Source organism: Streptomyces sp. BHT-5-2, from assembly GCF_019774615.1.
GTDB lineage: Bacteria > Actinomycetota > Actinomycetes > Streptomycetales > Streptomycetaceae > Streptomyces.
Genome location: NZ_CP081496.1, coordinates 1 through 114205, shown reverse-complemented (window position 1 = coordinate 114205; position 114205 = coordinate 1). Strand labels below are relative to the sequence as shown.

Genomic DNA, 114205 nt, shown 5'->3' with positions numbered 1-114205 from the left:
GAGGTCCTGGAGGAGGACGGCTGGTTCCACACCGGCGACATCGGCGAGCTCTCCCCGGACGGCTATCTGCGGATCACCGACCGCAAGAAGGACCTCATCAAGACCTCCGGCGGCAAGTACATCGCGCCCGCGGAGGTGGAGGGCCAGTTCAAGGCGGTCTGCCCGTTCGTCTCCAACGTCCTGGTGCACGGCGCCAACCGGAACTTCTGCACCGCCCTGATCGCGCTGGACGAACCCACCATCCTCAAGTGGGCCGAGGAGCACGGCCTGGCCGGCCGGAGCTATGCCGAGGTCGTCGCCACCGACCAGGTCCGCACGCTGATCGACGGCTATGTGGAGCGGGTCAACGAGGGGCTCCAGCGATGGCAGCAGATCCGCAAGTTCCGGTTGCTGCCGCGCGACCTGGACATCGAGCACGGCGAGATCACCCCCAGCCTCAAGATCAAGCGGCCGGCGGTGGAGCGGGCCTTCAAGGACCTGCTCGACGAGATGTACGCCGGGGCGCGGGAGGCGTAGGCCGCGTCGCCGGACCGGCGACGGCGGCGGGCACGGTGCCGGCGGCGCGGGCGGGACCCGCGCCGCTCCGGCGCGCCCCGGCCAACTGCCGCCCCGCGTCAGCCGAATTGACGCCTCTGACCACGCACTTCCGTGACTCACCGCTTATGTGCGGGCTCGTTCTGTCACTCTGGCGTTGGCGCATCCGGCGCCGCTGGGGAACTGCTCGGGAGTTGCTCAATGAGGATGACAACTTCGGCCGGACGGGACGACGTTGCCGGGGCCGCCGCGCGCTCCCTGCGCGCCACGCTGCCCGGTGACCCGCGGGCCGCGGCGGCCGCACGGCAGTTCGTCCGGGCCGCCTTCGCGGACTGGGCCGCGCGGCGGCTGCCCGGCGCCGACCGGCTCACCGAAGCGCTGGCGGACGAAGCGGTGCTGCTGGTCAGCGAGTTGGTGACCAACGCCGTGGTGCACGCGGGCACCACCGTCGACGTGCTCTGCCGGCTCGACCCCGCCGAGGAGCGGCTGCCGCACCCCGACGACCCCCCGGACGCCGTCCCCGAGGAACCACCCCGCCCCGGCCTGGTCGTCGAGGTCTCCGACCGGCACCCCACCCAGCCCGTACGGGCCCGCGAGGACACCGGCGCCTACGAGGCGGGCGGCCACGGACTGCGGCTGATCAGCGCGGTGGCCGAGTCCTGGGGCGTCACCTACCGGCGGGCGATGAAGACCGTGTGGTTCCGGTTGCCGGTCGGCGGCCCGGACGCCGCCTGGCCCGAGCCGGACACCGTCGACGGCGCCTACGACGCCCTCGACCCCCACGGCACCTACGGCGCCCTCGACGAGGAGGTCTTCCGGCAGGGACTGCGGGCCTCCGAACTCCTCGCCCCCGTACCGCGCCGCGCCGCCCCGCCCGAGGACCGGCCCGTGCGGGAGCGCGGCGGCGTCGACAGCGGCGCGCTCTCCTTCCTGGCGGAGGCGTCCGACCTGCTCTCCGGGCAACTCGACGCCGACCAGGTCGCCTCGCTCGCCTGCCAGTTGATCGTTCCGCGACTCGCCGACTGGTGCGCGGTGTGGCTCCACGACGGCGACGGCGGCGCTCCTGGGCGCGGCCTCGCCGAGGTCGGCGACGCCCCGCGGCTTGCCCGCGTCTGGCACCAGTCCGAGAGCCGGATCGATTCACTGCGGGCTGCCCTGGAGAAGGCGCCGCTGGGCCTGGGGATCGACGGCACCGCCGTCAGCCGGCCGGTCCCGGTGCCCTGGCCCTGGCCGCACGAGCCGGCCGGCCCGGAGCCCGGCGGCGCGGCCCTGGCCTGCCCGCTGGTCGCCGGCGGCCGCCGGCTCGGCACCCTGTTGCTCGGCCGGGCCGGGCTGCGGCGCTTCCCCGGCGAGGTGGTCGCGCTCGCCGAGGACCTGTGCCGCCGGGCCGCCCGCGCGGTGGCCACCGCCCGCGCCTACAGCCGCCAGGAACGCATCAGCCGGGTCCTGCAGCGCCGGCTGCTGCCCCAGGGGCGGGCCCGGGTGCCGGGCGTGGCGTCGGCGGTGGTCTACGAGCCGCGCGAGGGCGCCTGGGCCGGCGGTGACTTCTGGGACCTCTTCGACGCCGGCGACGGCCGCTGGTGCTTCGCGCTCGGCGACGTCTGCGGCAGCGGGCCCGAGGCCGCCGCGGTCACCGGGCTGGCCCGGCCGGTGCTGCGGCTGCTGGCCCGGGACGGCTTCGGCGTCGCCGAGGTGCTGGACCGGCTCAACAAGACCATGGCCCGGGAGGCCGCGGACTCCGTCGCCGCGGTGGCGGCGGCGGTGGCGGCGGCCGGCGCGGGCGCGGAGGCCCCCGTGGAGATCCGCGAGGAGGGCGAGCAGGCCCGCTTCCTGTCCCTCCTCTACGGCGAGATCGTCCCCTACCGCGGCGGTGCCGGCGGCGCCCGGTGCACCCTCGCCAGCGCCGGCCACCCGCTGCCGCTGGTCCTGGGCGCCGACGGCGCGGTGCGGGTCGTCGCGGCCCCGCAGATGCTGCTGGGCGTCGTCGAGGAGGCGGCCTACGTCAGCGAGTCCTTCGACCTGTGCCCCGGGGAGACGCTGCTGTGCGTCACCGACGGGGTGACCGAGCGCCGCTGCGGCCGGCGGCTCTTCGACGACGAGGACGGGCTGGTCTCGGCGCTCGCCGCGACGGCCGGGCGGAGCGCCGAGGCGATCGCCGAACACATCCGCCGCACGGTGCACGCCTTCGGCCCCACGCCGCCCGACGACGACCTGGCGCTGATGGTGCTGCAGGCGGAGGGGGGCTGCCCTTGAGGGGGCGGTGGGGCCCGTAGGGGTGGGGCGAACGGTTCCCGTAGGGGGTGCGCGGGCCCCCTGCGGGGCCACAACCGGGCGAGCGGGGGTGATATTCCCTTGGTGCGGTGCGGTGCGGTGCGGTGCGGTGCGGTGCACGGCGCCGGCCGGAGCCCGCTGCAAGCCCGGCCGGAGCCCGCCGCAAGCCCGGCCGGAGGCCCGTCGACAGCCCGGCCGGAGGCCCGCCGGGCCCCGCACCGCACCGCCGTTCCCCAGGCACCTCGGGCGGGCGCCCGTCCACCCCGCGCCATGACGGACAATGGACCCCATGCCTTCCGCACTGCCAGATGGTGAGCCGATGCCCGAGGACGGGGCGCTGCCCCGCCATGCGCTGACCGGCGCCGCCGAGCGCCCCCTCGGCTTCTATCTGCACGTGCCGTACTGCGCCACCCGCTGCGGCTACTGCGACTTCAACACCTACACCGCCGGCGAGCTGCGCGGCCCCGGCGGCGCCCTGGCCTCCCGCGAGACCTACGCCGACACCCTCGTCGACGAGATCCGGCTGGCCCGCAAGGTCCTGGGCGACGACCCCCGCCCGGTCGAGACGGTCTTCGTCGGCGGTGGCACCCCGACCCTGCTGCCCGCCGCCGACCTCGGCCGGATGCTGGCCGCGGTGCGCGACGAGTTCGGCCTGGCGCCCGACGCCGAGATCACCACTGAGGCCAACCCGGAGTCGGTCGGCCCGCGCTACCTCGCCGAGCTGCGCGAGGCCGGCTTCAACCGCGTCTCCTTCGGCATGCAGAGCGCCCGGCAGCACGTCCTGAAGATCCTCGACCGCACGCACACCCCGGGCCGCCCCGAAGCCTGCGTCGCCGAGGCCCGCGCGGCCGGCTTCGCGCACGTCAACCTCGATCTGATCTACGGCACCCCCGGCGAGTCCGACGACGACTGGCGGGCCTCCCTGGACGCCGCCACCGCCGCCGGCCCGGACCACATCTCCGCCTACGCCCTGATCGTCGAGGAGGGCACCCAGCTGGCCCGCCGGATCCGCCGCGGCGAGGTCCCGATGACCGATGACGACGTGCACGCCGACCGCTATCTGATCGCCGAGGAGCGCCTGACCGCCGCCGGCTTCTCCTGGTACGAGGTCTCCAACTGGGCCACCACTGAGGCCGGCCGCTGCCGTCACAACGAGCTGTACTGGACCGGCGCCGACTGGTGGGGCGCCGGCCCCGGCGCGCACAGCCACGTCGGCGGCGTCCGCTGGTGGAACGTCAAGCACCCCGCCGCCTACGCCCAGGCCCTCGCCGAGGGGCGCTCCCCGGGCGCCGGCCGCGAACTCCTCTCCGGTGAGGACCGCCGCGTCGAGCGGATCCTCCTGGAGCTCCGCCTCGCCGCCGGCTGCCCGCTGTCCCTGCTCGCGCCCGCCGGGGCCCGCGCCGCCGCCCGCGCGGTGGCCGACGGCCTGCTGCAGCCCGGCCCCTACGAGGCGGGCCGGGCCGTGCTGACCCTCCGCGGCCGACTGCTCGCGGACGCGGTGGTGCGCGACCTGGTGGACTGACCGCTCCGTCCGCGCTCCGGTGGACCGACCTTTCCGCCCGTGCCCCGATGGGCCGACCGCCCTGCCGTGACCTGGTGGACGTGGTGGACGGACCGCCCCACCGGGGCACCGTCTGGCCGTGCGGCACCCCTGGGGCGCGGAGCGGCGGCCGTCGTCGGGCCGGCGCCTCAACCGGCCCACAGGGCAGCGGAGTTCAGTGGATCAGCGGCCGCGACGTCCGCCCCGAGGCGGTGTCGATCTCGTCGTGGGCCTTCGTCAGCAGCTGCATCGCCAGGTCGTTGAGGGCTCTGGCCCCCGCGACCTCCTCGCCGACCCGGGGCTGGTTCCCGTCGGCGGGGTGGCGGCTGGCATAGCCGTGGGCCCGCACCTCGGTCCCGTCCGGCAGTCGTACCAGCGCGGCGGCCCGGGTGCGGTGGGTGTCCTCCTCGAATTCCAGCTCGACATGCCATCCGACAGCGGTCTTCAACATGGCGGGTCACCTCCGGAATCGCTGCTACCAGAGTGCGCTCACCGCCGAGGCGGCGCACGGCGTGCACCGCCCGCGCACGCCGCCGCCCAGGACCACCGCGCCGGACCTCAGCCCCCGTCGTCCGCCCCCGCCGGCGCCGTCACGAAGTCGATCAGCTCCTCCACCCGCCCCAGCAGAGCCGGCTCCAGGTCCTTGTAGGACCGCACCCGGGACAGGATCCGCTGCCAGGCCGCACCGGTGTTCTCCGGCCAGCCCAGCGCCCGGCACACCCCCGTCTTCCAGTCCTGGCCCCGGGGCACCTCCGGCCACGCCTCGATGCCCAACGAGGACGGCTTCACCGCCTGCCAGACGTCGATGTACGGGTGGCCGACGACCAGCGCGTGCTTCCCGGTCACCGCGGCCGCGATCCGGGACTCCTTGGAGCCGGGGACGAGGTGGTCCACCAGGACGCCGAGGCGGGCGTCCGGTCCGGGGTCGAAGGCGTCGACGATCGCCGGGAGGTCGTCGACGCCCTCCAGGTACTCCACGACGACGCCCTCGATCCGCAGGTCGTCGCCCCAGACGCGCTCCACCAGCTCCGCGTCGTGCCGCCCCTCCACATAGATGCGGCCGGCCCGGGCGACCCGGGCGCGCGCCCCGGGGACCGCGATCGAGCCGGACGCGGTGCGCGCCGGACCGCTCGGTGCCGGGCCGCTCCGCGGACGGACGAGGGTCACGGTCCGGCCCTCCAGGAGGAAGCCGCGCGGCACCATCGGGAACACCCGCTGCTTGCCGAAGCGGTCCTCCAGGGTGACCGTCGGGCCCTCGGCGGTCTTCTCGCACCGCAGCACCGCGCCGCAGTAGCCCGTCCCCACCTCCTCGACGACCAGCCCGGGGTCGGCCGGTACCTCGGGCACCGGCCGGGGCTTCTTCCAGGGGGGAGTGAGGTCGGCGTTGTAGTGCCTGCTGTGCATGCGGGTCTGCTTCCTGTTCCGGCGGGACGGAGGGGCGGCGGGGCGCGGGGCGGTGAAACGACGGGGCGGTGAAACGTCGGCCGGTGGGCCGGGAGACGGGGGACGAGGGACGGGCCGAAGGGGCGGGGCCCGTTGGGCCGGCGACTCGACGGCCCAACGGGAGCCGCTTCAGGAGGAGTTCGCCCCGAAGCGGACGGCCAGGGCGTCGCGCTGGGCGCGGACGAAGCGGGCGTCGACCACGGCGCCGTGGCCCGGCACGTACACCGCGTCCTCGCCGCCCAGCGCCAGCAGCCGGTCCAGCGCGGCGGGCCACCGACCGGGCACCGCGTCCGGGCCCGCCTGCGGCTCGCCGGACTCCTCGACCAGGTCGCCGCAGAAGACGATCCCCCGTTCACCGGCCCGGCCCGGCACCAGGACGGCCAGGTCGTGCCCGGTGTGACCGGGCCCCACGTCGGCCAGCAGCACCTCCCGGTCCCCGAGGCCGACGGCCAGCCGCCCGTGCACCTCGTGACGCGGGACGACCAGCAGGTCCGCGGCCTCCGCCGCGGCATCCGGGTCCACGCCGTGCCGGACCGCGTCGGCCCGCAGCGCCTCCTTGTCGCGCCGCAGCAGCTCGCCCAGCCCGGCCGCGCCGAACACCTCCACCCCGGCGAACGCCGCGGTGCCCAGGACGTGGTCGAAGTGCGGGTGGGTGAGCGCGACATGCGTCACACCGCGGCCGAGCACCGCGCGCACCGTCCGGCGCAGCTCCGCCCCGGCACCCAGCGTCGCGCCGGTGTCGACGATCAACACGCCGTCCGAACCGGCGACCACACCGATCGTCTCGTCCCAGCCCGGCATCCGGCGCCGGACCACCCCCTCGCCGAGCCGCTCCCAGCCCGCCTCTTCCCATGTGGTGCGCATACCGAGACGCTAGCGCCCCCGCGATAGCGTTGCCGGGCACACCGCGGAAGCCGGTCCGGTGCCGGCCCCGCAACGGGCACCGACCGGGACCCTTAGGGGGCCGCGGCGGCGCCTGACCGGGGGTTCCCCGGGGTCCGCTCCGGGCCTTCCCGGGGGCGGCCCGCGGGTCGGATTCCACGGGGGTGGGTAAGTCCTGAGTACGCCCGCCCTTGCCGCATCCGCGCTACCCGGCCGTACACTGGCCCAGGGTCTGGCACTCGGCCCATGTGAGTGCCAGGAGTAACGAGACGACACGGCGGGACGGCCGACTGGAGGTGGCGAGATGCTCAGTGAACGCAGGCTCGAAGTGCTGCGCGCCATCGTCCAGGACTACGTCGGGACGGAGGAGCCGGTCGGTTCCAAGGCGCTCACCGAGCGGCACCGGCTCGGCGTCTCCCCGGCCACCGTCCGCAACGACATGGCGGCCCTGGAGGACGAGGGCTACATCGCCCAGCCGCACACCAGCGCCGGCCGGATCCCCACCGACAAGGGCTACCGCCTCTTCGTCGACAAGCTCGCCGGCGTCAAGCCGCTGTCCGTCCCCGAGCGCCGCGCGATCCAGAACTTCCTCGACGGTGCCGTCGACCTGGACGACGTGGTGGGCCGCACGGTGCGCCTGCTGGCGCAGCTGACCCGCCAGGTGGCGGTGGTGCAGTACCCGTCCCTGACGCGGTCCACGGTGCGGCACGTCGAGCTGCTGGCCCTGGCCCCGGCCCGGCTGATGCTGGTGCTGATCACCGACACCGGCCGCGTCGAGCAGCGGCTCGTCGACTGCCAGACGCCGTTCGGCGAGACGTCCCTGGCGGACCTGCGCGCCCGGCTCAACAGCCGGATCGTCGGCCGCCGTTTCACGGATGTCCCGCAGCTGGTGCAGGATCTCCCGGAATCCTTCGAACAGGACGACCGGGCCACCGTCTCGACAGTACTGTCGGTACTGCTGGAGACTCTGGTGGAGGAGACCGAAGAGCGGCTCATGATCGGCGGCACCGCCAATCTGACGCGCTTCGGGCATGATTTCCCCTTGACCATCCGGCCGGTGCTGGAAGCCCTCGAGGAGCATGTGGTGATGCTCAAGCTGCTCGGGGAGGCCAAGGACTCGGGCATGACCGTACGGATCGGGCATGAGAATGCTCACGAGGGCCTGACGTCCACCTCGGTCGTCACCGTCGGATACGGTTCGGGCGACGAGGCCGTCGCGAAAATGGGCGTGGTCGGACCGACCCGCATGGACTACCCCGGAACGATGGGAGCGGTACGCGCAGTGGCACGTTACGTCGGACAAATCCTCGCGGAGTCGTAAGTGGCCACGGATTACTACTCGGTCCTCGGCATCAGCCGTGACGCCTCGCAGGACCAGATCAAGAAGGCGTTCCGCCGGCTGGCGCGCGAGCTGCACCCGGACGTGAACCCGGATCCCAAGACCCAGGAGCGGTTCAAGGAGATCAACGCCGCCTACGAGGTGCTGTCGGACCCGCAGAAGAAGCAGGTCTACGACCTCGGCGGCGACCCGCTCTCGCAGGCCGGCGGCGCCGGTGGCGCGGGCGGCTTCGGTGCCGGCTTCGGGAACTTCTCCGACATCATGGACGCCTTCTTCGGCACAGCCTCGCAGCGCGGCCCGCGCTCGCGCACCCGCCGCGGCCAGGACGCCATGATCCGTCTGGACGTCGAGCTCAGCGAGGCCGCGTTCGGCACGACCAAGGACATCCAGGTCGACACCGCCGTCGTCTGCACCACCTGCAGCGGCGAGGGCGCGGCGCCGGGCACCTCGGCGCAGACCTGTGACATGTGCCGCGGCCGCGGCGAGGTCTCGCAGGTCACCCGCTCCTTCCTGGGCCAGGTCATGACCTCCCGGCCCTGTCCCCAGTGCCAGGGCTTCGGCACGGTCGTCCCGACGCCGTGCCCCGAGTGCGCCGGCGACGGCCGGGTCCGCTCCCGCCGCACCCTCACCGTCAAGATCCCGGCCGGTGTCGACAACGGCACCCGGATCCAGCTGGCCGGCGAGGGCGAGGTGGGCCCGGGCGGCGGTCCCGCCGGCGATCTCTACGTCGAGATCCACGAGCTGCCCCATCCGGTGTTCCAGCGCCGCGGCGACGATCTGCACTGCACGGTCACCATCCCGATGACCGCGGCGGCGCTGGGCACCAAGTGCCCGCTGGAGACGCTGGACGGGGTGGAGGAGATCGACGTCCGGCCCGGCACCCAGTCCGGCCAGTCGATCCCGCTGCACGGCCGCGGCGTGACCCATCTGCGCGGCAACGGCCGGGGCGACCTCATCGTCCACGTCGAGGTGCAGACCCCCGGCAAGCTCGACCCCGAGCAGGAGGAACTCCTGCGCCGCCTCGCCAAGCTGCGCGGCGAGGAGCGCCCGCAGGGCCAGTTCCAGCCGGGGCAGCAGGGGTTGTTCTCGCGGCTGAAGGATGCGTTCAACGGGCGGTAGGCGCCCGGCCGGGGGTTCCGGGGGTTGTCCCCCGGGCAGGCACGGTCAGCCGGGGCAGCAGGGGTTGTTCTCGCGGCTGAAGGATGCGTTCAACGGGCGGTAGGCGCCCGGCCGGGGGTCCGGGGCCCGCGGCGGCAGCCGCCGTCGGCACGGCCCCGGGCCGCCTCCCTCGTTCGGGCCGGGGCGCCGGACGTGACACGATGTGGGCATGCCCACCGCGCTCACCGATTTCTGCCGCCACCCCGTCGTGCAGGCCCCGATGGCGGGCGGCGGCTCCGGACCCGAGCTGGCCGCGGCCGTCTGCGAGGCCGGTGGCTTCGGCTTCCTGGCCGCCGGCTACAAAACCGCCGACGGCATGTACCAGGAGATCAAACGGCTGCGCGGGATGACCGGCCGGCCCTTCGGCGTCAACCTCTTCATGCCGCAGCCCGAGCTGACCGACACCTCCGCCGTCGAGGTCTACCGTGAGCAACTCGCCGGCGAGACCGCCTGGTACGAGACCGAGCTCGGTGACGTCAACGGCCCCACCGACGACGGCTACGAGGCCAAACTCGCGATCCTCCGCGACGATCCGGTGCCGGTGGTCTCCTTCACCTTCGGCTGCCCCTCGCGGGCGGCCCTCGACGCGTTCGCCAAGGTCGGCACGTACACCGTCGTCACCGTCACCACCGCCGCCGAGGCACAGGCCGCCCAGTGGGCCGGAGCCGACGCGGTGTGTGTGCAGGGCGTGGAGGCGGGCGGCCACCAGGGCACCCACCGGGACGATCCGCACGCCGACGGGACCGGCGCCGGACTGGGGTTGCTGGCGCTGCTCGCCCAGGTCCGGGAGACGGTGCAGATTCCGGTGATCGCCGCCGGCGGGCTGATGCGCGGTGCGCAGATCGCCGCGGTACTGGCCGCCGGGGCCTCGATGGCGCAGCTGGGCACCGCGTTCCTGGCCACCCCCGAGTCCGGCGCCGACCCGCTGCACAAGCAGGCGCTGACCAACCCCCTCTTCACCCATACCGAGTTGACTCGGGCGTTCTCCGGGCGGCCGGCCCGCGGCCTGGTGAACCGTTTCCTGCGGGAGCACGGCCCGTACGCCCCGGCCGCCTATCCCGCCGTGCACTACCTCACCTCCCCGGTCCGGAAGGCCGCCGCCAAGGCCGGCGACGCCCAGGGGCTGAGCCTCTGGGCGGGCCAAGGGCACCGGCTGGCGCGCGAGCTGCCGGCCGGGCAGCTGGTGGAGGTGCTGGTGGCCGAACTCGACGCCGCCCGTGCTTCGTTCGGCCAGGGCGGCCCCCGCCACACCACCGGCGGTGCGGCATGACCGCCCCCGTCTTCCTCGTCGAATCGCTCACCGGAGTACGGGCCGGGGGCACGCTGACCCTGGACGGCCCCGAGGGCCGGCACGCCGTGTCGGTACGCCGGCTGCGGGTCGGTGAGGAGGTCGTGCTGACGGACGGCGCCGGGACCGGCGCCGAGGGCACCGTCGCCGCCGTCGAGGGCAAGGACCGGCTGTCCGTCGCCGTCACCGGTCTGCGGACCGAGGAGCCGCCGACGCCCACCCTCACCGTCGTACAGGCACTGCCCAAGGGCGACCGCGGCGAACTGGCCGTGGAGACCATGACGGAGACCGGCGTGGACGCCATCGTGCCGTGGTCCGCGGCCCGCTGCGTCACCCAGTGGAAGGGTGAGCGGGCCGCCAAGTCGCTGGCCAAGTGGCGCGCCACCGCCCGCGAGGCGGGCAAGCAGTCCCGCCGGCTGACCTTCCCCCGCGTCGCCGACCCGCTGACGACCAAGCAGGTCGCCGCGCTGCTGGCCGACGCCGACTTCGCCGCCGTCCTCCACGAGGAGGGCAGCACCCCGCTCGCCACCGCCGAACTCCCCACCGAGGGCTCGATCGTGCTGGTCGTCGGACCCGAGGGCGGCGTCTCGCCGGAGGAGCTGACGCTCTTCGCCGAGGCGGGTGCCAGGCCGTACCGGCTGGGCGCCTCCGTACTGCGGACGTCCACGGCGGGGACCGCGGCGACGGCGTTGTTGTTGGGGCGTACGGGGCGGTGGAGTTAGGCCCGGGGGCTTCACGTCGTCGGCCGTTCCGCTGCGCTTGGCCGGCCTCCCACGTTGTCGGCTTTCCCGCCGTAGGGCTTCGCCTTTTGCGCCTGGCGGCGCCGGTCCGCTGCGCGGGGCTGTCGGGTGCGGTGCCGGGCCTGCGGGGGTGGTGTGCCGGACTGCTGCGCTTTACGTCCGACACACCACCCCCTCCGGCCCGTCCCCTCCCGTGGGTTGGGTGGGAAAGACGGTGAGTGGGGGCTGAGCTCAGTGGTCCTCTGGTGGTCAACGCCCGGTTCGGGGGCGTGCGTTGGTCCGTCGGCCTGAGGGGGCGGGCCCACCCGTTGTGCCCCGGTGTTCCGTCAGGAGAGCAGTTCGGCCTGGAGCGTGATGTTCTTGACGCCGGCCAGGGCCTGGCTGACCGGGCAGTTCTTCTTGGCGTCCTCGGCCGCGGCCTGGAAGTCCGCCTCGGAGAGGCCGGGTACCCGGGCCTTGACGGTCAGCACGATGCCGGTGATGCCCTCGCCGGGCTGGAAGGTGACGTCGGCCCGGGTGTCCAGCGCCTCGACGGTGTGCCCCTTGCCGGCCAGGCCGTGCGAGAAGGCCATCGAGTAGCAGGAGGAGTGGGCCGCCGCGATCAGCTCCTCGGGGCTGGTGACGCCGCCGGGCTGCTCCGCGCGGGCGGGCCAGTTCACGTCGTAGGTGCCGATCTTGGAGGACTCCAGGGCGACGGTGCCCTTGCCCTGAAGGAGGTTGCCCTCCCAGTGGGTCGTGGCGGTGCGCGTGGTTGCCATGGTGCATAACTCCCGTTTGTGGGGCCAATGCGGTCTGAGAGATCAGCTTAGGGTCTGGCGGGCCGTGATCCGGGCGACCGGCCACGGGGTCGCCCACGGGCCGCCCCGGGGACCCGCCGGAGTGATCGGCTAGCATCCGGAGGGCGTACGCACGGTGCGTACGGCGCATGCCGCGCGACCCGGGAGGAGTCCACCGGTGGCGGGAGAACCGCAGGCCGAGTGCCTGTTCTGCAAGATCGTGGCGGGTGAGGTACCGGCGACGATCGTCCGCGAGACCGAGACCACCGTCGCGTTCCGCGACATCAACCCCCAGGCGCCGACGCACGTCCTGGTGATCCCCAAGGCCCACTACCCGAACGCGGCGGAGCTCGCCGCCGCCGAGCCCAAGGTGATCGCCGACATACTGTGCGAGTCCCGCGAGGTCGCGGCGGCGGAGGAGATCGAGGAGACCGGCTACCGGGTCGTCTTCAACACCGGTGCCGGCGCCGGCCAGACCGTCTTCCACGCCCATCTGCACGTCCTCGGCGGCCGCGGCCTCCAGTGGCCCCCCGGATAACGAGCCATGTCGGTACGCGAACTGGTCGTCCTCGGGACCGCCAGCCAGGTCCCCACCCGGCACCGCAACCACAACGGCTACCTGTTGCGGTGGGACGGCCAGGGGCTGCTCTTCGACCCCGGTGAGGGCACCCAGCGCCAGATGCTGCGGGCCGGGGTCGCCGCCCACGACATCAACCGGATCTGCGTCACCCACTTCCACGGCGACCACTCGCTCGGCCTGGCCGGGGTGATCCAGCGGATCAACCTCGACCGGGTGCCGCATCCGGTCACCGCGCACTATCCGGCCAGCGGCGAGCGGTTCTTCGAGCGGCTGCGGTACGCCACTGCCTACCGCGAGACGGTCCGGATCGCCCAGCGGCCGGTCTCCGCCGACGGCGAACTGGACCGCGCCAAGGGCTACGTCCTGACGGCGCGCAGGCTGTCGCACCCGGTCGAGTCGTACGGCTACCGCCTCACCGAGCCGGACGGCCGGCGGATGCTGCCCGAACGGCTGGCCGCCCACGGCATCGCCGGACCGGACGTCGGCCGGCTGCAGCGGACCGGCGAGCTGAACGGCGTCACCCTCGACGAGGTCAGCGAGGTGCGGCCCGGACAGAGCTTCGCCTTCGTCATGGACACCCGGCTGTGCGACGGCGTGTACGCGCTCGCCGAGGGCGTGGACATGCTGGTGATCGAGTCCACCTTCCTCGACGAGGACGTGCAACTCGCCGAGGAACACGGGCACTTGTCGGCCGGGCAGGCGGCCCGGGTGGCCGCCGACGCCGGCGTGCGCCACCTGGTGCTCACGCACTTCTCGCAGCGCTACGCCGACCCCGAGGACTTCGAGCGGCAGGCGCGCGCGGCGGGCTTCAGCGGCGAACTCACCATCGCCAAGGACCTGCTGCGGGTACCGCTCCCCAAGAGGCGCTGATCCCCGCGTGGCCCCGGCGCCCCGAGGAGGGCGCCGGGACCGCCGCCTACGGCAGGTAGTACATCGGGTTCGGCAGCTTGAAGGTGCGCGCCGCGGCGCCGCCCGCCAGGTCGCTGTACTGGTCGCCGAAGTTGGCGACGACGCGGTAGCCGAGGGACTCGATGTGCCGGCGGGTGCCGGACTTGAAGCCGATCGTCGAGCAGGTCGCGCCGCACGGCAGGTAGGCGGGCGGGTGCTCCTTGTCGCGCAGGTAGACGTGGGCGCGGTCGAGCGGGACGTCGTAGCCGACGTTCTTGAGGTTGCGCACGCTCCAGTCGCGCTGCGCCTCCTTGCGGCCGGTGAGGAAGAAGACCTCGGCGCCCTTCTTGTGGGCCCAGTTCACCAGGTCGTTCATGCCGAAGACCGCGGCCATGTCGGTGTGCTCCAGGTACTCGTCCTGGGACTTGGGGGTGAAGTTGAAGCCGACCTTGAGCTCGTAGTTGTAGGTCAGCAGGGTGGTGTCGTCCATGTCCAGGACGATGGCCGGCCTGGCCTTCCCGGTGCCCTTCTTGGCGAGCGCGCCGGCCAGGTAGGCGCGCGCCCTGGCCTCTATGCCGCGGACCTGGCGGGCGTAGTTGCTGGTGGGGGAGGCGTAGTGCTCGCCGTCGGCCGTCACCGTGTCGCCGTAGTACGCCTTGATCTTGTCCTCGACCTGGGTGAGGTTGGGGATCTCCTTGTCGGTGCGCGGCACGGAGTGTTCGGCGGTGGCCTGGCCGGCGCCGAACACCACGGTGCCGGCGACGAGGGCGGCGGCCACCGCACCGCCCAGGCGGACACGGCGGGAGAGGGCGGGACGGGGCATGCGCGGCTCCTTAGTAAGCATGGGGGTGGTCCCGGGTAGGTGTAACAGAGGTGGCACGCGGCCATCTACGCGCGAAGAATAAAGGATTGGTAAAGTGTGGCGTGATGTTGTTGCCAACTCGGCCGGTCTGTACGGCGCGTGGCGGTGCATGGGGGTGCCCTCCGGCCCTCGTCCCGCTCCATGGACGGTGTCCGCATGGGGAGACGGATGCCTGGCGCGCCCGTCTTCCGCGCCGCCCCCGCGACGTACCGCCGGTGACCCGGGCGGCCACGGCCGCGGTCCTGCGCGTGGCCGTTTCGTCCCCGTACGGTGTGGCACGACCGGGTGGCGGTGCGCCACAGTGGTCCCTTACGTGATCTTCGAGAGGGGCGGTACCGATGGCACAGGAAGTGCGCGGCGTCGTGGCGCCGGGGAAGAACGAAGCGGTCCGGCTGGAGACGATCCTGGTGCCCGATCCCGGGCCCGGCGAGGCCGTGGTGAAGGTGCAGGCGTGCGGGGTGTGCCACACCGACCTGCACTACAAACAGGGTGCTGTCAACGACGACTTCCCGTTCCTGCTCGGCCATGAGGCGGCCGGGGTGGTGGAGTCGGTCGGCGAGGGCGTCACCGACGTCGCACCCGGGGACTTCGTCGTCCTCAACTGGCGCGCGGTGTGCGGCTCCTGCCGGGCGTGCCTGCGCGGCCGGCCCCAGTACTGCTTCGACACCCACAACGCCCGGCAGAAGATGACGCTCAAGGACGGCACGGAGCTGAGCCCGGCGCTGGGCATCGGGGCGTTCGCCGACAAGACGCTGGTCGCCGCCGGCCAGTGCACCAAGGTCGACCCGGGCGTCTCCCCGGCCGTCGCGGGGCTGCTGGGCTGCGGGGTGATGGCCGGCATCGGCGCCGCGATCAACACCGGCGGGGTCGGCCGCGGCGACTCGGTCGCGGTCATCGGCTGCGGCGGCGTCGGCGACGCGGCGGTGGTCGGCGCCCGGCTGGCCGGCGCGGCCAGGATCATCGCCGTCGACATCGACGACCGGAAGCTGGAGCAGGCCCGCGCCATGGGGGCCACCCACACCGTCAACTCCCGCACCACCGACCCCGTCGACGCCGTCCGCGAGCTGACCGGCGGATTCGGCGCGGACGTCGTCATCGAGGCGGTCGGCCACCCGGAGACCTACCGCCAGGCGTTCTACGCCCGCGACCTGGCCGGCACCGTCGTCCTGGTGGGCGTGCCCACCCCGGAGATGACCCTGGAACTCCCCCTCCTGGACGTCTTCGGCCGCGGCGGCGCCCTGAAGTCCTCCTGGTACGGCGACTGCCTGCCGTCCCGGGACTTCCCGATGCTGATCGACCTCCACCAGCAGGGCCGGATCGACCTCGGCGCGTTCGTCACCGAGACCATCGGCATCGACGGGGTGGAGCGGGCCTTCGACCGGATGCACGCCGGCGACGTGCTGCGTTCGGTGGTGATGCTGTGATGACCGCCCGCATCGACCACCTCGTCACCTCGGGGACGTTCTCGCTGGACGGCGGCACCTGGGACGTCGACAACAACGTGTGGATCGTCGGCGACGGTTCGGAGGCCGTGGTCATCGACGCCGCCCACGACGCCGACGCCATCCTCCGGGCCCTCGACGGGCGCACCCTGCGCGCGATCATCTGCACCCACGCGCACAACGACCACATCGACGCGGCCCCGGCACTCGCCGCCCGCACCGGGGCGCGGATCCTGCTGCACCCCGACGACCTGCCGCTGTGGAAGACGACCCACCCGGACACCGCCCCCGACGGGGACCTGTCGGACGGTCAGGTGCTGACCATCGCCGGCACCGACCTGACGGTGCTGCACACCCCCGGCCACGCGCCCGGCGCGGTCTGCCTGTACGCCCCCGACCTGAACACCGTCTTCACCGGGGACACGCTCTTCCAGGGCGGTCCCGGTGCCACCGGCCGGTCGTTCTCCGACTTCCCGACGATCGTCGACTCGATCCGCGACCGGCTGCTGACCCTGCCGCCGCGGACCGTCGTCCGCACCGGCCACGGCGACCCGACGACCATCGGCGAGGAGGCCCCTCACCTGGCGGAGTGGATCGCCCGGGGGCACTGAGGCGACGCCCCGGCGCGGGGGCGGGCGTTGCCCGTACGGCCCGGGGGAGCTTTCCCTACGGGGCGGGCGAACAGATCCCGTAGGGGGCCGCGGCGCCCCCTGCGGGGCCACAACGTGCCGGGGGGTGGTGGGAATTCCCCTGCGAGCGGGGCACAGAGGGGGACACGAGGGGGGCGGAGGCACGGGGGGGGAGGGGACGGAGCAACAAGGTGGTGCTTCCGGGCCCCGCCCCCCTATGCGCTCTCCGCCGCCGCTCGTTGCAGGATGCGGGCGGCCACCGCGGGGGAGTCCACCAGGGGGTGCAGGGCCAGGGCCCGGAGGGCCGCGTCGCGGTCCTTGAAGAGGGCGGCCGCCACCGTGGCGCGTTCGACCGCCTTGATCTGGAGCATCAGGCCCAACTGGTCCTCGCGCAGCGGCGCGCAGGGCAGCGGCCGGGGCCCCTTTGCGGTCACCTCGCACACCGTCTCCACGATGGCGTCCGGCGGCAGCTGCGGCACCGTCGTCCCGTTGCGGACGTTGAGGATCAGCCGGCGGCCGGAGTCGCCGGCGATGGCGTGCATCAGGGCCAGCGCCACCCGGTCGTAGCCGCCGCCCTCCAGGTCGTGGCTGTCCCGCTGCCAGCCGCCGGTCGCCTCCCGGCTGTGCGCCATGTACGTCTCCTCGCGCTCCAGCCGGGTGCGCTCCCACAGGTCGTACACCGCGTCCGGGGAGCCCGCCGCCGCGGCCCGTTCGAAGAAGCCGCCCTGCTGCCGGTCCAGGAACTCCCCGCGGGTCTGTGCGGTGTCCCGTACGGAGTGCAGGGTCTCCCGGCGGAAGTAGTAGTAGTGCAGATACTCGTTGGGGAGGGCGCCGAGGACGCGGAGCCACTCCGGGCCGAAGAGCCGTCCCTCCTCGAAGGAGCCCAGGGCCGCCACGTCGTCCAGGAGGCCCGGCAGCACGTCGGTGCCTTCGAGGGTCAACGACCGCAGCCAGCCCAGGTGGTTGAGCCCCACGTAGTCGTAGCCGGACCGCGCCGGGTCCTCCAGGACGGCCGGGTCCGCGCCGGCCGCCCGCGCCGCCCGGCGCACCAGCCCCACCGGCGAGTCGCAGATCCCGACGACCCGGTCGCCCAGCACCTGCGCCATCGCCTCGGTCACCATCCCCGCCGGATTGGTGAAGTTGATGACCCAGGCCCCCGGGGAGAGCGCCGCGACCCGCTCGGCGACGCGCAGCGCCACCGGGATCGTCCGCAGCCCGTAGAGGACCCCGCCGGCCCCCACCGTCTCCTGGCCCAGCACGCCCTCCGACAGCGGGATCCGCTCGTCCCGGACGCGGCCCGCGGTACCGCCGACCCGTATTGCGGAGAAGACGAAGTCGGCTCCGGTCAGCGCCGCGTCGAGAGTTTCCGCCACTCGTACGGGTACCGGTTCGGTACGGCCCCGTGCCAGCCGGGACAGCACGTCGGAGATCACCGCGACCCGGCGGGGATCGGTGTCGTAGAGCGTCAGCTCGGAGACGGAGCGTGCCGGGTCGTCCAGGAGCGCGCGGTAGACCAGCGGCACCCGGAAGCCGCCACCACCGAGAATGGAGAGCCTCATGGGGCGGAACGTACCGCAGCATCAGGCACACTTGCGGCACGAGTTGAGTACGAGAGGGGCGAGCGCGGTGAACACTGGCCGACGCGATGTCCAACCGCCCGCGGGGCCGGTCGCCGCACCGCCGGGCCTCGATCCGCTGGCCGCGCTGCGCCGCGCGGACGATCCGCCCACCGACGTCTACCTCACCGGCACCGTCTTCCTCGACATCGTCTTCACCGGCCTGGACTCCGCGCCGGTCCGCGGCACCGAATCCTGGGCCCGCGGCATGGGCTCCAGCCCCGGCGGCGTCGCCAACATGGCCACCGCACTGGCCCGGCTCGGCCTGCGCACCTCCCTGGCCGCCGCGTTCGGCGACGACATGTACGGCGAGTACTGCTGGGAGGCGCTGGAGCAGGGCGAGGGCATCGACCTGGCGCTCTCGCGCAGGATCCCGGGCTGGCACTCCCCGGTCACCGTCTCGATGGCCTACGAGGGCGAGCGCACCATGGTCTCGCACGGCCACGAGGCACCGCCACCGGAGAACGCCTTCGACGGCGGGCACGCGCCCGGCTGCCCGCCGCCGACCCGGGCCTGCGTCGCCTCGCTCGTCCCCGGCCGCCGGGAGGGCTGGCTGGGCTGCGCGGCCGGCCGCGGCAGCCGGATCTTCGCCGACGTCGGCTGGGACGACACCGGCCGCTGGGACCCGTCCGACCTCGCCGACCTGGAGCACTGCGAGGCGTTCCTGCCCAACGCCGAGGAGGCGATGCGCTACACCCGCACCGACTGCCCGCGCGCGGCCGCCCGCAAGCTCGCCGACCTGGTCCCGCTCGCCGTCGTCACGCTCGGCTCGGAGGGCGCCTGCGCGGTCGACGGCCGCACCGGCGAGAGCGCCGAGGTGCCGGCCATCGCGGTGGAGGCGCTGGACCCGACCGGCGCCGGGGACGTCTTCGTCGCCGGCTTCGTCACCGGCACCCTCGCCGACTGGCCGCTGGCCGACCGGCTGGCCTTCGCCGGGCTGAGCGCCGCCCTGTCCGTGCAGGAGTTCGGCGGCTCGCTCTCCGCGCCCGGCTGGGCGGAGATCGCCGCCTGGTGGCGCCGGGTCCGGGCCTGCGCCTCCGAGGCCGCCGCCGGGCTGGTCCGCCAGTACGGCTTCCTGGACGCCGTGCTGCCCGAGCCTGGGGTGGCCCTGGGGGCCAAGGGGGCGGCGGACCTCGCGCGGCCGCACGGGCCCGCGCCGCTGGCCCGTGCGGTGCCCACGATCGGCTTCCGCCGCCCGGCCTGAACGCTCCGGCCGGGCGTCCCTGCGGGCCCGGGCCGCCCCGCGCCGCCGTGGCCCCGCGGCGCCCCCGCGGCCGCCCCGGAAAAGCCGGCCGGCTTGTCAGTCCCCCGTCGTACTCTGGTAGCGCAAGGAGCCAGTGCGGGCACCGCTGCTCAAGGGTCCGCACCTGTGATGAGCAAAGGATGGGGGTTGAGCAGGCCACCCGGCCTACCCATGACGCAGACACCCACACGAGCGCAGGCGAGCGCCCAGTTCACGGTCCCGGCCAAGCACCCGATGGTGACGGTCCTGGGATCCGGCGACTCGCTCCTGCGTGTGATCGAGGACGCCTTCCCCGCCACCGACATCCACGTCCGGGGCAACGAGATCAGCGCGGTCGGCGACGCTCGCGAAGTCGCCCTCGTCCAGCGCCTGTTCGACGAGATGATGCTGGTGCTCCGCACCGGACAACCGATGACGGAGGACGCAGTGGAACGCTCCATCGCCATGCTGCGCGCGGCGGAGAACGGCGAGGGAGCGGCGGGCGAGACCCCCGCCGAGGTGCTCACCCAGAACATCCTCTCCAACCGCGGCCGCACCATCCGCCCCAAGACCCTCAACCAGAAGCGCTATGTCGACGCCATCGACAAGCACACCATCGTCTTCGGGATCGGACCGGCCGGCACCGGCAAGACCTACCTGGCCATGGCCAAGGCCGTCCAGGCCCTCCAGGCCAAGCAGGTCAACCGCATCATCCTGACCCGGCCCGCGGTCGAGGCCGGCGAGCGCCTGGGCTTCCTGCCCGGCACCCTCTACGAGAAGATCGACCCGTATCTGCGCCCGCTCTACGACGCGCTGCACGACATGCTCGACCCCGACTCCATCCCCAGGCTGATGGCGGCGGGCACCATCGAGGTCGCGCCGCTGGCGTACATGCGCGGCCGGACGCTCAACGACGCCTTCATCATTCTCGACGAGGCACAGAACACCAACCCCGAGCAGATGAAGATGTTCCTCACCCGGCTCGGCTTCGACTCGAAGATAGTCATCACCGGCGACGTCACCCAGATCGATCTGCCCGGCGGCACCAAGAGCGGTCTGCGCCAGGTCCGGGACATCCTGACCGGTGTCGACGACGTGCACTTCGCCGAGCTGACCAGCAGGGACGTCGTCCGGCACAAGCTCGTCGGCCGTATCGTCGACGCCTACGAGAAGTACGACAGCCGCAACGGCCAGTAGCCCGCGCTGCACGACCAAGAAGCGAGACCTGACCTTCCCCATGTCGATCGACGTCAACAACGAGTCCGGAACGGACATCGACGAGCAGGCGATCCTGGACGTCGCCCGCTATGCCCTGGGCCGGATGCGGATCCACCCGCTCTCCGAGCTGTCCGTCATCGTCGTGGACGCCGAGGCCATGGAGCAGCTCCACATCCAGTGGATGGACCTCCCCGGCCCGACGGACGTCATGTCCTTCCCGATGGACGAGCTGCGGCCGCCGGCCAAGGACGAGGAGGAGCCCCCGCAGGGACTCCTCGGCGACATCGTGCTGTGCCCCGAGGTCGCCGAACAGCAGGGCGCGGCGGCCCCCACGGCGCACAGCATGGACGAGGAGCTGCAGCTGCTCACCGTCCACGGCGTACTGCACCTGCTCGGCTACGACCACGAGGAGCCGGACGAGAAGGCCGAGATGTTCGGCCTGCAGGCCGCGATCGTCGACGGCTGGCGGGCCGAGCGCGGGATGACCGGTCCCTCGCCGGCCCCGACCGTGACCTGACGGGACGCCCCCGATGACCACCCTGATCGCCGTCGCGGTACTGCTCGTCGTGATCGCCTGGCTCGCCGCCTGCGCGGAGGCCGGACTGACCCGCACGACGAGCTTCCGCGCAGAGGAGGCGGTCCGCTCCGGCCGCCGCGGCAGCGCCAAGCTCGCCGCGGTCGCCGCCGACCCCACCCGCTATCTCAACGTCGCCCTGCTGGTGCGGGTCGGCTGCGAGATGGCGGCCGGCGCCCTGGTCACCTACGCCTGCCTGCGGTCCTTCGAGGAGACCTGGCAGGCGCTGACCGTCGCCATCGCGGTGATGGTGCTGGTGTCCTACGTCGCCGTGGGGGTCTCCCCGCGCACCATCGGCCGCCAGCACCCGCTCAACACCGCCACCGCGGCGGCGTACGTCCTGCTGCCGCTGGCCCGGGTGATGGGCCCGGTGCCGCAGCTGCTGATCCTGCTCGGCAACGCCCTCACCCCCGGCAAGGGCTTCCGCAAGGGCCCGTTCGCCTCCGAGGCGGAGCTGCGGTCGCTGGTGGACCTGGCTGAGAAGGAGTCGCTGATCGAGGACGAGGAGCGCCGGATGGTGCACTCGGTCTTCCAGCTCGGCGACACCCTCGTCCGCGAGGTGATGGTGCCGCGCACCGACCTGATCTCCGTCGAGCGCTTCAAGACCATCCGGCAGGCCCTGACCCTCGCGCTGCGCTCCGGCTTCTCCCGGATCCCGGTGACGGGGGAGAACGAGGACGACGTCGTCGGCGTGGTCTACCTCAAGGACCTCGCCCGCAAGGTGCACATCAGCCGGGACGCGGAGAGCGAACTGGTCTCCACGGCGATGCGCCCCGCGGTGTTCGTGCCCGACACCAAGAACGCCGGTGACCTGCTGCGCGAGATGCAGCGGGACCGCAACCACGTCGCGGTGGTCATCGACGAATACGGTGGCACCGCCGGCGTCGTCACCATCGAGGACATCCTGGAGGAGATCGTCGGCGAGATCACCGACGAGTACGACCGGGAACTCCCGCCCGTGGAGGATCTCGGCGGCGGCCGCTACCGTGTCACCGCCCGGCTGGACATCGGCGCGCTCGGCGAGCTGTACGGGCTGGCGGAGCTGGACGACGAGGACGTGGAGACGGTCGGCGGGCTGCTCGCCAAACAGCTGGGCAGGGTCCCGATCGCCGGCGCGACCGCCGAGATCGACCTCTCCGACGACGCCTCGGACCCGGACCTGAAGGCGCTGCGGCTGGTCGCCGAGTCGCCGGCCGGTCGCCGCAACAAGATCGTCACGGTGCTCTGCGAACCGGTCCGCGCGGCGGACGCGGAGGGTGACGGCGCCGCCGGCTGACCGCCGTCCCACCGGCCCGCATCGCCCGCGATTCCGGGCATTCGCCCGCACTCCACTCCTGATCTCCAGTACAGCGGAAATATCCTCGAAGCCATTTCCGGCAGCCCTGGATTCCCTTGCCAATTCCGTGGAAAGATCTTCGAGTCGGCGCCGGAAAGGGCGTCGGCTCTGTGCGGCAGAGGGAAGCTGAACGAAATGCGGGAAAGAAATGCGGCGGTGGCCTCCACCGTCGCGGCGGCGCTGCGGGCGGACCGCCCGGGCGACAGCGAAGCCCCCGCCGCGAGCGGCAGGGCCGGCGGCGGGCATTCCGCGGCGCGCAGAACGCCACGGCGGACCCCCGCCGCCCGACGGCCGCACTGACCACCGACAAGGGCCGCCGCACGGCGCGGAGCGCGGCGCGGAGAAACTCAGGAAATCCCAGAAAAACCCTCCACGGAATTCGCGATGACGTCCGGCCAGGCCGCGGACATCGCGAACACGGGCACCGGGTGGGGGTGCCGGTCCACCGACCGAAGGTGACCGGCGACCCGGTGGTCTTCGAGGACTCCGGAACGGGCGGTGGCCCCGCATGCGCGAAGTGTGCGGCGGCACCGCACGTTCCGGACCCGGAAACGACGTTGGCTGAAGAGCCGGGTGCCCCGGCACAGGGGAGCGGGGCAACCGGACTCTTCAGCCATCGTGCGTTTCCCGTGTCCCGCCCCCGTGGGCCCCGGCCCGGCCCCCGCATATGCTCGCCCGTATGACCGAAGCCGCACCGCTGGACCCCGAAGACCGCAAGATCATCACGCTCGCGCGCTCGGCGCGGGCCCGTAACGGCGTTCCCGAGGGCGCCGCCGTCCGCGACGAGACCGGCCGCACCTACGTCGCCGGCACCGTCGCCCTGGACTCCCTCAAGCTCACCGCCCTGCAGACCGCCGTCGCGATGGCCGTCGCCAGCGGCGCCACGTCCCTGGAGGCCGCGGCCGTGGTCACCGACGCCGAGCAGGCCGCCGACGCCGACCGCGCCGCCGTCCGCGACCTGGGCGGCCCCGACACCCCCGTCCTGGTCGCCGCCCCCGACGGCACCCTGCGCGGCACCGTCCCGGCCGGCCCCGCGGCCTGACGCCACGGCGGGGCGCCACGGCGGGGCGCCGCACCCCCGTGCGCCCCGCCCCACGGCGGCAGAAACGGCGGATTGGTCGGAGCGGCCGCGGGGATCGGGGAGAATGGGCGCCATGAGCGTTCGTACAGACTCCACCGCACCGCACCGTGCGGGCTTCGCCTGCTTCGTCGGCCGTCCCAACGCGGGCAAGTCCACCCTGACGAACGCTCTCGTCGGGACGAAGGTGGCGATCACCTCCAACCGCCCCCAGACCACCCGCCACACCGTGCGCGGCATCGTGCACCGCCCCGACGCCCAGCTGGTCCTGGTCGACACCCCGGGCCTGCACAAGCCCCGCACCCTGCTCGGCGAGCGGCTCAACGACGTGGTCCGCACCACCTGGTCCGAGGTCGACGTGATCGGCTTCTGCCTGCCCGCCGACCAGAAGATCGGCCCCGGCGACCGCTACATCGCCGGCGAGCTCGCCGACATCAAGAAGACCCCCAAGGTGGCCATCGTCACCAAGACCGACCTGGTCGACTCCAAGGCACTGGCCACCCAGCTGCTCGCCATCGACCAGCTCGGCAAGGAGCTGGGCATCGAGTGGGCCGAGATCATCCCGGTCTCCGCGGTGGGCGACAAGCAGGTCTCGCTGCTCGCCGACCTCCTCGTCCCGCTGCTCCCCGAGGGCCCCGCCCTCTACCCCGAGGGCGACCTCACCGACGAGCCCGAGCAGGTCATGGTCGCCGAGCTGATCCGCGAGGCCGCGCTGGAGGGCGTCCGCGACGAGCTGCCGCACTCCATCGCCGTCGTCGTCGAGGAGATGCTGCCCCGCGAGGACCGCCCCGCCGACAAGCCGCTGCTCGACATCCACGCCAACGTCTACATCGAGCGCCCCAGCCAGAAGGGGATCATCATCGGCCCCAAGGGCAAGCGCCTGAAGGAGGTCGGCACGAAGTCCCGCAAGCACATCGAGGCGTTGCTGGGCACGCCGGTCTTCCTGGACCTGCACGTCAAGGTGGCCAAGGATTGGCAGCGGGACCCTAAGCAGCTGAGGAAGCTGGGCTTTTAGGCTTCCCACGTGGCCGGCGTTTCCGCCGGGGTTCGCCGCTTGCCTTTTGCGCCTGCGGCGCGGTGCCGTTCCGCTGCGCGGGGCTGTTGGGTGCGGTGACGGGCCTCCGGGGCAGGGGTGTGCCGGACTGCTTCGCTTTACGTCCGGCACACCCCTGCCCCTCCGGCCCGTCCCCTCCCGTTGTGGGTCATGAAAACCCATAGACGGGGCAACGGTTGCTGGGCTCCTGCGGGCTCTGGACTGATGGGCGACCGTCCCTCAACGAGTGACCGTCAGCCCTCGACAAGCGACCGTTGGCGGACCAGCCGGCTCAGCCCCCACCCACCGTCTTTATGACCCTCAACGGGAGGGGACGGGCCGGAGGGGGTGGTGTGTCGGACGTAAAGCGCAGCAGTCCGACACACCACCCCCGCAGGCCCGTCACCGCACCCAACAGCCCCGCGCAGCGGACCGGCCCCGCGCAGCGGAACCGCCCCGCGCAGCGGACCGGCTATGCCCCGCGCAGCGGATCCGCGGCGATCAAGGAACGCAACCAGTGGAACGACGCCTTCGGCGTACGGGCCGTCGTCGCGTAATCGACGTGGACCAAGCCGAACCGCTGGCGGAACCCTTCCGCCCACTCGAAGTTGTCCAGCAGGGACCAGACGAAGTAGCCGCGGACGTCGACGCCGGCGTCCATCGCCGCTCGCAGCGCTCGCAGGTGCGCGTCGAGGAACGCGATCCGTTCGGGGTCCTCGATGCCGTCGTACGCGCAGCCGTTCTCCGTGATGATCACGGGCGGCAGGCTCGCCCCGTACCGCTCGTGGAAGGTCAGCAGCAGCTCCGTGAGGGCCTCGGGGACCACCGGCCAGCCGAAGCCGGTGCGGGGGCGTCCCTCGATCTCCCGGGGCGCGAACGGCAGGCCGGCCGGCAGCCGGACGCCGGAGAAGTCGGCGGGGGCGGCCCCGTCGGTGGCGTCCGGAGCCCCGACCCGCGTCGGTTGGTAGTAGTTGATCCCGTACCAGTCCAGCGGCGTGGAGATGGTCTTCAGGTCGTCGGCGACCGGACCCGGGAGGAGCGCGGCGAGGTCCTCGTCGGGGTAGCGGCCCAGCAGGATCGGCTCCGCGAAGAGCCGGTTGAGCAGCAGGTCGTAGAGGCCGGCGGCCTCCGTGTCGGCGGGGGAGCCGGACGCCGGCCAGGTCGGGCCGTGCGAGTTGGCGATCCCGATGGCGGTGGCGCCGCGGGCGCGCAGTGCCCGGACGGCCAGGCCGTGGCCGAGCAGCTGGTGGTGGGCGGCGGGCAGGGCGTCGAAGAGCAGTCGGCGGCCGGGCGCGTGCTGGCCCAGGCCGTAGCCAAGCAGGGTCAGCTCGGCAGGTTCGTTGAGGGTGATCCAGCGGGTGACCCGGTCGCCGAGGCGGGCCGCCACCGTGTCCGCGTAGGCCGCGAAGTGCTCGGCGGTGTCCCGGACGAGCCAGCCGCCGGCGGCCTCCAGGGGCTGCGGGGTGTCCCAGTGGAACAGCGTCGGCACCGGCGCGACCCCGGCCTCCAGCAGCGCGTCCACCAGCCGGTCGTAGAAGTCCAGTCCGGCCTCGTTGACCGGGCCGTGGCCCTCGGGCACCACCCGCGGCCAGGCCACCGAGAAGCGGTACGCGCCGACGCCCAGCTCGCGGAGCAGCGCCACGTCCTCGCGGTAGCGGTGGTAGTGGTCGGTCGTCACCCGCGGGTTCGAGCCGTCCTTGATCCGTCCCGCCCCGGCCGCGAACACGTCCCAGGCGGAGGGGCCCCGTCCGTCTTCGTCCACCGCCCCTTCGATCTGGGCCGCGGAGGTGGCGACGCCCCAGAGGAAGTCGCGGGGGAAGCGGGGGAGGGGCGCGGGCCGGCCGGACGACGGCGTGGACGCGGCGGCTGCGGGCGCGGATCCGGGCTCCGGTGTCATGCCCCCGGATCCTTGTAACCGCCGGTAATGCCGTCAAGGGACGTGCGATCCCATTGCGCGGTCTCAAGCAGCCTGACCAGTAAGGGAGTTGCAGTGCGGACGGTGGCTCCGGTCCTGGCGACCAGGACCGGCGTCCTACGCCCCCTCCTTCAGGACCCTGGTGATCAGTTCGCGTTGCTCGTCGGTGAGCTGCGGGTCCGTGCAGTAGGCGGTCCGGCCGTCGACGGTGAGGGTGTAGCGGAAGCCGTCGGGGATACCGGCCGGGGGTGTCGGGTGGGCCGCCGTCAGGGCGTGTTCGGCCAGGGTGTGCAGCTCGGCGGCGTCGGGGCGGTCGTCCGTGTCGATCTCGGCGTGCCGCTCGATGCCGGTGAAGCCGCCGGTGCGGCGGATGTGGATGCGCATGGGGGGCTCCTACCCGAAGGGGAGGGAATAGTCGCGCGGGCGGCCGTCCCCTCCCCCGGAGGCGGGACTACTTGCCGGTGACGCCGACCGTGGACCACGCCTTGACCACGGCCTCGTGTTCGTTGCCGGAGGCGCCGTAACGGGCCTGGGCGGCCTGGACGGTGAGGTTGGCGAAGTCGGCGAACTGGGCGTTCTTGGCCAGGTGGCCGCCGGTCAGGACGTCGTACCAGATCTGGCCGGCGCGTTCCCACGCCTTGCCGCCCAGGGCGCTGGCGACGAGGTAGAAGGCGTGGTTGGGGATGCCGGAGTTCAGGTGGACGCCGCCGTTGTCGTCGGCGGTCTGGACGTAGCCGGCCATCGTGGCGGGCTGCGGGTCCTTGCCGAGCTTGGGGTCGTCGTAGGCGGTGCCGGGGGCCTTCATGGAGCGCAGGGCCTGGCCGTGCACGCCGGGGGCGAGCAGGTCGGCGCCGATCAGCCAGTCGGCCTGGTCGGCGGTCTGCTTGAGGGCGTACTGCTTGATCAGGGAGCCGAAGACGTCGGAGACGGATTCGTTGAGGGCGCCGGACTGGCCCTGGTAGTCGAGGGCGGCGGTGTACTGGGTGACGCCGTGGGTCAGCTCGTGGCCGATGACGTCGACGGGGATGGTGAAGTCCTTGAAGAGGGTGCCGTCGCCGTCGCCGAAGACCATCCGCTGGCCGTCCCAGAAGGCGTTGTCGTACTTCTCGCCGTAGTGGACGGTGGCGTCGAGCGGGAGGCCGGCGCCGTCGATGGACTTGCGGCCGTACGCCTTGAGGTAGAGCTCGAAGGTGGCGCCGAGGCCGGCCTGTGCGCGGTTGACGGAGGCGTCCTTGGAGGGACCGTCGGACTCGGAGTGGACCTTGGTGCCGGGGAGGTTCTGCTGGTGGCCGGCGTCGTAGATGGTGCGGTTCGGCTTGTCGGCGTCGGCCCGGGCCTCCTCCGGGGCGGTCAGCTGCGCGGTCAGGTCCATGCGGCGGGTGCGGTGGAGGGCGTCGTGCTCCAGGGTGCGGCGGGCGGGCTCGTGCCACGTCGGGTCGTCGGACTCGGCGAGTCTGCCGAGGATGTGCGGCGGGACGATCGTGCAGAAGACAGGCGAGGTGGGGGCGGCTGCGAGGCGCGTCCGGGTCACGGATTCCTTCATAGGAAAACGGTGGCATTGTGTAATCCGTCTGTCACTGCCGGCGGCCGAAGTTCCCGAAAACGTGTGGTTGGCCGCAATTTCGCCGCTACGCCCCGGCGGTCCCGCATACTGATACGCGACTGCGGATCTTCCCCGCCTCCGCTAACGTGCTGTGCATCATGCGTTTCGGGCTGCTTCTCCTTAGCTGCCGCGGCGAGGGCCTGTAGTCGTAGGCCGACCCCCTCCCCGCGGGATCTGGTGCTGCGTTCGACCGTCGGCCGTCATACGGATCTCCCCTAGGAGCCCTACGCAATGTCGCAGCCAGTCGGCCGCCCCACCCCGATCACCAACGCCACCCACGTGCAGAAGCCGTCCGGGATGCCGATCCACAAGTACCGGCCCTTCGACGCGGTGCACCTGCCCGACCGCGCCTGGCCGGAGCAGCGGATCACCAAGGCCCCCCGCTGGCTCTCCACCGACCTGCGCGACGGCAACCAGGCGCTGATCGACCCCATGTCGCCGGCCCGCAAGCGCGAGATGTTCGACCTGCTGGTACGGATGGGCTACAAGGAGATCGAGGTCGGCTTCCCGTCCTCCGGCGAGACGGACTTCGCCTTCGTACGGTCGATCATCGAGGACGGGGCGATCCCCGACGACGTGACGATCTCGGTCCTGACGCAGGCGCGCGAGGAACTGATCGAGCGGACCGTGGAGTCGCTGCGCGGCGCCCCGCGGGCCACCGTCCACCTCTACAACGCCACCGCCCCCACCTTCCGCCGGGTCGTCTTCCGCGGCTCCAAGGAGCAGGTCAAGCAGATCGCGGTGGACGGCACGCGGCTGGTGATGGAGTACGCGGACAAGGTGCTCGGCGACGACACGGTCTTCGGGTACCAGTACAGCCCGGAGATCTTCACCGACACCGAGCTGGACTTCGCGCTGGAGGTCTGCGAGGGCGTGATGGACGTCTGGCAGCCCGAGGCGGGCCGCGAGATCATCCTCAACCTGCCCGCCACCGTGGAGCGTTCGACGCCCAGCACGCACGCCGACCGGTTCGAGTGGATGAGCCGGAATCTGAGCCGGCGCGAGTTCGTGTGCCTGTCGACCCATCCGCACAACGACCGCGGGACGGCGGTGGCCGCGGCCGAGCTGGCCGTGATGGCCGGCGCCGACCGCGTCGAGGGCTGCCTGTTCGGCCAGGGCGAGCGCACCGGCAACGTCGACCTGGTGACCCTGGGCATGAACCTCTTCTCCCAGGGCGTCGACCCGCAGATCGACTTCTCGCAGATCGACGAGATCCGTCGCACCAGCGAGTACTGCAACCAGATGGAGATCCACCCGCGCCACCCCTACGCGGGCGACCTGGTCTACACCGCCTTCTCCGGCTCCCACCAGGACGCCATCAAGAAGGGCTTCGACGCCATGGAGGCCGACGCGGCCGCCCGGGGCGGGACCGTGGACGACATCGAGTGGGCGGTGCCGTACCTGCCCATCGACCCCAAGGACGTCGGCCGCTCCTACGAGGCCGTCATCCGGGTCAACTCCCAGTCCGGCAAGGGCGGTGTCGCCTACGTCCTGAAGAACGACCACAAGCTGGACCTGCCGCGTCGGATGCAGATCGAGTTCTCCCGGATCATCCAGGAGAAGACCGACGCCGAGGGCGGCGAGGTCACCCCGGCGGCCATCTGGTCGGCGTTCCAGGACGAGTACCTGCCCAACCCGCAGAACCCGTGGGGCCGCATCCAGGTCAGGGCCGGGCAGACCACCACCGACAAGGACGGCATCGACACCCTGACCGTCGAGGCCGAGGTCGACGGCACCGAGACCGTCCTGGTGGGCTCCGGCAACGGTCCGATCTCCGCGTTCTTCCACGCGCTGGCCGGCCTGGGCATCGACGCCCGCCTGCTGGACTACCAGGAGCACACCATGAGCGAGGGCGCCTCCGCGCAGGCCGCCTCGTACATCGAGTGCGCCATCGACGGCAAGGTGCTGTGGGGCATCGGCATCGACGCCAACACCACCCGCGCCTCCCTCAAGGCCGTGGTCTCCGCCGTCAACCGCGCGGCGCGCTGACCCCCGGTCGCGGCAGCTCCCGCACGGCCCCGTCGCTCCCGTCCGGAGCGGCGGGGCCGTGCCGCTCCGTCCCGCCCCTCCCGCGTGCCGTACACACTCCGTACGCATCGGCGCCTGCATTCCGGCCAGCGGTCCGGGCGTTGTCCGATACGGGGTGCTGACGACGCATCACCGATGTGGCTAACATCACGTAACGAACGGCGAAGAGGCCGATGGGGGCACCTCCCATGCCCTTCAGGCGATGGGGGAATGAAGGAGGGCTGACCTGATGCGCAACGGATGTGTGGTGGGGGTGCGCACATCGTGGCGGACCGTCGCCGACGGCGAGTTCTTCTGCCCCGAGTGCGGCGGCGACCGCAACTACCTCCGCCGCACCGGCCGGCGCCGCCTCACCGTCCTCGGCATCCCCGTCCTCGCCCGCGGCGCCGCCGGCCCGGTCCTCGAATGCTCCGCCTGCCGGGGCCACTTCGGGCTGGACGCGCTCGACCACCCGACCACCGTCCGGTTCTCCACGATGCTCCGGGACGCCGTGCACACCCTGACCCTGGCCCTGCTGGCGGCCGGCGGCACGGCCTCCCGCACGGTCCGCGACACCGCCGTGGCCGCCGTCCGCGCGGCCGGCTCCGCCGACTGCACCGAGGACCAGCTGCTCACCCTGCTCGCCGCACTCGCCGCCGACACCGGCCGGATGACCGGCACCTACGAGGCGGCCACCGGCGGCCACTGCGGACACCAGGGCCTCGACCCGTGCGGCACCGCGCTGGCCATAGAGCTGCACGAGGCGCTGGAGCCGCTGGCGCCCCATCTCGCCCCCGCCGGGCGGGAGTCGCTGCTCCTCCAGGGCGCCCGGATCGCCCTCGCCGACGGCCCCTGCACCCCCGCCGAACGCGAGGTGCTCACCACCGCCGGCGCCGCCCTGACGCTCGACCCGGACGACATCGCCCGGCTGCTGACCGCGGCGGCCCGCTCGCCCCGTTACCGAGGCTAGAGCCTGCCCGAGAGAGACCGGCAAGGACCCCGGCCCATGGCGGCGCCCCGCCCCCAGGCGCCGCCCGGCACGAGGACGGCCCCGCCACCGGATGTCATCGGTGGCGGGGCCGCATGCCTGCCGGGGCCCCGGCTCGTGCGCCTCGGGTGCGGGTCAGGCCGTCAGCCGCACCGGCAGGCTCGCCAGACCGCCCGCGATGAAGCCGCCCGCGGGCGTCAACTCCTCGGGCGGGGCGGCCAGTCGGATGTCCGGGAACCGCTCGAAGAGCGCCGGCAGCGCGGTCCGCGCCTCCAGCCGGGCCAGCGGCGCACCGATGCAGTGGTGCACTCCGTGCCCGAACGCCAGATGCTCCTGCGCCGCCCGCCGGATGTCGAACTCCCCGGCGTCCGCGCCGTGCTGCGCCACGTCCCGGCCCGCCGCCGCGTACATCGGCAGCAGCGCCTCGCCCTTGCGGATCACCTCACCGCCCGGCAGCTCGACGTCCGCCGCCGCGAACCGCAGCGGCAGGCTCGCGATGCTGGGCATCCAGCGCAGCGTCTCCTCGATCACGTCGTTCCACGACGCGCCGCCCTCCCGCACCAGCTTCAGCTGCTCGGGGTGGGTCAGCAGCGCGAACACCGCGTTCCCCAGCAGGTCCACGGTGGTCTCGTGGCCGGCGCCGATGACCAGCAACAGGGTGTCCAGCAGCTCCTTCTCGGTCATGCCCTGGCCCTCGTCGTCCCGGGCCGCCACCAGCAGGCTGGTCAGGTCGTCCGCGGGCTCCGCGCGCTTGGCCGCGACCAGCGAGCCGAGCAGCTCGGCCGCCGCCCGCTGGGTCGCCGCGGCCTGCTCCGGCGTGGCCGTGGTGTCCATGATCTCCGCGACGACCCGGGCCAGTTCGAGCCGCGGCTCGCCCTCCGGATAGCCGAACAGCTCGCAGATCACCTGCATGGGGAGCGGGTGGTTGAAGGACTCCCGCAGGTCGACGACCTCGCCGGCGGGGCGGGCCGCCAGTCCGTCCAGTAAGTCGCGGGTGATCTGCTCGACCCGCGGCACCATGGCCTCCGTGCGGCGCGCGGTGAACGCCGGGGCGATCAGCTTCCGCAGCCGGCGGTGGTCGGCGCCGTAGGCGGTGAACATGTTCGTCACACCGATCCACGACTGGAGCCAGCTGCCGCGCACCTCCGCGCGCTGCCACTCCGGCCAGTGCGCGCGCGGGTTCTTCGAGATCCGGTCGTCGGTCAGCAGCCGCTTGAGCAGGGCGTGACCGGTGACCCCCCACGCCTGGATGCCGCCGGGCAGCTCGACCCGGGTCGCCGGACCTAGTGCGCGGAGGCGGGCGTTCTCGCCGTGGATGTCTGTTCCGGCGGGGTCGATGACGAAGGGCCGCGTTCGCTGTTGTGCCATGGCGTGGCTCCTGCCTGATCCGGGGTGATGGGGGTGAAGCGGGTCGGAAGGGCGGCCAGGGCCCGGTGGAAGGCCCCGTTGCGCCACGTCAACTCACTTGGGTGGACGGTGAGTTCGATGTCCGAGAGCCAGGCGGTGAGCCGCTCGATCGCGGTGATCGCGATCAGCAGCGCATGCCGCTTCACCGGGCAGGCGTGCGGCCCCGCCGCCCACGCCAGGTGCGATCCGCTGCCCGACCCCGGCCCGTGCACACCGGTGGTGTCGAACTGACTGTTGGCCGCCGCGTACGAGACCATCACCAGTTGCCCGGCGCGCAGCCAGGTGCCGTGGAAGAAGACGTCCCGGACCGGGAAGTGCGCGGAGTAGTTGGCCATCGGCGGGTCGTTCCACAACACCTCGTTGATGGCGTCGTGGACGGTCAGCGCGCCGCCGGAGACGGTGTTGTAGTAGCGGTCGTCGGAGAGCATCCGGGCCAGCGAGTTGCCGATGAGGTTGGCCAGCGGCTCGTTGCCCGCGCCCATCACGAGGATGATGTTGTGGATCAGTTCCTCGTCGCCGAGGTCGTTGGGATGGTCCATCATCCACGACGTGAGGTCCGGCCCGCGCTGCGCCTTCTTCGCGCCGACCAGCTCCATGATGTACTGCGTGTACGCCTCGTTGGCGGCGTTCGCCTCCTCCGGCGAATTGCCCTCCATCATCCCCGCGATCGCCGCGATCAGCCGCTCGCTGTAGGAATCGGGCAGCCCGAAGAGGGTGTTGAACATCAGCAGCGGGATCAGCCGCGCGTAGTCCGCGATCAGGTCCGCCTCGCCGACGGCACCGAACCGCTGGATCAGGGTGTCCGCCGCGTGGTGCACCCGCGCCCGCAGCTCGTGCGGCTCGACGAGCTTGAAGCTGTCGACGATCACGTCGCGGTAGCGGACGTGCGCCGGCCCGTCGCTGTAGAAGACGTTCGGCCGCCAGTGCAGCATCGGCATGACCGGCGAGTCCGCCGGGACGGTCTGCATCCAGGCCCGGGAGTCCTTGGACCAGGTGGCGTCGTCGTTGAGCAGCTCCAGCGCCGCCCGGTAGTCGGTCACCAGCATCGCGGTCACCTCGGGCGCGATCTCCACCGGCGCCACCGCCCCGTACTGCCGCAGCTGCGCGTAGACCCGCTGCGGGTCCGCGGCGAACTCCGGCCCGTACAGCTTCACCGGCGCGTACGCGTCCGGATGCACGGGGGTCTGCGGCGGCATCCCGTGCGCCGGACAGCCCGGCGGCGGAACGGCGGCCTCCGGCGGCGGTGGAACGGCCTGCCCGGGGCAGGCCGGCTGCGGGGCGGCGCCCGGCTCGTACGGGGAAGTCACGGGTTTGCGTTCTCCTCGGGCTGCGGCGTGTGGTCCAGGACATGGCGGACCAGCGAGATCAGCGCGTCGACGGACTGCTCCCGGTCGCGGGCGTCGCACAGCACCAGCGGGGTGTCCGGGTGCAGGTCGAGCGCCTCGCGGAGCTTTTCGACGTCGTACTGCGGGGCGTCGGGGAAGGTGTTGACCGCGACCGCGTAGCGCAGCCCGGCCTCCTCCACGATGTCCATCACCTCGAACGAGTCCGCCAGCCGGCGGGTGTCCGCGAGGACCAGCGCGCCCAGCGCACCGCGGGCGATGTCCTGCCACAGCGGGCGGAAACGCTTCTGCCCCGGGGTGCCGAACAGGTACAGCACCAGGTCCTCGGACAGCGTCAGCCGCCCGAAGTCGATGGCGACGGTGGTGGTGGTCTTGTCCCGCACCCCGGCGAGGTCGTCGACCATCGCGCCGGACTGCGTCATCACTTCTTCGGTGTGCAGCGGCGGGGTCTCCGACAGCGCCCGGATCAGCGTGGTCTTGCCGACCCCGAACGGGCCGGCGACCAGCAGTTTCACCAGTGTCTGGTGTTCGCCGGCGAGGTACATGTTGCCGGTCCCGGCGCCGGGGCTAGGACTTGAGAGAGCGGAGTCCATCGAGAACCCTCTCCAGGATCTGCCGGTCGAATTGCTCGGCTTCGGGTATGGGGACTCGGGCGTGCAGGCGCCCGGCATCGACGAGGTCGGCCACCAGCACCTTCACCACGCTCACCGGGAGGTGCAGATGGGCGGCCACCTCGGCCAGAGTCAGCGCCCCGGGCCGGAGCAGCTCCAGGATCCGGTGCTCCTCGGGGCGTATCTCACTGGTGAGCGGCATGTCCACGCTGATCAGCACGGTCAGCCGGTCCAGTGTGTTGCGGCTCGGCCGGGCGCGTCCGCCGGTGGCCAGATAGGCCGGTACGAGGCGCCGTCCGCTGCTCTGCCGCGGCGTCATGCCAGGCCACCGATGTCCCGGGCCGGGCTGTTCATGACCTTCTTGCCCAGGGTCGTCACCTGGATCTGCATGTGGTGCGCGACGACGCCCATGTTCACCTCCGGATCGGCGAACACGGCCAGGCAGGTGTTCTCGCCCGCCGGGATGGCGAACACGAAACCTTCCTCGGACTCGATCACGGTCTGCCGCAGCCGGGCGTCGTCCTTCTCCGTGAACGCCGCGGTCACCGCGCGCCCCGCGCCCTGGAGCGCCGACATCATCGCCGCGACGCCCTCCCCCGCCTCCCGTGACAGGCCCGGCGAGGCCCCCTCGATGAAGCCGTCGCCGGAGATGACGGCGGCGTGGACGACATGTGGCAGCTCCAACAGGGGAGCCAGCACCCAGGACTTGTCCTCGGTGACACGGCGGCGGGTGGGGCTGTTCATGACTGGGCGTTCCCTTCGGGACTGCGCGGGGGTTCTGACTGGGCTGCGGCCCGGCCGGTTTCGGTGCCTCGCTGGAGCGCCGCCCAGCGGGATCCCGTCTCCTCCGGGGAGCGCAGGTTGATCGTTTCGGTGGATGACTCGGCGGGCTGCTCGGGCATCGGCCGACGGCGCCGGCGGCGCGGCAGCTCACCCTCGGCCGGCGGCTGCGCCGGCTCCGGCGCGGCGAACTCGGCCGCCGGAGACGGGGACGGGGCCGGAGCGGCGTGCGCGGGCCTCTGCTGCGCGGGCGCGGCCGGCACGGCGCCCGCGGGGGTGGCCGGCGCGTTCGCACCGGTCGGCATCGCGGACGGCACCGCGGCCCGGTCCCGCGGCCCGCCGGGGGCCCGGTGCGGCATCGGCGCCATCACCGACATCGGCCGCGCGCCCTCGTCGAGAACGGTCAGCAGCGGATCGCCCGGGATGTACACCACGGCCCGCACCCCTCCGTACGGCGACGGCTCCACGTGCACCCCGAAGCCGTACTGCCGCACCAGCTGGCCGGCCGCGGCGAAACCCGAGCGCGGCGGGTCGCCGAGCTGGGTCAACAGCAGGCCGTCGCCGCCCGCCAGAAGCTCCATCGCGTGCTTGATCTCGTCGTCGTGCATGCCGACGCCGTAGTCGTCGATGATCACCGAGGCGCCGCGGCTGCCCTGCTGGAGCGTGACGGAGACCGGCAGTTCGCGGTGCGAGTGGTGCAGCGCGTTCGCCAGCAGCTCGGTGACGGTGATCGCGATCGGCTCGACGGCCCGCGCCACCACCGCGACCGGGTCCCGCAGCTGGTTGCTGACCTGCACCCGCTCGTAGCCGCGCAGCCGCGACGTCGCGCCGACCACCAGCTCCGCGAGGTAGGAGTCCTCGCGGGTCAGCCCCGGCCAGGCGCCGCACACGACGCCGGTGGCCTGGACGCGCCGCAGCGCCTGCTCGTTGAGGAAGTCCGCCTCCAGCAGGTCCTGCGCGATCTGCGGGTCGTCGTAGGTGTGCTGCATCGTCTGCAACGACGTCTGCACCTGGTACAGCAGGGCCTGGATGGTGGTCGTCGCACCGCGCAGCGTGGACTGCGCCGCCGAGTCGACCCGGGTGCGCTCCTTGGTGATCGCCTGGCTGACCTGCTCCAGCACGCCGTTGAGCGCCTCGTCGGTCGGCGACCCGCCGAAACGTTTGTCCAGCAGGCCGCGCACCGGCACGTGCGGGTGGGCCAGCGCCATGGTCAGGTCGGGCAGCCGCGCCTCGGCCAGGTGCCGGATCTCGGCCTCCGTGGCCCGCAGTCTGGCCGACAGCTCCGTGTTGCTGTGGAGCGTGGCGCTGTTGTGTTCCTCGGCGGAGGTCAGTCGCGCTCTGAGACCGGCACGCTCCTTGCGCACGCGGACGAGGAGCGCCGCCAGCACCACGGCGGCGGCCGTACCTGCGCTGAGGCACCACAACAGCGCCTGCGGTATGGATGTCATCGAGATCCTCGTTTGGGACGGACGGGGATGTCTCGGCCACGCCACGGCTGCGGTGCGCCGATGTTCACGCGATGCTACCTGTCATCTGACACGCCGTAAGGGCCCGTGAGGTGCGAGGACGGAGAAGTGCGGAAGGTCGCATTCAGTCGTTGATGAGTTTGATGACCGGTGAGTAACGTGATGCGGCCCCGACATCCGGAGGGATGGCGGGGCCTTGTGGAGATGGTGTGCGCAGGACGTGGGTGAGCCGCGTTCAGACCGCCGCTATGCGGCCGTCCTTGACGGCGTCCACGAACGAGGTCCAGCGGTCGGCCGGGAAGACCAGCGCCGGGCCGTGCGGGTTTTTGCTGTCACGGACGGGGACGAGGCCGGGGAGGTCGTTCGAGACCTCCAGGCAGCTGCCGCCGGTGTGATCGCTGTAGCTGCTCTTACGCCAGCGGGCGACCTCGATGCAGCTTCCGCCTTCGCCGTTGCTGTAGCTGCTCTTGTACCACTCGGCTGTACTCAGGTCGTAGGTGCGCATCGTCGGAAGTCCTCCGCCGCCGATTCGATCAGTGCCAGGGACGCTGCGGACGGCAGCGCAGCAAGCCTGATCAAATCGTAGGCACGTTGGACTCGCCTCACCACCGCCGGATCGTCCAGCAGCATCCCGGCAAACGACGTCTCTGTATAGGCGGTTGGCGGTGCGTCCGCGAACTCCATGAGCGTCAGCATTCCGCCCATCGACGGGTGTGCCCCTGCCGAGTGCGGGAGCACCGTCACCACAACTGCGCGCTCGCGCATCAGCTTCGCGATGTGCTCCAGCTGCTCGGCCATGGCGACGGGGCCACCAACCGGCGTGCGGATCGTGTTCTCGTGCAGCACCGCCCAATACTCGGGCCTTGTAGTGTGCTTGAAGATGTCTGCTCGCTCTATCCGGGCCGACACCTTCTCCTCGACGTAATCGTCGCTGACGAACGGGTTGGCGGCGATGGTGACGGCCCGCGCGTACTCGGGCGTCTGCAGGAGCCCCGGGATCACCGTGGGTGCGAACTCGCAGATGGTGGTCGCCTGGGCCTCCAGCTCCACCACCTTCGCGAAGTAATCCGCGTACCGCTGGTCGTCGATGAGCTTGCGCCATGCCCGCTCGAAAAAACCATCGGTTTGTAGAACCTGATCGATGCGGATCGCGACATCCAACTGAGGGCGGCGGATCGCCTGCTCGAACTGTCCGATATAGCCGCCGGAGACGAACACCTGGTTCCCCAGCATCTCCTGGGTTAAGGCGGCGTTCTCCCGGTGCCGCTTCAGCTCTGCTCCCCAATATTCCCAGAGCGCCTGGCGTGAGGTGTTGGCCATCATCTACTCCCTTTCCCTGCCCGGTAGTTGCAGTGCCGACCCTGTTGCTCAGGCTAGCTCTGGAGCGTCATGCTTTCGCTGCGAATTGTGAAAGGAGCCGCTAATGAAGGACCGCGCCGAAGTCGAGAGCGTGATCAAGGAATTGCAGCAAGCTTTGGCCCGAGCAGGAATCGTCTTGCCGTCGCTCGGGCTCGACCCGGTTTCGTACGCGCATCGCAGTCTGCCCCCGCTCGTGGAATTGGGGCGCTGCAATACGGACACCGCCCGGCGGCTGGCGAAGGCGCTGGGGGAGGGGTGAGAGCGCCGGTGGCGGCCCCGGCGTTCGGGACGTACGTGATCGACATCCGCGACGGGCGGGTCGGGCAGGTGGTCGGCCGGGAGGGACCGCACCTTTGGCTGCGGCCCGTCGGGGGCGGGCGGGAGTGGGTGTGCGCCCCCGAGGTCGTCCGGTGCGCCTCGGTCGCCGAGCGGCTGCGGGCCGAGACCGGCTACGCCAACGCCCGCAGCCGCGGCGAGCGGGCCTGACGGCCGACCCGGCCGTCGGGTGCGGGAGAATGGCGGCATGACTCTGTTCCGCGACGACGGCATCGTGCTGCGCACCCAGAAGCTGGGTGAGGCGGACCGGATCATCACGCTGCTCACCCGTGGCAACGGTCGCGTACGGGCCGTGGCCCGGGGCGTGCGGCGGACGAAGTCGAAGTTCGGGGCCCGGCTGGAGCCGTTCTCGCATGTGGACGTGCAGTTCTTCGCCCGCGGCGGGGAGCTGGTCGGGCGAGGGCTGCCGCTGTGCACGCAGAGCGAGACGATCGCCGCGTACGGTGGCGCGATCGTGACGGACTACGCCCGCTATACGGCCGGGACGGCCATGCTGGAGACGGCCGAGCGGTTCACCGACCACGAGGGCGAACCGGCCGTGCAGCAGTACCTGCTGCTGGTCGGCGGGCTGCGGACGCTGGCCAACGGGCTGCACGCACCGCATCTGGTGCTGGACGCGTTCCTGCTGCGCTCGCTGGCGGTGAACGGTTACGCGCCGAGTTTCGACGCCTGCGCGCGGTGCGGAATGCCCGGTCCGAACCGGTTCTTCTCGGTGGGTTCGGGGGGAGTGGTGTGCGGTGACTGCCGGGTGCCCGGAAGCGTCGTACCCTCCTCAGAGGCCATCGGGCTCCTGAGCGCGCTGCTGACCGGCGACTGGGAGACCGCGGACGCCTGCGAGGCGCGCCATGTCCGGGAGGGCAGCGGCCTCGTCGCGGCGTATCTGCACTGGCATCTGGAGCGCGGCCTGCGGTCCCTGCGCTATGTGGAGAAATAGCGCCGGAGACGACCGACGGGCCGCGGCGACAGCGTGAACACATGAACGCACGTGAACACACGGCCATCGATATCGATATTGCATAGGAGACGTGGGGCGCATGGCAGTACGCGGGATTCTGGGGCGTAACCGACGTGAATACCAGACGCCCGAGCCGCACCCCTCGGGTGCGCGTCCGCCGAAGATCCCCGGCGAGCTCGTCCCCAATCACGTCGCGATCGTGATGGACGGGAACGGGCGGTGGGCCAAGGAGCGCGGGCTGCCGCGCACGGAGGGCCACAAGGTCGGCGAGGGCGTGGTGCTGGACGTCCTCAAGGGCTGTATCGAAATGGGTGTGAAGAACCTCTCGCTCTACGCCTTCTCGACCGAGAACTGGAAGCGTTCGCCGGACGAGGTCCGGTTCCTGATGAATTTCAACCGGGACGTCATCCGGCGGCGCCGGGACGAAATGGACGCGCTGGGTATCCGTATCCGGTGGGTGGGCCGGATGCCGAAACTCTGGAAGTCGGTCGTCCAGGAACTCCAGATCGCCCAGGAACAGACCAAGAACAACGACGCGATGACGCTGTACTTCTGCGTCAATTACGGCGGCCGGGCGGAGATCGCGGATGCCGCGGCGGCCATCGCGGCGGACGTCCGGGCCGGGAAGCTGGACCCGTCCAAGGTCAACGAGAAGACCGTGGCGAAGTACATGTACTACCCGGACATGCCCGATGTGGACCTGTTCGTCCGGCCGTCCGGTGAGCAGCGCACCTCGAATTACCTGATCTGGCAGAGCGCCTACGCGGAGATGGTGTTCCAGGACATCCTTTGGCCGGATTTCGACCGCCGGAACCTCTGGGACGCGTGCCTGGAGTACGCCAAGCGGGACCGCCGGTTCGGCGCGGCGCCGCTGGAGGCGGGCGAGACGGCGACCTGAGCAGGGGCCCGCGCGACGGGCCGGTGAACGGCGGACGGGCCGCCTCCCCGCGTGGGGAGGCGACCCGTCATGCTGGTGGCCGCTGCCTGCTTCGGGGCGGCGCCGGCTCCGGGGCGTCAGGCGCGCCTGCCGCCCGCCCCCGACTCCGCCTTCTCCGCGCACTCGCCGCAGGTGCCGAAGATCTCGACGGTGTGCGCCACGTCGCGGAAGCCGTGCTCGGCGGCGATCTGGTCGGCCCACTTCTCCACCGCCGGGCCCTCGACCTCGACGGCCCGGCCGCAGCCGCGGCAGACCAGGTGGTGGTGATGGTCGTCGCTGCTGCACCGGCGGTAGACGGCCTCGCCGTCGCTGGTGCGCAGCACGTCGACCTCACCGGCGTCGGCGAGGGACTGGAGCGTCCGGTAGACGGTGGTCAGTCCCACCGAGTCGCCCCGGTGCTTGAGCATGTCGTGGAGTTCCTGTGCGCTGCGGAACTCGTCGACCTCGTCGAGTGCGGCCGAAACCGCGGTGCGCTGCCGCGTCGACCGGCCGCGGACCGGAGAACCCGCGCTCGTCGCCACCGTTGCCTCCCTAGGACGTCAGGACTTGACCCGCGCATGCGTTTGGCCATTGTGCCAGGTGATGACCGGGAGCCCTGTTCAGCGCTTTACCGCTTCCTTCCTTTCCTTATGTATCCCTCGGCCGGGGTGTCCCACACGGCCGCCGGCGGCCTTCCGGACAGCGGTGCGGTGGTGCGGCAGCGGGGTCGTGGGGGCCGTGGGGCCGTGGGGGCGTCACACCTTGACGTCGTCCTCGGCGGTGCGGCTGCCCGGTACCTCCAGGGTGCACCCCTTCCCGGCCGTCGCGGCGGCGGCCGCCGCGCGCCTTCGGGCCAGCGGGGCGGCCAGCGCCGTGAAGACCACGAACAGCGCGATGGCGAACAGCACGATGGTCGCGCCGGACGGCACGTCGACGTAGTACGAGGCGGTGGTGCCGGTGAGGGTCACCGCGACGCCGATCGCCACCGCGGTCACGAAGGTCACCGCGAAACTGCGGCTGATCTGCTGGGCGGCCGCGACCGGGATCACCATCAGCGCACTGACCAGCAGCAGGCCGACGACCCGCATGGCGACCGTGACGGTGACCGCGGCGGTCACCGCGACCAGGAGGTTCAGCAGCCGCACCGGCAGGCCGGTGACCCGGGCGAACTCCTCGTCCTGGCAGACCGCGAACAGCTGGCGGCGCAGCCCCACCGTGATCGCCAGCACCAGCGCGGCCAGCACGCAGATCGTCGTCATGTCCTGCGGCGAGACGGTGGTGATCGAACCGAACAGATACGTCCCCAGGTTGGCGCTGGAGCCCGCGTCCGAGAGGTTCATCAGCATCACACCGCCCGCCATGCCGCCGTAGAACAGCATGGCCAGCGCCAGGTCGCCGCGGGTCTTGCCGTACCAGCGGATCAGCTCCATCACCACCGAGCCGACCACCGCGACCGCGGTGGCGACCCACACCGGGCTGGTGTTGAGCAGAAAGCCCAGGCCGACGCCGGTCAGTGCGACATGGCCGATGCCGTCGCCCATCAGGGCCTGGCGGCGCTGGACGAGGTAGATGCCGATGGCGGGCGCGGTGATCCCGACGATCAGGGCGGCGATCAGCGCCCGCTGCATGAAGGCGAAGGAGAGCATTTCCATGGTGGCGGGCCCCTAGCTCAGCAGGCCGGTGCGGAGCGGCTCCGCGGCGGCGTCGGCGTGCGGGTGGACGTGGTCGTGGCCGGGCAGGGCGTGCTGCCCCACCGCCTCGGGCGGCGGCCCGTCGTGGACGACGCAGCCGTCCCGCAGCACCACCGCGCGGTCGATCAGCGGCTCCAGCGGGCCGAGTTCGTGCAGCACCAGCAGGACCGTGACGCCGCGGGCGACCTGCTCGCGGAGGGCCGAGGCCAGCACCTCCTGGCTGGCCAGGTCGACGCCGGCCATCGGCTCGTCCATGATCAGCAGATCGGGCTCGCCGGCCAGCGCGCGGGCGATCAGCACTCGTTGGTGCTGTCCTCCCGACAGGGCGTTGACGGAGTCCCGGGCCCGGTCCGCCATCCCGACCAGCTCCAGCGCGTGGTGCACCGCCGTCCGGTCCGCCTTGCGCAGCAGGCCGAGCCTCGCCCGGGCCAGCCGGCCGGCGGTGACCACCTCGCGGACGGTGGCCGGCACCCCGCCGGCCGCGGTGGTGCGCTGCGGCACGTAGCCGATCCGCGCCCAGTCCTTGAAGCGGCGGAACGGCGTCCCGAAGAGCGCCAGTTCGCCGCCGGTCAGCGGGACCTGGCCGATCACCGAGCGGACGGCGGTGGACTTGCCCGAGCCGTTGGCGCCGAGCAGCGCGACGACCTCGCCGGTCCGCACCGTCAGGTCGACCCCGCGCAGCACCGGCCGGGCGCCCAGCGACGCGGTGGCCCCGCGCAGCTCGATGACGGCCGAGCGGTCCCGGGCGGGCCGGTCGGCGGCCTCCGGGGCTATGACGGTCTGGCCGGTGTCCTTCATCTGCTGACCTCCGTCGTGCGGTGCGTCCTGGGGCGAGGGGTGCGCGGGGTGCGTGTGGTGCGGGCGTGGTGCGGGGCGTACGGGCCGGTGTGCGGGACGGGCCCGGTCCGCGGGCGGGGCGCGCGGCCGGTCACTTGGTGCCGAGCGCCTTCTGCAGCGCGGCGAGGTTGGCGCGCTGCACCGAGAAGTAGTCGGTGCCGCGGGACTTGCCGGTGATGCCCTCCAGCGGGTCCAGCACGTCCGTCTTCAGGTGCAGGTCGCCGGCGAGCGTCTTGGCGGTGGCCGGGTTGGCCAGCGTCTCGAAGAACACCGTGGAGACGTGGTGCCGCTCCGCGAGGGTGTGCAGGTCCTTGATGCGGTTGGCGCTGGGCTCGGACTCCGGGTCCAGGCCGCTGATCGCCTCCTCGGTGAGGCCGTAGCGCTCGGCGAGGTAGCCGAAGGCCGCGTGCGTGGTGATGAAGGTGTCCGAGGCGCGGTTCTTCAGCCCGTCCGCGAACTCCTTGTTCAGCGCGTCCAGCTTCTTCACCAGGGCGTCGGTGTTCTTCTGGTAGTCCGCCTTGTGCGCGGGGTCGGCCGCCGCGAACGTGGTGTTGACCCCCTTGGCGACCTGGGCGAACTTCACCGGGTCCAGCCAGACGTGCGGGTCCAGGCCGGGCTCGGACTCGGAGTGCGAGTGGTTGTCGCCGGTGGTGTGGTGGTGCCCGTCGACCTCGGGGCCGTGCGTCTCCAGCGGGGTCAGCTTCGCCGCGTCGGCGATGTGCTTCACCCCGGACTGGGCGACCGCGTCGTCCACGGCGGGCTGGAGGCCCTTGAGGTAGACGATCGCGCCGGCCTCGCCGAGCCGGCCGGTCTGCTGGGGGGTGAGCGTCAGGTCGTGCGGCTCCACGCCGGGCTTGGTGAGGTTGGACACCTCGACGTGGGACCCGCCGATCTGCTGGGCGAGGAACTGCAGCGGATAGAACGACGCCGTCACCTTCAGCTTGCCGTCGTCGGTGCGCCCGGAGGCGGTGGGGGAGCAGGCGGAGAGGGCCAGCAGACCGAGGACCGCGGCTCCGGCGACGGCGGCGGTGGATATGTGAGGGCGCACGTTCATGACACTCATTTTCAACAAAGGTGGAAATGATTGTCAACAAAGTGCGCGCCAGGTCACAGGTGGCCGACAAGCGGCCGGAACCGATCCCGAATCGATTTGGTCCGGGGGGTACGCCCGCCGCTACCCTGAACTATTCGCCCAGCCGTCTCGCGTTCACCACACCTCACCGAGGCGCAGCGCGCCCCCTATCCACTGTCCGACGTCGTACTGAAGAGAGCACCGTGGCCGCCGACAAGATCGATACCATCGTCAGCCTGAGCAAGCGCCGTGGCTTCGTCTACCCCTGCAGTGAGATCTACGGCGGCTCGCGCGCTGCCTGGGACTACGGTCCCCTCGGCGTCGAGCTCAAGGAGAACATCAAGCGCCAGTGGTGGCGCGCCATGGTCACCTCCCGCGAGGACGTGGTCGGCATCGACTCGTCGGTGATCCTGGCCCCCGAGGTGTGGCAGGCGTCCGGCCACGTCGCCACCTTCACCGACCCGCTCACCGAGTGCACCTCCTGCCACAAGCGCTTCCGCGCCGACCACCTGGAGGAGGCGTACGAGGCCAAGCACGGCAGGCTCCCCGAGAACGGCCTCGCCGACATCAACTGCCCGCACTGCGGCAACAAGGGCGGCTTCACCGAGCCCAAGCAGTTCTCCGGTCTGCTCTCCACCCACCTCGGCCCCTCGCAGGACACCGCGTCCGTCGCCTACCTGCGCCCCGAGACCGCCCAGGGCATCTTCACCAACTTCGCGCAGGTCCAGCAGACCTCCCGGAAGAAGCCCCCGTTCGGCATTGCCCAGATGGGCAAGTCCTTCCGGAACGAGATCACCCCGGGCAACTTCATCTTCCGCACCCGCGAGTTCGAGCAGATGGAGATGGAGTTCTTCGTCAAGCCGGGCGAGGACGAGCAGTGGCACGAGTACTGGATGGAGCAGCGCTGGAACTGGTACCGCGACCTCGGTCTCCGCGAGGAGAACGTCCGCTGGTACGAGCACCCCAAGGAGAAGCTGTCCCACTACTCCAAGCGCACCGCTGACATCGAGTACCGCTTCCAGTTCGGCGGCTCGGAGTGGGGCGAGCTGGAGGGTGTCGCCAACCGCACCGACTACGACCTCTCCTCGCACGCCAAGGCGTCCGGCCAGGACCTCTCCTACTTCGACCAGGAGGCCGGCGAGCGCTACACCCCGTACGTCATCGAGCCGGCGGCCGGTGTCGGCCGCACCATGCTCGCCTTCATGCTCGACGCCTACACCGAGGACGAGGCGCCCAACGCCAAGGGCAAGCTGGAGAAGCGCACCGTGCTGCGCCTCGACCCGCGCCTGTCCCCGGTGAAGGTCGCGGTCCTCCCGCTCTCCCGCAACCCGCAGCTCTCGCCGAAGGCGAAGGGTCTCGCCGCGGACCTCCGCAAGTTCTGGAACATCGAGTTCGACGACGCCGGCGCCATCGGCCGCCGCTACCGTCGCCAGGACGAGATCGGCACCCCGTTCTGCGTCACCGTCGACTTCGACACCCTCGACGACAACGCCGTCACGGTGCGCGAGCGCGACACCATGAAGCAGGAGCGCGTGGGCCTGGACCAGATCCAGTCCTACCTGGGCGCGCGACTGCTCGGCTGCTGAGCCGCCTGACGGCGGGAGAGCCGACAGTGGTTCGGGCCGCGGCCGCACGGCCGTGGCCCGAACCGGCGCCCCCGGCGACAGCATGAACGCCGGCCGGTCCCCGAGGAGTTGGGGACCGGCCGGCGTTGCGTTTTCTCATGTGTTCCCTCACGGGGCGCGGCGGCGCGCTCCGTTGTCGTCCTTGGTCTTTCTTGCCCTGGGGCCTGTGCGACGGGGCAGAAGCGCCCTAGCCGCGCAGTCCGCGCAGGACGAGGTCGCGGACGGCGTCGAAGTCGTCGGTGATCTCCGGGCGGGACCACTCGGGGGCGTAACACGGGTCGTGGAAGCGGCCGGTGGCGGCGAAGACGGCGTGCGCGGTGGTGGCGGGGGAGTCGGCGCGGAAGGCGCCCTCCGCGACACCCGCCTCGATGATCTTCGTCAACTGCGCTTCGAGATCGCTGACGTGCCGGTCGACCACGCCACCGCTCTCGCCGATCAACGTCATGTAGGTGGCGAAGAGTTCGGGATCGTCACCGGCCTTGTGCCGCTTGGTGTCGAAGAGCGTGGCCAGCCAGTGGCCCAGCCGGTCCTCGGCGGGCCCCGCCTCGTCGACGATCGCCGCCAGCTGCTGGCTCGTACGGTCCAGCCAGCGAGCCGTGACCGCCTCCCGCAGCGCCGTCTTCGTACGGAAGTGACGGTAGACGCTGCCGTGGCTGACCCCCAGCGCCCGCGCGACATCGACCACCGTCGCCTTGGCCGGCCCATACCGGCGCAGCACCTCCTCGGTGGCTTCGAGGATCCGCTCGGGCGTCAACGTCTCGGGTGGCATGGTGCCGGGCCGACCTTTCCATCAGGGGCCCTGGCGGGGGCCGGGCCTCTACGTATGGACGGTACCTTGCGCTGGCCGCTGGCCGCTGGCCGCTGGCCGCTTGGCTGTCTTCCCACGTAGTCGGCGTTCCCGCCGTAGGGGTTCGCCTTGCTTGCGCCTGGCGGCGCTTCGCCTTTTGCGCCTGCGGCGCGTGTCCGCTGCGCGGGGCTGTTGGGTGCGGTGACGGGCCTCCGGGGCAGGGGTGTGCCGGACTGCTTCGCTTTACGTCCGGCACACCCCTGCCCCGGAGGCCCGTCCCCTCCCGTTGTGGGTCATGAAAACCCATAGACGGGGCAACGGTTGCTGGGCTCCTGCGGGCTCTGGACTGAGGGGCGGCCGTCCCTCAACGAGTGACCGTCAGCCCTCGACAAGCGACCGTTGGCGGACCAGCCGGCTCAGCCCCCACCCACCGTCTTTATGACCACTCACGGGAGGGGACGGGCCGGAGGGGGTGGTGTGTCGGACGTAAAGCGCAGCAGTCCGACACACCACCCCCGCAGGCCCGGCACCGCACCCGACAGCCCCGCGCAGCGGACCGGCCCCGCGCAGCGGCAAACCAATGCCCGCGAAGCGGGCCGGAACAGCCCCGCGCAGCGGACCCGCAATGCGCCGCAGGCGCAACAGGACAAGCCCCCCACGGCCGGAAGGCCGACAACGTACGACGAGGCTCGCGCCGCCAGGCGCAAGCGGCGAACCCCTACGGCGGGAACGCCGGCTACGTGGGAAGCAAAGCCCAGCGCTCAGCGCTCGCTGTCGAGGTGCGCCATCTGTGACGACGGGTAGCGGGCGCCGGAGGCCGCTCCGGCGGGGATCGCTCGTTCGATGGCGGTGAGGTCGGTGGGGGCGAGGGTGGTGTCGAGGGCGCCGAGGGCCTCGGTGAGGCGGTCGCGGCGGCGGGCGCCGATGAGGGGGACGATGTCCTCGCCGCGGGAGAGGACCCAGGCGATGGCGGTCTGGGCGACCGTGATGCCCTTCTCGTCGGCGATCTTGCGGAGGGCGTCGACCAGGTCGAGGTTGCGGTCGAGGTTCTCGCCCTGGAAGCGGGGGGACATGCCGCGGAAGTCGTTGGCGGCGAGCTTGCGGTCGCGCTCGAAGTGGCCGCTGATCAGGCCGCGGGAGAGGACGCCGTAGGCGGTGACGCCGATGCCCAGCTCGCGGGCCGTGGGCAGGATCGCGTCCTCGATGCCGCGGGAGAGCAGGGAGTACTCGATCTGGAGGTCGGAGATCGGGGCGACCGCGGCGGCCCGGCGGAGGGTGTCCGTGCCGACCTCGGAGAGGCCGATGTGGCGGACGTGGCCGGCCTCGACCAGCTCGGCGATGGCGCCGACGGTCTCCTCGATCGGGACGTCCGGGTCGACGCGGGCGATGCGGTAGATGTCGATGTGGTCGGTGCCCAGGCGCTGGAGGGAGTACGCGGCGAAGTTCTTCACCGCGGCGGGGCGGCCGTCATAGCCGCTGAAGCCGCCCTCGACGGTGCGCAGGGCGCCGAACTTCACGCTGAGCAGGGCCTTTTCGCGCCGGGCGGCGGGGGCGGTGCGGAGCGCCTCGTTGATGAGGAGTTCGTTGTGGCCCATGCCGTAGAAGTCGCCGGTGTCGAGGAGGGTGATGCCTGCTTCGAGGGCGGCGTGGACGGTGGCGAGGGATTCGGTGCGGTCGGCGTCGCCGTAGAGGGCGGACATGCCCATGCAGCCGAGGCCGAGGGCGGAGGTCTGCGGGCCGGTGGTGCCGAGGGTGCGGGTCTGCACGGCGTGCTCCTGGGGTGGGAGGGGAGAGGGGTGGCGTCGGCGGGCTGGCCCGTCGCGCCGTGCATCCACCATGACATGACGGCTGACAGATTTCAATATTTGTCATCCGTAAGGGTGAGGGGTGTGCGCATCGGCGAGGCCGCCCCGGGGCCCCGCCGCAGGTCAGCGCATGGTGCGGGGCAGCCGGAAGCCGAGCAGGGTGGTGCCCAGGACGATCACCAGCTGGGCCAGGACGGTTGCGAGGAACGCGTCGCGGATGCCCGCGGAGGGCAGCAGGGCGAGGAAGAGCGTGCCGAGCGTCGCCACACCCAGCGCCAGCCCCGACTGCTGGGTGGTGACCATCACGCCGCCGCCGACCCCGGCCTGCGCCACCGGCAGTTCGCTCAGCACGATCCGCAGCAGCACCGGCAGGACCATTCCCTGACCGAGGCCCAGCACGGTCATGCTCGGCGCGAGCGCGGCCACCGGGATGTCGGGCCAGCCCGCCCGGACGGTGAGGACCAGGGCGAGAAGCCCGGCGCCCTGGATCAGCGAACCGGTGATCACCACCTTGCGCCCGAAGCGCTGCACCAGCCGGGGCCCGGCCAGCGAGGAGAGGAAGAAGGCGACGCAGAGCGGGACCAGCGCGACGCCCGCGGCCAGCGGCCCGTAGCGCAGTCCGCTCTGGAGGGCGACCGCCACCACGAACATGAAGCCGCCGAAGCCCACCGAGAACGGGACGATCATGGCCAGCCCGCTGCGGACCGAGGGGATGCCGAAGAGCGAGGGCGGGACCAGCGGCGTCCGCCCGGCACGCTCCGCGCGGCGCTCCACCACGACGAACGCCACGGCGGCGAACGGGAAGACGGCCAGCAGCACCCAGGACCACACGGGCCAGCCGGCGGCGCGGCCCTCGGTCAGCGGCAGCAGCAGCGTGACCAGCGTGGTGGCCAGCAGCGCGGTGCCGGGACCGTCCACCCGGCTGGGGTGCGGCGACCGCGTCTCGGGCACCGTACGGGCCGCCAGCAGCCAGGCCACCACGGCGATCGGCACGTTCACCAGGAACACCGCGCGCCAGCCGCTGCCGGCCAGATTCACCGAGACCAGCAGCCCGCCGAGCACCTGACCGACGGCGCTGGAGACCCCGGCCGTGCCGCCGTAGAGGCTGACGGCCTTGGCGCGCCGCTGGCCGGTGGTGGTGGCCTGGATGGTGGCGAGCACCTGGGGCAGCAGCAGCGCGGCCGCCGCGCCCTGGGCGACCCGGGCGGCCACCAACGTCCAGGCGTCCGGGGCCAGTCCGCAGGCCAGGGAGGTCAGCCCGAACGTCGACAGTCCCCAGAGGAAGAGACGGCGCCGCCCGACCATGTCGCCGAGCCGGCCGCCGAGCACCAGCAGCGTGGCGTAGGAGACGCCGTAGCCGGCCACCACCATCTCCAGCATCGCGGGGCCGGCGTGCAGATCGTGGTCGATGGTGGGCAGGGCGACGTTGACGATGAAGAAGTCGATCAACGGGAGGGCGGCGCCCAGCAGGACGGTCAGCAGGCCGAGCGGGGTGAGCAGCGGGGCGGCCCCCGGGCCGGGGCGGGCGGCGGGAGCCGGGCCGGCGGACCCGGTGGGCGGGGTGGTGGACGGGGCGTCCAAAGTGGCGGAGGCTATGGGTGTTTCACTCACGGACAAGAGAATCCCGGGTCGCTCAGCCGGGTACCAGAGTGTCCTTATCCTGGTACCAGCGCTACCTGGCAACCGGCTGCGGGCTGCGGCACGCTGGACGCATGACGGTGGATGTGGGCGAGACGGCGGGGGCGGCCCGAGCGGGTGCGCGGGTGCCCGGGGCGACGAGCGCGAGCGGTGCTGCCTGGACGGTACCGGGCCGCGCCGGGCACCGCGCGGACGACGCGGTCCGGCGGGCCGAGCTGGCCGCCTTCCTGCGCAGCCGGCGCGAGCGGATCACCCCCGAGCAGGTCGGGCTGCCGCGCGGCACCCGCCGCCGCACCCCGGGCCTGCGCCGCGAGGAGGTCGCCCAGCTCGGCGCCGTCGGCGTCACCTGGTACACCTGGCTCGAACAGGGCCGGGACATCCACGTCTCGCCCCAGGTGCTGGACGCCGTCGCCCGCGCCCTGTTGCTGGACCGTGCCGAGCGCAGCCACCTCTTCGCGCTGGCCGGCTCGGTCGACCCGATGCCGGGCAAGGAGTGCACCGGCGTCCCCCGCGCACTGCGGGACGTCCTGGACCAGCTCGCCCCGTATCCCGCCGTCGTCCAGAACAGCCGGTTCGACATCCTCGCCTACAACAGCACCTACGGGCAGCTGTTGTGCGAGCTGGACGCGCTGCCCGACGAGGACCGCAACTGCATGTGGCTGGCGTTCACCCACGCCGGGTGGCGGACGGGGCTGGCCGACTGGGAGGCCACGGTCCGGACGATGACGGCCAAGTTCCGTTCGGCGATGGCCGAGCACATCGCGGAGCCGGGCTGGAAGGCGCTGGTGGCCCGGCTGACGGAGGCGTCGCCGGAGTTCCGCGAGATATGGGCGCAGCACGAGGTCGAGCGTCCCCGGGGCGTGGTCAAGGTCTTCCGGCACCCGGTCGTCGGCGTCCTCCAGCTGATCGGCACCAACATGTGGCTGGGCCCCAATCCCGGGGCGAAGGTGCTGACTTACACGCCGGTGGACGAGGCGAGCCGGGAGCGGCTGCAGGAGCTGGAGAAGCTGGCGCACGCGGTGGCGTTGTAGGGCCGGCCGGTCCCCTGCTCCGGCCGCTCCCGTTACGACCCGGTGCCCGCCCGGGAGTGGTCGCGGGTGCCCTCGTCCTCGAAGAGGGCGGCGGTGTGCCGGGCGGTCGCGCGGGCCCAGCGGCCCGTGGTCAGGGCGCCGAGGAGGAGGATGGCGCCGCCGCAGCCGACGATGATCCACCAGGCCGGGTGGGCGGCGGCCAGGAACTCCGGGCGGGTGGCGCCGGCGTGCGCCCCGCCGGCCAGTACGGCGCCGAACACCGCGACGCCTAGCGACTGCCCGACCTGCCGGCTGGTGGAGGCCACGGCCGCCGCGACGCCCGCCTGGGTGCGCGGCATGCCGGACACCGCGGTGTTGGTGATCGGGGCGTTGACCAGCCCGAACCCGATGCCGAAGAGGACGTATCCGGTGAAGAGCAGCGGGGTGGCCGACTCGGTGTTGAAGGCCGCGAAGAGCAGGCCGCTGGCCGCCGTGGCGCAGCCGGCCAGCAGCAGCGGCAGCCGCGCACCGCGCCCGCCGACCAGCCGCCCGGACAGCGGCGCGAAGATCAGTGTCATCCCGGCCATCGGCAGCATGTAGAGCCCGGCCTGGAGGGCGGACAGGCCGCGGATGTTCTGCAGGTAGAGGGTGTTGACGAACAGGAAGCCGCCGAGCGCGGCGAACGCGCAGACCGCTATCACGGTGGCGCCGGCGAACGGGGCGCTGTGGAAGAACCGCAGGTCGATCAGCGGTTCCCGGCGGCGTCGCTCGTAGCCGACCAGGGCCGCCAGGGAGGCCAGCGCCAGCACCGCGAACGCCAGGATCCGCGCCGAGGTCCAGCCCGCTTCCGGGGCCTCGATGATCGCGTACGTCAGTGAGCCGAGCAGCGTGATCACCAGCAGCTGGCCCACCGGGTCGACCCGGCGCGGCCGGGGCGCACGGGACTCCGGCACCCAGCGGAGGGTGAGGACGAGCGCCAGGACGCCGATCGGGACGTTGATCCAGAAGATCGAGCGCCAGCCGACGCTCTGCACCAGCAGCCCGCCGATCACCGGCCCGGCGGCCATGCTGATGCCGACCACGCCGCCCCACACCCCGATGGCGCGGGCCCGCTCCCGGGGGTCGGTGAAGGTGTTGGTGATGATCGACAGGGCGACGGGGTTGAGCATCGAGCCGCCGACCGCCTGCACCATCCGGAACACCACCAGCCAGCCCAGGTCGGGCGCCAGGCTGCACAGCAGCGAGTCGAGCGAGAAGACCACCAGGCCGGCCATGAAGACCCGGCGGCGGCCCAGGCGGTCCGCGGTCGAGCCGGCGAGCATCAGGAGCGCGGCCAGCACCAGGGTGTAGGCGTCGATCGTCCACTGCATACCGGAGACCGAGGCGCCCAGTTCGTGCTGCATCGAGGGCAGGGCGACGTTGAGGACGGTGTTGTCGAGACTGACGATCAGCAGGCTCATGCAGCAGATCGCCAGGACGAGCAGACGCCGCCGGCGGCTGAGGTCGGTCATGGTTGAACGCTACAACGATCCCGGCGGGGCGGCCCCTGGCGGGGGAACCGCTCAGGTGCGGGACAATGGGAGCCATGAGTTCGCTGCAGATCGGCCCGCACACGGTGCAGCCCCCCGTGGTCCTGGCACCGATGGCCGGGATCACCAACGCCCCGTTCCGGACGCTGTGCCGGGAATTCGCCGAAGGCGACGGCTGGGGGTCCGGGGGTCGGCCCCCGGGAGATCGCAGCAGTGGTGGCAAGGGGCTCTTCGTCAGCGAGATGATCACGACTCGGGCGCTGGTCGAGCGCAACGAGAAGACCATGCAGCTGATCCACTTCGACGCGACCGAGCGCCCGCGCTCGATCCAGCTCTACGGTGTGGATCCGGTCACCGTCGGCAAGGCCGTCCGCATGATCGTCGAGGAGGACCTGGCCGACCACATCGACCTGAACTTCGGCTGCCCGGTCCCCAAGGTCACGCGCAAGGGCGGCGGCTCCGCCCTCCCGTACAAGCGGCCCCTGTTGCGCGCCATCCTCCGCGAGGCGGTCAGTGGCGCCGGTGACCTGCCGGTGACGATGAAGATGCGCAAGGGCATCGACGAGGACCACCTCACCTACCTCGACGCCGGCCGGATCGCCGTCGAGGAGGGCGTCACCGCCGTCGCCCTGCACGGCCGCACCACCTCCCAGCACTACGGCGGCACCGCCGACTGGGACGCCATCGCCCGGCTGAAGGAGCACGTCCCGGAGATCCCGGTGCTCGGCAACGGCGACATCTGGTCGGCCGACGACGCGGTGCGGATGATGCGGGAGACCGGCTGCGACGGTGTCGTGGTCGGCCGCGGCTGCCTGGGCCGCCCCTGGCTCTTCGGCGATCTGGTCGCCGCCTTCGAGGGCACCGGCGCGCCGAAGGCCCCCGGCCTGCGCGAGGTCGCGGCCGTCATGGTGCGGCACGCCACCCTGCTCGGCGAGTGGCTGGGCGACGAGGCCCGCGGGGTGATCGACTTCCGCAAGCACGTCGCCTGGTACCTCAAGGGCTTCGCGGTCGGCTCCGAGATGCGCAAGCGGCTGGCGATCAGCTCGTCGCTGGCCGAGCTGGCGGAGGGGCTGCACGAGCTCGACCTGGACCAGCCGTGGCCGGCCGGCGCCGACGGCCCGCGCGGCCGGACCTCCGGCAACAACCGCGTGGTGCTTCCGGACGGTTGGCTGCGCGACCCCTACGACTGCGCCGGCGTCGGCGAGGACGCCGAGCTGGACACCTCCGGCGGCTGACCGGCGGCCTCTCGAACGGGCCGGTGCGCGGCGGCCGTTCGGCCCCCGGGCCGGGCCGGGCCCGCCGCCCCGGCCAGCAGCCCGGCCGCGCCGACCTCCCGATAGCGCGCCAGCAGCTCGTCGAGCACCCGCGCCGCGTCCGCGTCCGCCGGCGTGTAGATCCACAGCTTGGCGTCCGGCGCCTCGGTGCGGGTGAAGCCGGTGGCGACGATGGTGACGCGGCGGCCGTCGACCGCCCGGAACGTCTTGCGGTGCGCGGCCGGCGCGGCGACGTCATGGCGCGCCCACATTTCCGCGAACAGCGGGGACGCTTCGGCCAGCCGCCGGATGTACGCCTGCCACTGCGGGTCCTGGAGCCGGCGGCCGAACTCGTTCCGCAGGTGCCCCAGCATGACGGACACCTCACGCTCCCAGTCCACCAGCGGCCGGGATTCCTCGTCCGCGGTGAACAGCCGCCACAGCACGTTCCGTTCCGCCGGCGGCAGCAGCTCGATCCGCGGATCGAGTGCGGCATAGGCGTCGTTGAAGGCCAGCACGTCGTAGCGGGCGCCGACCAGGCCCGCCGGCAGCGGGTTCAGCGCGTCGAGGATCGTCTGGAGCGTGTGCTCGCCGGGCGGCGGGCCGGCGGGCGGGGGCGCGGCGGTGGCGGCACCGGGGACGTCGGCGAGCCGGTGCAGATGGGCGCGCTCCGCCGGGTCGAGCAGCAGGGCCCGGGCGATCGCGTCCAGCACCTGCGTGCTGGGGTTGATCGGCCGTCCCTGCTCCAGCCACGTGTACCAGGCCACCCCGACACCGGCCCGCTCGGCGACCTCCTCGCGGCGCAGTCCCGGGGTGCGGCGCCGCGGGCCTACGGGCAGCCCGACGTCCTGGGGGGCGAGGCGTTCCCGGCGGAGCCGGAGGAACGCGGCGAGTTCACCGCGCCGGGCGGCCGCGCCGGCGGCGGGGCGGAGGGGGGACAGAGGGGTCGCGGACACCGCCCCATCATCGGCGACGCCCGCGGACGTCTGCCAGATACCACCGGTACCAGGATCACTGCGTCCTGGTACCCGAATGCGCCGCTCGTGAGGATCACCGTCATGAACGGAACAACGCACGTCCCCGGAAAGAGAGTTGCCGGGGCACCGACGCACACTTCGACGTCCCCGGCGGCGCAGCGCGGCACCGGAGTTCTGGTCGTCGTCCTCGGCGCGGTCTTCATGGCGCTGCTGGACGCCACCGTCGTCAATGTCGCGACCCCGGCCGTCCGCGGCGATCTGCGCACCACCGGCGCCGCGCTGCAACTGATCGTCTCCGGCTACACCCTGGCGTACGCGGCGCTGCTGATCACCGGGGCCCGGCTCGGCGCCCGGCACGGCTTCCGGACCGTCTTCCTGCTGGGCCTGACGGTCTTCACCCTCGCCTCGGCCGCCTGCGGACTGGCGCCGGGGGCGGGGGCGCTGATCGGCGCCCGGGTGGTGCAGGGGCTCGGCGCCGGGCTGATGGTGCCGCAGATCTACAGCTTGATCCAGCTCACCTTCGAAGGGCGGGCGCGGGCCCGGGCGTTGAGCCTCTACGCGACGGTGATCGCGGCGGCGGTGGTGGTCGGGCAGGTCGCCGGCGGGCTGCTGGTCAGCGCGGACCTGTTCGGTACCGGATGGCGCCCGGTCTTCCTGATCAACGTGCCGGTCGGGGCGGCCCTGCTGGCCGCGGCGGCCCGGTTGCTGCCGCGGCAGTCGGACCGCACGGCCAAGGGGCTGGACCTGCCCGGTGTGGTGACGCTGACCGCCGCGCTGCTGTTGCTGGTCGTCCCGCTGGTACTGGGGCACGAGCGGCACTGGCCGCGGTGGACGGGGGTGTGCCTGGCCGCCGCGGTACCGGCGGCGGTGCTGTTCGTCCTCGTCGAGCGGGCGGTGGCCCGGCGCGGGGGCGCGCCGCTGGTCCCCGGGCGGGTGCTGCGCTCGCCGGATCTGGTGTGCGGCGCGGCGGCGCTGTTCTTCTGCATGGCCGGCTATGCGGGCTTCCTGTTCGCCTTCTCCCAGCACCTCCAGACGGGCCTGGGGGAGTCCGCGGTGCGCGCCGGGCTGACCTTCGTGCCGCTGGCGGCGGGAGTGGCCGTGGGCAGCCTCACCTGGCAGCGGCTGCCCGCCCGTTGCCATCTGCCGATGATCGCCGTGGCCTGCGCCCTGGCCGGGGCCGGCTACCTCGGCCTCGGCCTGGTCCTGCGCGGCGGCACCGGCAGCCCGGCCGTGCTGCTGCTCCAACTGGTCTGGGGGCTGGGCCTGGGCTTCACCACCAGTCCGCTGCTGACGCTGGCGCTGTCCGGGATCGCCCCGGCCGACGCCGCCGACGCCAGCGGGGTGTTGACCACCGTCCCGCAGCTCGCCCAGGTGATCGGCGTCGCGGGCTACGGCAGCGTCTTCCTGACCCGGGCGGCGGGCTCGGGCGGCCGGGCGGCGGCCTCGGCGCACGCGCTGTACGCGACCTCGCTCCCGGTGGCGGTCGGCAGTCTGCTCGCCGGGCTGGCGGTGCTGCCGCTGCTGCGCCGCCGGCGGCTCCCGGGCGGGGCCACCGAGCGGCCGCACACGGCACGTTGAGCACCGCCGCCGGTGCGACGGGCCGCCGGTCGGGCCCGCCGTCCGGTATACGACTCCGGGCGGCGGGGCGGACGTTCCCGCAGGCGGCGAACTATGGCCCGATCCGGACGCCCGGCGCGCGGTGGCCGGTGCCTCGCCGTCCCGGAGCGGCGGGTGGCCGAATTGCGCGCCGATCTGCCGCCCGGACGAAAACGGGCCCCCGTTCCGGTCGCCGCGTTTCTTGATCACGCGAACGTGAAGGGTCCAGATGATGGGACCTCATCACACATGAGCGCGTGATTCTCGCCACCCCTGATAGGGGTTGCGCTCAGATGAGCAGCAAAGGGTGGGCTCTACCTCTCGCAATGGTGGCACCGGGTGCCACTCGCTATCCGTTCAATCCATCAAGTGAAACGTAGCGTTAAGTAGCGATCGCCGCCTGAGTGACTGCGGAGCGCAGTGATGCATTCAGGTTATAAACGATGGTGGAAACGCATGATCACTTTCGATCTGCTGGCTGACGCCGGGTTACGCACGTATGTCGACCAAGTGGACGTACCCATACGCCTTCGATCTGGGTATGTTCCTCGCCGTCAGGGCAGCCCGTCGGCGAGGAGTCAGAGCCGTGCCGGAAACACAAGATCCCCACGTAAGCCAGTCTTCTTCCGTGAAGTTCGTCTACGACTTCACCGAGGGCAACAAGGACCTCAAGGACCTCCTTGGTGGCAAGGGCGCCAACCTCGCGGAGATGACCAACCTGGGACTTCCCGTCCCGCCCGGCTTCACGATCACCACCGAGGCGTGCAAGGTCCACCTGGAGAGCGGCAGCGAGCCCGCGGCACTCCGTGCCGAGGTCTCCGAGCACCTCGACGCCCTTGAGCGGAAGATGGGGAAGAAGCTCGGCCAGGCGGACGACCCGCTGCTGGTCTCGGTCCGCTCCGGTGCGAAGTTCTCGATGCCCGGCATGATGGACACCGTCCTCAACATCGGCCTCTCCGACGCGTCGGTTTCCGGCCTCGCCGCGCAGGCCGGCGACGAGCGGTTCGCCTGGGACTCCTACCGCCGCCTCATCCAGATGTTCGGCAAGACCGTGCTGGGCGTCGACGGCGAGCTCTTCGAGGAGGCCCTGGAGGACGCCAAGAACGCCAAGGGCGTCACTGTCGACGTGGACCTGGACGCCGCCGACCTGCGGGGGCTGGTCGACAACTTCAAGCAGATCGTCACCAAGGAGACCGGCCGGGACTTCCCGCAGGACCCGCGCGAGCAGATGGACCTCGCCGTCCGCGCGGTCTTCGACTCCTGGAACACCGACCGCGCCAAGCTCTACCGCCGCCAGGAGCGCATCCCCGGCGACCTCGGCACCGCGGTCAACGTCTGCTCCATGGTCTTCGGCAACCTCGGCCCCGACTCCGGCACCGGCGTCGCCTTCACCCGCGACCCGGCCAGCGGCCACCAGGGCGTCTACGGCGACTACCTGCAGAACGCGCAGGGCGAGGACGTCGTCGCCGGCATCCGCAACACCGTCCCGCTCGCGGACCTGGAGTCGATCGACAAGAAGTCGTACGACGAGCTGATGCAGATCATGGAGACGCTCGAAACGCACTACAGGGACCTGTGCGACATCGAGTTCACCATCGAGCGCGGCAAACTGTGGATGCTGCAGACCCGGGTCGGCAAGCGCACCGCCGGCGCCGCCTTCCGCATCGCCACCCAGCTCGTCGACCAGGGCCTGATCGACGAGGCCGAGGCCCTCCAGCGGGTCAACGGCGCGCAGCTGGCGCAGCTGATGTTCCCCCGCTTCGACCTGGACGCGAAGTCCGAGCTGATCGGCCGCGGCATCGCCGCCTCCCCGGGCGCGGCGGTCGGCAAGGCCGTCTTCGACTCCTACACCGCCGTCAAGTGGTCGCGCTCCGGCGAGAAGGTCATCCTGATCCGCCGCGAGACCAACCCCGACGACCTCAACGGCATGATCGCCGCCGAGGGCATCCTCACCTCCCGCGGCGGCAAGACCTCGCACGCCGCCGTCGTCGCCCGCGGCATGGGCAAGACCTGTGTCTGCGGCGCCGAGGAGCTGGAGGTCGACACCAAGACCCGCAAGCTGACCACGCCGGACGGCACGGTCATCGAGGAGGGCGACGTCGTCTCCATCGACGGCTCCACCGGCAAGGTGTACGCCGGCGAGGTCCCGGTCGTGCCGTCGCCGGTCGTGGAGTACTTCGAGGGCCGGATGCACGCCGGCGCCGACGACGCCGACGAACTGGTGCAGGCCGTGCACCGGATCATGGCCTACGCGGACCGGGTCCGCCGGCTGCGCGTCCGGGCCAACGCCGACAACGCCGAGGACGCCGCCCGCGCCCGCCGGTTCGGCGCCCAGGGCATCGGCCTGTGCCGCACCGAGCACATGTTCCTCGGCGAGCGCCGGGAGATGGTCGAGCGGCTGATCCTGGCCCACACCGACGCCGACAGGGAAGCCGCCCTCGCCGAGCTGCTGCCGCTCCAGAAGGCCGACTTCATCGAGCTGTTCGAGGCGATGGACGGCCTGCCGGTGACGGTCCGGCTGCTCGACCCGCCGCTGCACGAGTTCCTGCCCGACATCACCGACCTCTCGGTGCGGGTCGCGCTCGCCGAGGCCCGCCAGGAGCCGCACGAGAACGACCTCCGCCTCCTCCAGGCCGTGCACAAGCTGCACGAGCAGAACCCGATGCTGGGTCTGCGCGGCGTCCGCCTCGGCCTGGTCATCCCCGGCCTGTTCGCCATGCAGGTACGGGCCATCGCCGAGGCCGCCGCCGAGCGCCGGAACGCCAAGGGCGACCCGCGGGCCGAGATCATGATCCCGCTGGTCGGCACCGTCCAGGAGCTGGAGATCGTCCGCGAGGAGGCCGAGCAGGTCATCGCCGAGGTCGAGCAGGCCCGCGGCGTCAGCCTCAAGCTCACCCTCGGCACCATGATCGAGCTGCCCCGCGCCGCCCTCACGGCCGGTCAGATCGCCGAGTCCGCCGACTTCTTCTCCTTCGGCACCAACGACCTGACCCAGACCGTCTGGGGCTTCTCCCGGGACGACGTGGAGGCCAGCTTCTTCACCGCGTACCTGGAGAAGGGCATCTTCGGCGTCAGCCCCTTCGAGACCATCGACAAGGACGGCGTGGGCTCCCTGGTCCGCAGCGCCGCCGCGGCCGGCCGGGCCACCCGCCCCGACCTCAAGCTCGGCGTCTGCGGCGAGCACGGCGGCGACCCGGAGTCCGTCCACTTCTTCCACGAGGTCGGCCTGGACTACGTCTCCTGCTCCCCGTTCCGCATCCCGGTCGCCCGCCTGGAGGCGGGCCGGGCGGCGGCCGAATCCCAGGGCAGCGACAGCCGCTGACCCCACCCGGGGACCACGTCCCCGCGAACCACCGGAGCCGGCGGCGGCACCCTGCCACCCTCAACGCCCGCCGCCCGCTCCGGCTCCCTACGAGGGCGGCACCTGTGCGGAGGTGCCGCCCTCGGTTTTGTGGCCTGCGGGAACTCTTAGATAGCGGCCTTGACCTGCGAAAAGTACTCGCAGTGATTGTCGTAGTCTTCCGGGGCGTATCCGTTGCGGGTGCTGTGAGGTGCGGTGCCGACCTACGCCGGCGGGTGGGGCAAGTCGAGAACCATGACGTCGTGGAGATCGGCACCGGTCCACGGGCGAGCATCACCGACCTTGCGGTAGCCCCACGACCGGTAGGCCGCCCGCGCTGCCTCACTCGCCGGATGGACGTTGAGCACCACGCGCTCGGCCTCGATCCGGTCAAGGAGTGATTCGTGCAGTCGGCGAGCGATGCCGCACCGGCGCCACGGCAGGCGTACGGCCAGCTCCATCAGTCCGAAGGTGCGGCGACCGTCCTCGCGGCGCATCTCGTCGGACACGGGCTCGGTAAGCGAGTCCCACCAGCCCGTCTTCGGCCCGAGGGGGCAGCCGTAGGCCATGCCGACGGGCGTGCCGTCGGGTGTGCGGGCCAGGGCAGCCCGGAAGGCGCGTTTCCGTGTCTGGGAGCGGAAACGCCGGAAGGTGGCCACGACGTCGTCCTCGGTCTCGCAGTAGGGCGGCTCGGCGAATACCTCGGCGTAGACGAGCGTGAAGTCACCTTCGGCCTCCTCCGCGGCCGGGCCGTCCAGGTGTGCGACGGTGATGCCTTCGGGTTGGGTCATGTGGTGCCCCTCAGACTGTCTCGCGGATGCGGTCGCTGCACTCGCGGGCGACCGCCGTGTCGATTCTGGCGACGGCGTGCTGGAACTTCCGAATCTTGTCCAGCAACCGCGGCGACGAGACCCCTCCGCACACCTGAAGTGCGGTGGCCATCTCGGCGCATGCCTCCTCGGCTTCCCCCGCCTCAAGGAGCACACCCGCGAGTTTTACGCGGTACGAGGCGCTGTTGCGGAGCAGGTCACCACCGATACCGGTCACCGCAGCACGCAGAAAGGGAACGGCGCGCCTGGGCTGCTCCGCCCGGACATACATGTCTGCCGTGGCGTAGTCCACCTCGAACGGTCCGACGAACTGGGCCCAGTTGGGTACCTCGGTGTCCGCATCGACTCGGCCCTGGTGGCTGACGGCACGGCTCAAGGCACGGCGCGCTCCGGACAGGTCTCCCACATGGGTGGCCGCGTTGGCGGCACGCAACGCGATCACTAGGTGCACGGTGTGCCCGGCACCGGCGCGTTGGGCGAGCCGGTAGGCCTTCTCGACGGCGCTCGCGGCTTCCCATGCCCGTTCGGCCCTGATAGCGAGCAGCACGAGCGTTTCCAGGACGGAGACTTGAAGGAGGGGGCTGTCGACGAGCTGGGCCGCGGCCAGCGCTTCCATGCATGCCGCTCGCCCCTCGGCGATGCGCCAACCGTCGTAGCCGTACCAGGCTCGGTGCCCGTGCAGCTCGGCCAGCATCGTCTGAAGCTCGCGACCGACGCGGCTGGTGTACGAAGCCGCGCTGAGCGCTCCCGTGATCTCGTTCTCGATCCGGCGCGCTTTGGTCATGGCCGGCACGCTGCCCTCGCTGTGGTCCGTCTGGTACAGACCGTCGAGTCGCTCGCGCAGCAGGCCGAGGTCACCGACACCGATCCGAGGTCCTGACCGAGAAGACACCAGAGCCGTTGCGGCAAGCACACCGGCAACGATGCATCAATGCCGAGACGTAGGGCTTCGTGCCTGAACGCTTTGACGAACGCCTGCTGCGTGTACCCCGCGGACTGCCGTAACTGCGCCAGTCTGTTGCCACCGATGCCCACCATGCGCTTCCCCTTGCGGCTGCGGTTGGTCCTCCCACCGTAACGAGCGGGCCGTGGCGGGGGATGAAAACGTCCGCCTCCGCGGCGCCGGAAACGCTCCAACTCGCAGTGGACTAGAGGCTCACCGCTTCATCGTCCAGGCATCGAGGAGGAAAGGCGTGAGCAGATGCACCCCCACGTACGTCGAGCAGAAGAACCTGCAACGGGATGACACGGATGAAGGAACCGCCGGTCGTGAAGAGTCCGGTGAGCGCCCCGTGGGCATGCCGAAGTGGGTCTTCATCGGGGCTCGCGTGCTTGACACCGCCAAGGAGCGCGAGGCCGTCGTCCACGGGATCGGACAGCCCTACCTGCTCCACCACGAGCAGCCGTCCTGTGTGTGGCTGCGCCCGCCGGGCGGCGGGTTGGAGTGGTGCGTGGAGGTTAGCGCCATCAGACCGCTTGAGGAGGAGCCGTGCCCCGCCGTTCCCGAGAAGAGCTGACCGAAGCTCGCAACGAGTTCATCGCCAATCGAGAAAACGTGATCGCCCGGTACAACGAGGGCGAGTCCGTCGCCTCGCTAGCCCGCTCGTACGACTACGTAGGGGACGGCAAAGCTGACGCTCGCCGGATCGGGTTCAGTGGCCAGGAAGCCGCTCTGCGCAAGGCGCTCATACATGAGGTTGGAGGCGACGAGCGCAGGCAGGACCGCCGGGAAACCACTCAGGGCGACGCCCGCGACCGTAAGGCATAGGTCCCACGACGGCAGGCTCACGCCTGACGTGCAACACGCACGATACGAACAGGAGAGACATGCACACCGTTGAGTACGAAGCGAAGGCGCTGGGCATCGACCCGGACGCCATGGCCGAGCGGATCAAGGCAGCCGGTGGAAGTTTCCAGGGCGAGCGCCTGATGCGCCGCTACGTTTACGACACCGTTCCCCCGGTGCCGGGCCGTTGGGTGCGCCTGCGGGACTCCGGCGGCGCAGTGACCCTGTGCGTGAAGACGATCAGCTCGGACGCGATCGACGGCACCCGGGAGACCGAGACAACGGTCGGCTCGTTCGAGGACACGCACGCGCTGCTCGGGCTCATGGGGCTCACGCACCGCAGCTACCAGGAGAACCGGCGATCGTCCTGGCTGCTGGACGGCGTGCGGCTGGAGATCGACGAATGGCCGCGTATCCCGCCCTACCTGGAGATCGAGGGCGACACCGAGGAACAGGTGTGGGCGACCGCCGAATGCCTCTCGATCCCTCGACCCGACCTGACCAGCGAGAACACGACGAAGGTGTTCGCACGGTACGGAATCGACCTCGACTCGATCAGCGAACTCCGATTCGCCTAGACCTCTCTACTGCGCGTCGGCGGGGTCACCAGGCCCCGCCGGCCAGGAGGCAACCATGACCGACACTGACACGGACGCCTTACCGGTCACGGTAGTGCCGGACCGGACCCTGCGCGTCAAGATCATTGATGCCTGCGGACTCGCCTGCACCTTCTGTCACAACGAAGGCACCCCGGTCACGACGGACAACCTCGGCCGCGAGGCCGGCCAGTTCACCGGGACGGCCGGCCGCTCCGGTCGGGTCTCGATCTACCTCTCGACGAACAGTGCAAGCTTCCTGCCGGAGCGGATCAAGGCCGATTCCGAATTTGCCTTGGCCCTGGCGGCAGTGCGCGGCAGCCTCCCGACTACCGAGGTTCACTTCACGGGCGGGGAGCCAACTCTGCACCCGGAGCTGCCGGCGCTTGTCCGCATCGCACGACGCCTCGGCCTGACGGTGGGACTCACCAGCAACGGCGAGAACGGAGCGGCCGTTCTGCCCGAGTGTGCGGCGGCCGGGCTTGACCGGATCAACCTGTCCGTATTCGGAACAACGCCCGAGGAACTTGCCGCCGTCCAGGCGCCGCGCCTCGCTTCACCGAAGCTGGCGGCACGGAAGCTGGACGCTCTCACCGCCACGATCGACACCGCCTCCCGGCACGGGGTGAAGGTGTCGGCGAACATCGTGATCCCGGACCATGACCACGTGGCGCGGGTGCTCCGCATTATCGAGGAGCACGGGCGGGTCGTCACCGTACGGGTGCTTGTGAACCTTGAGGACGACGGGGCGTCACTCGCTGCCATGCAAGAGGTTGTGGATCATCTCGGGGCGGTTCCGGTCCGCCGCATCGTCACCGCCGGCGCCTCCGATCAGCGCACCCGCTACCGGCTCCCCGACGGCCGGACCCTCTACGCGAAGAGCATCCGGCCCGTCCGGCTGCCGGACACCTGCAAGGGGTGCCGGTTCGACAACGACCGGGACTGTCATGAGGGGTACTACGGCGTGCGCATGTACCGGGCGCAGAACGGCCCGTTCATGGTCGGCGTGTGCATTCAGCGTATGGACCTGTGTCTGACGTTGGGCGAGTTCGTGATGAGCCAGCGGTGCGCCGAAGTCAGGGACTTCCGTGAGGAGGAAACGGCCCGGCTCATGGCTCTCCATAAGACAGCCGCAGCGTCCCGCTGACAGCGACGTACGTGAACTGCACCAGAGTCGGGTACGGCCATGGCTGGTGGGGCTCCCTTTCACTGTCGTTTGGTGAGCAGATGAGCGACGCTGTGTGCTGCCGGTGCGAGCGGCCGACGCTGGCCCCGATCGCGGTGCGGTACGTCGAGCGGGCGAGCGGCCCCGGGTGGGCGGTGTATGCCTGCCCTGATCGTGCGGCCTCGACTGACGCCCGGCCCGCTTCCCGAAGAGATGATTCCGTCGGTGCGCGGCTGACGCGCTGCCGACTCTGCCCCGCCCGGACATCCTCCGGGCGGGGCTTCGCCGTTCCGGTGCGGCTACGACATCCCGTCAAGAACCCGGGAATTCGGCTGAACCCGTGTGGGACGCTCACCCCACCGGACCGATTTGAGTTGGCCAGGGAGGCTTCGTGTCCACCATCGAAGAGCGCGTGAAGAAGATCATCGGCGAGCAACTCGGCGTCAAGCAGGGTGAGGTTGTGAACAACGCCTCGTTTGTGGAGGACCTCGGTGCAGACGAGACGGACACCGTCGAGCTGATCATGGCGTTGGAGGAGGAATTCGACACTGAGATCCCCGACGAGGAAGCCGAGAAGATCACCACGGTTCAGGCCGCCATCGACTACATCAACGGCCACCAAGGGTAGGCCCGCAGGCCCGGGCGGCACGACTGATGCCCCGCTCTTCGGTGTGGGGCATCAGCGTGGCGTCGGGTACTTACGTGGTGGGGAGTGGGGCGGCCTGCTGGTCGGCGAGGCGGGCCGCGATGGTTGGAGCGGAGGCCGTTGGCTGGGCCGGCGGTGCCGTCGACGTCACGGCGCAGTTCGAAAAGGTGGGTCTTGCGGGTCTGCTTGAGTCGGTGGGTGGCGGTGTTGGCGTCGATGTAGTCGGGGCCGGTCAGGGAGGGAATGAAATCAACTCCGTTTGTTTCAGGGATGGTTCAGTAGGGGCGGGTGTGGAGCGGGCGGCCGACGGTGTCGAGGGGCGGGGTGCGGGCGGGGGGTGAGGCCGTGCCGCTCGGCGTAGCGGCGCATGGCGTCGACCTTGGCGAGATGGTCGGCAGGCGGCCCCTCGGGGGCGTCTTCCTCGCCGATGGCGGCGCCGGATTCGCGGGCCTGGTCGCGGATGTGGTCGACCCAGCGGGCGTTGTCTGCTCCTGGCGCAGGCACTGCACGTTGCGCCGATTCACCTGCTCGTACCCATTGGCGACGATCGGGATCAATGCAGGATCGTGTGGGGGTCGCCGCTCCGCGCCCCCAAGGGCACCACGCTGCATGACCTACGACACTTCTTCGCCTCCGTGCTGATCAAGCACGGGGCTACAGTGAAGAAGGTTCAGCGGCTCCTCGGCCACGCGAAGCCCTCGATCACGTGGGATCTCTACGTGCATCTGTGGGAGGGCGACGAGGACACACCGCGGACACCATCGACGCGGTTCTGGCCCGATGTGTCCCCCAGAGTGCCCTATCGACCCATCAGTTCCGCATATGTGCAGATCAACCCAACGAGGGCGGCACCTGTGCGGAGGTGCCGCCCTCGGTTTTTTGTGGGTGGCGGCGGGAACTGCCGGAAAGCGTGGGCCCGTTGGGAGGGGGAGCGGACGGCGTGGGAATTGCGGCGGCGGGCCGTCCGCTTTTGCATCGTCCGCTTTTGAAGCATTCGGCGCCCAAAACGTTCGGCCCTGAAGCTTCGGGCCCGGGGCATTCGCCCCTGAATCGCCCGGTGTTGAAATGTGCGGCCCCGGATCGTCCGACTCCCGGATCGTCCGGACCCGGATTGTCCGGCGGCGGGGCGTCCGTCCCCGAACCGTTCGGCGGCGATACGACGTACCCGCATCGTCCGGGGCGGAACCGTCCGAACGGAAACCATCCGTACCGGAACTGTTCCACGGGGTGGGTGACAGTCGGTTGTCGGCCGTTCCCGGGGGCGCCGCGGCGGCCCGCCCGACCGGGCGCCCGACCGGCGGGTTCGCCCGCCTCCGGGCCCGTACGGCAAGGGCGGCACCTGTGCGCACAGGTGCCGCCCTTGCTTTCTCCGGACTCCCCCCTCGGGAGCTGCCGCCCTCCCAGTCGGCGTGGGAGGCGGCCTTCAACGGGGCGAAGCCCGGCCGGTTGTTTGCCCATCACCCCCCACGGGATCGAGCAATCCGCGCCGTGCACACCGTCGTCGAATTGCCTCCAGCATTCCGTCCGGGCCCGGCCCCGCGCGACCCTTTTCAACTCTGGCCAAAAGGGCATGGTGACCGCGCGTGTTGGCGTGCATACTCAGGCGTGCCGGGGGCCGAGGGAGATAACCAAAGAGTGGGGGTTCGGTGTTACGCGTCCATTTCAGTGGACTCGATCTGGCCCGCGTGCGGATTGCCGCACGCCCCGATGCGCTGTGGGAGACGGTCTTAAGCTTTCACCGACTTCGCGACCGGCGCGACGATTCCACGTTCGGCGGTTGGCGATCGGAAACCCGCGGAAGGTTGAATGGCGAAGCGCGCCTGCTGGCGCCGCTGGTGCCCACCCGCGGCTATTTCCCGGATTTCCTGACGCCTGCCGAGGGCCTGCTCGGCATGGACGAGGCGCTCGCCGCGCTGCGCGAGACGCCGGCCGCCCGGCTGCACGTCGAACTGGGCCGGCTGGCGCCCGCCGCGGGCCGCCCGCTGCCGGCGTGGATACAGGCCATGGCGGACGGCGAGACCCGCTCGCTGGGCCGGCTCGCCGGCATACTCCAGCGCTACCACGACGCGGCCGTGGCCCCGTACTGGCACCGCGTGCAGAGCCGAATAGAGGCCGACCGGGCGGCCCGCGGCCGGGCCCTGCTGGACGGTGGCGCGGACCGGCTGCTGGCCTCGCTGCCGCCGATGATGCGCTGGCGCCCGCCCGTCCTGGAGGCCGACTACCCCGTCGACCGGGACCTCCACCTCGGCGGACGCGGGCTGCTCCTGCTGCCCTCGTACTTCTGCCGCCGCACCCCGGTCACGTTCTACAACCCGGACCTGACGCCCGTCCTGGTCTATCCGGTGGAGCACCCGGCGCCGCGCCTCACCCCGCAGGTCCCGGCCGCCCGCTCGCTGGGCCGCCTCGTGGGCCAGACCCGCTCGGCGATACTCCAGGGCATCGGCGTCGGCTGCACCACCAGCGAACTCGCCCGCCGCGTCGACGTCTCGCTGGCCTCCGCCAGCCAGCACGCCACCGTCCTGCGGGACGCCGGACTGCTGTCCACCCTGCGCCAGGGCAACGCCGTGCTGCACACCCTGACGCCGCTGGGCGCCGCCCTGCTGCGCGGCGGCGCCCAGGTCGACGGGACGGCGGCCCACTGACCGCTCCCCGACGGCCGGTTGGCGGTGCGCCGTCGGCCCCACCGGAGGACCGGCTCTAGTACGGCTGGTCCCCGGCGATCGCCACCCGCTCCGCGACCCGCCGCCGCGTCCCGTAGTCGAACACCGCGTAATGCTGGGTGGCACGGTTGTCCCAGAACGCGACGTCGCCGGCCCGCCAGCGGAACCGCACCTGGAACTCCGGCACATGGGCCTGCTGGAACAGCAGCCGCAGCAACCGGTCGCTCTCCGCCTCCGGCAGTCCCACGATCCGGGTGGTGAACGACGCGTTGACGAACAGCATCCGCCGTCCGGACTCCGGGTGTCGGCGTACCACCGGATGTTCCACCGGTGGGAACTCCCCCTGGAATGGGGCCAGTTGGGCCGGAGAGCAGAATCGGGCGAAGCCCGGGAGATAGTCGTGCACCGCTCGCGCGCCCTCGATCCGCTCCTGGATTTCCGGTGGCAAATTGTCGTACGCCGCCGCCATGTCGGCCCACAGGGTGTCCCCGCCGGACGGTGGGACCTCGCGCAGTTGCAACACGGCACCAAGTGCGGGCCGCTCGCGGAAGGTTACGTCCGTGTGCCATACGTTCTCGAACGTCGGAGCCCCACCGGCGGCCTTGTCAAACCGCACCACCTCCTTCGAGTCGCCCCGGGCCAGCAGCGGGTTGGTCTCCAACTCCCCCCAGTTGGCGGCAAATTGACGCTGTGTGACGGAGCTCAGGTGCTGGCCGCGGAAGAACAGCACCTTCCACTCCAGCAGCGCCCGGTTCAGCTCGGCGCGCAGCGCCGCGGACAGCGGGCGGGACAGATCCAGCCCCCGGATCTCCGCCCCGATGGTGGCGGCCTGCGGGACGAGCTCGAACAGCTCGTAGGGCCGGTCGGTCCAGTCCTCCGGGGTGCGACGCAGGATCCGGCGGCCTTCGTGGAGTCCGTCGGCGGGGATGCGGTGGGGGCGGAGTGCGGGGGTGGGGGGTGCGGCTGTGGGCGTGGTGGGATCGGCGGCGCTCGTCAACTTGGCCTCCTGGAACGGGAGTTGGCTGGGTGCGTGGATATGCCCGGGTGAAGGGGGCGCGTGGGTGGGCGCGGCTGGTGCCGGGGCGGTAGTGGGGCGGGCCGGGGTGCGGCCCGTCCGGGCGCGGGCCCTCAGGACACGCCGGGACAGCCGGCCGGGGGCGAACCCACCCGGCCGCGGCGGCGCAGGAAACTCAGACCGCGGGGAGCGCACGCGCCGTGAGGGCCGCGGTCGCGCGGCGCGAGGGCGGCGACGGCGGCCTCACGGAAGGCCGGGTACGTGCGCATGGCGCGCACCGTACCGCATCTGCGGGCCGCGGCCCATGGCGGCGGGCCGCGGGTCATGGCCTGCCGGCCGGGGGCGTCTTGGTCGTCGATTCCGCACTTGTCCGGCGGTGGAAGGCGAGATCCAGCCAAATTTCGGCGCGGCTGATCGCTGTCTGTCGGCTGGCCCGACGTGGTGGGGTTGCCGCCTTCGGCGGAGGGGGTTCGTTGGGCGAGGGCGCCCGGAGGGTGGTGGGTGGCGGGTGCGGGGCCTCCGCCCGGTGGGGGTGGGGTGAGTGAGGCGGGCCGTCGTGGGTGCGGAAATCGGGTCGTCCGGGCGTGGTGGGGCCTGTCAGCCTGGCGGGGAGGAATCGACCAGGAGGAGCGTGGATGGAGGACCGCGACGGAGTGGCCGAAGCGTTGTTGATCGGGGGCCGGGCCGGGGTCGGGAAGACGACGGTGGGGTGGGAGGTTTCCGCGCTGCTGCGGGAGGCGGAGGTCGGGCACGCCGTCATGGACGGGGACTTCATGGGGCAGGTGCATCCGGCTCCGGAGGGCGATCCGTCGCGGGCGGCCATCACCGAGCGCAACTTGGCGGCGGTGTGGGCGAATTACCTCCGGATCGGATGCCGGCGGATGGTGTACGTCAACACCGTCAGTGTGCTGCCCGAGAGCACCGGGATGTTCGAGCGGGCCATGGGGGCCCGCGTGCGGCTCGTTCGGGTGCTGCTCACCGGTACCGACGCCACCGTCACCGAGCGGCTCACCGCCCGCGAGCGCGGTTCGGAGCTGGCCCGGGAGTTGGCGAACAGCGCGCGCAAGGCGCGGCTGTTGGACGAGCGGGTGGCCGCCGACACCCTGCGGGTGGCGACCGACGGCCGCTCGGTCCCGGACATCGCCGAGGAGGTGGTCACGGCCACGGGGTGGATGCCCCAAGGGCGCTGATCACCCCGTACAGCAGACGTGGCCCGACGGCTGCCTGTACCTGTCCCACGAACGGGGCGGGGTCCCGTTCACCCCGCCACCCACCACACACCAGGGCACCGCCCCGACAAACCCCCTCCGCCGAAGGCGGAAAAGAGAGCCCCACCACGGCGGGACAGCCGACGACGTACGGGAACGCCGCGGCCCCAGGGGCCGCTACGGCGTCAGCCGGAACCGCAAGCGGCAGATCACCGCATCCGTCCCCCGCCGCACCGCATGTGCCACCACCCCGCCCCGCTGGTTCTGCAGCAGCCGCTGCCACACGTGGGCGGGCTCGGCCTCGGGGATCAGGACGGTGACCCGGGCGTCGGGCCGGCGGGCCGTCAGGTCGCGGACGTAGGTGGCGATCGGGCGGCCCAGGGAGCGGGTGGGGGAGGGGAGTTCCAGCAGGTCAACGCCCGGGTTCCACAGTTCCCAGTCGCGGCGCAGGGCCTCGGCGGCGGGGCGGTCCTCGGCGAAGGTGACGGTGACGGCGATCACCTCGTCGCCCATCGACACCGCCGCGTTGAGCGCCTCGCCGGTCAGCCGGGACAGGTGGGAGACGGGGACGACGACCAACGAGCGGGCGCGGCGCGGCGGTTCGGGCACCCGGCCCAGGCCGAGGCGGTCGCCGATCCGCGCGTAGGCCCGGTGGACGCCCTCGAAGGCGAGGACCAGCAGCGGCAGCGCGATCGCGATCAGCCAGGCGCCTTCGGTGAACTTGGTGGCGGTGACCACGATCGCGGCGGCGGCGGTGAGCAGCGCGCCGAAGCCGTTGAGCAGTGCCTTGCCGAACCAGCCGGCGGATCGCTCCAGATGCCAGTGGCGGACCATGCCGGCCTGGCAGAGCGTGAAGCCGACGAAGACGCCGATGGCGAACAGCGGCACCAGGGTGTTGACGTCGCCGCCGGAGAAGACCAGGAGCGCGGCGGCGACCGCGGCCAGCGCCAGTACGCCGTGGCGGTGGACCTGGCGGTCGGCCTTCAGGCCGAAGACGTGCGGCAGGTAGTTGTCGCGTGCCAGCAGCCCCATCAGCACCGGCAGTCCACCGAAGGAGGTGTTGGCGGCCAGCGCCAGCAGCACCATGGTGGCGAACTGGACTACGTAGAAGGCCCAGTTGTGGCCGAGCGAGGCGTCCGCGAGCTGGGCGAGGACGGTGACGCCCTCGACCGGCTGGAGGTGGAAGCGGCCGATGAGCAGCGACAGGCCGATCAGCATCGCGCCGAGCAGGGCGCCGAGCGCGACCTCGGTGCGCTGGGCGCGGCGGGTGGCGGGGGCCCGGAAGGACGGCACGGCGTTGGCGACCGCCTCCACGCCGGTCAGCGCCGAGCAGCCGGACGCGAACGCCTTCAGGAGCAGCAGCGCGCCGACGGAGGTGGCGTTCTGGGCGAGGACGGAGGCGTGCCCGTCGGCGGTGGCGGTGGAGGCCGGCGCGTCGCGGAACAGCCCGACCACGATCATCGCCAGGATCGAGGCGACGAAGACCGCGGTGGGCAGCAGGAACGCCCGTGCCGAGTCGGCGATTCCGCGCAGGTTGACGCAGGTCACCAGGACCAGTACCGCCAGGCAGATCCACACCCGGTCGCCGTAGAGGCCGGGGAAGGCGGAGGTGAGGGCGGCGACGCCGGCGGTCACCGACACCGCGACGTTGAGGATGTAGTCCAGGACGAGGGAGGCGGCGGCGACCAGCGCCGGGCGGCGCCCCAGGTGGGTCTTGGCCACCGCGTAGGAGCCGCCGCCGTTGGGGAAGGCGGCGATGACCTGGCGGTAGGACGCCACCAGTACGGCCAGCAGCGCGGCGATGGCGAGCGTGACGGGGAGGGTGAAGCCCAGCCCGTAGGCGCCGGCCGCGGACAGCACCAGCACGATCGACTCCGGTCCGTACGCCACGGAGGCCATCGCGTCGAGGGAGAGGGCGGCCAGGCCCTGGAGGGCGGTGAGGCGGTGCCGGTCGGCGGCCGGGTCGGGGCCGGTGGCGGCGCCGGAGTCGGTGGCGGTCGCCGGGGGCGGTTGTTCCGGCCGGTTTGCGGGCTGCGACACCGTCGACATCGTTCGTCGTACCTCCGTGCGGCACTGGCTGGGACCTGGCCAGCCTGGAGGCCGTTTCGGCGGCCGACGAGCGGTTTTGGCACGCTCTTGGCGCGCGACGCTGCGATCTTCACGCGATTTTGACGGTGAACGCGGGAATGCGCGCCCCACCAGCCCGCGGGCGCGCCCCATGGGCAGGGGCGCGCCCGTCGGGCCGGGTCTCACGCCCCGGGGACGGTGAAGTCGTACCGCACCTTGGTCAGCTCCTCGGAGGCCGTCCAGAGCCGCTCGGCGGTGGCGCCCTTGCGCGTCCAGGGGGCGCGGAAGGAGTGGGCCGGGGCGCCGCGGAGCCCGTTGCGCGGCCCGATGAAGGCGTCCGGGCGCATGTGCGGGGCGGTGGCCGCGCACAGCGTGCCCAGCGCGCCGCCGTCCGCGGGCTGGGCGATCACGCGGTTGCCCACCTCCACCAGGCGCTCGGCGGTCCGGCGGCCCTCCATCCGGACCCCGGCGGTCTGGAGGTTGGTGTGCGCGTAGCCGGGGTGCGCGGCGGCCGCGACGACCCGCGAACCGGTTGTCGCCAGCCGCCGGGCCAGCTCGTGGGTGAAGAGCAGGTTGGCGCTCTTCGACCGGCCGTAGGCGGTCCAGCGTCGGTACGAGCGCACGCTGTCGAGGTCGTCGAGATTCACGTCGGCCAGCACGTGCAGCATGCTGGAGACCGTCACGATCCGCGCCCCGGGCGTCGCCAGCAGCCTGGGCAGCAGCAGCCCGGTGAGCGCGAAGTGCCCCAGGTGGTTGGTGCCGAACTGCATCTCGAAGCCGTCCGCGGTGGTGCGGTACGGCAGCGCCATCACACCCGCGTTGTTGATCAGCAGGTCGAGCCGGTCGCCGCAGAAGTCGGTGAGGTCCTCGGCGAAGTGCCGTACCGACGCCAGATCGGCGAGGTCCAGCGGCCGGAACTCGGCCTCGGCGGCGGGGACTTCGGAGCGCAGCCGGGCCAGCGCGGCCTCGCCCCGCTCCGTGCTGCGGCAGGCCAGCACCACCCGGGCGCCGCGCCGCGCCAGTTCACGGGCGGTGACATAGCCCAGGCCGCTGTTGGCGCCGGTGACGACCACCGCGCGTCCGGTCTGATCGGGGATGTGGCTGGTGTTCCACCGGGTCACGCCGTACTCCTCGGTAGGGGAATTCCAGCGTACGCCCGGCGCTCACCCGGCGTGCGTACGCACCCGGTACACCGGTACGGACACCGACGGGTCGTCCAGGCACGCCCCGGTCTCCAGGTCGAACCGCTGCTTGAGCAGCGGCGACGCCACGAACGGGCGGCCCGCGGCGGTGCCGGTCAACCCCCGGGCCAGCACCGGGGCGCCGGTGAACGGGTCGCGGTTGTCGACGGCGTACAGCCGCTCCCCGCGGCCCCGGAACAGAGCCACCTGGCGCCCGTCCGGCAGCAGGGCGGCGACCCCGCGGCCGGGGGCCAGCCGGCGCAGGTCGCAGACCGTGAACCAGCCCTCCGAAAGGTGGAGTTGGACCTGGAGGCCGGTCGTCTCAAGGGTGCGGGTCATCGCTGGGAGGTTCCTTCCAGTGCGTCGTCCAGGGGGCGCCGGCCGATGGCCAGCAGCGGCAGGTCGGGCTTGATCTGGTCGCGCTCGGGGACGAAGGCGACGACCGGGTCGGGGGTGCCGGGGGCGTTCACGAAGGACACGAAGCGGGCCAGCTTCTCGGGGTCGTCGAGGGTCGCGGCCCACTCGTCGCGGTAGTGCGAGATGTGCGTCCGCATCAGCCGCTCCAGCTCGTCGCAGATGCCCAGCGCGTCGTGCACCACCACGTCGCGTACGTGTTCCAGGCCGCCGGGGATGCGCTCCAGCCAGGTCGAGGTGCGCTCCAGCCGGTCCGCGGTGCGGATGTAGAACATCAGGAACCGGTCGATCAGGCGGACCAGTTCGGCGTCGGAGAGGTCCTGGGCCAGCAGGTCGGCGTGGCGCGGGGTCGCGCCGCCGTTCCCGCCGACGTAGAGGTTCCAGCCGTTGGCCGTGGCGATCACCCCGAAGTCCTTGGACTGCGCCTCCGCGCACTCGCGGGCGCAGCCGGAGACCGCGGACTTGAGCTTGTGCGGGGAGCGCAGCCCCCGGTAGCGCAGCTCCAGGTCGATCGCCATCCGCACCGAGTCCTGCACGCCGAAGCGGCACCAGGTCGACCCCACACAGGACTTCACGGTGCGCAGCGACTTGCCGTACGCGTGCCCGGACTCGAAGCCGGCCTCCACCAACCGGCCCCAGATCTGCGGGAGCTGTTCCACCCGCGCACCGAACATGTCGATCCGCTGACCACCGGTGATCTTGGTGTAGAGGCCGAAGTCCCGGGCGATCTCGCCGATCACGATCAGCTTCTCGGGCGCGATCTCCCCGCCGGGGATGCGCGGCACCACCGAGTACGAGCCGTTCTTCTGGAGGTTGGCGAGGAAGTGGTCGTTGGTGTCCTGAAGGGCCGCCTGCTCCCCGTCCAGGACGTAGCCGCTCGCGCCGATCGACGGGGCGAGGGAGGCGATGATCGAGGCCACCGCCGGCTTGCACACCTCGCAGCCCTCGCCACCCCGGGCGCCCTCGCGGCCGTGCCCGTCCAGCAGCTCCCGGTACGAGGTGACGCCCAGCGCCAGGACGATCTCGTACAGCTCCTCGCGGGTCTGCGCGAAGCAGTCGCACAGCCCCTTGTCGACCTCGATGCCGGACGCCTCCAGTTCGGCGGTGACCAGCTGGTCGAGCACCTTCACGCAACTGCCGCAGCCGGTACCGGCCTTGGTGCACTTCTTCACCTCGGGCACGGAGGTGCACCGGTGCTCGGTGACCGCCCCGCGGATGGTGCCCTTGCCTACGTTGTGGCAGGAGCAGACGATCGCGTCGTCCGGGAGCGCACCCGGTCCGAGCTGGGCGCCCCCGCCGGCGCCGGCGGGCAGCACCAGGGACTCCGGCGCGACCGGCGGCACCGAGCCGGTGAGCGCCCGCAGCGTCCCGTACGCCTCCGCGTCGCCGACGAGGATGCCGCCGAGCAGGGTGCCGTCCGCCGCGACGACCAGTTTCTTGTACAGGCCCGCCCGGGAGTCGGAGTAGACCACGTCCAGGCAGCCCTCGGCCGTGCCGTGCGCGTCGCCGAAGGACGCCACGTCCACCCCGAGCAGCTTGAGCTTGGTGGACAGGTCGGCGCCGGTGAACGACGGCTGCCCGGTGCCGTCGTCGGCGATCGTGGCCGCCGCGGTCTCGGCCTGCTCGTAACCGGGCGCGACCAGCCCGTACACCCGGCCGTCCACAGCCAGCGCGCACTCGCCGATCGCGAAGACCCGCGGGTCGGTGACGGTGCGGCACCGCTCGTCGACGCTGATGCCGCCGCGCTCGCCGACCGCCAGGCCGCAGTCCCGGGCCAGCTGGTCGCGGGGGCGGACGCCGGCGCTGAACACCACCATGTCGGTGGCGAGTTCGGAGCCGTCGGACAGCTTCATGCCGGTGACGGCGCCGGCCGCGTCGGTCAGGATCTCCTGGGTGCCCACGCCGGTGTGGACCGTCAGGCCCATCTCCTCGATCGTGCGCAGCAGGGCCGCGCCGCCGCCGTCGTCCACCTGCACCGGCATCAGCCGCGGCGCGAACTCCACGATGTGGGAGGTCACCCCGAGGCCCTTGAGCGCACCCGCCGCCTCCAGCCCGAGCAGCCCGCCGCCGACCACCGCACCGGTCGTGGCGCGGGCCCCGGCGTACTCCTCGATCGCGAGCAGGTCCTCGATCGTGCGGTAGACGAAGCACCCGGTGGCGTCCTTGTTGGGCACCGGCGGCACGAACGGGTACGAGCCGGTGGCCAGCACCAGGGTGTCGTACTCGACGGTCAGACCGGACCGGGCGGTCACCTTCCGTGCCGCGCGGTCCACCGTCTCCACCGGATCGCCCAGGTGCAGCTCGATGCCGTGCTCGTCGAGGAACGCCGGGTCGGACAGGGAGAGTTCCTCGGGCGTGGTCCCCGAGAAGTACGAGGTGAGCTGGACCCGGTCGTAGGCCGGGCGCGGCTCCTCGCACAGCACGACCACGCGGTGCGTGGCGGTCAGGCCGCGCCCGGCCAGTGCCTCCAGGAAGCGCTGGCCGACCATGCCGTGGCCGACGAGCACGATCGTGGGGCGGGACCGGTCACGAGAAGCCGTCGTGGACATCAGGAGCCTCCGTCGTTGGTGAGCAGATGGAGCAGGGGCCGCCGGAGGGGAGCGGCTCTGCTCCCTCCCAGGCGCGGGCGAGCGCGCCGACGCTGCCGAGCGCGCCGACGAGCACCCCGCCGACCAGGCGGTCGCCGCGGACCACGACCTTGCGATAGGTGCCGCGGGTGGCGTCGGCGAGCCGGACGACGTCGTCGCCGGGGCGCGCCTCGGGCTCGCCGAACGCGGCCAGGTCCAGCGCGTCCCGCCCCGGCAGGGTGAGCCGGGTCAGGGCCCGGGTGCCGGTGTAGGGCGGCGCCGTGGGCCGGGGCCCGGTCAGCACCCGGGCCAGTGCGTCGGCCTGTTCCTGGGCGGCGCCGGCCAGGCCGTAGACCGTCCCGCGGTGCTCGGCGCAGTCGCCTACGGCGTGGATGTGCGGGGCGCTGGTGCGCAGCGCGCCGTCCACCCGGATGCCGGCGCCGACGTCCAGTCCGGCGTCCCGGGCGAGTCCGGTACGGGGGCGGACCCCGCACGCCAGCACGACCACACCGGCGTCGAGCAGATGCCCGTCGGCCAGTTCGACGCCGTGCACCCGCCGCCTGCCCGCCCGGTCGGCCCCGGGCGCCGGCACGGGTCCTGCCGGCGCGGCGCCGGTGCCCGGGGTGCCCCGGGGCGCGGTGCCCGTGAGCGCTCTGCCCGTCAACGTCATACCGACAGCCTGCGACGCCGCTGTTACCCACCGGGATCGCCCGCGTTTCCCCGGCGGAACACGGGCCTCAGCGGCGGGCGGGCGGGGCTGTGAGGGGATCTTGCGGGGTGCCGGGGGCTTGTATACCGGCTGTCGGCGCTCGGCCGGCGCCCTTCAACCAGTCCGCTGAAGATCAGCTCGGACTGGAGATCGGCTTGCGCTGAAGATCAGCCGTCGACCCGTGCCGGGCACAGCCGCCGCGGCTGCGCCTCGCCCCGCAGCCCGGCGTCCACACAGCCGCCCGGCAGCCCGTCGTGCGCCGCGCTGCCGAAGTTGGCGGTCACCGTCAGGGTCCCGTCCCCGAACACCGTCCGCTGCACGCTCCGGTCCGCCGTCAGCCACCGGAACGACGTCAGCCGCTCGGTACCCGCGGCGCGGTGCAGCGGCGCGAAGTACTTCTGGAGCGCCGCCAGTTCCTTCCCGTTCTTCGCAAGCGCCGGCCCGTTCAGCGAGAAGTTCAGCGGGGTGTTGTAGAGCATCCCCAGCAGCGCCCGGGTGGTCTTCTGGCCCGGGAGCTTGTCGTACGACAGCTCCCACCGCTCCACGTTGACCAGCGACTCGTGCAGCGCCGTCTCGTACAGCGGCACCCGGTACTTCGGGTCGTACATCGCGGTGGCCAGGTCCGCCGGCAGCGACACCGGCATGAAGGCGTTCTTCGGGGCGTTCTGCGGGTAGTAGCCGCCCCACTTCTCCTTGTCGCGCTCCAGCTTCCACAGCCCGTCGGCGACCGGCGTGCCCGAGCCGTGGTCGTAGGCCAGCACCTGGTTGGCCCACGGCTGCGCGGACTCCGAGCCCAGGACGAACCGCTGCGCCAGCCGCCGCATCCGCGCGAGCCGGTTCTCCCGGTCCCCGGCCCTGGTCATCTCGTGTCCCCTGCCGTGATCGCGGAACACCTCACCGGTCGCGTCCACGTCCAGGAAGTAGCTCTCCGCCCCGTTGGCGGTCATCGCACGAGCCCGGTCCGCCAGATAGTGCCCGGTCGGCTCCGCCCGCTCGAACGCCTGCGAGCTCAGGTAGCACCCGCGGTTGCCGAACCCGGTCTCCGGCTTCCCGTCCGCCTTCCGTACGCAGAAGTCCGGATACACCGTCCCCGGCCACGCCGACGTGGGACTGTCGGCGGTCTTCGGGTCCTGCCCGTTGGCGTACGTGTCGTACGGCCCGACGAGATACCCCGCCCGCCCGGCGGCCGCGACGGCCTTGGCGTCCATCGGGTCCGGCCCGGAGTCGTAGCCGAGCCACATCCGGTCCACGCCCAGCTTCCGCAGCCGCTCCACCCCGGCCGCGGTCCGCGCCTCGCCCCACAGATAGGCGTGGAACGCCCCCAGCAGCTTCCCGGTCGCCGGATTCCGCCGGATCTTCTCCCGCAGACTGCCGAGCTGCCCGTTCTGCGCGAGATACGACCGGTAGTCGGCCGCCGGCGCGACCGGATTCCCGTCGGTCAGCGCGAACGACACCTCGTAGTCCCGTGTCCCCTCCCCGGCGTCGAAGTCGTGCCCGGCCGTGGCCCGCAGCGCCCCGCCCCGCGACGCGAACCGCAACGACGTCCCGATGTCGGTGGGCGTCAGATAACTCACCCCGTGCCGCGCCCCGCCGGCCTTCGAGCCCCCGCCGCCGCCCATGGCGTACCCCCACAACGGCAGCGCCAGATCCCCGCCGACGTCCACTGTGTTCCCGGCCAGGCCGCCCCGCTCGGAGTTCCAGAACGCGTCCCGCACCGGGATGTCCAGCCCCTCCCCGCGCGGCAGCTGCACGGACGACGCCGCCCGGTCGGTGCCGGTCACCGGCCAGCTCACCGACTGCCTGCGAGCGGCCCGGATACCGATCCGCAGCCGTCCCCGCTCCGAACGCGCCGTCACCGCGAGCCCCTTGGCGGGATACGTCCAACGCGCCCCGTCGGCGGTACGCGTCACCGGCCCGGGCGCACCGAGCCCGCCCGCGGCCGCCTCCGACAGCACCAGCCGCGTCCCGTCCCCGGCCCGCGCTTCCACCGCCAGCGTGGCGGTGTCGACGGTGGCGGTCCCCCCGTCCACCGGCAACGTCAGCCGCCCGCCCTGAAGTGTCCCCGCCTCGGCCGTCCCGCACCCGGAGACCCCGACGGACACAGCCGTCAGTGCCAACGAGACGGCGATTACTCGTGTGAGCTTCGATGTCATGCCCACGTGGATAGTGAGGGGGGGGTTAAGAACGTTCTAAGAACCGGGCCCCGGAGGCGACGGCCGTCGGCCCGCGCCGGGTCGGGCGCTGCGGCGCGACCCCCGCCGGCGAGTCGGGCGCCACCGGGCCCATGGCCGCCGTACGACTCCCCCTACCCCTTCGCCAACCGTCGCGCCGCCAACTCCGCGTACACCGCCGCCCCGTCCGCCAGCACCGCGTCGTCGAACTCCGCCAGCGGCGAATGGTTGTTGGCGCTCCGCTCCGGATCCGCCCCGGCCGGCGGCGATCCCAGCACCATCATCACGCCCGGCACCTCGTCCAGCACCCGGGAGAAGTCCTCCGACGCCGTCAGCGGATTGGGCCGCCGCGCGAACCGCTCCTCGCCCAGCGCCTCCCGGACCGTGTGCGCCGCGAACTCCGCCTCCGCGTCGTCGTTCACCGTCACCGGATACCGCTCGACGAACTCGGCCTCCACCGCCACCTCGTGGGCCGCCGCGACGCCCCGGCACACCTCGACCGTCCCGTCCTTCACCCGTGCCTGGGCCGCGGTCGAGAAACTCCGGACCGTCGCCTCGAAGACCGCGGTCTCCGGGATCACGTTCTGCTGCGTCCCCGCGTGGAACGTGCCCACCGACAGGACCACCGGGTCGAACACGTCGAAGCTCCGCGTGATCCACGCCTGCAACGCCGTCACCATCGCACACGCCGCCTGCACCGGGTCCTTGGCACGGTGCGGCATCGACCCGTGCCCGCCCGTCCCGCGCACCGTCACCCGCAGCAGATTGGACGCCGACATCATCGGCCCGCCACGCGTCCCGAAGACCCCGCTCGGCTGGCCCGCCGACAGCACATGCAGCGCATACGCCGCCACCGGCCGCCGCCCCGCGGCCTCCAACACGCCCTCCGCCACCATGTACCGGGCCCCGTCGTACCCCTCCTCGCCCGGCTGGAACATGAACACCACGTCCCCGGCGAGCCGGTCCCGGTGCGCGGACAGCAGCTTCGCGGCGCCCGTGAGCATGCTGGTGTGCAGATCGTGCCCGCAGGCGTGCATCCGCCCGTTGTCCGCGGCGAAGTCCAGGTCGAGACGCTCGGCGACGGGCAGCGCGTCCATGTCACCGCGCAGCAGCACCACGGGACCGGGTTCGGCCCCGCGCAGCACCGCCGTCACCGAACTCACCTGCTGACCGGTGCTCACCTCCAGCGGCAGCCCGTCGAGCGCGGCGAGCACCGCCTCCTGCGTACGGGGGAGTTCGAGCCCCGTCTCCGGAATCCGGTGCAGCGCCCGCCGCATCCGCACCAACTCGTCGGCCAGGGCTCGGGCATCGTCACGCAGATCCACGGGCGCTCCTCCTCAGAACGGACCTCAGACGGCCCTCAGACGGCGAACTCCCCATTCTTGACCGCCGAGATGAACGAGGACCACCCGTTAACGGACATGATGATCGGGGGGCCGTCGAAAGCCTTGCTGTCGCGGACGGGGACCACGCCGTGGGTACGGGCTTGGGTCGGGCAGAATTCGAGGCAGTCCCCGCCGCTGCCGTCGCTGTAGGACGATTTGACCCACGTCGCGACGGCCAGATCCAAGTCCGGGATCATGGGCGGAACTCCTTTAGCAGGGTCTTGATCAGAGCCAGTGACCGATCCGGGGACAACGCATGCGCCCGAAGAAGATCATAGTCATCGAGGGCCGCGTCGAGCGTTTGTGCGGAGTCGTGCATCCGGCCTCCTACCCTGGTTTCGGTGTAGAGCACCGAGCGGGAGTCCGTGAAGTGCAGCACAGTGAAGGGCTTCATGTGTGCAGTGGGAGCACCCGCCGAGAATGGCATGACCTGAAGCACGATGTGAGGTCGCTCGGCCATCTCCAGCAGGTACTCAAGCTGTAGGGACATGACTTCTGCGTTGCCCACGACGGTTCGCAGGCTCGCCTCGTGGAGGATGGCCCAGAGAAGCGGCGGCTTGTCCCGCTCGAACACCTCGCGCCGCCGCAGTCGCGCTGCGACCTTGCCGTCGATCGCTTCGGCGCTCGCCCCGGGGTTGGACACCTGGAAGATCACCCTCGCGTACGCCTCGGTCTGGAGGATGCCCTTCACAAGGCTCGCCGAGTAGTCCAGGATGCGCGTCGCCTTGCGCTCCATGTTCAGATACGGGACGAACCACGAGGGGCTGTCCCCCTCGTCGATCCGGTGCAGCAGCCCCTCGAAGAGTCCGTTCGTTCCGAACGCCGTATCGCAGCCCTTGGCGAATCTCTGGCTGGCCTTCTGCTTTCCGGACTCCACCATGGAGATGTACGCCTCGGTATAGCCGGTGGCCTTGCCCAGGTGCTTCTGTGTGAGTTTGCGGCCCAGACGTACCCGTTTGACGTCCTGGCCGAAGCGCTGGAGCGGATTGAAGAGTTCGGGTGGGGTCGTCTCATCCAATGCCGTGACCTCTCCTCTTGCGAGTGCACGCAGCATCGCAGCAGGTAAGCACGTTCAGCGCCTGCTGTTTAAGTTGCCCAATCCTATTGCCCGTTGCGGCTTCTGCGTGACCGAATGGCTACACGCAGTACGCAAGCGAGACCCCCGCGACCGAGGCAACGGTCCGGGGGCGTGGCCACCAACCCCCTGGAGGTTGACGACATGACCGACGCTACCCCGCGGCTTCTGCCATGGTCGAGCCCCGACGGCAAGCCCTGCTTCGTCCTCGGCGACGGGACCGGCTTCGTCTCCCGTGTGGCCGACGACATCGAGGAGGCCCAACTCCACCTCGCCGACGGCCTCGTCGAGGACGCCCGACGCCTCCTCGCCGGCCGCAACTGGACCTCCGGGGAACTCCAGCTCCTCACCGTCGAGTTGACCGAGTCCCTGACCGAGGTCCGTCGCGTCGCCAGGAGCCGCGGCGCCCGTCTGCGGGCCGTCTCCCGGGCGGACCGCCCGACCTGAGGCGTGACGATGACCTTCGTCCCGCCGGGCGCCCCCGCCCCGCCCAGCCCCGCCCCACGCCGTGACTCCCGCACGCTCCCCGCGCTGCTCACGTCCAGCCCACGGGTGTCACGGGTACCACGGATGTCATGGGCGTCACGGGTGTATCTGGGCTCGTCGGCGTCTCCATGCTGCGGAGCATGGAGGCTTCGCGGGTGGACGCCCGGGCGCGCTCCCGGCGCCTCGTCGCCCGATGTCATTCGCCGGTCCGGTTCGGAACTCCTTCATAAGATCCCCTGGTGCCCTCTGACATATCGCTGTTCACGCTGGCCCTGCTCTGCCTGGCCGCCCTCGCCGCGGGATGGATCGACGCGGTGGTGGGCGGTGGCGGGCTGCTGCTGCTCCCGGCCCTGCTGGTGGGACTCCCGCACGTGCCCACCGTGTTCGTCCTCGGGACCAACAAGTCCACCGCTGTGGTCGGCACCGCCGCGGCCGCCGTCACCTACCTCCGCAAGGCGCCGATCGACATCGGCACCGCCCTGCGGATCGGCGCCGCGGCGATGGCCGGTTCGCTGGGCGGGGCGTTCTTCGCGGCCGGGATCAACAGCGAGGTGCTGCGACCGCTGATCATGACCGTCCTGCTCGGTGTGCTCGTCTTCGTCCTCGTCCGCCCGACCTTCGGTACCGCCGTCGTGCCGTCCGGCCCGGTCTCGCGGCGGCGCGTGCTGGCCGCCATCCTGATCGCGGGTCTGGGGATCGGCTTCTACGACGGTCTGATCGGCCCCGGCACCGGCGCGTTCCTCGTCGTCGCGCTCGCCGCCGTGCTCCATATGGACCTGGTCACCTCGTCCGCCACCGCCAAGGTCGTCAACGTCTGCACCAACATCGGCGCTCTGGCGATGTTCGCCCTCCAGGGCACGATCCTGTGGCAACTGGGCGCGCTGCTCGCCCTCTTCAACCTCGTCGGCGGGACGGTCGGGGCCAGGATGGCCCTGAAGCGGGGCACCGGCTTCGTCCGCGGTGTGCTCGTCCTCGTCGTCATCGTCCTCCTCTGCAAGTTGGCCTACGACCAGTGGTTCGCCGCCTGAGGGGGAGGGAGGCCGGGAGGGGGACCCGGGGCCCGGGGAGACCGAGTGGGGGCGAGGCGGGTCGCCAACCATCCCGTCAGAAGCGGCAGTTGTAGAGCCGGGACATCTCCCGGATGCCGGGTATGAGGTTCGCCAGGCGGGCCGGCGCCCGATAGCGCGCGGGGAGCCGGGCGATGTCCGGTATCTCCAGGGCGCCGAAGGTTTCGACGATCTCCAGTCCGGGGCGCAGCCGGGCGACGTCGGCGGGACCACCGCCCCAGTGGAGCGTCGAGCCGGTGCGGACGATGACGGTGTTCAGGCGCGCCGCGCGGACCGCGAATCGACTGAAGAAGTCGAACGCCAGCCCGCCGCCGGGCGCATGGGCCATCAGCCGGCGGAGCAGCGCGGTGCCGTCCCGTTCGGTGAGGTACATCAGCAGTCCCTCGGCCACGATCATCGTGGGCCGGTCCGCCGGGATGCGGTCCACCCAGGACGGGTCGGTGACCGACGAGGGGATGGCGGTGTAGCCGGGCGGTTCGGGGAAGAGCTGCCGTCTGAGGTCGATGACCTCGGGGAAGTCGACGTCGAACCACCGCACCCCGGGGCCCGGGCCGAGGCGGTGGACGCGGGTGTCCAGACCGCAGCCCAGGTGCACCACCGTCGCGTCCGGGTGCTCGCCGAGGAAGCGGGCCGTCCAGAGGTCCAACTGCCGGGCGCGGAGGGCGACTGCGGCCGCGCCGCCGGGGCCGATCCGCAGCCGCGCGAAGTCGTAGTCGAGGCGTCGTGCGGCGTCGAGCGCCATGGTGTCGCCGAGGATCGGGCGCCGCGCCCGGCAGTCGAGGGCGCGGCCGTGGAGCGTCGCGAGCAGGGTCTCCTTCGCGCCGGTCAACCGCACCGGCCCGATGGTCCGCACCGGCTCGCTCGGCGGCGCCGGCCGGGGGCCGGAGATCTTCGGTGAGTTGGGCGAGTTGGGCGAGCTGATCGAGTCCGGAGGGGTCGGTGGATTCGGCAGATTCGGCAGATTCGGCAGGTTCAAGTTGGCCATGACTCAATGCTACGGAAGATTCAGAAAAATATGAAGACTGCGAAGGGGGCGAGAAGCGGAAGGTTGCCTTCGCCCGCGGAAGATCGCCTTCAGGTGCGGATCACTGCCGTGCTCGACGCGCCCGCCGCCACGCTCCGTGGCCGCTCGGGCACCTCCGTGACGGCCGTCAGCAGCACCACGGAGTCCTCCAGTGCGCGCAGGCCGTGCCGGGTGTGCGGGAGCGCCGCGACATGGCCGGCGAGCAGCTCCTGGCCGCCGCCCGGCCCGGTCAGCCGGACCCGGCCGCGCAGCACCTGAAGGCTCGCCGCCGGCGGCGTGTTGTGCTCGTCCAGCGTCGTGCCGGCCAGCAGTGCGATCACCGTCTGCCGCAGCGGTCCGTCGTGCACGAAGAGATGGGCGCTCCGTCCGTGGGCGGCGGCCCGGGCGTCGTCCAGCTGGTTACGGACGAGGATTTCGAGGTTCACCATGGCGCTCGCCTTTCGCGTGCGGACCGGCTTGCGGGCCCGAGTCGACGGTCGGGCTCCCCTCTCCATCGTTCTCCGTGCCCCGCGCGCCGCAACCGGGATGTTCCCCGTCGGCGTCTGCGGACCTGGACGCGATGGGACGTCCGGGTGCTTGCCGGTAAAAAGCGGCCCGCCGTCCGCCAGTTGATCACTGCGGTCCGTACGATGCGAGGCGATCCCTTGATCGAAAGATTGAAAGATCGATGGGCCGGAGGCCGAAACGTGCGACCCACCCCCACCCCGACCGCGAAGGCTGAGTGACCGTGGCCGACCCCACCGCCCTCAACGAACCCTCTGCCGCCCCCGCCCCGACCGGGGCCCCGGCGCGATTCCTGACCGTGATGACGACCACCGACAGCGCACAGAAGGCCGAGCGGCTGGCACGCGGCGCCATCGAGGGCCGGCTCGCCGCCTGCGCCCAGATCAGCGCGCCGGTGACCTCGGTGTTCCGGTGGAACAGCGCCGTGGAGACCAGCCAGGAGTGGCAGGTGCTGTTCAAGACGGCGAGCGCACGCTACGCGGCGCTGGAGGCGTACCTCCGCGACGCGCACGACTACGAGACCCCGGAGATCATCGCCACCCCGATCACCCACGGTGGCGCCGGCTATCTCTCCTGGATCGCAGAGGAGACGAGCTGACGTGCCGAGAACGACCGATGTGCCGAGGAAGGCTGACGTGTCGAGGGCGGGTGCCGTGTTGAGGACCGCTGGAGTGTCGGGGACGGCTGACGTGTCCGGCGCAACTGACGCGCCGCGGAAGGGAGACGTGCCGAGGGCGGACGCAGGGCGGACGCGCCGGCGTGGCAGGGCGGTGACCCTCGCCCTCGGTATGGCCTTCGGTCTCGCCGGCACCCCCGTGGGCCACGCCGCCGAGACCGACCCCGGACATCACGGCAACCACGGCAACCACCCCACCGTCACCCATGAGTCCCACCACGGCGGCGCATGGACCAACAAGGACGCCAAGGCGTTCTGGACCCCGCGGCGGATGGCGGCGGCCGCCCCGCCCGTGCGTGGCGGCGCCGGGCAGCCCGCCGCGACATCCCAACATGCCCCGACCGCCGAGCACTTCGATGGCATCCCGTCCGTCGGTGTGCTGTTCAGCGTCGACGGGGACGCCCGTGAACACCACTGCACCGCGAGTGTCGTGCACAGCCCGCGCGGCAACCTGATCCTCACCGCGGGGCACTGCAACGCGGGAGCACATGCCGCGTTCGTCCCCCAGTACCAGTCCGGCGAGGACAGCCAGCCCTACGGGGTGTGGGCCATCGAGGACACTTATGCCTACGCCGACCGCGCCACCACAGGGGGCGGCGCCGACCTCGACTTCGCCTTCGCCACCGTCGCCCCGGACGACAGCGGCCGGCGCATCGAGGACGTCACCGGCGCCAACACCCTGACCGCCACGCCCGGTTACCGCAACCAGGTCAACGTCATCGGCTACCCCAGCGTCCACAGCGACCCGGCGGACCGCGCCGTGCGCTGCGCCACCACCACCCAGCGCCTGGCGGGCACCCGTCAACTCCGCATGGAGTGCAACGGGTTCTACGGCGGCACCTCGGGCAGCCCCTGGCTGGCCGGCTACGACCCCCGTACCCGTACGGGTCGGGTCATCGGTGTCATCGGCGGCGTCAACGGCGGTGGCCCCCGGGGCCCGCACAGCGACCGGACCTCCTACAGCCCGTACTTCGGGAAGGAGATCCTCAGCCTGTACGACCGCGCCGCGCAGGCCGGGGAGGCGCCCCAGGCAGCGGGCGGGACCCAGGGCTCGGGCGACGCCAAGAGCGGCGACACCAAGAGTGGCGGCGACCCTCAGAGCGGCGACGACCCCCAGGGCGGAGGCGGAACCCAGGACAACCAGGACAGCCAGAGCGGCCAGGACAACCAGGACAGCCAGAGCGGCCAGGACAACCAGGACAGCCAGAGCGGGCAGGACAACCAGGCCGGCGACGGAACGCAGAACGGGACCGACGGCCAGAGCGGCTGACGACCACACGCCACACAACCTGACGCCACTCGCAAGCAATGACTCAACCGATTTAACCAACTCAACGGACTCAACCAACTCAACGGACTCAACGGACTCAACGGACTCAACGGACTCAAAAGCCACTGAGTCGCACGCCGTGGAGTCACGTACCACGGAGGAGGGCCGGGCGACGGTGCGCTAACGGAGCGCCGGCGCCGGGCCCTTCTCCCTGGGGCCGAGGAAGTGCGGATCGGGCCGCAGCGCAGCCTCCGCGGCCGCCTTGCCCGCTGCGAACGCCCGCGTGATCGATATCGCAAGCTGCGACGTGCCGCGTCCTGGCATGGTTGCAGTCGGGGGACGGCCGTAGGCGACGTCACAGGGGCCGCGCGGCGCCCGTGGCGCCCCGATCGCCGGTACCGTGTCACCGCACCGCCCGTGGAGGGGCCAGATGTCCACCGAGGCCGAGCGCCTGCCGTTCTTCGTCTACGGGACGCTGCGCCCCGGCGAGGTCAACTACGCCCGCACCCTGCGCGGCCGGACCGCCGCCGAGGAACCGGCCCGGATCGTCGGCGCGGTGCTCTACGAGGGCCCCGGCTACCCGTACGCCACCACCGGGCCGGCCGACGCGGTGGTGCACGGCGCGCTGATCCACCCCCGCGACGCCGACTACGACGCAGTCCGGGCCGCGCTGGACCACCTGGAGGGCTACAGCCCGGGCACCCCGGCGGGCGCCGGAAACCTCTACGAACGGGTGGCCACCGAGGCCGTCCGCCCTGACGGCAGCACTGTCCGGGCCTGGGTGTACCTGGCGGCCGAGCCCCTCGCCGCCCGTCTGCGGGCCGGCGGAACACCGATCGCCGGCGGCCACTGGACCGGCCGCACCGCCGGCACGTCCCCCGGATAACCTGGACGACTCGTCCCGTACGGGCGGACTCGTCCACCAAGGGCGCGCCGTCCCGCACGGCCCGAACAGGAACCCCGTCCCGCAGCACAGCAGAACAGGTGTGACCCGTGCCCTCCACCCCCGCGAGCGCCCCCGCCCACCGGCCCCTCCCCAAGGCCGAACTCCACCTCCACATCGAGGGCACCCTGGAGCCCGGCCTGGCCTTCACGCTCGCCGGACGCAACGGCGTCACCCTGCCCTACGCCACCGAGGACGAGCTCCGCCGCGCCTACTCCTTCACCGACCTGCAGTCCTTCCTGAACCTCTACTACGCGCTGATGGAGGTGCTGCGCACTGAGGACGACTTCGCGGACCTGGCGCACGCCTACCTGGCGCGCGCCAAGGAGCAGGGCGTACGGCACGCCGAGATCTTCTTCGACCCGCAGGCGCACACCTCCCGCGGCGTCCCCCTGGGCACGGTCATCCGCGGCCTCGCCCGGGCACTGGACGTCGCCCCGGAGACGTACGGCATCACGACCCGGCTGATCATGTGCTTCCTGCGCGACGAGAGCGCCGAGTCGGCCCTGACGACCTTCGAGGCGGCCCGCCCCTACCTGGACCGGATCACCGCCGTCGGCCTGGACTCCGCCGAGGTCGGCCACCCGCCGTCGAAGTTCCAGGAGGTCTTCGCGCTGGCCCGGGAGGCCGGCCTCAAGTGCGTGGCCCACGCGGGCGAGGAGGGCCCGGCGGCCTACGTGTGGGAGGCGCTGGACCTCCTCGGCGTGGACCGGGTCGACCACGGGGTGCGCTGCATGGAGGACGAGCGCCTGGTCGCCCGCCTGGTCGCCGAGCGCATCCCGCTGACCGTGTGCCCGCTGTCCAACGTCCGGCTGCGGGTCGTCGAGGACCTCGCCGACCACCCGCTGCCCGCCATGCTGGACGCCGGCCTGCTGGTCACCCTCAACTCCGACGACCCCGCCTACTTCGGCGGCTACGCCGACGACAACTTCACCGCCGTACGGGACGCCCTCGGCCTGGACGAGGCGACGCTGCGGACCCTCGCCCGCAACTCCTTCCTGGCGTCCTTCCTGGACGAGGAGACCCGCGCCGCCTACCTCCGGGAACTCGACGCCCACTGACCGTCGCCCCGGGCCCGCGCGGACCCACCGGACGGGACCCTACGGCCCCGGCCGCTCGACCCGGACGGCGCACACCTTGAACTCCGGCATCCGGGACACCGGGTCGAGCGCCGGATTGGTCAGGGAGTTGGCCCGGCCCTCGCCCGGCCAGTGGAACGGCATGAACACCGTGTCCGGGCGGATCGCCGGGCTCACCCGGGCCGGTGCCACCGCCCGGCCGCGCCGGGACACCACCGCGACCGGCTCGCCGTCGGCTATCCCGAGGCGGTCCGCCAGCCGCGGGTGGAGCTCGACGTAGGGTCCGGGCTCGGCGGCGTTCAGCGCGGCCACCCGGCGGGTCTGCGCGCCCGACTGGTGCTGCGCCAGCACCCGCCCCGTCGTCAGCACCACCGGGTATCCGGCGTCCGGCTCCTCGTCCGCCGGGCGGTGCGTGACCGGCGCGAAGCGGGCCCGGCCGTCGGACGTCGCGAACCGGTCCAGGAAGAGCCGCGGGGTGCCGGGATGGCCCGGGACCCCGGCCGGCTCCCCGCGGGTCGCCTGGGCCCCCGTCACGGCCCGCTTCGCGCCCTCCGCCACGCCCGCCGAACCCGCCGTGTCGGCCGGGGCGTCCGGGCCTGCCGGGTCGTCCGGGCCCGCCGGACAGGGCCAGAACACCCCGTCCTCCGCCGCGATCCGCGCGTAGGTGATCCCCGAGTAGTCCGCCGGCCCGCCGGCCGACGACATGCAGAAGCGGCCGTTGTAGTCGATCTGCGACGTGCCCAGCACCACCCGCGCGAACTTCCCCAGCGCATACGCCTTCTCGTTGGTCAGCCCGCCGCCGCCGAACACCCCGACCGCGTCCCGCCCGTACACCGCGCCGGCCCGCCGCAGTCCCTCCGTGACCCGGCCCAGGGCCGCGTCCCAACCGGCCGGCACCAACTGCCCGGTGTCCGCGTCGCGCACCAGGGGAGACGTCAACCGCGCCCCGGGGGCCAGCAGTTCGTGCGCCGTCCGCCCCTTGCCGCACAGCGCGCCCCGGTTCACGGGGAACGCGGGCCGCTCCACGACCTCCACCGCGGGGCCGCCCGGCCCGGTGGCGGGCCGCAGCCCCATGCCGCATTGCAGCGCGCAGTAGGGACAGTGGGTCTCGATCGGGGCGATGGCGGCGGCGTCCATACCGGTCAGCGTGGAACGGGCGTGTTGCGCCGACGGGTCGCCCCCGTTTCCGGCGCGCGGCGGACTCCTCCCACGGGACCGGAGGCGGGCGGACGAGCCGCGGTACAGGGAATTCCCCGGCGGGAAACGGAACCGCAACGACCGGGTGCCAGCCTCGCTCCATGACGGCGTCGACAGCGAACCAACCCACCCAGGAATCCCGCCTCTCCGCCCCGACACCCGGGCCGTCCGCCCCGCCCTTCGCCCCCCTGGCCGCCGCCGGCCTCGCCGCCGAGATCACCGACGTCCTCGGCAACCGCCTGCGCACCGTCCGCCTGCACGGCTACCGCCGCCCCGCCACCCCGCCGCCCGCCCTCGTGGCCGTCGCCCACGGCAGCCGGCACCCAGGAGCCGCCCCCACCGTCCGAGCCCTCCTCACCCGGATCCGGGCGCTCCGCCCCGGCCTCCCCGTCCACCTCGGCCACATCGAGCTGAACCGGCCGCTGCTCGCCGACACCCTGGCCTCGCTGCACGGCACATCCGACGCCGTCGTCCTGGTGCCGCTGCTCTTCGGCCACGGCCACCACGTCACCCACGACCTGCCCGCCGCGCTCGCCGCCGCCCCGCACCTCACCGGCCGGACCGCGGCCCCCCTGGGCCCACACGCCCTCCTGGCCGAGGCCCTGCACGGCCGCCTCCTGGAAGCCGGCTTCCCCACCGGCCCCCATGACGGCCGCGGACCCGCCGTCGTCCTGGCCGCCGCCGGCTCCCGCGCCCCCCGCTCCGCCCGTGACACCGCCCGCACCGCCCGCCTCCTCTCCACCCGCCTCGGCGGCATCCCCGTCCTGCCCGCCTATGCCCACCCGTCGCCCGCCACCACCCCGGGAGGAGACGCTTCGCGTCGCCCCTCCCGGATTGCCGCCGCCCCCACCGTCCCCGACGCCGTCCGCGCGCTGGCCGACCGCGGCCACCACCCCGACGACATAGCCGTCGCCGCCTGCTTCGCCGCCCCCGGCCGCTTCGCCGACCGGTGCGCGGCCCTCGCCCCCGGGCCCGCCGCCGCCCCTCTGGGCGACCACCCCGCGCTGGCCCGCCTCGTACTGCACCGCTACGACCAGGCGCTCTCCACGGGCACCGGATCCGGCACCGACGTCCCCAGGGCGGCTACCGTCGCCGTATGACGGGCACAACACGGGCAACCCCTCCCAGCCACGGCGAGGACCCGCGCGCGGCGCTCCCCGGCTACACCGCGGCGGACACCGAACGCTGGGTCCCCGAGCCGGACAAACGCCCCGGGCGCACCGCCTTCCAGCGCGACCGCGCCCGGGTCCTGCACTCCGCCGCACTGCGCCGGCTCGCCGGCAAGACCCAGGTCGTCACCCCCGGCAGCGCCACCCAGGCATGGGACGCCAGCCCCCGCACCCGTCTGACGCACTCCCTGGAGTGCGCCCAGGTGGGTCGCGAACTGGGCGCCGCCCTCGGCTGCGACCCGGATCTGGTCGAGACCGCCTGTCTGGCGCACGACCTCGGCCACCCGCCCTTCGGGCACAACGGCGAACAGGCCCTCAACGAGGTCGCCGCGCCCTGCGGCGGCTTCGAGGGCAACGCCCAGTCGCTGCGCCTCCTGGCCCGTCTGGAACCCAAGCGCTTCGTGCCGTCCCCGGACGGCGCGCCGGTCAGCGTCGGCCTCAACCTCACCCGCGCCGCCCTGGACGCCGCCACCAAGTACCCCTGGCCGCGCGGCGCCCACCCCGACGGCCCGGACGCCGTGAAGTTCGGCGTCTACGCCGACGACCTGCCCGTCTTCGCGTGGTTCCGGCAGGGCGCCCCGTCCGGCCGGCGCAGCTTCGAGGCGCAGGTCATGGACTGGGCCGACGACGTCGCCTACTCGGTGCACGACGTCGAGGACGGGCTGCACGCCGGCCACCTCGACCCCAACGTGCTGCTCGCCGACCCCGAACGCGCCGAGATCTTCGCGGTCGCCGCCGAGCGCTACGCCCCCGGCGCCGCCGAGGCGGAGCTGGCCGCGGCACTGGACCGCCTGCTGGAGCAGGAGTGGTGGCCGCACGGCTACGACGGCTCGGCGCTCGCCCAGGCCCGCCTCAAGGACGCCACCAGCCAGCTCATCGGCCGCTTCTGCCTGGCCGCCGAGGGCGCCACCCGGTCCCGCTTCAGCAGCGGCCCGCTCACCCGGTACGCGGCGGAGCTGGTGGTTCCGGCCGAAACCCGCCTGGAATGCGCCGTTCTCAAAGCAGTCGCCGATCGCTACGTGATACAGCGCCCGGACCAGGAAGCGCTCCGTGCCGACCAGCGCGTGGTGATCGCCGAACTCGCCGAGGCGCTGCTCGCCCGCGCCCCCGACGGCCTTGACCCGCAGTTCCGTTCACTGTTCGACGCGGCCCCCGACGACACCGCCCGGCTGCGGGCCGTGATCGACCAGATCGCGGCGCTCACCGACGCCTCCGCGCGTAATCTTCACGCTCGCCTCACACGTCCCCCTGGTAACGGTTAGGGCAACCCAGGGTGACCCTGGGGAGGCGGCCCCTCTTCCCCCCTCACGCTCCGTGCGGGACGCTCGTCCCCGCGACGGCACACGGGAACCCGAAAACCGTCGAACACATCAAGGAAACGAGAGAGAACACCACAGGCACCGCAAAACGGGGGCGGCAGCGGGGGAACCAACGGGGCACCAACAGGGGCGTTCACGGACGCGGACGCGGACGTACGGCACCGCAACGAGGAGGAAGCAAGTGGTCGACACGCACCAGACGTTCGTCATCGTCGGGGGTGGCCTGGCCGGAGCGAAGGCCGCGGAGACGCTCCGCGCGGAAGGGTTCACCGGCCGGGTGATCCTCATCTGTGACGAGCGCGACCACCCCTACGAGCGCCCCCCGCTCTCCAAGGGGTACCTGCTCGGCAAGGAGGAGCGCGACAGCGTCTTCATCCACGAGCCCGCCTTCTACGCCCAGGCCCGGATCGAGCTCCACCTGGGCCAGCCCGCCGTCCACCTGGACCCCACCGCCCGGACCGTCCGCCTGGGCGACGGCACCCTCATCGCCTACGACAAGCTGCTGCTGGCCACCGGCGCCGAACCCCGCCGCCTGAACATCCCCGGCACCGGCCTGGCCGGCGTCCACCACCTCCGCCGCCTCGCCCACGCCGAACGCCTCCGCGGCGTCCTCGCCTCCCTGGGGCGCGAGAACGGCCACCTGGTCATCGCCGGCGCCGGCTGGATCGGCCTCGAAGTGGCCGCCGCGGCCCGCTCCTACGGCGCCGAGGTCACCATCGTCGAACCCGAACCGACGCCCCTGCACGGCATCCTCGGCCCCGAACTCGGCGCCCTCTTCACCGACCTGCACAGCGAGCGCGGCGTCCGCTTCCACTTCGGCGCCCGCCTCACCGAGATCGTCGGCCAGGACGGCGTGGTCGTCTCCGTCCGCACCGACGACGGCGAGGAACACCCCGCCCACGACGTGCTCGCCGCCATCGGCGCCGCCCCCCGCACCGCCCTCGCCGAACAGGCCGGCCTCGACGTCGTCGACCGCGCCGACGGCGGCGGGATCGCCGTCGACGCCGCGCTGCGCACCTCCGACCCGTACATCCACGCCGCCGGCGACGCGGCCGCCGCCGACCACCCCCTCCTGGACACCCGGCTGCGCGTCGAGCACTGGGCCAACGCCCTCAACGGCGGCCCGGCGGCCGCCCGCGCCATGCTCGGCCAGGACATCAGCTACGACCGCGTCCCGTACTTCTTCTCCGACCAGTACGACCTCGGCATGGAGTACTCCGGCTACGCCCCGCCCGGCTCCTACGACCAGGTCGTCTGCCGCGGCGACGTCGGCAAGCGGGAGTTCATCGCCTTCTGGCTCAGCGAGGGCCGCGTCCTGGCCGGCATGAACGTCAACGTCTGGGACGTCGCCGAGCACGTTCAGCAACTGATCCGCTCCGCTGCCCCGTTGGACCCCGAGAAGCTGGCCGATCCCACCGTTCCCCTGACCTCACTGCTCCCGTAACGTGCCCGTATGACCTCTGGTCCCACGCGCCCCACCGGCTCCACCGACAGCACCGGCCCCGGCGGCAGCGGCACCCCGGACGTCACCCTCGACGACGTCCGGGACGCCGCCCGCCGGCTGGCCGGCGCGGCCCACCGCACCCCGGTGCTGCGCTCCCGCACCCTCGACACCCGGACCGGCACCCGGGCCTTCCTCAAGTGCGAGAACTTCCAACGGGCCGGCGCCTTCAAGTTCCGCGGCGCCTACCACGCCCTCTCCCGCCTCACCCCCGAGCAGCTGGCCCGCGGGGTCGTCGCCCACTCCTCCGGCAACCACGCCCAGGCCCTCGCCCTCGCCGCCCGGGAACGCGGCACCCGCGCCGTCATCGTCATGCCCGCCGACGCCCCGCGCTCCAAACGGGACGCCACCGCCGGCTACGGCGCCGAGATCGTCGCCTACGACCGCTACACCGAGGACCGCGCCGCCCTCAGCGCCCGCATCGCCCAGGAGCGCGGCCTGACCCTGATCCCCCCGTACGACCACCCGCACGTCATCGCCGGACAGGGCACCGCCGCCCTGGAGCTCCTGGAGGAGACCGGCCCGCTCGACGTCCTCCTCGTACCCGTCGGCGGCGGCGGGCTGATGGCCGGCTGCGCCACCGCCGCCACCGCGCTGGCCCCCGGCACCCGCATGATCGGCGTCGAGCCCGAGGCCGGCGACGACACCCGCCGCTCCCTGGCCGCCGGCCACCGCGTCGCCGTCCCCGTGCCGCGCACCATCGCCGACGGCCAGGCCGTCGAGACCCCCGGCGAGCTGACCTTCGCGATCAACCGGCGGCTGGTCGACTCCGTGGTCCTCGTCACCGACGACGAGATCCGCGCCGCCATGGCCTTCGCCTTCGAACGCCTCAAGATCGTCGTCGAGCCCAGCGGCGCCAGCGCCCTCGCCGCCCTGCTCGCCGGCCGCCCGGAGCCGCTCCCGGGCCCCGCACCGGCCCGTATCGGCGTGATCGTCTCCGGCGGCAACATCGGCCCGGACCGCTTCCGGGAACTCCTGCCCTGACCCGGCCCGCACCACCCCGGCCCCGGATCGGCCCGCCCCGGCCGGGGCCCGTCCGTGCGGGGACTGTCGGACCCCCACCGTAGAATTCACCCGTGGCAGGCAGGATCAACGATGACGATGTGAAGGCGGTGCGGGACGCGGTCCCGATCGACGCCGTCGTGTCCGAGTACCTCCAGCTCCGCAACGCCGGCGGCGGCAACCTCAAGGGCCTGTGCCCCTTCCACGACGAGAAGTCCCCGTCCTTCCACGTGAGCCCCGCCAAGGGCCTCTACCACTGCTTCGGCTGCCAAGAGGGCGGCGACACCGTCGACTTCGTCATGAAGATCGACCACCTCTCCTTCGCCGAGACCATCGAACGCCTCGCCGCCCAGGCCGGCATCACCCTCCGCTATGAGGAGGGCGGCTACACCCCCGGCCGCCAGCAGGGCGAGCGCACCCGCCTGGTCGAGGCCCACAAGGCCGCCGCCCAGTACTACACCGAGCAGCTGGAGAGCCCCGAGGCCGCCGTCGCCCGTACCTTCCTCGCCGACCGCGGTTTCGACCAGGCCGCCGCCCAGCACTTCGGCGTCGGCTACAGCCCCGCCGGCTGGGACCACCTCACCCGCTTCCTGCGCGGCCGCGGCTTCACCGACAAGGAGCTGGTCCTCTCCGGCCTCTCCCAGGAGGGCCGCCGCGGCCCCATCGACCGCTTCCGCGGCCGCCTGATGTGGCCCATCCGCGACATCTCCGGCGAGGTCGTCGGCTTCGGCGCCCGCAAGCTCCGCGACGACGACAACGGCCCCAAGTACCTCAACACCCCCGAGACCCCCCTCTACCGCAAGTCCCAGGTCCTCTACGGCATCGACCTCGCCAAGAAGGAGATCGCCAAGGGCAACCGCGCCGTCGTCGTCGAGGGCTACACCGACGTCATGGCCTGCCACCTCGCCGGCGTCACCACCGCCATCGCCACCTGCGGCACCGCCTTCGGCGAGGGCCACATCAAGATCCTCCGCCGCCTGCTGATGGACAACTCCGGCTCCGAGGTGGTCTTCACCTTCGACGGCGACGCCGCCGGCCAGAAGGCCGCCCTGCGCGCCTTCGAGGACGACCAGAAGTTCGCCGCCGAGACCTCCATCGCCATCACCCCCGGCGGCATGGACCCCTGCGACCTGCGGCTCGCCAAGGGCGACGGCGCCGTCGCCGATCTCGTCGAATCCCGCACCCCGCTCTTCGAGTTCGCGCTCCGCCAGGTCGTCGCCCGGCACAACCTCGACACCCCGGTCGGCCGGGCCGCCGCCCTCGACGAGGCCGCCCCCATCGTCGCCCGCATCAAGAACAGCGCCATCCAGCACGAATCCGCCGTCCAACTGGCCGGCATGCTCGGCATCCTGGACACCCAGTTCGTCGTCCGCCGGGTCTCCCAGCTCGCCCGCTGGGCCCGCGAGCGCGGCCGCGACGGCGGCGGCCCCGGCCAGGGCCGCCCGCAGCGCCACGACGCACCCCCCGCCGAGCAGCCGCGCCCCGCCCCCGGCGGTCCCGCCCTCAACCTCCGCAGCCCCGCCCACCGCGTCGAACGGGAACTCCTCAAGCTCGCCCTCCAGCGCCCCGACCTGGTCTCCCCGGCCTTCGACGCCTACGGCGCCGACGAGTTCACCGCGCCCCCGTACGCCGTCGTCCGACGGTGCATCGAGGACGCCGGCGGCGCCACCGCCGGATCCGCCGACGGCGAGTACCTCACCCGGGTCCGCGAGGCCGCCCCCGACGACACCGTCCGCGCCATGATCACCGAGCTGGCAGTGGAGCCGCTGCACACCCGCCGGGAGGCCGACGAGGCATACGCAGGCGTCCAGTTGGTCGCCGTCCGCCTCGCCGCCGTCAACCACCGCGTCGGCGAGATCCGCGGCACCCTCCAGCGCCTGGGCCCGCGCGCCGACCCCCAGCAGCTCGCCGCCGTCCAGAACGAACTCTGGGTCCTCCAGCAGTACGGCCAGTCCCTCCGCGAACGCGGCGCCGCCGCGCTCTAGGCCCTGTCGTCAAACTCCCGCCCGCCGCCCGCCGCCCGGCGCACCGAGAGCCCGCACCACCCACCCCAGGACCCCCGCCACCCTCCACCGGCACCTCCGGGTAGCCATTCGGTCACGGACCGGACTCAAAAAGTGCTCGCACGCCCCTCGTGGCGGACATGTGTCGTACTCCACACTGAGGAGCGGTGCCGTAAGTCCCCCGGAGCGCGGCACATCCGCCCCTGCGCGCCGCCGTACGGGACGTGAGCCCCCGCGCAGCCGCTCGTGCCGTGGGGCGGCCCGGCGGCCCGTCCGCCGCCGCCCCGGTCCTCGTGCCGCCCAGCCGCGATCACCTGGAGGTCGCCCCCGTGCAGACCCGGACCCTCCCCGCCGCACCCCCCGGCGGCACACCGGCCGCCCCGCCCGATACCGGCCTGCCGGCCGTACCGGTCACGGTCCCGCAGCAGGCCGAGCCCCCCGCCGCCGAACTCCTCGCCGCGGAACACCCGGAGCCCCCGGACCCGCCCGAGCACCCGGACAAAGCCGACGTCCCGCAAAGCGCGGACGCCCCGGACCCCACGGGCGGCGTGGACACCCCCGAGCCCGCCGACCCCGCACCCCGGGCCGACGCCGGCGGCCCCTCCTCCGACCTCTTCCGCCAGTACCTCCGCGAGATCGGCCGGATACCGCTGCTCACCGCAGCCGAGGAGGTCGACCTGGCCCGCCGCGTCGAGGCCGGCCTGTTCGCCGAGGAGAAACTCACCCGCACCCCCGACCTCGACTCCCAACTCGCCCACGACCTCGACACGTTGGTCGTCCTGGGTCGGATCGCCAAGCGCCGCCTGATCGAGTCCAACCTCCGCCTGGTCGTCTCCGTCGCCAAGCGCTACGTCGGCCGCGGCCTGACCATGCTCGACCTCGTCCAGGAGGGCAACCTCGGCCTGATCCGCGCCGTCGAGAAGTTCGACTACGCCCGCGGCTACAAGTTCTCCACCTACGCGACCTGGTGGATCCGCCAGGCCATGTCCCGCGCCCTCGCCGACCAGGCCCGCACCATCCGTGTCCCCGTCCACGTCGTCGAACTCATCAACCGCGTCGTCCGCGTCCAGCGCCGGATGCTCCAGGAACGCGGCCACGAACCCACCCCCGAGGACGTCGCCGGCCAGCTCGGCCTCGCCCCCGAACGCGTCACCGAGGTCCTGCGCCTGGCCCAGGAACCCGTCTCCCTGCACGCCCCCGTGGGCGAGGAGGACGACGTGGCCCTCGGCGACCTCATCGAGGACGGCGACGCCGCCTCACCCGTCGAGTCCGCCGCGTTCCTGCTGCTCCGCGAGCACCTCGACGCGGTCCTCTCCACCCTCGGCGAACGCGAACGCAAGGTCGTCCAGCTCCGCTACGGCCTCGCCGACGGCCGCCCCCGCACCCTGGAGGAGATCGGCCGGATCTTCGGCGTCACCCGCGAACGCATCCGCCAGATCGAGTCCAAGACCCTCGGCAAACTCCGCGACCACGCCTTCGCCGACCAGCTCCGCGGCTACCTCGACTGACCCGCGGGCGGCGCCGCCCGCCGCTCACCCCTCCCGCTGGAACGCCCCCGGATGGGCCTCGTCCCGCACCGCCGTGAACTGCTGCCGCACCGCCCGCCACACCGGCAGCTCGTCGCCCGGCTCGAAGACCTGGCTCGCCGCAGCCGGCCACCGCGGCGGCTCCGGATACCCCGCACCGCCCTCGCTGCCGGCGTGCGCCACCTGCCACGCCCATGCCGCCTGCCGGGCCGCGCCCAACGCCGCGTACTCGGCCGGCTGCGGCACCACGACCTGCGCCCCGAACAGCCCCGGCGCGGCCGCCTGCACCGCGCCCAGCTCCGCCGCCGCACCCAGCAGGAACACCCGGTGCACCGCCACCCCGCGCCCGCGCAGCACATCCAGCGCGTCCGCGAGCCCGCACAGCATGCCCTCCACGGCCGCCCGCGCCAGATGCTCCGGCTTCATGCTCTCCCGCCGCATCCCGTGCAACGAGCCCGCGGTGTGCGGCAGATGAGGCGTCCGCTCGCCCTCCAGATACGGCAGCAGCACCATCCCGTACGCGCCCGGCGACGAGCCCAGCGCCAGCTCGGACAGCCCCGCCAGATCCGTCCCCAGCATCTCCGCCGTACCGCGCAGCACCCGCACCGCGTTGGTGGTGTGCACCACCGGCAGATGCCGCCCGGTCGCGTCCGCGAACGCCGTGATCGTCCCCGTCGGATCCGCCGGCGCCTCGTCGTGGATGGCGAACACCGACCCCGAGGCACCCAGCGACACCACCGCGTCGCCCACCCCGACCCCCAGCCCGAAGGCGGCGGCCATCGTCTCGCCCGTCCCCGCCGAGATCAGCAGCCCCTCCGGCGTGAAACCCGCCGTCCCCGCCGGGCCCAGCACCTCCGGCAGCCGCACCTGGTGCCCCAGCGCCAGCTCCACCAGATCCGGCCGGTACGCGCCGGTCGCGGTCGACCAGTAGCCGGTCGCCGACGCCCCGCCCCGGTCCGTGGTCCGCCGCGCCGGCCGGCCCAGCAGCTGCCAGGCCAGCCAGTCGTGCGGCGTCATCACCTCCGCGATCCGGGCCGCGTTCGCCGGCTCCGTACGCGCCAGCCACCGCAGCTTGGTCACCGCGTGCTGCGCCTGCGGCACCGACCCGACCGCCTGCGCCCAGGCCGCCCGCCCGCCCAGCGCGTCCACCAGGTCCGCCGCCGCGCTCTGCGCCCGCTTGTCGTTGCCGACCAGCGCCGGCCGCACCGGACTCCCCTCGGCGTCCAGCGCCACCAGCCCGTGCTGCTGCGCCGCGACACCGATGGCCTGGACGCCCTCCAGCAGCCCGTTGCCCGCGGCCTCGCCGAGTGACATCAACCACGCCTGCGGATCGACCTCGGGCCCCTTCTCGACGGGGTGCGGCGCGTACCCCTGCCTGATGACGGCACCCGTGTCCGCATCGCAGACCACGATCCGTGTGCTCTCGGACGAACTGTCCAACCCGGCGACTATCCCCATGGCCCCAGATGATGCCCCATGGGACCCATGAGGAAAGAGTCAGGGTTTGCCCACCGCGGCCGGACCCGGGTCCCGCCTCAGGTGTTGCTGGTGCCCCAGTCGTCCTCGTCGGCCACGCGCTGCTCCCGCAGCGACCGCACCCGCTCCGCCACCGGACCCGGCAGCCGGTCCCCGACCTTGTCCGACATCACCGCGAACGCCTTCGACGCGGCCTGCCGCCCGCCCAGCGCGGCCGACTCCGCGGTGTTGCGGACCGCCGGGTTCTGCGCGATCCGCTGTGCGCCCTTGCGGAGCTGCTCGTACCGCTCCCGCCCGGCCCGGCTGCCGAGCACGTATCCCACCGCCAGTCCCGCGACGAACGTGAGCCGGTAGCGCATCGCTCCACCTTTCCCTTGCCGCTCGATCCCGTCCACTGCCGGCCGGCACCGGACGCCGGGCCGGGCACCTGCCCACCGGCACCGGGGCCACCCGCGGTGGCCTCCCGGGATACCGATTGGCGGAGCACCCCCCTGCTTGCGCTAATGTATGTGTCGCAGCGAGCGCACGCCGTCCGGAGCCCCGGACAGCGATGCATTCGAGGCAAGCAGAGCAATCCCCTGTAGCTCAATTGGCAGAGCAGCCGGCTGTTAACCGGCAGGTTACTGGTTCGAGTCCAGTCGGGGGAGCTCAATCCCCTGTAGCTCAATTGGCAGAGCATTCGGCTGTTAACCGGAGGGTTACTGGTTCGAGTCCAGTCGGGGGAGCAGAAGGAACGAGGACCCCGGAAGGGGTCCTTTTTCTTGTGTCCGGGAACCGAATCCCCGGTGATCGAAGTCCTCTTGGGCGTGCAAGGTCGCCCGACGGCAGCCCGCACGGGCAGCAGATCGTATGAGCGGCTATGCTGCGGCAGACGGCGCGCACAAATGTGCGCGACGCGCCGTGAGGGGCGGTAGCTCAGCCGGTTAGAGCAGCGGACTCATAATCCGTCGGCCGTGGGTTCGAGTCCCACCCGCCCCACCACGGCAGGTCAGGGCACAAACGATCTGACCAGCCAAAACACGGCAGCAGGGCCGCCACCTCCGGGTGGCGGCCCTCGTCGTTTCGGCCCCGAAAAGGCCCCGGGGCCGGACCGGGCCGGAAGAAGGCCGGGCGGGGCCACATGGGGGACGCACAGGGGCCGCACAGGGGGACGGGGCCACGGTGCGGTCGGAGAGCGTGCGCGGCGACGCGGGGGCCGGTGACGGGCCCGTGGGCGGCGTTCGTGGTGTCGTCCCACGAGGGGTTGCCGGCACCGGTGCCGGAACTGGTCGCAGGGGGCCCGGAGTTGCGCGGCTCGTCGGCCTGCTGCGCGAGAACGGGGGCGCAGGGGCGGGCCGATGGCCGTCCCGGGACGGCCATCGGGGCGGGGCGATCAGTTCCAGAGGCGGTCGAGGGCGAGTTGCAGGGTGTGCAGGCCGTCGGGGCCGCTGAGGGTCAGGCGGCCGGTGGGGGAGAGCGTCAGGGCGTTGCAGCGGTACAGCAGTGGCAGGGTGCGGACGGTTCCGCTGGTGACGTGCCAGAGGTGCAGCTCGCAGTCGTTCCAGGCGGCGGCCAGGAGCGGGCCGGCGGGGGTGTCGGCGGCGGCGAGGGCGGTGACGAGGGCCGGGCGCTGCTCCACGGGGCCCGCCATCGGCTCCCCGGAGGTCTCCCACAGGCGGATCGAGCCGTCCAGGGCGGCACTGAAGACGAGGGTGAGGTCGTCGTCGGGCAGCCGCAGGCAGGTGACGGCGGTGACGGGGGCGCTGTGCAGGCGGTGGGAGCGTGGCAGGGGCTGGTAGGAGGCCAGGGACCACACGTGGACGGCTCCGCCGGCATCGCCGACGACGGCCGTCGTCGACTGGCCGTCGGCGCCGAGCGCGGTGGGACGGGAGGGCGCCGAGCCGAGCGCCGCGCCACCGTGGTGGGCGGCGATGTGCCCCAGTACGGCGCCGGCCGGGCCTTCCTCGTCGGGGGTGAGGGGGAAGAGCGGCCCGCTGCCGTCGAACAGCAGGACCGCCTCCGGGTCGGCGGCGGCGAGGCCGAAGGGGCGGAGCCCCGCGGGGGTCGGCACCACACCGGTGCGTTCGCCGGTGCCCGCGTCGTGGCGGTGCAGCCGGCCCAGGGCGTCCGCGACGAGCAGGGTGTCGTCCTGCCCCGGGAGGCGGCAGTGGGCGGCCGCCGGGACGTCGTGGCGCGCCCAGGCCGCGGTCCACACGTGCCGCTCGGCCAGCGGCCGCAGGTATTCGGTGAGGGTGGGGCTGGTGGCCAGGGCGGCGGCGTGCAGGACGGCGGCGCGGCCGAGGTCGTCGTCCGCGGCACCGGACAGGTGGGGTGCGGCGCGGTCCCAGATGGCGCGCAGGCCCGGAGGCGCGACGGTGGCCGGATCGTGCAGCGCCGCGGTGATGGCCGTGGCGGGGCCGTAGAGGAGGAAGCCGGGGTCGGCGAGCAGGGAGCCGGCCGCGATGCCGCCGTCCGCGGTGCCGAGGGTGGCGTCGAGGACGTGCTCGCGGGCGGCCGGCGGCGCCTCGTCCCACCGCGCCCTGCCGTCCTCGGTGCGCGGGACGGCGGCGAACAGGGCCGCGGCGTCCGCTTCCGGTGCCTCCCCGGACGCGGCGGGCGGGGGTGCGGCGTCGGGCCAGGGGGCCTCGCCGAGGTCGATGACGTGGGGGTCCGCGTCGTCGAGGAGGGCGGTGGTGCCGGTCTCGGCGACGACGCGCACATGGGGGAGCCCGAGGAGCGGCAGGAGGAGCTCGTCGACGATCGTGCCGGGGTCCGCCGGGGCGTGGCCGGCCGGTCCGCGCCCGGCGAGGTGCAGGTCGGGCACGAGGAGCAGCAGCGGCCGGGCGTCGGCGGCGACACGGTCCAGGAGCCGGTGCGGGGGCAGCGGGCCGTAGCCGAGCTGGCGGCTCAGCTCCCAGGCGACGGAGTCGGTGATGAGCCCGGCGGCGGGGACCGTGGCGTGGACGACGGTCCGCTGGTCGCTGCCCGCCCCGGCGAGGAACCAGGCGAGCAGATGGCTCTTGCCGCCGGCCCGGCCGCCGCGGACCAGGCAGAGCCGCGGCTGCTCGCCGTCGGCCGCGGCGGCCCAGTCGAGCAGGGCCCGCCCGGCCGCCGCGTGGCGGTCGTCCAGCGCCGGCCAGGCCGCCGTCTCGGGCGCCGGCTCGGGGTGTGCGGTGGTCGTCATCGGCGGTTCTCCCCTGCCGCTGTCACTGCTGGGCGGCCGCCTCGCGAAGGAGGCGGATCCCCTCTGCCCGGGACTCGGCGGTCTCGCCGTAGGGGAAGTTGTGGGTGAGCTCGGCATCCGGGAACATCCCGGCCAGCCACAGCGAGCAGTAGTGGCCGGGCAGGAAGCACGCCTCCAGCTCCGTGTGGATCCGCGTCACCTGGGACGGCTCGACGCCCGCGCCGCGCAGCGCGGACCACAGGCTCTCCTCGGGGTGCAGGGCGATGCCGCCGGCGCGGGTCACCACCTGCTTCTCGCCGTCGTCGCCGACGTACTCGAAGGCCGCGTACCACTCCGTGCCCGCGGTGTCCCGGATGTCGTCGAGGACCAGCGGCCACCAGTTCTCCCGTTCGGCGAAGGCCGCCGGGTCCATGGCGCGCAGCTTCCGCTCCGCCGCGGCGAACGCCTCCGCGGCGGTCTCCGGCCGGTCGGTGCCGAGGACGACGCGCAGCGCCCGGTCCAGTTCACGCAGGGACCCGGCGAACTGCTCGGGCGAGGAGTTTACGAACCTGGGCGGCTCCTGGTAGCCCAGCAGCACCGCCCGCACCTCGCCCCCGGGGGCGACGCAGAGCTCGCAGCCGCCGTCGTGGCCCAGGCGCGCCCACTGCCGCTGCTCCTCGCGGGCCACCGCCCGCCCGACGGACTCCGCGTAGGCGTCCAGCACGACGGGGTCGTCGGGGGAGGTGGAGAAATAGGGGCCGACCGTCCAGGGGACGGCGACCTGCATCAGCCGGCGGACGCTCTCGGGGACCGCGAACGGATCGCCGGCCGCCTCCGGTTCGAACTTCCGCAGTTCACCCTCGGGCACTGTCATGGACGACTCCGCCTAACCCACCGTCTCGTACACGTCTGAGAGGACACCGTCCCACGTCGGAACGGGCGCGGCGTCCTCGGCCTCCCAGTCGGCCTCCTCCGACCACACGGGCTCCACTCCTTCGAACGGCAGCGGATCGGCGTTCCGCATGCGCTCCCGGAGGGACTCCGCCAGCGCCTCGGGGTCGGGGAGGTCCTCCGACACCGTGGCGTCGTAGCCGGGGCGTTCGAGTTCGAGGAGGTAGAGGAAATAGAGGAAGGAGTCCAGGCTGCGATTCAGCGGGCGGGACGTGAACTCCCCGTCCGGCAGGGCGTGGACGGCACCGGAGACCGGGTCCAGCACCACCACGTCGTAGTGGATCTCGCCCAGCACCAGCCACTGTGCCCAGCCCTCCGGCATGTCGTGGTACTCGGAGAAATGGCTGAGTTGTGCGCACCGGCGGAATCGGTCGGGGGTTTCCCCGGCGAAGAGGCCGCCGTCGAGCACGAAAAAGGAACTCCGGTCGTCCGGCAGGCCCGTGGCGGTCAGCAGTGCGCGCGTCGTCGCATCGATTTCCGCCGGCAGCTTCTCTTCCTCCAGCGTGATCAGCTTTTCCGGAGGGAATACCGACTCCATCATCGATCGGTCGGTGAGCTGGGGCATGTTCTGTCCTGTCGGTAAGGTGCGGGAATCCGGTGATCTTATCGGAGGCGACTTCTCGGAGTCAATCGCTACTTCTTGCGCCGGTTAATGCCGTGGAGATACTTCTCCATTTCGTCGTTGCCCTTCTTCTTGGACTCCGCGGTGTCGCCGTACTCGACGGTGTGCGAAACCTTGACGTCGTCCGGGAGATGGTGCGACATCCAGGCGCTGCAGTCTCTGGTGCCGGGCCCGGTGGTGCAGGGCTCCCGCTCGGTGTAGAGCTCCGACATACCCTTCGATTTCCCGGAGTCCAGGAACGGGATGCCGACCTGGCGTTCGGAGTGCATTCCCGGCCATTTACTGCGTCCGACGAGTATGAATTCGTCGTCGGCGCCGCGTTCGCCATAGCGGGCCGCGGCGTAGTTCCGGCTGGAGAATTTCCCCTTGCTGGTCCGACCGTAATCGCCCGGTTTGCTGCCCGCACCGGTGTTGGCGTGCCGCGCCAACTCGGTGGCCTGCGACAGGTCCGTACTGCCGAACGCCACCTGCTGGGAAGGTTTCCGCTTGCGCTCGTCCGCCGGTGGCAGCGGATACTTACCGGCCTCCCGCCGCGGGACGTGGTCGTCGCTCAGAAGCCCGATCGGCGTGAGCCGCTTCCGGTCCTCGGGAGTGAGGTCCTTGTGGCCTTCGGTGGTGAGCCGGGTGACCTTCCCCTTGTCGCTGACGTTGTACATCGGCGCATTGCCGTGTGAATTCTTGCCGATGTTCTTGAGGTCGGCCGCGATACCGTCGTCGTTCTCACGGTGGTTCAGCTTCATCTTCTTGACGCCGTTGACCATCTTGTCGTCGAGATGGTCGGCGGTCCGCTTGACGCCGTTCTCCAGCCCCTCCAGCGTCTTGTCGATCATCGGGGCGGCGGCGTTGGCGATGGCGTCCTTGCCGCGGGTCCGGCCGTGATGGCTCCTGGCCCGCCCGAGCTTGCCGCCGGCTCCGCTGCGGAAGGTGCCGCCGGCGCTCTGCAGGCCGGTGACCACACTGTCGTGGGCGTCCGGATCGAAGGTGAAGCTGCCGCCACCACCACCGCCACCACCGCCACCGCCCCCACCGCTCCCGCCTTCCCCGCCGGCGCTGAGCAACTGCATCGAACCGGCCGCGGACTTGCCCGCCTCCTTGCCGGCCTGGGCCGCGTGGCCGACGTCGATGCCCTTCTGCACCCCGAGGGCGTTGGCCCCCACCTGGACCACCAGGTCGCCGACCATCGCCCCGAGCGCCTCCTCGATCGGGGAGAGCGCCATGCTGACGACCTGCTCGACGACCTGCTCGCAGACCTCCTTGATGATCTTCTTCACCGCGAGCCGGGTCGCCTGCGTACCCGCCAGCGCCCCCACTTCCGACAAGCCGAACGTGAACGGCGCCGCCGCCTGCGCCGCGATCACCTCCGCGGCCAGGATGGCGAGTTGCGCGATGGCGGCGATCTTGGCGCCCTCGACGAGGCCCGCGACTGCGTCCATGGCGGTCCCCGCCAGCCGCCCGCACTCCGCGAGCCCCTTCAGATGCTTGCCGTTGATCTTGCCCCAGTGGGCGTTGAGGGCCGCCACCCCCAGCGAACCCCCCGCCGTGCCCGCCAGGCTCTCGATCACCTGGTGCGCCTGGTTCGCCCCGTGCTCGATATCGTCCGCGAATTCTCTTAACGAGTCCGCCATCGCGCGGTAGTCGTCTTCGTCCACATTCGGCCACGAAACGCCGATGATGTCGAGTATCTCGTCGGCCCAACCGGGAAGTACCACGCCCACGCGAACACGCCCCTAACTGCCGTCCCCACTCGCCGGATCGAGCAGTTCCCCACCAGTTCGTAAAATTCGTATGGGGAGACGTTCCCAGATAGTTGACGGTTCCTCAAAGGGAGTGGCAAAGGTGGCGGAGATCATTCCGCTTCCGCGGTGGCGGTGAAGGGGCCTAGATGACCGGCGGGCGCCCCAGCCGTGTCATCCGCCACACCGTGCTCCAGCGCATCGGCCGACGCCGCCCGCAGGGCGTCCGCACCCCCTCCGCGAAACCCGCCGCCCAGGCCCGCATGCCCGCCGCCGAGCGGCTGCGGACCGCCGTCAGCGCCGCCCACACACCCAGATAGACCGGCACCAGCACCGCCGGCAGATGACGCTTGGCCAGCCAGACGCGATTCCGGGCGACCATCCGGTGGTAGACCGCGTGCCGGGTCGGCGAGGTGTACGGGTGCTGTAGCACGACCTCCGGCGCGTAACGGATGCGCCAGCCGTCGTCCAGCGCCCGCCACGCCAGATCGGTCTCCTCATGGGCGTAGAAGAACTCGTCCGGCCAGCCGCCGATCCGGTCCAGCATCGGCACCGACAGCGCGTGCCCGCCCCCCAGGAACGTGGTGACCAGCCCACCCCGCTGCGGATCGCCGACCCGCAGCCGCGGGACGTGGCGGCGCTGGGTACGGCCTTGCTCGTCGGCGATGCGGAAGCTGACGATGCCCAGCTTCGGGTCGCCGGCGTACAGCTCCGCGAGCCGGCTGAAGACGTCCGTGCTGATCAGCAGCCCGTCGTCGTCCAGGTCGACCACCACGTCCAGATCACCGAGCTTGCGCAGCTCGTCCAGGGCGACGTTCCGGCCACCGGAGACCCCCAGGTTCTCGCTCAGCGACACACCGGTGACGCCGTCGGGCAGCGGGGGCAGCGGCGAGCCGTTGCCGACGACCACGATGTGCGTCGCGGGGAGATCCTGCTTCGCCACCGAATCCAGCAGCTCCTGGAGCTCGGCGGGGCGGTTTCCCATGGTCAAGATGGCGACGCCTACGCGCAGCTGACGCACAGATGAACACTCCGTTCTTGGCGGTCTCTTCAGCGATGCTAGCCGCCGCCACGGACCGCCGTGCGCCACGACGCAGGCGCCGCGACATCCCGCCGGGACCCGATCAGGGCCCCGGCGAACGGGACTTGGCCCCCGGCCCCGGGGCACTCCGGCGGGGCCGCCGGCACCCCGGCCGCCGGGCCACCGCCGTCAACCCCGCGGGGCGTCGGCGCCGGCCAGGACGCTCGGCCGGGCGGCGAACACCCGCTCCGGACCGAACCGCTCCTGATAGCCGTCGGCCAGCGCACGCAGCGCCGCCGCACCGTCCCCGTGGAACGACGACCCGTGCATCACCGCCAGCGTCCTGGGCGCGAGCCGGGCCAGCGACCGCATCGTCCCCACCGCCGCCGTCAGGCACGACGTCTGGCGGAACATCTCCTCCGCCTCCAGCGCCGGGCCGACCAGATCCCGGTCGGTCACCGGCGGCCCGTTGCCCAGGTGGGTGAACAGATCCCCGCACAGCAGCGTGCCGGTCGTCTCCTCGAACAGCACCCGCGCCTCCCAATTGTGCGGCACATGCGGGGTGTTGAGGTGCATCACCCGGCGCCGCAGCAGCCCCTTGCCACCCAGGTCGAGCGTCTCACCGTGCGCCAACGGGCGCGGCGGCCGGTCGGCGAGATCGTTGAGCGAGACCAGGCACCCCTGGAGCCCATGGGCCACCTCGGCGCGCGGGGCCGCCGCCAGGAACGCGTTCATCGCCCCGCACTCGTCGGCCTCCACATGCCCGAACGCCAGCCAGCGCAACTCCTCCACCGGCAGCACCCGGCCCACCGCCTCCGAGACCGCGGGGAACAGATGCCGCATGCCCGTATGGAACAGCAGCGGCTCCTCCGCGTCGATGAGGAACTGGTTGAACGTGAAGCCGGCCGGTGCGGCCACCTCGGGAACGTAGGTGGAGATCCGGTAGATCCCGTCGGCGATCTCATCGACGCGCGTCTCCATGGGCCGACGCCTCCTTCGGCTTTCCGGGCGGGTCCGTTGTCCGCTCTCGTTCGCCTTTTGTTGCGCTTGCGCGTATATGTCCTCCCCTGTTCATCGTAGGGCGGGAGGGTGGTTGGGGTGCGGTAGTCGGGGTGGCTGTCCATCACCGTCTTCTCCGGTCCGTTCCTGTCCGTCCCTGCCTCTCCCGTACCTTCCCGTGCATTCGTGGGGCGAGCGCCGCGGGGGCGATCTTCGGGACCGGGCTTCGGGGGCGAGGGAGTGATCTCCGCCACGGCATGTCTAGGACGGCACCGCGTGGGCAGGGGAGCCCGACGGCCCGGCCCGCGGAATTGCGGAATAGCGTGCGGTTTGATCCTGTTACGGGAGCTGTGAGGGCGCAGTACGTCGGGACCGGCCGAACCCCACCGCACAGCAGACGCCGCCAGGCGGAAATCCGTCGGGCGGCAACAACTACACACCACACACGACAGTCGCCCCGGAGGCCGCAGCGTCAATGCGCCGCGGCCTCGACGACCCGGAAGCAGGGAAGCGCGTATGAGCACCGTGGAGCTCACCAAGGAAAACTTCGACGAGATCGTCTCCGGCAACGATTTCGTCCTGATCGACTTCTGGGCCGAATGGTGCGGCCCCTGCAAGCAGTTCGGGCCGGTCTTCGAGCGGTCGTCCGAGAAGCACGGCGACCTGGTGTTCGCCAAGGTCAACACCGAGAAGGAGCCCGAACTCGCGGCGGCCTTCGACATCAGCTCCATCCCCACCCTGATGATCGTCCGGCAGAACATCGCGGTGTTCGCCCAGCCCGGCGCCCTCCCCGAGGCCGCCCTGGAGGACGTCATCGGCCAGGCCCGCGCCCTCGACATGGACGAGGTCCGCGCCTCGGTCGCCGAAGCCCAGGCCCAGCAGGCGCAGGGCGGCAGCGGAGAGCAGGCGCAGGGCGAGTGAACGAGCGGAGCGAGCCGGGCCGGTGGTACGAGCCGGGCGGGCGAAGCGAGTTCTGCGGGCTCCCGGGGTTCCCGGAGCGCACGGCATGAGTGAGCTGCTGCTGGTCCGGCACGGCGAGACCGAGTGGAGCCGCGACGGCCGGCACACCAGCTGGACCGACCTCCCCCTCACGGACAACGGCGAGGAACAGGCCCGCGCACTCCGGCCGCTGCTGTCGGCGCGGAAGATCGCACGGGTCTACGCCAGCCCGATGACGCGCGCCCTGCGCACCGCCGAACTCGCCGGGCTCCCCTCCCCGCACATCCTCGATGACCTGCGGGAATGGGACTACGGCGGGGACGAGGGCATCACCACCGCCGAGATCCACCGCACCAGACCCGACTGGTACCTCTTCGACGACGGTGTCGCCCCGGGGCCGGCCGACCACCCCGGGGAGTCACCCGGGGAGGTCGGGGCGCGCGCCGACCGCGTACTCGCGCTGATCGCGCCCCACCTGGACGACGACGAGGGCGACGTGGCACTGGTGGCGCACGCGCACTTCCTGCGCGTCCTGACCGCCCGACGCCTGGGCCTCCCACCTGCCGCGGGCGGCCTGTTCACCTTCGGCACCGGCACCGTCGGCGTGCTGGGGACGGAGCATGAACGGCCGGCGGTGGTGGCCTGGAACACACGGAGTCTGTAGGGCCGGGTCCGTTCCGCGGCGTCGCCCCAGGTCCGGCCCAGGTCCGTTCCGGCGTCGTCCCGGGTTCGTTCGGGGGCATCCTGGGGGTTGCCGGCCGTTCGTCACGGGGCCATCGGATCGAGGTGCAGGGGCTGCACCTTGCCCTCGATCATGGCGCCCAGCCCCTGCACCGCGCAGGTGCTGGGCTGGTCCGCGATGTGCACCGGCATCGACGTGGCCTCGTGGATCATCGGCTCCAGGCCCGGGATCAGCGCGCTGCCGCCCGCCAGCATGATGCCGCGTTCGCCGAGGTCGGCCACGAGGTCCGGTGGGCAGCGGCGGAGCACCGCACTGATGCCGTCGAGAATCGCCGTCAGCGGGGTGATGATGGCCCGCCGCACCCGCTCGGTGTCCACATGCACCGACCGCGCGAGCCCGCTGACGACATCCCGGCCGTGCACTTCCGTGGAGCCCGGCGTCAGCTCGCCGTCCCCGGACAGCATCAGGTGCAGCGGTCGGACGGACTGGTTCGGCAGCATCAGCTCGTGGTGCAGCCGAAGGTGCTGGATCACCGCGTGGTCGATGGCGTTGCCGCCCACCGGGACGGTCTCGGCGGCCACGATCGAGCCGAGCGAGAGCACCGCGACCTGCGTGGTGCCCGCGCCGCACACCACGATCATGGTCGCCTCCGGCTGCTCCACCGGCAGCCCGCACCCGACGGCCGCGGCGACCAGCGTGTCCACCAGCTCGACCCGTCGGGCGCCCAGCCCGGTCAGCGTCTCCACGGCGGCCCGCTGCGCCAGCGGCTCGCTCCCGTAGGGGAGGCACACCGCGGCCCGCATCGAGGGGCGCCGCCGCCACGTCTTGCGCAACTTGTCGCCGACCAGGTGGCGCAGCAGGCGCTGGGCCAGGTCGATGTCCACGACCGTCCCGTTGGAGACCGGCCGGACCACGCGGATGTAGTCCGGCGTGCGGCCGTCCATCACCTCGGCCTGGGCGCCCACGGCCAGCATCGACCCGGTGCGGGTGTTGACCGCGGCGACGGTGGGTTCGTCGACGACCAGCCCCTGGTTCTTGACGTACACCCTGGTCCGGGCCGCGCCGAGGTCGACGGCGGCCGAGCAGCGGCGCAGTTGGGCGAGGCTGATGGTCATGGCGGATTCCTCCCCGATGGGCCGGTGCGAACATCGCCGGCGGGCCGGTACTGGACACGAGCACCCGCACGTGGGCGCTCGTGCGCCATCCTCCGAGCCCGCACCGAGCCCCGCCCGCTGAGCGCGTCCGCTCGGGGGACGGGGGCGGGGGAGCGGCGCCGTTGGGGTGAGGGGAGGGGTGGTGGCGGATGGTGGCGTGAGGGGGTGGGCAGGGGACGCGGGAGAGGGGGAAGGGAGAGCCGAAGGGAGGGCCTGAGAGCTGACTGGGCGCCATGAGGGACTGGCCGGCCGGTGATTGACTGTGGGTCAGTCCTTCCTCGCCCCGCAGGGGCTGCTCGGGATGAGCGGTTCGGGCTGAGGCGGTGATCCGGCGACTTCGGCCGGGGCGGCCGTTCGGCGACTTCGGCTGGGGCGGCCTTCGGCGACCTCATTCGACGACGTGAGTGGGGATCGAGACGTGAGTGGGGATCGATCCGCCAGCCTCGCCCACACTTGCGTCACGTGACGCGTCAGGCCCTACGCCTGCGCTTCGTTCCCACAGGTCACCCCCGCTCCCTCGCTCCCCTCACTCCGCTCTCCCCACTCCCACAACCTTCTGTGCTCCCTCCACTCCCTCCACTCCCTCACTTCCTACGCCTGTCGCTGGTACAGGCCCCAGGTGAACTCCGCGACGACGTCCTGTCGGGTGCCGTCCGGCTCTGGGGCGGTGATGGCCAGCCGCCAGCGGGTGGGGGCGCTGCCCTCCATCGGGCGGGCCGGTGGGAAGGCGCGGGCGACCTCGTCGACCGTGCAGGACCACGGGACGAGATCGGCGGTCGTACGGAGTTCCGGGGCGGGTGCGCCGGGGGCCCTTACGAGCCAGGCGTTCCAGACGCCGCCACCGGGCGCGGTGAGCACCTCGAACCGCAGATCCGGCCAGAGCGGGACCGGCCAGGTCAGTGCCTCGCAGGTCAGGTCGCCGATGCGGCGGGTGGTGACGGTCCCGGGCGTACCGAGCAGCGCGCGGTACGGCTGGAGGCCGGCGCGTGCGCGGGGGTTGTGCATCCGGGCCTGCCAGCGGCGGTTGGCCTCGCGCATCTGCGCTCGGGTGACGCGTAGTTGGCGGAGTGGGTCCTCGACGCGAGCCGGCTCGTGGTCGGCCATCCGGCGCAGCAGTACGAGCTGGAACGCGAGGGGGCCTGGCAGGTCGGAGGGGGTGCCGGGGCCGGTGGGCGGGGGATTGTCAGTGGCGGGGTTCATGATGGACATGGTCGTTGATGGCGGCCGGGGAGCGCGCGGAGGTGGCGGCCGGTGGGGTGTGTGCGGGGCCGGGGCGGACACCGTCGGGAAGGAAGAGCACGGAGTTGACATAACGGCGGTGCGGGGCGAGGGAGCGGCGCAGCAAGCCCTGATCGGCGACGAAGGAGGTACGGGACTGATGGGCGGGCAGATCGAAGTCGGCCAGCGGCAGCCAGCGCGTGCGTGGCAGGACCCAACCGCGATACCCGCGGGCGGCCGTCCACTCCAGGACGGGCGTGAGCGGCTGGATGCGTGTCTCCAACTCCACGAAGAGTGCGGGGCGTTCGCGCTCGATGGTGCGTTCCGCGCCACGTAACACGGGCAGTTCGGCACCGTCCACGTCGATCTTGATGAGGGTGACGGTGGTGAGCCGCAGCGCGTCCAGGGGGAGGCAGGGGACGTCCAGGGTGGCGGCGTGCACATCACGGCGTACGAGCGAGGAGATCCCGCGGTCGCCGCGGCCGCCCGCGGGCAGCCAGAGTGTGGCGCAGCCGGTGTGGTCGGTGGCCGCGGCGGAGACGACGTCGACGTGCGCCGGGGTGACCGAGTCGAGCAGTCGGGCCAGATGGGGGACGGGCTCGATGGTGACGACCCGGTCCGCGCGCCGCGCGAGGCGCCGGGTCCACGGGCCGTACCAACCTCCGACGTCGACGGCCGTACCGCCCGCCGGGCAGAAGTCGTGCAGCCGGCCGAGCTCCGGTTCGAACCGCGGGTAGAGCCCGGCCGCCAACGCCGACACCAGCGGCCCCGGCAACCACCGCCCCACCCGCGCCGCCAACGTCACGACCCCGCCCCCGGCTCCACCACCGGTTTCCTCCCTCCCCCCTCCACCTCCACCACCGTCCCCCTGACCTGCCCGGCCACTCTTTCCTCTCTGACCTCTGCGGCCTCCGTGACCTCCGTGACCTCCCGCCTCTCACGGATGTCCCGGCTCTCGTCGGCGTACCTGCTCTCGCGTACCGCTCGCTCGTGCTCGGCCTCCGAGACCTGCTCGCCGGACGACGGCAGCAACTGCGGAATCCCGTCGAGGATCGGATAACGCCGACGCAACCGCGGGTTGTAGAGCGCCTCCTCTGCCTGCCCCTCGGACACCAGTAGAACCAACGGCCCCTTGTCGATCGGGCACGCGAGAATCCTCAACAGCGCATCGTCAGCCTTCACGCCCCACTCCTTTCACGCGTCACATAGGTCATACGCATCACATAGGTCACACACGTCACACGCTTCATACGCGGCTTCATCCCGCTCAACTCCAAGCTCAACGTCAACTTCGAATCCCCCTCCCTCCACTTCTCCCACTTCTCCCACCTCGATCTCGTCATTGATCAGTCCCTTCGTTTCCGGCCTCAATCCGGCCTCAAGTAATTTGCACGGGCGGGTGGTTGCTGGCCGTCCGGTCGACGGGTGCCGAGTCCGGCTCCGGCTCCGACTTCAGGGGCGCCGGACTGCGGGCCGTGATCCTGGCGTTGTGGGTGGGCCGGTGGGGCGTGGGTGGGGCCTCGTGGCGTGGCAGGGCCAGGAGGACCGTGAGGGCCACGGCCGTGCCGCCCAGGCGAAGGGCCAGCCGCAGCGGGTCGCCGGGCAGCGGTTCACCGAAGGCGACCGTGCCGCAGGCGACGGTGAAGACGCAGGTCACCGTGGTGCAGACGGGCACGATCACCGAGGCCCGGCAGCGCTGAAGGGCGGTCTGGGACAGCACCAGGCCGGCGGCCCCGGTGAAGAGGAGCAGGTAGGGGTAGGGCGAGCGGACCAGCGCCACCGCGGCTGCCGGGACGTCGTGGAGGTCCAGCAGGCCCGAGACGCCCTTGATGGCCAGTGAGCTGACGCCGTAGAGGAGTCCGACGGCCACCCCGTAGGAGACGCCGGCGGTCGGCAGGCGATGGCGGCGCCGGGCGCGCAGCTCGGCTGAGCGGTACAGCAGCAGGCCCGCGGCCAAGGACGGCACTGTGAGCGCGAGAAGTGTCGCGGGCGGCGCGGTGCGGGCGATGACTTGGGCGTCCTCGTGCCGGAGGGAGGCGACGACCAGCGCGAGCGCCAGCAGGATCGCGGTGATGCTCTGCCGCTCCCGGCCGCTGGTTCGCTCGCCCAGCAGCACCGAGGACATGAGGAGGAGCAGGACCAGGCCCGAGATGAAGATGCCCTGGGCGGCGGCTATGGGGAGTGTGCGGTAGACGGCGAGTTGGGCGGCGAAGCCCGCGGCCAGGGCGAGCGAGCCGCCGAGCCACAGGGGGCTGCCCAGTAGGTGGCGCATGAGTCGGGCGGGGTGGCGGGTGCTGAGGGCGGGGAGGGCGGCGAGGGCGCGTTTCTCCAGGACGAAGCCGGTGCTGTACAGGACGTTGGCGAGCAGTGCGGACGCCACGCCCCACCAGAGCATTGGCACGCCTCCTTTCGCTTTCGTCGCTCTCGGCCGGGGGTCGTGGGGCCGGGGTGGGCCTTGCGGGGGCCTCCTTTCCTTGCTGTTTCGGCAACAATTACGGAGGGTGGTTTTGTTCCCGATTCCGTTACGGAGTGTGGTTGTTGGAGTGGGGGCGGGCGTGCACGATGAGGATGGAGGACAGGGACGGGGCGTGGCAGGCGGCGCGGTCCAGGGGGCGCAGGGGGCGGGGGACGTCGTGGTACGGGGCGCCGGTGATGCGGATGACGTCGAAGCCGGACGCGGTGAGGAAGGCGCGTAGCGCGCGGGCGGTGTAGAGGCGCAGATGGCCGACCAC

General features: G+C 72.2%; 103 protein-coding genes, 3 tRNA genes and 3 pseudogenes (1 of these 109 cut by a window edge). 53 read left to right on the top strand and 56 right to left on the bottom strand.

Annotation, left to right across the window (positions count from 1 at the left end):
• The 3 genes from K2224_RS00545 to hemW all read left to right on the top strand — a co-directional run.
• A protein-coding gene (locus K2224_RS00545) for a long-chain fatty acid--CoA ligase (protein ID WP_221904654.1) crosses the window boundary here: on the top strand, nt 1-516 show its 3' end. The gene continues 1374 nt to the left of window position 1, outside the view; 516 of the gene's 1890 nt are visible here — the last part of the coding sequence; its start codon lies off the left edge, out of view; it ends in the stop codon at nt 514-516.
• Between the two features lie 225 nt (nt 517-741).
• Complete coding sequence (locus K2224_RS00540; RefSeq protein ID WP_221909346.1) at nt 742-2787, top strand: SpoIIE family protein phosphatase; 2046 nt, start codon at nt 742-744, stop codon at nt 2785-2787.
• Between the two features lie 307 nt (nt 2788-3094).
• Nucleotides 3095-4327 (top strand): radical SAM family heme chaperone HemW, encoded by a 1233-nt coding sequence (gene hemW / locus K2224_RS00535; protein ID WP_221904653.1) that lies wholly within the window; start codon nt 3095-3097, stop codon nt 4325-4327.
• A gap of 193 nt (nt 4328-4520) precedes the next feature.
• On the opposite strand, the gene K2224_RS00530 is transcribed toward hemW, so the two are convergent.
• The 3 genes from K2224_RS00530 to K2224_RS00520 all read right to left on the bottom strand — a co-directional run bounded on the left by K2224_RS00530 (nt 4521) and on the right by K2224_RS00520 (nt 6652).
• Nucleotides 4521-4796 carry a DUF1876 domain-containing protein gene (locus tag K2224_RS00530; RefSeq protein WP_221904652.1) on the bottom strand — a complete coding sequence of 92 codons (276 nt, stop codon included), beginning with the start codon at nt 4794-4796 and terminating at the stop codon, nt 4521-4523.
• A gap of 107 nt (nt 4797-4903) precedes the next feature.
• The gene (locus K2224_RS00525) at nt 4904-5749 is read right to left on the bottom strand and encodes a DUF3097 domain-containing protein (RefSeq protein WP_221904651.1); all 846 of its coding nucleotides are present in this window, start codon (nt 5747-5749) and stop codon (nt 4904-4906) included.
• A 168-nt stretch (nt 5750-5917) separates the two neighbouring features.
• Complete coding sequence (locus K2224_RS00520) at nt 5918-6652, bottom strand: MBL fold metallo-hydrolase (protein WP_221904650.1); 735 nt, start codon at nt 6650-6652, stop codon at nt 5918-5920.
• A 322-nt stretch (nt 6653-6974) separates the two neighbouring features.
• Between K2224_RS00520 and hrcA the strand changes: the two genes are divergently transcribed.
• From hrcA to K2224_RS00500, 4 genes are all read left to right on the top strand, one after another.
• Entirely contained in the window at nt 6975-7991 is a 1017-nt protein-coding gene (hrcA, locus tag K2224_RS00515; RefSeq protein WP_221904649.1) for a heat-inducible transcriptional repressor HrcA, read from the top strand.
• A complete protein-coding gene (dnaJ, locus tag K2224_RS00510; RefSeq protein ID WP_221904648.1) occupies nt 7992-9128 on the top strand; it encodes a molecular chaperone DnaJ in 1137 nt (378 codons plus the stop codon).
• Between the two features lie 208 nt (nt 9129-9336).
• Complete coding sequence (locus K2224_RS00505) at nt 9337-10437, top strand: nitronate monooxygenase (protein WP_221904647.1); 1101 nt, start codon at nt 9337-9339, stop codon at nt 10435-10437.
• Complete coding sequence (locus K2224_RS00500) at nt 10434-11177, top strand: 16S rRNA (uracil(1498)-N(3))-methyltransferase (protein WP_221904646.1); 744 nt, start codon at nt 10434-10436, stop codon at nt 11175-11177. The genes K2224_RS00505 and K2224_RS00500 overlap by 4 nt, the downstream gene beginning before the upstream one ends.
• Before the next feature lie 344 nt (nt 11178-11521).
• Here K2224_RS00500 and K2224_RS00495 read toward each other — a convergent pair whose 3' ends face one another.
• Nucleotides 11522-11953 carry an OsmC family protein gene (locus K2224_RS00495; RefSeq protein ID WP_221904645.1) on the bottom strand — a complete coding sequence of 144 codons (432 nt, stop codon included), beginning with the start codon at nt 11951-11953 and terminating at the stop codon, nt 11522-11524.
• 196 nt (nt 11954-12149) lie between these two features.
• Between K2224_RS00495 and K2224_RS00490 the strand changes: the two genes are divergently transcribed.
• Together K2224_RS00490 and K2224_RS00485 are read left to right on the top strand one after the other, a co-directional pair.
• Entirely contained in the window at nt 12150-12509 is a 360-nt protein-coding gene (locus tag K2224_RS00490) for a histidine triad nucleotide-binding protein (RefSeq protein ID WP_221904644.1), read from the top strand.
• Between the two features lie 6 nt (nt 12510-12515).
• Nucleotides 12516-13421: a ribonuclease Z gene (locus K2224_RS00485; protein ID WP_221904643.1), complete on the top strand. Its 906-nt coding sequence runs from the start codon at nt 12516-12518 to the stop codon at nt 13419-13421.
• A 46-nt stretch (nt 13422-13467) separates the two neighbouring features.
• On the opposite strand, the gene K2224_RS00480 is transcribed toward K2224_RS00485, so the two are convergent.
• Entirely contained in the window at nt 13468-14262 is a 795-nt protein-coding gene (locus tag K2224_RS00480; protein ID WP_221904642.1) for an HAD family acid phosphatase, read from the bottom strand.
• Between the two features lie 377 nt (nt 14263-14639).
• Here K2224_RS00480 and K2224_RS00475 point away from each other — a divergent pair, with 377 nt between their 5' ends.
• Together K2224_RS00475 and K2224_RS00470 are read left to right on the top strand one after the other, a co-directional pair.
• Nucleotides 14640-15725 (top strand): S-(hydroxymethyl)mycothiol dehydrogenase, encoded by a 1086-nt coding sequence (locus tag K2224_RS00475; RefSeq protein ID WP_221904641.1) that lies wholly within the window; start codon nt 14640-14642, stop codon nt 15723-15725.
• Nucleotides 15725-16354 (top strand): MBL fold metallo-hydrolase, encoded by a 630-nt coding sequence (locus K2224_RS00470; protein WP_221904640.1) that lies wholly within the window; start codon nt 15725-15727, stop codon nt 16352-16354. The genes K2224_RS00475 and K2224_RS00470 overlap by 1 nt, the downstream gene beginning before the upstream one ends.
• 233 nt (nt 16355-16587) lie before the next feature.
• Here K2224_RS00470 and K2224_RS00465 read toward each other — a convergent pair whose 3' ends face one another.
• Nucleotides 16588-17931, bottom strand: a complete 1344-nt coding sequence (locus tag K2224_RS00465; RefSeq protein ID WP_221904639.1) for a 6-phospho-beta-glucosidase — start codon at nt 17929-17931, stop codon at nt 16588-16590.
• Nucleotides 17932-17998: 67 nt separating this feature from the next.
• On the opposite strand from K2224_RS00465, the gene K2224_RS00460 reads away from it, so the two are divergent.
• The 6 genes from K2224_RS00460 (at nt 17999) to era (ending at nt 24431) form a co-directional block, all read left to right on the top strand.
• A complete protein-coding gene (locus K2224_RS00460; RefSeq protein ID WP_221904638.1) occupies nt 17999-19192 on the top strand; it encodes a carbohydrate kinase family protein in 1194 nt (397 codons plus the stop codon).
• A gap of 210 nt (nt 19193-19402) precedes the next feature.
• Nucleotides 19403-20407: a PhoH family protein gene (locus tag K2224_RS00455; protein ID WP_221904637.1), complete on the top strand. Its 1005-nt coding sequence runs from the start codon at nt 19403-19405 to the stop codon at nt 20405-20407.
• 40 nt (nt 20408-20447) lie between these two features.
• The gene (gene ybeY, locus K2224_RS00450; protein WP_221904636.1) at nt 20448-20945 is read left to right on the top strand and encodes an rRNA maturation RNase YbeY; all 498 of its coding nucleotides are present in this window, start codon (nt 20448-20450) and stop codon (nt 20943-20945) included.
• A 13-nt stretch (nt 20946-20958) separates the two neighbouring features.
• On the top strand, nt 20959-22278 hold the full coding sequence (locus K2224_RS00445; protein ID WP_221904635.1) for a hemolysin family protein: 1320 nt from the start codon (nt 20959-20961) through the stop codon (nt 22276-22278).
• 739 nt (nt 22279-23017) lie between these two features.
• Entirely contained in the window at nt 23018-23380 is a 363-nt protein-coding gene (locus K2224_RS00440; RefSeq protein ID WP_221904634.1) for a cytidine deaminase, read from the top strand.
• Nucleotides 23381-23492: 112 nt separating this feature from the next.
• The gene (gene era, locus K2224_RS00435; RefSeq protein ID WP_026247238.1) at nt 23493-24431 is read left to right on the top strand and encodes a GTPase Era; all 939 of its coding nucleotides are present in this window, start codon (nt 23493-23495) and stop codon (nt 24429-24431) included.
• Nucleotides 24432-24921: 490 nt separating this feature from the next.
• Here era and K2224_RS00430 read toward each other — a convergent pair whose 3' ends face one another.
• The 3 genes from K2224_RS00430 to K2224_RS00420 all read right to left on the bottom strand — a co-directional run bounded on the left by K2224_RS00430 (nt 24922) and on the right by K2224_RS00420 (nt 27907).
• The gene (locus tag K2224_RS00430; protein ID WP_221904633.1) at nt 24922-26346 is read right to left on the bottom strand and encodes a GH1 family beta-glucosidase; all 1425 of its coding nucleotides are present in this window, start codon (nt 26344-26346) and stop codon (nt 24922-24924) included.
• A 135-nt stretch (nt 26347-26481) separates the two neighbouring features.
• Nucleotides 26482-26748 (bottom strand): protealysin inhibitor emfourin, encoded by a 267-nt coding sequence (locus K2224_RS00425; protein ID WP_221904632.1) that lies wholly within the window; start codon nt 26746-26748, stop codon nt 26482-26484.
• Between the two features lie 67 nt (nt 26749-26815).
• Complete coding sequence (locus K2224_RS00420) at nt 26816-27907, bottom strand: M4 family metallopeptidase (RefSeq protein ID WP_221904631.1); 1092 nt, start codon at nt 27905-27907, stop codon at nt 26816-26818.
• Nucleotides 27908-28198: 291 nt separating this feature from the next.
• On the opposite strand from K2224_RS00420, the gene leuA reads away from it, so the two are divergent.
• Nucleotides 28199-29956 (top strand): 2-isopropylmalate synthase, encoded by a 1758-nt coding sequence (gene leuA / locus K2224_RS00415; RefSeq protein WP_221904630.1) that lies wholly within the window; start codon nt 28199-28201, stop codon nt 29954-29956.
• Between the two features lie 268 nt (nt 29957-30224).
• A complete protein-coding gene (locus tag K2224_RS00410) occupies nt 30225-30944 on the top strand; it encodes a TerB family tellurite resistance protein (RefSeq protein ID WP_221904629.1) in 720 nt (239 codons plus the stop codon).
• A 153-nt stretch (nt 30945-31097) separates the two neighbouring features.
• Here K2224_RS00410 and K2224_RS00405 read toward each other — a convergent pair whose 3' ends face one another.
• The 8 genes from K2224_RS00405 to K2224_RS00370 form a co-directional block, all read right to left on the bottom strand.
• Complete coding sequence (locus K2224_RS00405; RefSeq protein WP_221904628.1) at nt 31098-32330, bottom strand: cytochrome P450; 1233 nt, start codon at nt 32328-32330, stop codon at nt 31098-31100.
• The gene (locus K2224_RS00400) at nt 32246-33676 is read right to left on the bottom strand and encodes a cytochrome P450 (RefSeq protein WP_221904627.1); all 1431 of its coding nucleotides are present in this window, start codon (nt 33674-33676) and stop codon (nt 32246-32248) included. The genes K2224_RS00405 and K2224_RS00400 overlap by 85 nt, the downstream gene beginning before the upstream one ends.
• Nucleotides 33673-34257 carry an ATP/GTP-binding protein gene (locus tag K2224_RS00395; protein WP_221909345.1) on the bottom strand — a complete coding sequence of 195 codons (585 nt, stop codon included), beginning with the start codon at nt 34255-34257 and terminating at the stop codon, nt 33673-33675. Before K2224_RS00395 ends, K2224_RS00400 begins: the two co-directional genes overlap by 4 nt.
• 22 nt (nt 34258-34279) lie before the next feature.
• The gene (locus K2224_RS00390; protein ID WP_018537981.1) at nt 34280-34642 is read right to left on the bottom strand and encodes a DUF742 domain-containing protein; all 363 of its coding nucleotides are present in this window, start codon (nt 34640-34642) and stop codon (nt 34280-34282) included.
• The gene (locus K2224_RS00385) at nt 34639-35067 is read right to left on the bottom strand and encodes a roadblock/LC7 domain-containing protein (protein WP_221904626.1); all 429 of its coding nucleotides are present in this window, start codon (nt 35065-35067) and stop codon (nt 34639-34641) included. The genes K2224_RS00390 and K2224_RS00385 overlap by 4 nt, the downstream gene beginning before the upstream one ends.
• On the bottom strand, nt 35064-36551 hold the full coding sequence (locus K2224_RS00380; protein ID WP_221904625.1) for an ATP-binding protein: 1488 nt from the start codon (nt 36549-36551) through the stop codon (nt 35064-35066). Before K2224_RS00380 ends, K2224_RS00385 begins: the two co-directional genes overlap by 4 nt.
• Before the next feature lie 253 nt (nt 36552-36804).
• Nucleotides 36805-37074, bottom strand: a complete 270-nt coding sequence (locus K2224_RS00375; protein ID WP_221904624.1) for a DUF397 domain-containing protein — start codon at nt 37072-37074, stop codon at nt 36805-36807.
• A complete protein-coding gene (locus tag K2224_RS00370; RefSeq protein ID WP_221909344.1) occupies nt 37056-37889 on the bottom strand; it encodes a helix-turn-helix transcriptional regulator in 834 nt (277 codons plus the stop codon). The genes K2224_RS00375 and K2224_RS00370 overlap by 19 nt, the downstream gene beginning before the upstream one ends.
• A 103-nt stretch (nt 37890-37992) precedes the next feature.
• On the opposite strand from K2224_RS00370, the gene K2224_RS00365 reads away from it, so the two are divergent.
• From K2224_RS00365 to K2224_RS00350, 4 genes are all read left to right on the top strand, one after another.
• Complete coding sequence (locus K2224_RS00365) at nt 37993-38187, top strand: hypothetical protein (protein WP_221904623.1); 195 nt, start codon at nt 37993-37995, stop codon at nt 38185-38187.
• Nucleotides 38184-38414 (top strand): hypothetical protein, encoded by a 231-nt coding sequence (locus K2224_RS00360; protein WP_260692265.1) that lies wholly within the window; start codon nt 38184-38186, stop codon nt 38412-38414. The genes K2224_RS00365 and K2224_RS00360 overlap by 4 nt, the downstream gene beginning before the upstream one ends.
• 37 nt (nt 38415-38451) lie before the next feature.
• Nucleotides 38452-39198: a DNA repair protein RecO gene (recO, locus tag K2224_RS00355; protein WP_221904622.1), complete on the top strand. Its 747-nt coding sequence runs from the start codon at nt 38452-38454 to the stop codon at nt 39196-39198.
• Between the two features lie 100 nt (nt 39199-39298).
• Nucleotides 39299-40117 (top strand): isoprenyl transferase, encoded by an 819-nt coding sequence (locus tag K2224_RS00350; RefSeq protein ID WP_221904621.1) that lies wholly within the window; start codon nt 39299-39301, stop codon nt 40115-40117.
• Between the two features lie 116 nt (nt 40118-40233).
• On the opposite strand, the gene K2224_RS00345 is transcribed toward K2224_RS00350, so the two are convergent.
• The 4 genes from K2224_RS00345 to K2224_RS00330 all read right to left on the bottom strand — a co-directional run bounded on the left by K2224_RS00345 (nt 40234) and on the right by K2224_RS00330 (nt 43717).
• The gene (locus tag K2224_RS00345) at nt 40234-40677 is read right to left on the bottom strand and encodes a Fur family transcriptional regulator (RefSeq protein ID WP_221904620.1); all 444 of its coding nucleotides are present in this window, start codon (nt 40675-40677) and stop codon (nt 40234-40236) included.
• Nucleotides 40678-40890: 213 nt separating this feature from the next.
• Nucleotides 40891-41787: a metal ABC transporter permease gene (locus tag K2224_RS00340; protein ID WP_221904619.1), complete on the bottom strand. Its 897-nt coding sequence runs from the start codon at nt 41785-41787 to the stop codon at nt 40891-40893.
• A 12-nt stretch (nt 41788-41799) separates the two neighbouring features.
• Complete coding sequence (locus K2224_RS00335; RefSeq protein ID WP_260692264.1) at nt 41800-42624, bottom strand: metal ABC transporter ATP-binding protein; 825 nt, start codon at nt 42622-42624, stop codon at nt 41800-41802.
• Nucleotides 42625-42754: 130 nt separating this feature from the next.
• The gene (locus K2224_RS00330) at nt 42755-43717 is read right to left on the bottom strand and encodes a metal ABC transporter substrate-binding protein (protein ID WP_221904618.1); all 963 of its coding nucleotides are present in this window, start codon (nt 43715-43717) and stop codon (nt 42755-42757) included.
• A gap of 221 nt (nt 43718-43938) precedes the next feature.
• Between K2224_RS00330 and K2224_RS00325 the strand changes: the two genes are divergently transcribed.
• On the top strand, nt 43939-45321 hold the full coding sequence (locus K2224_RS00325; RefSeq protein ID WP_221904617.1) for a glycine--tRNA ligase: 1383 nt from the start codon (nt 43939-43941) through the stop codon (nt 45319-45321).
• Nucleotides 45322-45547: 226 nt separating this feature from the next.
• Here K2224_RS00325 and K2224_RS00320 read toward each other — a convergent pair whose 3' ends face one another.
• The 3 genes from K2224_RS00320 to K2224_RS00310 form a co-directional block, all read right to left on the bottom strand.
• Nucleotides 45548-46129 carry a TetR family transcriptional regulator gene (locus K2224_RS00320; protein ID WP_221904616.1) on the bottom strand — a complete coding sequence of 194 codons (582 nt, stop codon included), beginning with the start codon at nt 46127-46129 and terminating at the stop codon, nt 45548-45550.
• A gap of 779 nt (nt 46130-46908) precedes the next feature.
• On the bottom strand, nt 46909-47913 hold the full coding sequence (locus K2224_RS00315; RefSeq protein WP_221904615.1) for an aldo/keto reductase: 1005 nt from the start codon (nt 47911-47913) through the stop codon (nt 46909-46911).
• Nucleotides 47914-48075: 162 nt separating this feature from the next.
• Nucleotides 48076-49563 carry an MFS transporter gene (locus K2224_RS00310; protein ID WP_221904614.1) on the bottom strand — a complete coding sequence of 496 codons (1488 nt, stop codon included), beginning with the start codon at nt 49561-49563 and terminating at the stop codon, nt 48076-48078.
• A 101-nt stretch (nt 49564-49664) separates the two neighbouring features.
• Here K2224_RS00310 and K2224_RS00305 point away from each other — a divergent pair, with 101 nt between their 5' ends.
• A complete protein-coding gene (locus K2224_RS00305) occupies nt 49665-50621 on the top strand; it encodes a helix-turn-helix transcriptional regulator (protein WP_221904613.1) in 957 nt (318 codons plus the stop codon).
• Nucleotides 50622-50653: 32 nt separating this feature from the next.
• Here K2224_RS00305 and K2224_RS00300 read toward each other — a convergent pair whose 3' ends face one another.
• Entirely contained in the window at nt 50654-52111 is a 1458-nt protein-coding gene (locus K2224_RS00300; RefSeq protein WP_221904612.1) for an MFS transporter, read from the bottom strand.
• Nucleotides 52112-52176: 65 nt separating this feature from the next.
• On the opposite strand from K2224_RS00300, the gene dusB reads away from it, so the two are divergent.
• Nucleotides 52177-53364 carry a tRNA dihydrouridine synthase DusB gene (dusB, locus tag K2224_RS00295; protein ID WP_221904611.1) on the top strand — a complete coding sequence of 396 codons (1188 nt, stop codon included), beginning with the start codon at nt 52177-52179 and terminating at the stop codon, nt 53362-53364.
• On the opposite strand, the gene K2224_RS00290 is transcribed toward dusB, so the two are convergent.
• Complete coding sequence (locus K2224_RS00290) at nt 53310-54338, bottom strand: helix-turn-helix transcriptional regulator (protein WP_260692263.1); 1029 nt, start codon at nt 54336-54338, stop codon at nt 53310-53312. The two genes, dusB and K2224_RS00290, sit on opposite strands and share 55 nt — an antisense overlap.
• Before the next feature lie 102 nt (nt 54339-54440).
• Here K2224_RS00290 and K2224_RS00285 point away from each other — a divergent pair, with 102 nt between their 5' ends.
• Both K2224_RS00285 and ppdK read left to right on the top strand, forming a co-directional pair.
• The gene (locus K2224_RS00285) at nt 54441-55937 is read left to right on the top strand and encodes an MFS transporter (RefSeq protein WP_260692262.1); all 1497 of its coding nucleotides are present in this window, start codon (nt 54441-54443) and stop codon (nt 55935-55937) included.
• Nucleotides 55938-56541: 604 nt separating this feature from the next.
• A complete protein-coding gene (ppdK, locus tag K2224_RS00280) occupies nt 56542-59277 on the top strand; it encodes a pyruvate, phosphate dikinase (RefSeq protein WP_221904610.1) in 2736 nt (911 codons plus the stop codon).
• Between the two features lie 242 nt (nt 59278-59519).
• Here the strand turns inward: ppdK and K2224_RS00275 are convergent, their stop codons facing one another.
• Complete coding sequence (locus tag K2224_RS00275) at nt 59520-60086, bottom strand: N-acetyltransferase (RefSeq protein ID WP_221904609.1); 567 nt, start codon at nt 60084-60086, stop codon at nt 59520-59522.
• A 10-nt stretch (nt 60087-60096) separates the two neighbouring features.
• Entirely contained in the window at nt 60097-61038 is a 942-nt protein-coding gene (locus K2224_RS00270) for a hypothetical protein (protein WP_260692261.1), read from the bottom strand.
• Nucleotides 61039-61318: 280 nt separating this feature from the next.
• On the opposite strand from K2224_RS00270, the gene K2224_RS00265 reads away from it, so the two are divergent.
• From K2224_RS00265 to acpP, 5 genes are all read left to right on the top strand, one after another.
• Complete coding sequence (locus K2224_RS00265) at nt 61319-61642, top strand: hypothetical protein (protein WP_221904608.1); 324 nt, start codon at nt 61319-61321, stop codon at nt 61640-61642.
• Entirely contained in the window at nt 61615-61893 is a 279-nt protein-coding gene (locus tag K2224_RS00260; protein WP_221904607.1) for a hypothetical protein, read from the top strand. Before K2224_RS00265 ends, K2224_RS00260 begins: the two co-directional genes overlap by 28 nt.
• A 59-nt stretch (nt 61894-61952) precedes the next feature.
• On the top strand, nt 61953-62489 hold the full coding sequence (locus tag K2224_RS00255; protein WP_221904606.1) for a class IV adenylate cyclase: 537 nt from the start codon (nt 61953-61955) through the stop codon (nt 62487-62489).
• Nucleotides 62490-62544: 55 nt separating this feature from the next.
• Nucleotides 62545-63654, top strand: a complete 1110-nt coding sequence (locus tag K2224_RS00250) for a radical SAM protein (protein ID WP_221904605.1) — start codon at nt 62545-62547, stop codon at nt 63652-63654.
• A gap of 409 nt (nt 63655-64063) precedes the next feature.
• Nucleotides 64064-64300 carry an acyl carrier protein gene (gene acpP, locus K2224_RS00245; protein ID WP_221904604.1) on the top strand — a complete coding sequence of 79 codons (237 nt, stop codon included), beginning with the start codon at nt 64064-64066 and terminating at the stop codon, nt 64298-64300.
• A 282-nt stretch (nt 64301-64582) separates the two neighbouring features.
• Here the strand turns inward: acpP and K2224_RS00240 are convergent, their stop codons facing one another.
• On the bottom strand, nt 64583-64822 hold the full coding sequence (locus K2224_RS00240; protein ID WP_221904603.1) for a hypothetical protein: 240 nt from the start codon (nt 64820-64822) through the stop codon (nt 64583-64585).
• A 62-nt stretch (nt 64823-64884) separates the two neighbouring features.
• Here K2224_RS00240 and K2224_RS41270 point away from each other — a divergent pair, with 62 nt between their 5' ends.
• Together K2224_RS41270 and K2224_RS00230 are read left to right on the top strand one after the other, a co-directional pair.
• Nucleotides 64885-65307: a tyrosine-type recombinase/integrase gene (locus K2224_RS41270; protein ID WP_313904736.1), complete on the top strand. Its 423-nt coding sequence runs from the start codon at nt 64885-64887 to the stop codon at nt 65305-65307.
• Nucleotides 65308-66120: 813 nt separating this feature from the next.
• Nucleotides 66121-66960 carry a helix-turn-helix transcriptional regulator gene (locus K2224_RS00230; protein ID WP_221904602.1) on the top strand — a complete coding sequence of 280 codons (840 nt, stop codon included), beginning with the start codon at nt 66121-66123 and terminating at the stop codon, nt 66958-66960.
• Between the two features lie 55 nt (nt 66961-67015).
• On the opposite strand, the gene K2224_RS00225 is transcribed toward K2224_RS00230, so the two are convergent.
• Nucleotides 67016-67975 (bottom strand): TauD/TfdA family dioxygenase, encoded by a 960-nt coding sequence (locus tag K2224_RS00225; protein ID WP_221904601.1) that lies wholly within the window; start codon nt 67973-67975, stop codon nt 67016-67018.
• Nucleotides 67976-68628: 653 nt separating this feature from the next.
• Here K2224_RS00225 and K2224_RS00220 point away from each other — a divergent pair.
• Nucleotides 68629-69183, top strand: a complete 555-nt coding sequence (locus K2224_RS00220; protein ID WP_221904600.1) for an AAA family ATPase — start codon at nt 68629-68631, stop codon at nt 69181-69183.
• A 195-nt stretch (nt 69184-69378) separates the two neighbouring features.
• Here K2224_RS00220 and K2224_RS00215 read toward each other — a convergent pair whose 3' ends face one another.
• From K2224_RS00215 to K2224_RS00175, 9 genes and pseudogenes are all read right to left on the bottom strand, one after another.
• Nucleotides 69379-71250 (bottom strand): APC family permease, encoded by a 1872-nt coding sequence (locus K2224_RS00215; protein ID WP_221904599.1) that lies wholly within the window; start codon nt 71248-71250, stop codon nt 69379-69381.
• Between the two features lie 200 nt (nt 71251-71450).
• Complete coding sequence (locus tag K2224_RS00210; protein ID WP_221904598.1) at nt 71451-72389, bottom strand: oxidoreductase; 939 nt, start codon at nt 72387-72389, stop codon at nt 71451-71453.
• A gap of 42 nt (nt 72390-72431) precedes the next feature.
• Nucleotides 72432-72788, bottom strand: coding sequence for a nitrite reductase small subunit NirD (gene nirD / locus K2224_RS00205; protein ID WP_221904597.1), 357 nt, complete (start codon nt 72786-72788; stop codon nt 72432-72434).
• A complete protein-coding gene (gene nirB / locus K2224_RS00200; protein WP_221904596.1) occupies nt 72785-75412 on the bottom strand; it encodes a nitrite reductase large subunit NirB in 2628 nt (875 codons plus the stop codon). Before nirB ends, nirD begins: the two co-directional genes overlap by 4 nt.
• Nucleotides 75412-75983: pseudogene (locus tag K2224_RS00195) on the bottom strand (FAD-dependent oxidoreductase); the annotation flags it as partial. The gene nirB and the pseudogene K2224_RS00195, both read right to left, overlap by 1 nt.
• A gap of 323 nt (nt 75984-76306) precedes the next feature.
• Complete coding sequence (locus tag K2224_RS00190) at nt 76307-78292, bottom strand: glycoside hydrolase (RefSeq protein WP_221904595.1); 1986 nt, start codon at nt 78290-78292, stop codon at nt 76307-76309.
• A 152-nt stretch (nt 78293-78444) separates the two neighbouring features.
• Nucleotides 78445-79635, bottom strand: a complete 1191-nt coding sequence (locus tag K2224_RS00185) for a M20 family metallopeptidase (RefSeq protein WP_221904594.1) — start codon at nt 79633-79635, stop codon at nt 78445-78447.
• Nucleotides 79636-79670: 35 nt separating this feature from the next.
• On the bottom strand, nt 79671-79892 hold the full coding sequence (locus K2224_RS00180; RefSeq protein WP_221904593.1) for a DUF397 domain-containing protein: 222 nt from the start codon (nt 79890-79892) through the stop codon (nt 79671-79673).
• A complete protein-coding gene (locus K2224_RS00175; protein WP_260692260.1) occupies nt 79889-80713 on the bottom strand; it encodes a helix-turn-helix transcriptional regulator in 825 nt (274 codons plus the stop codon). Before K2224_RS00175 ends, K2224_RS00180 begins: the two co-directional genes overlap by 4 nt.
• Before the next feature lie 201 nt (nt 80714-80914).
• Between K2224_RS00175 and K2224_RS00170 the strand changes: the two genes are divergently transcribed.
• Together K2224_RS00170 and K2224_RS00165 are read left to right on the top strand one after the other, a co-directional pair.
• Nucleotides 80915-81217, top strand: a complete 303-nt coding sequence (locus K2224_RS00170; RefSeq protein ID WP_221904591.1) for a hypothetical protein — start codon at nt 80915-80917, stop codon at nt 81215-81217.
• Nucleotides 81218-81495: 278 nt separating this feature from the next.
• Nucleotides 81496-82284, top strand: coding sequence for a TSUP family transporter (locus K2224_RS00165; RefSeq protein WP_221904590.1), 789 nt, complete (start codon nt 81496-81498; stop codon nt 82282-82284).
• 76 nt (nt 82285-82360) lie between these two features.
• Here the strand turns inward: K2224_RS00165 and K2224_RS00160 are convergent, their stop codons facing one another.
• Both K2224_RS00160 and K2224_RS00155 read right to left on the bottom strand, forming a co-directional pair.
• Entirely contained in the window at nt 82361-83308 is a 948-nt protein-coding gene (locus K2224_RS00160) for a class I SAM-dependent methyltransferase (RefSeq protein ID WP_260692259.1), read from the bottom strand.
• Nucleotides 83309-83397: 89 nt separating this feature from the next.
• Nucleotides 83398-83775: a cupin gene (locus K2224_RS00155; protein ID WP_221904589.1), complete on the bottom strand. Its 378-nt coding sequence runs from the start codon at nt 83773-83775 to the stop codon at nt 83398-83400.
• 299 nt (nt 83776-84074) lie between these two features.
• On the opposite strand from K2224_RS00155, the gene cutA reads away from it, so the two are divergent.
• The 4 genes from cutA (at nt 84075) to K2224_RS00135 (ending at nt 87801) form a co-directional block, all read left to right on the top strand.
• Nucleotides 84075-84449 (top strand): divalent-cation tolerance protein CutA, encoded by a 375-nt coding sequence (gene cutA / locus K2224_RS00150; protein ID WP_221904588.1) that lies wholly within the window; start codon nt 84075-84077, stop codon nt 84447-84449.
• 172 nt (nt 84450-84621) lie between these two features.
• The gene (locus K2224_RS00145) at nt 84622-85797 is read left to right on the top strand and encodes a serine protease (protein WP_221904587.1); all 1176 of its coding nucleotides are present in this window, start codon (nt 84622-84624) and stop codon (nt 85795-85797) included.
• A 430-nt stretch (nt 85798-86227) separates the two neighbouring features.
• Nucleotides 86228-86683, top strand: a complete 456-nt coding sequence (locus K2224_RS00140; protein WP_221904586.1) for a gamma-glutamylcyclotransferase family protein — start codon at nt 86228-86230, stop codon at nt 86681-86683.
• Between the two features lie 107 nt (nt 86684-86790).
• Nucleotides 86791-87801 (top strand): adenosine deaminase, encoded by a 1011-nt coding sequence (locus K2224_RS00135; RefSeq protein WP_221904585.1) that lies wholly within the window; start codon nt 86791-86793, stop codon nt 87799-87801.
• Between the two features lie 39 nt (nt 87802-87840).
• Here K2224_RS00135 and K2224_RS00130 read toward each other — a convergent pair whose 3' ends face one another.
• The gene (locus tag K2224_RS00130) at nt 87841-88956 is read right to left on the bottom strand and encodes a molybdopterin oxidoreductase family protein (RefSeq protein ID WP_221904584.1); all 1116 of its coding nucleotides are present in this window, start codon (nt 88954-88956) and stop codon (nt 87841-87843) included.
• A 161-nt stretch (nt 88957-89117) separates the two neighbouring features.
• Between K2224_RS00130 and K2224_RS00125 the strand changes: the two genes are divergently transcribed.
• The 6 genes from K2224_RS00125 (at nt 89118) to K2224_RS00100 (ending at nt 97518) form a co-directional block, all read left to right on the top strand.
• Nucleotides 89118-90116: a sirohydrochlorin chelatase gene (locus tag K2224_RS00125; protein WP_221904583.1), complete on the top strand. Its 999-nt coding sequence runs from the start codon at nt 89118-89120 to the stop codon at nt 90114-90116.
• The gene (locus K2224_RS00120; RefSeq protein WP_221904582.1) at nt 90113-91447 is read left to right on the top strand and encodes a deoxyguanosinetriphosphate triphosphohydrolase; all 1335 of its coding nucleotides are present in this window, start codon (nt 90113-90115) and stop codon (nt 91445-91447) included. Before K2224_RS00125 ends, K2224_RS00120 begins: the two co-directional genes overlap by 4 nt.
• A gap of 238 nt (nt 91448-91685) precedes the next feature.
• A complete protein-coding gene (locus K2224_RS00115; RefSeq protein WP_221904581.1) occupies nt 91686-92948 on the top strand; it encodes an NAD(P)/FAD-dependent oxidoreductase in 1263 nt (420 codons plus the stop codon).
• Between the two features lie 9 nt (nt 92949-92957).
• The gene (locus K2224_RS00110) at nt 92958-93989 is read left to right on the top strand and encodes a pyridoxal-phosphate dependent enzyme (RefSeq protein ID WP_221904580.1); all 1032 of its coding nucleotides are present in this window, start codon (nt 92958-92960) and stop codon (nt 93987-93989) included.
• 92 nt (nt 93990-94081) lie between these two features.
• Nucleotides 94082-95992, top strand: coding sequence for a DNA primase (gene dnaG, locus K2224_RS00105; protein ID WP_221904579.1), 1911 nt, complete (start codon nt 94082-94084; stop codon nt 95990-95992).
• Nucleotides 95993-96234: 242 nt separating this feature from the next.
• The gene (locus K2224_RS00100; RefSeq protein WP_399017267.1) at nt 96235-97518 is read left to right on the top strand and encodes an RNA polymerase sigma factor; all 1284 of its coding nucleotides are present in this window, start codon (nt 96235-96237) and stop codon (nt 97516-97518) included.
• A gap of 24 nt (nt 97519-97542) precedes the next feature.
• Here K2224_RS00100 and K2224_RS00095 read toward each other — a convergent pair whose 3' ends face one another.
• Nucleotides 97543-98994 (bottom strand): FGGY family carbohydrate kinase, encoded by a 1452-nt coding sequence (locus K2224_RS00095; protein WP_221904578.1) that lies wholly within the window; start codon nt 98992-98994, stop codon nt 97543-97545.
• Nucleotides 98995-99071: 77 nt separating this feature from the next.
• Nucleotides 99072-99371 carry a YtxH domain-containing protein gene (locus K2224_RS00090; protein ID WP_221904577.1) on the bottom strand — a complete coding sequence of 100 codons (300 nt, stop codon included), beginning with the start codon at nt 99369-99371 and terminating at the stop codon, nt 99072-99074.
• Between the two features lie 215 nt (nt 99372-99586).
• Between K2224_RS00090 and K2224_RS00085 the strand changes: the two genes are divergently transcribed.
• The 3 genes from K2224_RS00085 (at nt 99587) to K2224_RS00075 (ending at nt 99993) form a co-directional block, all read left to right on the top strand.
• Nucleotides 99587-99659 (top strand) — tRNA-Asn (locus K2224_RS00085).
• 5 nt (nt 99660-99664) lie between these two features.
• Nucleotides 99665-99737, top strand: a tRNA-Asn gene (locus K2224_RS00080).
• 179 nt (nt 99738-99916) lie between these two features.
• Nucleotides 99917-99993 (top strand) — tRNA-Ile (locus K2224_RS00075).
• A 391-nt stretch (nt 99994-100384) separates the two neighbouring features.
• Here K2224_RS00075 and K2224_RS00070 read toward each other — a convergent pair.
• From K2224_RS00070 to K2224_RS00045, 6 genes are all read right to left on the bottom strand, one after another.
• Entirely contained in the window at nt 100385-102175 is a 1791-nt protein-coding gene (locus K2224_RS00070; protein ID WP_221904576.1) for a hypothetical protein, read from the bottom strand.
• Between the two features lie 22 nt (nt 102176-102197).
• Nucleotides 102198-103028: a nucleic acid/nucleotide deaminase domain-containing protein gene (locus K2224_RS00065; protein WP_221904575.1), complete on the bottom strand. Its 831-nt coding sequence runs from the start codon at nt 103026-103028 to the stop codon at nt 102198-102200.
• Nucleotides 103029-103040: 12 nt separating this feature from the next.
• Nucleotides 103041-103670 carry an SUKH-4 family immunity protein gene (locus K2224_RS00060; protein WP_221904574.1) on the bottom strand — a complete coding sequence of 210 codons (630 nt, stop codon included), beginning with the start codon at nt 103668-103670 and terminating at the stop codon, nt 103041-103043.
• A gap of 68 nt (nt 103671-103738) precedes the next feature.
• Nucleotides 103739-105442 carry a nucleic acid/nucleotide deaminase domain-containing protein gene (locus K2224_RS00055; protein WP_221904573.1) on the bottom strand — a complete coding sequence of 568 codons (1704 nt, stop codon included), beginning with the start codon at nt 105440-105442 and terminating at the stop codon, nt 103739-103741.
• Between the two features lie 163 nt (nt 105443-105605).
• Nucleotides 105606-106481 carry a glycosyltransferase family 2 protein gene (locus K2224_RS00050; protein ID WP_221904572.1) on the bottom strand — a complete coding sequence of 292 codons (876 nt, stop codon included), beginning with the start codon at nt 106479-106481 and terminating at the stop codon, nt 105606-105608.
• A gap of 189 nt (nt 106482-106670) precedes the next feature.
• Entirely contained in the window at nt 106671-107462 is a 792-nt protein-coding gene (locus K2224_RS00045) for an MBL fold metallo-hydrolase (RefSeq protein ID WP_221904571.1), read from the bottom strand.
• A 534-nt stretch (nt 107463-107996) separates the two neighbouring features.
• Between K2224_RS00045 and trxA the strand changes: the two genes are divergently transcribed.
• Entirely contained in the window at nt 107997-108401 is a 405-nt protein-coding gene (gene trxA / locus K2224_RS00040; protein ID WP_221904570.1) for a thioredoxin, read from the top strand.
• 85 nt (nt 108402-108486) lie between these two features.
• Nucleotides 108487-109083, top strand: coding sequence for a histidine phosphatase family protein (locus K2224_RS00035; protein ID WP_221904569.1), 597 nt, complete (start codon nt 108487-108489; stop codon nt 109081-109083).
• Between the two features lie 101 nt (nt 109084-109184).
• Here K2224_RS00035 and K2224_RS00030 read toward each other — a convergent pair whose 3' ends face one another.
• The 6 genes and pseudogenes from K2224_RS00030 to K2224_RS00005 all read right to left on the bottom strand — a co-directional run.
• Nucleotides 109185-110216 (bottom strand): rod shape-determining protein, encoded by a 1032-nt coding sequence (locus tag K2224_RS00030; RefSeq protein ID WP_039636803.1) that lies wholly within the window; start codon nt 110214-110216, stop codon nt 109185-109187.
• Nucleotides 110217-110846: 630 nt separating this feature from the next.
• The gene (locus K2224_RS00025) at nt 110847-111455 is read right to left on the bottom strand and encodes a hypothetical protein (RefSeq protein ID WP_221904568.1); all 609 of its coding nucleotides are present in this window, start codon (nt 111453-111455) and stop codon (nt 110847-110849) included.
• Nucleotides 111439-112278, bottom strand: a complete 840-nt coding sequence (locus K2224_RS00020; protein ID WP_221904567.1) for an FkbM family methyltransferase — start codon at nt 112276-112278, stop codon at nt 111439-111441. Before K2224_RS00020 ends, K2224_RS00025 begins: the two co-directional genes overlap by 17 nt.
• A gap of 170 nt (nt 112279-112448) precedes the next feature.
• Nucleotides 112449-112655, bottom strand: a pseudogene (locus tag K2224_RS40130) (Trm112 family protein); the annotation flags it as partial.
• A 196-nt stretch (nt 112656-112851) separates the two neighbouring features.
• Entirely contained in the window at nt 112852-113868 is a 1017-nt protein-coding gene (locus K2224_RS00010) for a DMT family transporter (RefSeq protein ID WP_221904565.1), read from the bottom strand.
• 127 nt (nt 113869-113995) lie between these two features.
• Nucleotides 113996-114205 (bottom strand): annotated as a pseudogene (locus K2224_RS00005) (hypothetical protein); the annotation flags it as partial.

Excerpts from the sequence above, each read along its gene's own strand:
- K2224_RS00540 (WP_221909346.1), top strand. The coding sequence starts at position 742 with ATGACAACTTCGGCCGGACGGGACGACGTTGCCGGGGCCGCCGCGCGC.
- hemW (WP_221904653.1), top strand. The coding sequence starts at position 3,095 with ATGCCTTCCGCACTGCCAGATGGTGAGCCGATGCCCGAGGACGGGGCG.
- K2224_RS00530 (WP_221904652.1), bottom strand. The coding sequence starts at position 4,796 with ATGTTGAAGACCGCTGTCGGATGGCATGTCGAGCTGGAATTCGAGGAG.
- K2224_RS00525 (WP_221904651.1), bottom strand. The coding sequence starts at position 5,749 with ATGCACAGCAGGCACTACAACGCCGACCTCACTCCCCCCTGGAAGAAG.
- K2224_RS00520 (WP_221904650.1), bottom strand. The coding sequence starts at position 6,652 with ATGCGCACCACATGGGAAGAGGCGGGCTGGGAGCGGCTCGGCGAGGGG.
- hrcA (WP_221904649.1), top strand. The coding sequence starts at position 6,975 with ATGCTCAGTGAACGCAGGCTCGAAGTGCTGCGCGCCATCGTCCAGGAC.
- K2224_RS00505 (WP_221904647.1), top strand. The coding sequence starts at position 9,337 with ATGCCCACCGCGCTCACCGATTTCTGCCGCCACCCCGTCGTGCAGGCC.
- K2224_RS00500 (WP_221904646.1), top strand. The coding sequence starts at position 10,434 with ATGACCGCCCCCGTCTTCCTCGTCGAATCGCTCACCGGAGTACGGGCC.
- K2224_RS00495 (WP_221904645.1), bottom strand. The coding sequence starts at position 11,953 with ATGGCAACCACGCGCACCGCCACGACCCACTGGGAGGGCAACCTCCTT.
- K2224_RS00485 (WP_221904643.1), top strand. The coding sequence starts at position 12,516 with ATGTCGGTACGCGAACTGGTCGTCCTCGGGACCGCCAGCCAGGTCCCC.
- K2224_RS00480 (WP_221904642.1), bottom strand. The coding sequence starts at position 14,262 with ATGCCCCGTCCCGCCCTCTCCCGCCGTGTCCGCCTGGGCGGTGCGGTG.
- K2224_RS00475 (WP_221904641.1), top strand. The coding sequence starts at position 14,640 with ATGGCACAGGAAGTGCGCGGCGTCGTGGCGCCGGGGAAGAACGAAGCG.
- K2224_RS00470 (WP_221904640.1), top strand. The coding sequence starts at position 15,725 with ATGACCGCCCGCATCGACCACCTCGTCACCTCGGGGACGTTCTCGCTG.
- K2224_RS00465 (WP_221904639.1), bottom strand. The coding sequence starts at position 17,931 with ATGAGGCTCTCCATTCTCGGTGGTGGCGGCTTCCGGGTGCCGCTGGTC.
- K2224_RS00455 (WP_221904637.1), top strand. The coding sequence starts at position 19,403 with ATGACGCAGACACCCACACGAGCGCAGGCGAGCGCCCAGTTCACGGTC.
- ybeY (WP_221904636.1), top strand. The coding sequence starts at position 20,448 with ATGTCGATCGACGTCAACAACGAGTCCGGAACGGACATCGACGAGCAG.
- K2224_RS00445 (WP_221904635.1), top strand. The coding sequence starts at position 20,959 with ATGACCACCCTGATCGCCGTCGCGGTACTGCTCGTCGTGATCGCCTGG.
- K2224_RS00440 (WP_221904634.1), top strand. The coding sequence starts at position 23,018 with ATGACCGAAGCCGCACCGCTGGACCCCGAAGACCGCAAGATCATCACG.
- era (WP_026247238.1), top strand. The coding sequence starts at position 23,493 with ATGAGCGTTCGTACAGACTCCACCGCACCGCACCGTGCGGGCTTCGCC.
- K2224_RS00430 (WP_221904633.1), bottom strand. The coding sequence starts at position 26,346 with ATGACACCGGAGCCCGGATCCGCGCCCGCAGCCGCCGCGTCCACGCCG.
- K2224_RS00425 (WP_221904632.1), bottom strand. The coding sequence starts at position 26,748 with ATGCGCATCCACATCCGCCGCACCGGCGGCTTCACCGGCATCGAGCGG.
- K2224_RS00420 (WP_221904631.1), bottom strand. The coding sequence starts at position 27,907 with ATGAAGGAATCCGTGACCCGGACGCGCCTCGCAGCCGCCCCCACCTCG.
- leuA (WP_221904630.1), top strand. The coding sequence starts at position 28,199 with ATGTCGCAGCCAGTCGGCCGCCCCACCCCGATCACCAACGCCACCCAC.
- K2224_RS00410 (WP_221904629.1), top strand. The coding sequence starts at position 30,225 with ATGCGCAACGGATGTGTGGTGGGGGTGCGCACATCGTGGCGGACCGTC.
- K2224_RS00405 (WP_221904628.1), bottom strand. The coding sequence starts at position 32,330 with ATGGCACAACAGCGAACGCGGCCCTTCGTCATCGACCCCGCCGGAACA.
- K2224_RS00395 (WP_221909345.1), bottom strand. The coding sequence starts at position 34,257 with ATGTACCTCGCCGGCGAACACCAGACACTGGTGAAACTGCTGGTCGCC.
- K2224_RS00390 (WP_018537981.1), bottom strand. The coding sequence starts at position 34,642 with ATGACGCCGCGGCAGAGCAGCGGACGGCGCCTCGTACCGGCCTATCTG.
- K2224_RS00385 (WP_221904626.1), bottom strand. The coding sequence starts at position 35,067 with ATGAACAGCCCCACCCGCCGCCGTGTCACCGAGGACAAGTCCTGGGTG.
- K2224_RS00380 (WP_221904625.1), bottom strand. The coding sequence starts at position 36,551 with ATGACATCCATACCGCAGGCGCTGTTGTGGTGCCTCAGCGCAGGTACG.
- K2224_RS00375 (WP_221904624.1), bottom strand. The coding sequence starts at position 37,074 with ATGCGCACCTACGACCTGAGTACAGCCGAGTGGTACAAGAGCAGCTAC.
- K2224_RS00370 (WP_221909344.1), bottom strand. The coding sequence starts at position 37,889 with ATGGCCAACACCTCACGCCAGGCGCTCTGGGAATATTGGGGAGCAGAG.
- K2224_RS00365 (WP_221904623.1), top strand. The coding sequence starts at position 37,993 with ATGAAGGACCGCGCCGAAGTCGAGAGCGTGATCAAGGAATTGCAGCAA.
- recO (WP_221904622.1), top strand. The coding sequence starts at position 38,452 with ATGACTCTGTTCCGCGACGACGGCATCGTGCTGCGCACCCAGAAGCTG.
- K2224_RS00350 (WP_221904621.1), top strand. The coding sequence starts at position 39,299 with ATGGCAGTACGCGGGATTCTGGGGCGTAACCGACGTGAATACCAGACG.
- K2224_RS00340 (WP_221904619.1), bottom strand. The coding sequence starts at position 41,787 with ATGGAAATGCTCTCCTTCGCCTTCATGCAGCGGGCGCTGATCGCCGCC.
- K2224_RS00335 (WP_260692264.1), bottom strand. The coding sequence starts at position 42,624 with ATGAAGGACACCGGCCAGACCGTCATAGCCCCGGAGGCCGCCGACCGG.
- K2224_RS00330 (WP_221904618.1), bottom strand. The coding sequence starts at position 43,717 with ATGAACGTGCGCCCTCACATATCCACCGCCGCCGTCGCCGGAGCCGCG.
- K2224_RS00320 (WP_221904616.1), bottom strand. The coding sequence starts at position 46,129 with ATGCCACCCGAGACGTTGACGCCCGAGCGGATCCTCGAAGCCACCGAG.
- K2224_RS00305 (WP_221904613.1), top strand. The coding sequence starts at position 49,665 with ATGACGGTGGATGTGGGCGAGACGGCGGGGGCGGCCCGAGCGGGTGCG.
- K2224_RS00300 (WP_221904612.1), bottom strand. The coding sequence starts at position 52,111 with ATGACCGACCTCAGCCGCCGGCGGCGTCTGCTCGTCCTGGCGATCTGC.
- dusB (WP_221904611.1), top strand. The coding sequence starts at position 52,177 with ATGGGAGCCATGAGTTCGCTGCAGATCGGCCCGCACACGGTGCAGCCC.
- K2224_RS00285 (WP_260692262.1), top strand. The coding sequence starts at position 54,441 with ATGAACGGAACAACGCACGTCCCCGGAAAGAGAGTTGCCGGGGCACCG.
- K2224_RS00275 (WP_221904609.1), bottom strand. The coding sequence starts at position 60,086 with ATGACCCAACCCGAAGGCATCACCGTCGCACACCTGGACGGCCCGGCC.
- K2224_RS00255 (WP_221904606.1), top strand. The coding sequence starts at position 61,953 with ATGCACACCGTTGAGTACGAAGCGAAGGCGCTGGGCATCGACCCGGAC.
- K2224_RS00250 (WP_221904605.1), top strand. The coding sequence starts at position 62,545 with ATGACCGACACTGACACGGACGCCTTACCGGTCACGGTAGTGCCGGAC.
- K2224_RS00220 (WP_221904600.1), top strand. The coding sequence starts at position 68,629 with ATGGAGGACCGCGACGGAGTGGCCGAAGCGTTGTTGATCGGGGGCCGG.
- K2224_RS00215 (WP_221904599.1), bottom strand. The coding sequence starts at position 71,250 with ATGTCGACGGTGTCGCAGCCCGCAAACCGGCCGGAACAACCGCCCCCG.
- nirD (WP_221904597.1), bottom strand. The coding sequence starts at position 72,788 with ATGACCCGCACCCTTGAGACGACCGGCCTCCAGGTCCAACTCCACCTT.
- nirB (WP_221904596.1), bottom strand. The coding sequence starts at position 75,412 with ATGTCCACGACGGCTTCTCGTGACCGGTCCCGCCCCACGATCGTGCTC.
- K2224_RS00190 (WP_221904595.1), bottom strand. The coding sequence starts at position 78,292 with ATGACATCGAAGCTCACACGAGTAATCGCCGTCTCGTTGGCACTGACG.
- K2224_RS00180 (WP_221904593.1), bottom strand. The coding sequence starts at position 79,892 with ATGATCCCGGACTTGGATCTGGCCGTCGCGACGTGGGTCAAATCGTCC.
- K2224_RS00170 (WP_221904591.1), top strand. The coding sequence starts at position 80,915 with ATGACCGACGCTACCCCGCGGCTTCTGCCATGGTCGAGCCCCGACGGC.
- K2224_RS00160 (WP_260692259.1), bottom strand. The coding sequence starts at position 83,308 with ATGGCCAACTTGAACCTGCCGAATCTGCCGAATCTGCCGAATCCACCG.
- K2224_RS00155 (WP_221904589.1), bottom strand. The coding sequence starts at position 83,775 with ATGGTGAACCTCGAAATCCTCGTCCGTAACCAGCTGGACGACGCCCGG.
- K2224_RS00140 (WP_221904586.1), top strand. The coding sequence starts at position 86,228 with ATGTCCACCGAGGCCGAGCGCCTGCCGTTCTTCGTCTACGGGACGCTG.
- K2224_RS00130 (WP_221904584.1), bottom strand. The coding sequence starts at position 88,956 with ATGGACGCCGCCGCCATCGCCCCGATCGAGACCCACTGTCCCTACTGC.
- K2224_RS00125 (WP_221904583.1), top strand. The coding sequence starts at position 89,118 with ATGACGGCGTCGACAGCGAACCAACCCACCCAGGAATCCCGCCTCTCC.
- K2224_RS00120 (WP_221904582.1), top strand. The coding sequence starts at position 90,113 with ATGACGGGCACAACACGGGCAACCCCTCCCAGCCACGGCGAGGACCCG.
- K2224_RS00110 (WP_221904580.1), top strand. The coding sequence starts at position 92,958 with ATGACCTCTGGTCCCACGCGCCCCACCGGCTCCACCGACAGCACCGGC.
- K2224_RS00095 (WP_221904578.1), bottom strand. The coding sequence starts at position 98,994 with ATGGGGATAGTCGCCGGGTTGGACAGTTCGTCCGAGAGCACACGGATC.
- K2224_RS00090 (WP_221904577.1), bottom strand. The coding sequence starts at position 99,371 with ATGCGCTACCGGCTCACGTTCGTCGCGGGACTGGCGGTGGGATACGTG.
- K2224_RS00070 (WP_221904576.1), bottom strand. The coding sequence starts at position 102,175 with ATGACGACCACCGCACACCCCGAGCCGGCGCCCGAGACGGCGGCCTGG.
- K2224_RS00065 (WP_221904575.1), bottom strand. The coding sequence starts at position 103,028 with ATGACAGTGCCCGAGGGTGAACTGCGGAAGTTCGAACCGGAGGCGGCC.
- K2224_RS00060 (WP_221904574.1), bottom strand. The coding sequence starts at position 103,670 with ATGCCCCAGCTCACCGACCGATCGATGATGGAGTCGGTATTCCCTCCG.
- K2224_RS00045 (WP_221904571.1), bottom strand. The coding sequence starts at position 107,462 with ATGGAGACGCGCGTCGATGAGATCGCCGACGGGATCTACCGGATCTCC.
- trxA (WP_221904570.1), top strand. The coding sequence starts at position 107,997 with ATGAGCACCGTGGAGCTCACCAAGGAAAACTTCGACGAGATCGTCTCC.
- K2224_RS00035 (WP_221904569.1), top strand. The coding sequence starts at position 108,487 with ATGAGTGAGCTGCTGCTGGTCCGGCACGGCGAGACCGAGTGGAGCCGC.
- K2224_RS00030 (WP_039636803.1), bottom strand. The coding sequence starts at position 110,216 with ATGACCATCAGCCTCGCCCAACTGCGCCGCTGCTCGGCCGCCGTCGAC.
- K2224_RS00025 (WP_221904568.1), bottom strand. The coding sequence starts at position 111,455 with ATGAACCCCGCCACTGACAATCCCCCGCCCACCGGCCCCGGCACCCCC.
- K2224_RS00010 (WP_221904565.1), bottom strand. The coding sequence starts at position 113,868 with ATGCTCTGGTGGGGCGTGGCGTCCGCACTGCTCGCCAACGTCCTGTAC.